A 115,343-nucleotide genomic window follows, 5' to 3' on the forward strand; every position below is an offset into this window, starting at 1 on the left:
CCGCACTTCTCCGCCCCCCCCCCTGCGGGGCCCCCCAGCCCAACGCTGGGCGGGGGCCCCTCTGCGGTGCTCAGACCTCGAACTGGCCCGCCTCGAGGCGCTTCTTGACGTCCTGCAGGAAGCGGCCGGCGTCGGCGCCGTCGACCAGGCGGTGGTCGTAGGTCAGCGCGAGGTAGACCATGTAGCGGACCGCGATCGTCTCGCCGAGGTCGGCGTCGTCGATGACGACCGGACGCTTGACCACCGCACCCGGGCCGAGGATGGCGACCTGGGGCTTGTTGATGATCGGGGTGTCCCACAGGGCCCCGACGCTGCCGAGGTTGGTGATCGTGAACGTGCCGCCGCCCAGCTCGTCCGGGCCGATCTTGTTGGTGCGGGTGCGCTCGGCCACGTCGGCGATCTTCTTGGCCAGCCCGGCGATCGAGAGGTCGCCGGCGTCCTTGACGACCGGGGTGATGAGCCCCTTCTCGGTGTCCACGGCGAACGCGAGGTTCTCGCGGTCGTAGTAGGTGATCGTCCCCGCGTCGGTGTCGATCGTCGCGTTGAGCTTGGGGTGCTGCTTGAGCGCGTCGATGGCGGCCTTGGCGAAGAACGGCAGGTAGGACAGCTTCACTCCCTCGCGGGCGAGGAAGTCGGCCTTGGACGCGTCGCGCAGGCGGGCGATCCGGGTGACGTCGACCTCGATGACCTGCGTGAGCTGGGCGCCGGAGTGCAGCGAGTCGAGCATCCGCTCGGCGATGATCTTGCGCAGCCGGCTGATCTTCTCGGTCGTGCCACGCAGGGGCGACGGCGTGGTGCTGGGCGCCGACGGCGCGGCCGGAGCCGACGGGGCGGCGGCGGCCGCAGGTGCGGCGGCCGGGGCCTCCTTGGCCTGGGCGGCCGCGTCGAGCACGTCCTGCTTGCGGATGCGCCCACCGACGCCGGTGCCGGTCACCGACGACAGGTCGACGTCGTGCTGGGTGGCGAGCTTGCGCACCAGGGGCGTGACGTAGCCGGAGCTGTCGGAGGACGGCTTCGCGTCACCCTCGCCGGTGGTCGGCGACTGGGCGCTGGGAGCGGGCGCGGTCTCCTGGGCGGGAGTCGTCTCCTCCTCCAGCTCGGGCTTGCCCTTCTCCTCGGGCTCCTGCTCGGCCTGCGGCTCCTGCGCGGGTTCGGGCTTCTTCTCGGGCTCGGGCTCCGGCTCGGACTTCTCCTCGGCGAGCTCGGCCTCCTGCTGCTCCTTCTTGGCGGCCTGCTCCTCGTCCTTGGGCCGCGCCTCCGGCTCGGCCTGGGCGGGAGCGTCGTCGGCGGAGCCGATCACGGCCAGCTCGGCGCCGACCTCGACCGTCTCGTCCTCCTCGGCCTTGATCTCCAGCAGCGTGCCGGCGACCGGGGAGGGGATCTCGGTGTCGACCTTGTCGGTCGAGACCTCCAGCAGCGGCTCGTCGACGGCGACCTCGTCGCCGACCTGCTTGAGCCAGCGCGTCACGGTGCCCTCGGTCACGGACTCGCCCAGCGCGGGCAGGGTGACCGACGTACCGCCGCCACCGCCGCCACCCGAGCCGCTGTCGGAGGACGCGGCCGGCTGCTCGGGCTCGGGCTCCTCCTCCTGGGCGGGCTCGGGCTCGGACTTCTCCTCGGCGAGCTCGGCCTCCTGCTGCTCCTTCTTCTCCGCCTGCTCCTCGTCCTTGGGCTGCGCCTCGGGCTCGGCGGACTCGGTGGCGTCGCCGGCGGACTCGCCCTCGTCACCGATCACGGCCAGGATCGCGCCGACCTCGACCGTGTCGTCCTCCTCGGCCTTGATCTCGAGCAGCGTGCCCGCGACCGGCGAGGGGATCTCGGTGTCGACCTTGTCGGTGGAGACCTCCAGCAGCGGCTCGTCGACGGCGACGGTGTCACCGACCTGCTTGAGCCAGCGGGTGACGGTGCCCTCGGTGACGGACTCGCCGAGTGCCGGGAGGTTGACTTCGGTAGCCATGGAGTTCCTTCGTGAGCTCGTGGTGGGGGATCAGGAGTGGGCGTGCAGGGGCTTGCCGGCGAGGGCGAGGTGCGCCTCTCCGAGAGCCTCGTTCTGGGTGGGGTGGGCGTGCACCAGCGGCGCGACGTCCTCGGCGTGGGCCTCCCAGCTGTAGATCAGCTGGGCCTCGCCGATGAGCTCGCCGACGCGGTCGCCGACGAGGTGGACGCCCACGACGGGGCCGTCCTTCTGGCGGATGAGCTTGACGAAGCCCTGCGTCTTGAGGATCTGGCTCTTGCCGTTGCCGCCCAGGTCGTAGGTCAGCGTCTCGATGCCGTCGGCGCCGTACTTGTCGGCGGCCGCGGCCTCGCCGAGCCCGACGGAGGCGATCTCGGGGTGGCTGTAGGTCACGCGCGGGATGCCGAGCTCGTCGATGGGCTGCGGGTCGAGGCCGGCGATGTCCTCGGCCACGAAGATCCCCTGCTGGAAGCCGCGGTGGGCCAGCTGGAGGCCGGGCACGATGTCGCCGACGGCGTAGACGCCCTCGACGTTGGTGCGGCAGCGCTCGTCGGCGAGGACGAAGCCGCGGTCCATCGCGACCCCGAGCTCCTCGTAGCCGAGGCCCGACGTGCTGGGGCCGCGGCCGACCGCGACGAGCAGCAGCTCGGCCTCGATGACGTCGCCGCCCTCGACGGTCACGGCGACGCCGTCGTCGGTGGTCTTGACGCTCTGGAACGGCGTGCCGGTGCGGAAGGCGATCTTGCGCTTGCGGAAGGCCCGCTCGAGGGCCTTGGAGGACGCCTCGTCCTCCGCCGCGACGAGCCGGGGGAGGGCCTCGATGATCGTGACCTCGGCGCCGAAGCTCTTCCAGACGCTCGCGAACTCGCAGCCGATGACGCCGCCGCCGAGCACGATCACGGAGGCCGGCACCTGCTCGAGGCGCAGGGCGTGCTCGGAGGAGATGACCCGCTCGCCGTCGATGTCCAGGCCGGGCAGGGACTTGGAGTAGGACCCGGACGCCAGCACCAGGTGCTTGCCCGTGACGACGCGGTCGCCGACCGTGACCTGCCTGTCGCCGCTGACGCGCCCCTCGCCCTCGATGACGGTGATGCCGCGCGAGGAGATCAGACCGGTCAGGCCCTTGAAGAGCCGGGAGACGACGCCGTCCTTGTAGGAGTTGACCCCGACCATGTCGATGCCCTCGAGCGTGGCCTTGACGCCGAACTGCTCGGACTCGCGAGCGGAGTCGGCCACCTCGGCGGCGTGGAGCAGGGCCTTGGTGGGGATGCAGCCGACGTGCAGGCAGGTGCCGCCGAGCTTGCCCTTCTCGACCAGGCCGACGCTGAGGCCGAGCTGGGAGGCGCGCAGCGCGCAGGCGTAGCCGCCCGATCCCGCCCCGAGGATGAGAACGTCGAAGTCCGCCTGAGTCACGCCAGTCCCTCCGCTGAAGATGTCGCCCCATCCTTGCACTTCTGGCCGGGGCCACAACACCGGCCTCGTGGCCCGGGCGGCGCGTCCGACAATCGCGTCCTGCGCACAGGATCACCGACGGGAGGGCAGACTGGCCCCATGGGTTTTCTGGACCGCTTCCGGCGGGGGACGGGCACGCGCATGCGCCGGCCCGGCAAGGACGCCGCCCGCACGGGCTCCACGACGGTGCGTGCCTCCGACAAGGTCGACGAGCAGCACCTGCACGAGTTCGTCGGCAACCGACGCGGTGTCGAGGGCTTCGTCGAGCCGCGCACGGCGGTCAGCGACGTCACGCTGCTGCTGGTCGCCCACGACGGTGAGTGGACCCGTCGCCGGGTCCCGTCGGTGCAGTGGGCCCACGACTTCGCCAACCGGCACCAGGTGCCGTCGTACGACGCCGCGGTGGTCGGCATCCCCCAGCGGATGCGCGACTACAACAGCCGCCAGAAGCAGCTGCGCAAGGAGCGCGGGCTGTAGGTCGACCTCGTCCTCACGGGTGGCGAGACAGGCGCTGGCGCGCTTTCCTCAGCCCTCGGGTCGGGTCAGCGCTCGGAGAGCGCCCGGGCGTAGTCGACGAGGGTGGTGACGCCCCACCCGGTGCCGCCGGAGGTGACGTGGCCGCGGGGACCGCCGGAGTTGAAGGCGGTGCCGGCGATGTCGAGGTGGGCCCAGGGCAGGTCGGCGGTGAACTCGCGCAGGAACGTGCCGGCGAAGAGCCCGCCGCCCCAGCGCACCCAGTCGTGCTGGGACAGGTCGGCGATCTTGCTGGCGCGGACCCGCTCGACCATCCCGTCGGGGAACGGCATGGGCCAGTGGTCCTCGCCGGCGACCTCGGAGGCCGCGATGACGTCGCGCACGATGTCGTCGCTGCCCATGACGCCGGCGACGCGGTCACCGAGGGCCAGGACCATGTGGCCGGTCAGGGTGGCGACGTCGAGCATGATGTCGGGCTTCACCTCGGTCGCGCGCACCAGCGCGTCGGCCAGGACCAGGCGCCCCTCGGCGTCGGTGTTGAGCACCTCGACGGTCGTGCCGCCGTACTGGGTGATGACGTCGCCCGGGCGCATGGAGGTGCCGGAGACCATGTTCTCGGCCATCGCGGCGAACGTGCTGACCTTGATCGGCAGGCCGAGCGCGGCGATCGCGTACGTCGCCTGGATGACCGCCGCGGCGCCGGACATGTCGCTCTTCATCTCGTGCATGCTCTGCGCCGGCTTGATGGTGAGGCCGCCGGAGTCGAAGGTGATGCCCTTGCCGACGAGGGCGAGGTGGCACACCGGCTTCTTGGGGGAGTAGGTGAGCTCGACCAGGCGCGGCGGGGCGTCCGAGCCCTGCCCGACGCCGAGGATGCCGCCGCAGCCCAGCTCGGCCAGCCGCTTCTCGTCGAGCACCGTGACGCTCACCTTGGGGGCGCCGCGGCCCTTGCCCCACTCCTTGCCGGACGCGACGGCGGCGTCGGCGAAGGCGGGCGGGGTGAGGTCGCCGGGAGGGGTGTTGACCCAGTCGCGCGTCTGCACGACCGCGCGGACGACGACCTGGGCCTCCTCGAAGGCCGTGACCGTCTCCTTGCGACGAGCGTTGGACGTGAGGAGCACGACGTCGCCGGGGGCGTCGTCCTCGGTCTGCTTCTTGTACGTCGTGAAGGTGTAGGCGCCCAGCTGGTAGCCCTCGGTGACGGCGCGGACGAGCACCGGGGAGTCGGCGGGCAGCGCGAGCGCCACCGTGGCGGCGTTGCTGACCGCGCGTGCGGCGCCGCCGGCGGCCCGGCGCACGGAGTCGGCGGTGGCGGCGTCGCCCAGGCCGGCGAGGAGCAGCACGGGGGCGGAGATCGCGCCGCCGGTGGGCAGCTTGACCAGCTCGCCGGCCTTGCCCTTCACGCCGAGGGTGGCCAGCAGCGGCGCGAGCTTGCGGCCGTAGGCCTTGGCGACGTCCTCGCCGCCGGGCGCCAGCTGGGGGCCCTTGGCGGAGGACAGGACGCCCACCACCACCACGTCGGCTCGGGACTTGGCGGGACTGGCGCTGCGCAGCGTGTAGGACGTGGTCACCGAGGCAGACTAACCGGCGCGCGGTGGCGCCCTGCCCCGCCGGGGCGGCCTCTGGCGCTGAGGTAGGTTCGCGCCATGGCCGAGGAACTGCTGCACTCCCCGCTCCACGACCGCCACGTCGCCCTCGGGGCGAAGTTCGCCGAGTTCGGCGGCTGGTCGATGCCGTTGGAGTACTCCTCCGGCGTCGTCAAGGAGCACACCGCGGTGCGCACCTCGGTGGGCATCTTCGACGTCAGCCACCTCGGCAAGGCGATGGTGAGCGGGCCCGGCGCCGCGGCCTACGTCAACCGCACCCTGTCCAACGACCTCGCCAAGATCGGGCCGGGCCAGGCGCAGTACACGCTGTGCTGCGACGACGCCACCGGTGGCGTGGTCGACGACCTGATCGCTTACTACCGCGACGACGAGCACGTGCTGCTGGTGCCCAACGCCGCCAACACCGCCGAGGTCGTACGTCGCCTGGCCGCCGAGGCCCCCGACGGCGTGGTCGTGGCCGACCACCACCGCGACTTCGTCGTGCTCGCGGTCCAGGGCACGAGGTCCGACGAGGTGCTCGCAGCCGTGGGCCTGCCGGTGGGCCACGACTACATGAGCTTCACCGAGGCGGAGTTCGAGGGCGTGGCGGTGGTCGTCTGCCGCACCGGCTACACCGGCGAGCGCGGCTACGAGCTGATCGCCGACAACTCCGTCGCCGAGCCCCTCTGGGACGCCCTGCTCGCGGCCGGCGCGGCGCACGGCATGCTCGCCTGCGGCCTGGGCGCGCGCGACACGCTGCGCACCGAGATGGGCTACCCGCTCCACGGCCAGGAGATCTCCCTCGACGTCACCCCCAACGAGGCGCGCCTCGGCTGGGCGGTCGGCTGGAAGAAGGAGGCCTTCTGGGGTCGCGACGTGCTGCTGGCCGAGAAGGCCGCCGGCCCCAAGCGCACCCTGCGCGGCCTGGTCTCCACCGGACGCGCGATCCCGCGCCCCCACATGCTGGTCAGCCTCACCGCCGACGTGATGCTCGGCGAGATCACCTCCGGCACGTTCTCGCCCACGCTGAAGAAGGGCATCGGGCTGGCCCTGCTGCCCTCGGAGATCCACCCGGAGGCCGAGGTCGGCGTCGACGTGCGCGGTCGCCGCGAGATCTTCCAGCTGACCAAGCCGCCCTTCGTCGACACCTCGGTGAGGGAGTCATGAGCCTGCCCGACCAGCCGTCCACCTTCCGGCAGCCGACGCCGGCGGAGCGTCCCTGGACCTGGCGGTTGGAGAACGCCGCCGGCGAGGTCGTGACGGTCTCCGGCGAGCACGCCGACCAGCGCTTCGCCAGCCAGGCCGACGCGGAGTCCTGGGTCGGCGAGATCTGGTCCGAGCTCGCCGCCGAGGGCGTCGACGCCGTGACCCTCTTCGAGCACGACCGCCAGGTCTACGGGCCGATGTCGCTGCACGCATAGCCATGCCCCACGGCGCCCGGCTCGTCGCCCCGGTGGCGATCCGTTGCGGCGGCGGCTCCGAACACCTCGGTGACAGGGTGGCCCGTGGACGGGACACCGCCAAGCTGACGGCCCACGTCGTCGCGCGAGGGACCGAGGGGCGGTAGCGGATGCGCGACGACGGCGACCTCGCGGCGTACGCCGCCGCCCGGTGGCCGTCGATGATGCGCACCCTGGTGCTGCTGGGGGTCGCGCCGCACCGTGCGCCGTACGTCGGGCAGGGGGCGGTGGCGCGCCTGCGCGACGACTGGCGGCACCGCGACGAGCTGGGCGACCTCGACACCCACGCCTTCCGGGTGCTGCTCGACGCATGGCGTCGTGACGCCGCCGAGACGCAGGCCGCTGCCGTCGAGGCGGCCCCGGACCTGGTGCCGGACGACCCCGATTGGCCGGCCCTGCGGCGCCTGCTGGACGACCTGCCTGCCCAGGAGCGAGCGGCCGCCGTGCTGGGGGCGGCGACCGACCTGTCCGAGGACCAGGTGGAGGCGGTGCTGGGCTCGGCCACCCGGGGCCCGCACGACCTCCACGAGCGGCTGGTGCGGGCGGCGTCCGCGGTGCCGCTGCCGGGCTTCTCCTACGACGACGTCGTCGCCCGGCACCTGGCCGAGCGACGTGAGGGACGGGCCCGCACGGCACGCCGGGCCGCGGTGGTCGCCCTGGTGGTCGCCGTCGTGGCCGGCGGCTGGACGTGGTGGGCCAACCGGCCCGGTCCGGCGCCGGCCCTGCCCGACGTGGCGGTGCAGCAGCGCGACAACCCGGCCCCCGTCGGCTGGTACTACGACGGCACGCTCCGCCTCGACGTGGTCGCCCTGGGCATCGACGACCTGCAGAGCGTCGTGCGGGTGCCGCGCGGGGCGGTCTACGCTGACGGCGCGGGGGAGGTCGTCATCGTCGACAGCGACGGCCACCGCACCCGGCTCGGCAAGCAGGCGTCCGACGGCGCCTTCGCGGCCTCCGCCCAGGACGGCCTGGTCGCGTGGGTCGACGTCACCGGGGACCCCGAGCTCCGGGTCTACGACCTCGCCGAAGGCAAGCGGGTCGCGAGCGCGTCGGTCGCGAAGGGGACGCGGGTGCTCGCGATCGACGACGGGCGCGTCTACGTCGCCGGGTCCGACGGCGCCTTCGTCCTCGAGTGGGAGGGCGGGAGCTGGAGCGTCCTCGCCCGGGTCAGTCCCGACGGGCTGCTCGACGTCGCTGGCTACGCCGCGGCCTACCAGTCCGACCCGCAGACCGTCGACGTGGTGCACCTGCAGTCCGCGCTCGGTGTCAGCGTGCCGGGGACCGGAGCCCAGCTGGCACCCGACGGTGCCCACGTGCTGACGCGCCGCGGCGGCCCGGACGGACCGGTGCGGATCTACAACGCGTTCACGGGGGAGCCCGTCGACACCGGCCTGGCCCCCAGCGCCGAGGTGTACGCCGCCAGGCTCGACGGCGGCGCCCTGGCGACGTACGTCGTGGAGCTCGCGCAGGCCGACCCCGTCGACGGCCCGCGGCTGTCCAACTCCGGCAGCCTGCAGCTCGTGACCTGCGCTCTCGGGCGGGCCGGGAGGGCGAGCACCTGCACCGTGCACCTGACCCTCCCGGCAAGCACCTCCTGGGTGCTGGAGCAGTAGCGTCGGCGCCATGCGCGCGTTCCGCCAGGTCGACGTCTTCTCCGCCGAGCCGCTGCTGGGCAACCCGGTCGCGGTCGTCCACGACGCCGACGGACTCGACGACGAGCAGATGGCGCGCTTCGCGCGCTGGACCAACCTGTCGGAGACGACGTTCCTGCTGCGCCCCACCGCCCCTTCCGCCGACTACCGGTTGCGGATCTTCACGCCGGGTCGCGAGCTGCCGTTCGCGGGGCACCCCACGCTCGGCAGCGCCCACGCCTGGATCGAGGCCGGCGGGACGCCCCACGAGGCGGACCGGGTGGTGCAGGAGTGCGGCGCCGGCCTGGTGCAGGTGCGGCGCGGCGAGCGGCTGGCGTTCGAGGCGCCGCCGCTGACCCGGTCGGGGCCGGTGGCCGCCGAGGACCTGGCGCGGGTCGCCGCCGCGCTCCGCATCCCCGAGGCCGACATCGTGGACGCGGCCTGGGTCGACAACGGACCGGGCTGGGTGGGCGTGCTGCTCGCCGACGCCGCCGCGGTGCTGGCGTGCCGGCCCGACCTCGCGGCGTTCGACGGACTGAAGATCGGGGTGGTCGGCAGCCACCCCGACGGCGACGTCGCCGTGGAGGTGCGTGCCTTCTGCCCGGGCCTGGGCGTGCCCGAGGACCCGGTGACGGGGAGCCTCAACGCCGGGCTCGCGCAGTGGCTGTCCGGCGACCGGCTGCCGGCGGCCTACGTCGCCTCCCAGGGGACCGTGGTCGGAAGGAGGGGGCGGGTCCACGTGACCACCGAGGGCGGTGCGGTCTGGGTGGGCGGCGACACCCTCACGACCGTCACCGGGACGGTCCGGATCTGAGGGGCGCCGGGCGGTAGGTTGGGGGCATGCAGCAGTACCTCGACCTCCTCCAGCGGGTCCTCGACGAGGGAGTCGAGAAGGACGACCGCACCGGCACCGGCACCCGGTCGGTCTTCGGCCACCAGATGCGCTTCGACCTGGCCGCGGGCTTCCCGCTCGTCACCACCAAGAAGGTGCACACGCGCTCGGTCTTCGCCGAGCTGCTGTGGTTCCTGCGCGGCGACACGAACGTGAAGTGGCTCCAGGACCGCGGCGTGACGATCTGGGACGAGTGGGCCGACGCCGACGGCGACCTGGGCCCCGTCTACGGCTACCAGTGGCGCTCGTGGCCGGCACCCGACGGCCACCACATCGACCAGATCGCCCAGATCGTCGAGCAGATCCGCCGCGACCCCGACTCACGCCGCCACATCGTCTCCGCGTGGAACGTCGCCGACATCCCGCAGATGGCGCTGGCGCCCTGCCACACGATGTTCCAGTTCTACGTCGCCGGCGGCAAGCTCTCCTGCCAGCTCTACCAGCGCTCCGCCGACGTCTTCCTGGGCGTGCCGTTCAACATCGCGTCGTACGCCCTGCTGACGCACATGGTCGCCCAGGTGACCGGCCTCGAGGTCGGTGACTTCGTGCACACCCTGGGCGACGCCCACCTCTACTCCAACCACCTCGACCAGGCGCGGCTGCAGCTCACCCGCGACCCGCGCCCGCTGCCGACGCTGCGGCTCGACCCGTCGGTCACGGCCCTGGACGCCTTCGAGCTCGAGCACCTCACCCTCGAGGGCTACGACCCGCACCCCGGCATCAAGGCGCCCATCGCCGTATGAGCACCCCACCATGACGCCGGCGGGCAAGCGCGTCGTGATGGTCGCCGCCGTCGCCGACAACGGCGTCATCGGCGCCGACGGCGACATCCCGTGGCGGATCCCCGAGGACTTCCAGCACTTCAAGCGGACCACGCTGGGCCACACCCTGGTGATGGGCCGGGCGACGTACGACTCGATCGGGCTGCCGCTCCCCGGCCGGGTCACGATCGTGCTCACCCGCGACCCGTCGTGGTCTGCCGACGGCGTGCTCGTGGCGCCCTCGCTGGCCGAGGGTCTCGCGCTGGCTGACGGTCTCGAGGGGGACGTCGCCATCGCCGGTGGCGCCCTCGTCTACGCCGAGGCGATGCCGGTGGCCGACGAGCAGGTCCTCACCCACGTCCACCTGACGCCCGACGGCGACACCTTCTACCCCGAGCTCGACCCGCACGCCTGGGTCGAGCAGCGCCGCGACACCTTCCCCGACCGCGACGTCGTCTGGCTCGTGCGGACGTAGGCGTCAGCCGGCCGGTGACGTTTCCCCAAGGTATGCACCTGAGCTGTCACTTCCCTCGGTGTACAACCCCCGGGAAGTGACGCTCCAGCTGCATACCTTGGTGAAACTGCCGGCTCCCGCTCACGGGATGACCCGCCGCGCGCGCAGGTCCTCGAAGATGTCGAGAAACATCTGCTCGGTCCGCACGTACCGGTGGAAGCCGAGGCGGCGGGCCTTCGAGCCGTCGGCGAAGACGTCGTAGTCCCAGGAGAGGACGAAGTCGGCGAAGGGCCACGCGGAGACGTCCGAGTACGGCGTCGGGGCCAGTCCGTGCTCGCGGACGAGCCGGTCCCAGGTCCCCTCCTTGTCCGCCATGGCCACCTCCAGGGAGAGGGGCAGCGGGGGAGCGGTCTCCAGGTCGAACCAGTCGGCGAGCCGGGGCCACAGGTCGTCCCACCGGAAGAGGTCGCCGTTGGTGATGTTGAACGCCTGGTTGGCGCAGGCAGGCGTCGTGGCCGCCCACACCGTGGCCTCGGCCAGGAGTCCGGCGTCGGTCATCTCCAGGATGCTGGTCCAGGCACCCGGCTTGCCGGGGAAGCGCAGCGGGACCCCGTGCGCCTTCGAGATCGTCGCCAGCACCGCGATCGAGACCGCCAGGTTCATCGGGTTGCCCAGGGCGCCCCCGCACACCACCGACGGTCGCAGCGCCGACCAGGTCCACCGGCTTCCGCGCTGCTTCTCCTCGAGGTAGGCCTGCTGGTCGACGTTGAACTCCGGCGGCAGGTGCGGCGGGTCGTCCTCCCGTGCCGGTGTCCTGAAGGGGCCGAGGTGGGCGCCGTAGACCTTGTAGCCCTGCATCAGGCTGACGTGGGCCAGGTCGGGTGCTGCCTGGGTGACGACGTCGACGACGTGCGTCAGCATCGCGAGGTTGGGCTCGACGAGCTCGGCCCACGTGGGTCGATCCTGGTACGCCGCGTAGAAGACGTGGGTGACCTCGCTCAGCCGCCCCACCGTGGCCGTCACGTCCTCACGGTCGAGCAGGTCCACCTGGACGTGGCGCACGCGGTCCTCGTCGACGCCGCCGCGACGCGAGAGCCCGATGACCTCCCAGTCGCCGAGCTCGACGAGGTGGCTCACCAGGCTGGTGCCGATGACGCCGCGGGCGCCGACGACGAGGGCGACCTTGCGGGGGAGTGGGGGCTGCTGGCTCATGGATGACTTCCTTCGCATTGGGGTATCGCGATATTGCGATGACAAGAGTCAAGCACAGAGATCGCAGATTCACGATCTGGCGCGTAGCATGGGGGCGTGCCCACTCCCCGCGCCGCCGACGTCGAGGCCCCGCTCGACCTGAGCGCGATCTTCAAGGCGCTCTCGAACCCGATGCGCGCCCAGATCCTCGACTGGCTCAAGGACCCCGCCAGCTTCCCCCCGCAGCTCGAGCCGGCCGAGGAGGTCGGGGTGTGCCTCAAGCACATCCAGGCACGGGCGGGCGTGTCCCAGTCCACCGCGTCTCAGTACCTCGCGGTCCTCCAGGACGCCGGGCTCGTCGTCAGCCGTCGGATCGGCCCGTGGACGCACTTCGCACGCAACGAGCCCGTGATCCGACGGTTCGCCGAGCAGGTGCGCACGTCGCTGTAGCGGTACGACCGGCGTCGGCTGAGGGGTTTCGAGACGGTTGCTGCGCAACCTCCTCAACCCCCGGAGCCACCCGGGGGTTGAGGAAGGCGCGCTAGCGCCTGTCTCGAAACCCCTGCCCTCGCGACGACCCTGCCGCCTGGCACAGTGGCCCCATGGAACTTCGGGTGTTCACCGAGCCCCAGCAGGGGGCCACGTACGACGACCTGCTCGCGGTGGCGCGGGAGGCCGAGTCGCTCGGCTTCGGCGCGTTCTTCCGCTCCGACCACTACCTCGCCATGGGCGGCGACGGGCTGCCCGGGCCGAGCGACGCGTGGGTCACGCTCGCCGGCCTGGCGCGCGACACCAGCACCATCCGGCTCGGCACGATGATGACCAGCGCGACCTTCCGGCACCCGGGGCCGCTGGCGATCAGCGTCGCGAACGTCGACCAGATGAGCGGGGGTCGGGTCGAGCTCGGTATCGGGGCGGGGTGGTTCGAGGCCGAGCACGACAAGTACGGCATCCCGTTCCCCGCCACGGGGGAGCGCTTCGACCGCTTCGAGGAGCAGCTCGCGATCATCACCGGGCTCTGGGCCACGCCGGCCGACGGCAGCGGGTCCTTCAGCCACGACGGGCGCTACTACCAGGTCACGGACTCCCCGGGCCTGCCCAAGCCCACCCAGGCCAAGCCCCCGGTGCTGATCGGCGGGGTCGGCAAGAAGCGGACCCCGGCCCTGGCGGCGGCGTACGCCGACGAGTTCAACCTGCCGTTCGTCGACGAGGAGACCACCAAGGCGCAGTTCGCACGGGTCCGGGCGGCCTGCGAGAGCGCCGGCCGCGCCCCCGAGGACCTCGTCTACTCCAACGCGCTCGTGCTGTGCGTCGGTGCCGACGAGGCCGAGCTGGAGCGCCGCGCCGCGGCGATCGGCCGCGAGCTGGGCGAGCTGCGCGAGAACGGCCTGGCCGGCACGCCCGAGGAGGTCGTCGACAAGATCGGCCGGTTCGCCGCGCTGGGCAGCGAGCGGCTCTACCTCCAGGTGCTCGACCTGGCCGACCTCGACCACCTCCGCCTCGTGGCGGCTGACGTCATGCCGCGCGTGTGACCGATATCCTCGGACCCATGACCACCACGCCTGCCGCCTCGCGGCCGCCGTTCGGCCGGGTCCTCACGGCGATGGCCACGGCCTTCCACGACGACGGCTCCGTCGACCTCGACGGCACCGCCCGGATCGCCACCCACCTGGTCGACCACGGGCACGACGGCGTCGTCGTCTCCGGCACGACCGGCGAGTCGCCCACGACCTCGGTCGCCGAGGACGGCGACGTCCTGGCCGCGGTCAAGGACGCCGTGGGCGACCGCGCGGTCGTCGTCGCCGGCGTCGGCACCAACGCCACCGCCCACTCCGTCGAGCTGGCCCAGCAGGCCGCCAAGATCGGCGCCGACGGACTGCTGCTGGTCACGCCCTACTACAACAAGCCGAGCCAGGCCGGTGTCCTGCACCACTTCCGCAGCGTCGTCGAGGCCAGCGACGTCCCGGTCATGCTCTACGACGTCCCCAGCCGCACGGGCACCACCATCGCCCTGGAGACCTACGCCGCCGCGATCGAGTGGGACAGCGTCGTGGCCGTCAAGGACGCCCACAACGACTTCGCCCGGGGGGTGCGCCTGACCCAGCTGGGCTACGCCGTCTACTCCGGCGACGACATCTCCACGCTCGGCTGGCTGGCCCACGGCGCGGTCGGCGTCGTCTCCGTGCTGGGCCACGTCGCTGGCGACCAGATCCGCCACCTGGTGGACTCCTACCTCGCCGGCGACCACGCCGCCGCGCTCGAGGCCTACACCCGCATGCTCCCGGCGGTCGACGCGGTGATGGGCGTCCCCAACTACGGCGCCACGACCGCCAAGGCGGCGCTGCAGCTGCTCGGCGTGCTCGACAACCGCAACGTCCGGGCGCCCCTGGTGCCCCTCGACGACGACGAGGTCGCCGCGCTGCGCGAGGGCCTCGCCGCCTCCGGACTCCTCTGACCCGACAGGACCCGCGTTGAGCCACCCGCACCCCGAGCTGTCCGCGCCGCCCGAGCTGGCGGAGGGCGCCTTGCGGGTGATCCCGCTCGGGGGCCTCGGCGAGGTCGGTCGCAACATGACCGTCTTCGAGTACGCCGGTCGCCTGCTGGTCGTCGACTGCGGGGTGCTGTTCCCCGAGGACCACCACCCGGGGGTCGACCTGATCCTCCCGGACTTCGCCCCGATCCGGGACCGGCTGGCCGACATCGAGGCGCTGGTGCTCACCCACGGCCACGAGGACCACATCGGCGCCACGCCGTACCTCCTGCGCGAGCGCCCCGACATCCCCCTCGTGGGCTCCGAGCTGACGCTCGCGCTGCTTGACAGCAAGCTGCGCGAGCACCGCCTGAAGGAGACCGTGCACCACCGGGTGCGCGAGGGCGACCGGATCAGCGTCGGGCCCTTCGAGCTGGAGTTCGTGGCCGTCAACCACTCGATCCCCGACGCGCTGGCCGTCGCCATCCGCACCGGCGCCGGGCTGGTGCTCCACACCGGCGACTTCAAGATGGACCAGCTGCCGCTGGACGGCCGGATCACCGACCTGCGGGCGTTCGCGCGGCTGGGGGAGGAGGGCGTCGACCTCTTCCTCACCGACTCCACCAACGCCGAGACGCCGGGCTTCACGCCGGCAGAGCGGTCGATCACGCCGGTCATCGACCAGGTGTTCCGCGACTCCGCCAGGCGCGTCGTGGTCGCGTGCTTCGCCTCCCACGTCCACCGGGTCCAGCAGGTGCTGGACGCCGCGGTCGCCCACGACCGCAAGGTCGCCTACGTCGGCCGCTCGATGGTGCGCAACATGATGATCGCCAAGGAGCTAGGCTTCCTCACCGTGCCGGCCGGCGTGCTCGTGGACGCCAAGGAGCTGGCCACGCTGCCGCCCGAGCGGGTCGTGCTGATCTCGACCGGCTCGCAGGGCGAGCCCATGAGCGCCCTGAGCCGGATCGCCCAGCGCACCCACAGCTTCGTGCACATCGAGGAGGGCGACACCGTCCTGCTCGCCTCGAGCCTCATCCCCGGCAACGAGAACGCCGTCTACCGCGTCATCAACGGCCTGGCCCGGTGGGGCGCCCGCGTGGTCCACAAGGGCAACGCGCTCGTGCACGTCTCGGGCCACGCCAGCGCCGGTGAGCTCCTCTACTGCTACAACGTCGTCCGGCCGCGCAACGTCCTGCCGGTGCACGGCGAGATCCGGCACCTGCTGGCCAACGCCGACCTGGCCCGCCTGACCGGGGTGCCCCACGTCGTCGTCGCCGAGGACGGCGTCGTGGTCGACCTGGTCGACGGGGTCGCCTCGGTCGTCGGCAAGGTCGAGTGCGGCTACGTCTTCGTCGACGGCAGCTCGGTCGGTGACATCACCGAGTCGGACCTCAAGGACCGGCGGATCCTCGGCGAGGAGGGCTTCCTCTCGGTGATCGTGGTCGTCGACTCGGTCACCGGCAAGGTCTCCGGCGGCCCCGAGATCCATGCCCGCGGCAACGCCCTGGAGGGCTCCTCCTTCGAGGAGGTCAAGCAGCCGATCATCGAGGCCCTGGACCGCGCCATCGCCGAGGGCACCACCGACGCCTACCAGCTCCAGCAGACCGTCCGGCGCGTCGTGGGCCGGTGGGTCAGCAGCACCCACCGCCGCCGCCCCATGATCATCCCGGTCGTCATCGAGGCCTGAGCACGCCCGTGGGTTGAGGAAGGCGCGCTGGCGCCTGTCTCGAAACCCGGTGAGTGGGGCAAGCGGGTCTGAGGCGGGACTTCAGGGCCACACGCGACGAGGCCCCGCCGGTGTCCCGGCGGGGCCTCGCTGCTGGTGCGGTGGTGCGGTGGTGCGTTAGCGGCGGCGGACCCGCACGGTGACGGTGTCCTTGGCCGGCATCAGCGTGTCGGTGCCGTTGAAGCGCACCGTGAGGCGGTGCCGTCCGGGCCGCAGGCCGCGGACGCTGATCACGCCGACGCCCTTGCGGACCACGCCCTTGCCCACGAACTTGCTGCCCTTGAACAGCCGCACGGTGACGGTGGGCTTGGCCGAGGAGCCGATCGCCTTGACGCGTACGACGACCTTGCCGGGGTTGCGCGCCTTGGCGTTGAGCGCCGTCTTGTTCTTGCAGCTGACGACCTTGACGTTGTCGACGTACCAGCCGTCGAGCCCGCCACAGCCGTCACGGCCCATGTCGAACCGGATCCGGACCGGCTGGCCCGGCTTGGCGCCGGTCTTCTTCAGGTCGACGATCGAGGTGCCCCACGAGCCGTGGTTCTCTCCACCGTCGGTGCCGGTGAACCCCGGCTGACCCTTGAGCGGGCTGGTGTTGTCGGCGGTCGCGTCCAGGGTGGCCCCCGGGGCGTTGAACGCGTAGGCGGAGGCCGGGATGACCTTGAACGCCCCGCCGGCCACGCTGATCTTCACGTTGCCGCCGTCGAAGCCGTACTCGGTGGCGACGTAGTGCTCGAAGGACATCCGAGCCGCGGCGCCCGTCGGCATCTTGAAGGCCGGGCTGGTGATCGCGTTGCTGCTCGAGACGTCACCCTCGCCGCCGGAGCAGTCACCGACGCCGTCCGGGTCGGGCCCGAACGCCACCTTGGAGCCGTGGCCGCCGGGAGCGGAGGCGACGGACTCCCACGGGATGCCGTTGCCGCCCTCGAACGCGACCTGCTCGGTCTGCGTCCAGCCGGCCAGGCCGTCCTCGAAGTTCTCCGTGAAGGCGGTCTTCGACACGAAGTTGCTGCCGCAGGTCGCGGGAGCGTTCTTGGCCAGCATCGGCTTGAACTGGCACTGCTGCGTCGGGTCGCGCGTGAGCTCGACCGCGTCGCTGACCAGACCGACCGACAGGCAGTCGGCGCTCGTGATCGGAACCGCCGGCACCGGGATGGCGTCGGGCTCCACCGTGAGCTGGTTGATCGGCTGACCGACCAGGTCGGTGCAGGACGAGGCCAGGCTCTCGGAGAGGTCCGTGAAGTCGGCCACCGGGAACAGGTACTGGCTCTGTGCCCGCCAGTAGATGGCCGCCGCCTTGTCCCGGCCGATGCCGGGCACGGTGACGCCGTTGTAGGTGCCGCCGTCGACCATCAGGGCGAAGGAGTGGTTGACCACGCCGGAGTTGCTGTGGACACCCCCGTGGTCCTCCTCCGAGCACTTGTACTCGGCGTCGGACACCTTGCCCGGGTCGCCGTAGCAGGTGGGGTTCCACATGTCGCGGATCGCGCCGCCGAAGGCCGGGTCGGCCTCGCCGGACAGCCAGCGGTAGGAGTCGTCCTTGTCGGTCTCGTCGATGTCCTTGATCGTGACGTTGACCGTGCCGGTGGCGCCCTTGATCTTGGCGCCGTCGGCCTGACCGATCATCACGCCGTAGATGTCGGCCTGACCGGAGGGGGAGAAGGGCGGCTCACCGGCGGCGTTGTTGCCGATGATGATGCCCGTGGCCCCGGCGGCCTCGGCCGCGGCGGCCTTGGCGCCGAAGGTGCAGGTGCCGCGGTCGACGTAGACGAACTTGCCGCTGATCGCACCGGCGTTGGTGAACGGTGCGCAGCCGTCGAGCGGGGCGCCGACGACGACGTCGGAGGTGACGCCCGCCTTGTCGAAGACCGGACCGAACGCCGCCGGGGCGGCGTCACAGGCACCCGCGATGGGCGCGGGGCTGTTGATGGTCAGGCCGACCGCACCGCGCGTGTACTTGGAGCACACGGTCGGGTCGTCGGAGCGAGGGCCGTCGGGCGTCTCGTTGTAGCGGTCGTTGAGCGAGTCGACGTTCTCGCCCCAGATGTCGGAGAACGCCTCGTTCATGGCGCCGGCCTGCCACTGGTAGACCAGCCCGGAGGTGTACTCGGTGTAGGCGTGGCCCCACTCGTGCGCGACGGTGTCGTCGGAGCTGACGCCGGAGCAGTAGTTGGTCGTGGAGCCGTTCCAGTTGGCGTTGGGGCAGTTGATCGACGGCTCGTTGTTGACCGTGACCATCCGCGCGCCCGCGCCGTCGTAGGAGTCGCGGCCGAAGGCGTTCTTGAAGAACCAGTAGGCCTCGCCGGTGCCCTCGACCTCGTTGAGCTGGTCGGTGTCCAGGGTGCCCGGGAGCGGGTCACCCTCCTTGAACTTGAGGGTGTAGACGGTCTCGTCGTCGGTCTCGTCGTCCGGCGTGCCGTTGTCGTCGACCGACGCCTCGTAGAGCCGGCGGTCGAGGGCGTGGGCCATCATCGAGTAGCGGTTGACGGTCTTGCCGGTGGCGGCGTCGAGGAAGACCATGTCGCGCACGGTCGTGCCGTTCGTGACCTCGACGACGTAGCTGAGGACGGCCTCGCCGGCGGTGCCGCGGGTCGAGCCCATGCGGTAGACCATGAGCTTGGTGCTCTTGGCCTTCAGCCCGCCCCGGGCGGCGCGGGAGTCACCGCGGTCGGCCGGCTTGGCGCGCACGATCGCGACCGCGCGGGACGCGGCCTCGGAGGAGGAGAGCTTGGGAGTGGTGCTCAGCGACAGAGCGGGAGCGGCGTAGCCGTTGACCGCGGTGAGGTCGCCCTGCTTGTCGACGTGGGCACGGACCTTCGCGCCGAACACCGGGACGCCTCGGTAGGTCTGGTCGTAGTCGACGGTCCAGCCGTAGGGGTCGGCGCTCACGCCGGACTGCGTGAGCTGGTCGGCGGTGGCGCCGAACGCCGCCGCGTAGTCGTCGAGGTAGGTGCGGGCCTTGGCGGCGGCACCCTTGGCGGATCCGGCGTCGACGCCGGGCAGCAGGTCCCCGGTGCCGGAGGCGCGGACGAAGCCCACCTTGCCGGTGGCGCGGTCCTTCGTGACGGACACCTTGCCCGTCGCCTCGTCGCGCATCTGCTGCACCAACGAGTCCCCCTTGGCCGGAGCCGAGGGCGCGGCCATCGCCTGCACACCGGGGACGGCGGCCAGGCCGCTCCCCAGGAGCACGAGGCTCAGCCCTGTCTTGAGAAACTTCACGTGATGTTCCCTCCCGAGTGGGTTGTCCGGTGCTACGGCGTTCCGAGGCACCGAGTAGGGACACTAGGCTCGGCGGGCCGCAAGGTCTAGGGGCTGACGAGCTCCGACCCGAAGATTTTTCGCCCTCGTAACACCGTCGGCGCGACGTGCTAGGGGCTCGTGGGCGACACGCAACGTGTGATGCGTGTGACTGGTGGGACTGTGGCCTAGTTTGGTCGCATGGCGACCCGTACGTCTTCCCCGCCGGGTTCGCGGAGCAAGAGCACGTCCTCGTCCGCCTCCACCAAGGCACGAGGAGGCTCGAGCACGCGAACGCGGAGTGCCCGGAAGTCACCCAGCAGGACCACCCAGGCCAAGGGCCGCGCGCGCACCAGCGCGAGCAGGCGCCCGGCGGCCAAGCGCCGTCCCGCAGCGCGCCCGGCGCCTCGCGCCGTACGCAGCGGGACCGGGCCGGTCGCCCGGCTGTTCCTCGCGGTCTTCCGTGGCCTCGCCACGGTCTGGCTCGCGGTCGCGCACGGTGTCGGTGCGCTCGCGCGCGGCGTGGGGCACAGCGCCCGCGACCTCGAGCCCGAGCAGCGCCGCGACGGTGCCGGCCTGTTCCTCTTCGGCCTCGCGGTCGTGGTCGCGGGGGCCGTGTGGTTCCAGCTGCCCGGCGGCGTCATGGAGGTCGTGCGCACGGCGGTGGCCGGCTCGGTCGGCAAGGTCGGCTGGTTCGTGCCGCTGCTGGTCGTCGTCGCCGGCATGCGCCTGATGCGCGACCCCGTCTCCACCGGGCCCGCCGGACGCCAGGTGGTCGGCTGGGCGGCGTTCGCCTTCGGTCTCCTCGGCATCGTCCACATCGCCAACGGCAACCCGCAGCCCTCCGCCGGCGACTCCAGCAACCTGCAGGACGCCGGCGGGGCCGTGGGCTTCGTCGTCTCCTCGCTGCTGATGGACCTGCTCCAGTCGGAGTACGTCGTCGTCCCGCTGCTGGTGCTGCTCGCCTTCTTCGGCACCTTGGTCATCACCTCGACGCCGCTCTACCGCGTGCCCGAGCGGCTCGCGGCCCTGACGGACCACGCGCTGGGCCGCCACCCCCACGACGAGGACGAGCACGGCGAGGACGGGACCACGCAGCCGATGCGGGCCCGTGGTCGCCGCGGAGACCTCGACATCGACCCCGACATGGGCGACGTGCCCTACGACAGCCCGGTCGTGGAGGAGAAGCCCAAGCGTCGTCGCAAGGCCGACGCCCTCGACGTCGCGCTGGAGGAGGACGCCGGTCTCGGCATCATGGGCGCCGACGCCCGGTCGGTCCCGGACCTCCCCGACCTCCCTGACGCGCCGGCCTTCCCGGTGGCCGAGGAGAAGGGCGACCTCGAGCCGCCCCCGCACACGCCGATCCCGCAGCGCGTGGAGCAGCTCTCGCTCTCCGGCGACATCACCTACTCGCTGCCCGGCAACGAGGTGCTCAAGCCCGGCTCCGTCCACAAGGCGCGCTCCAAGGCCAGCGACGACGTCGTGGGCCGGCTGACGCAGGTCATGGAGGAGTTCGGGATCGACGCGCAGGTCACCGGCTACACCCGGGGCCCCACCGTCACGCGCTACGAGGTCGAGGTCGGCCCGGCGGTCAAGATCGAGAAGGTCACCGCGCTCTCCAAGAACATCGCCTACGCGGTGGCGTCGGCCGACGTCCGGATCCTGAGCCCGATCCCCGGCAAGTCCGCGATCGGCATCGAGATCCCCAACGTCGACAAGGAGATCGTCTCTCTCGGCGACGTGCTGCGCTCCAACGCGGCGCGCTCCGACCACCACCCGATGGTGGCCGGGCTGGGCAAGGACGTCGAGGGCGGCTTCGTCGTCGCCAACCTCGCGAAGATGCCCCACCTGCTCGTGGCCGGCGCGACCGGCTCGGGCAAGTCGTCGTTCATCAACTCGATGATCACCTCGATCCTGATGCGCTCCACGCCCGACGAGGTGCGGATGATCATGGTCGACCCCAAGCGGGTGGAGCTCAACGCCTACGAGGGCGTCCCGCACCTGATCACCCCGATCATCACCAACCCCAAGAAGGCGGCCGAGGCGCTGCAGTGGGTCGTGCGCGAGATGGACCTGCGCTACGACGACCTGGCCAACTTCGGCTTCCGGCACATCGACGACTTCAACAAGGCAGTGCGCGCCGGCAAGGTCGAGGTGCCGCCCGGCAGCGAGCGCGTGCTCGCGCCGTACCCCTACCTGCTGGTGATCGTCGACGAGCTCGCGGACCTGATGATGGTCTCCCCGCGCGACGTCGAGGACTCCGTCGTCCGCATCACCCAGCTCGCCCGCGCCGCCGGTATCCACCTGGTGCTGGCGACGCAGCGGCCCTCGGTGGACGTCGTCACCGGCCTGATCAAGGCCAACGTGCCGTCCCGGCTCGCGTTCGCGACCAGCTCGCTGGCCGACAGCCGGGTCATCCTCGACCAGCCCGGCGCCGAGAAGCTCGTGGGCCAGGGCGACGGGCTGTTCCTGCCGATGGGCGCCTCCAAGGCCGTGCGTGTGCAGGGCTCCTGGGTCACCGAGGCCGAGATCGCCCAGGTCGTGGCGCACTGCAAGACCCAGCTGGAGCCGACCTACCGCGAGGACGTCACGGTCGCCCCGCAGAGCAAGCGCGAGCTGGACGACGACATCGGCGACGACATGGACCTGGTGGTCCAGGCCATCGAGCTCGTGGTCACGACCCAGTTCGGCTCCACGTCCATGCTGCAGCGCAAGCTGCGGGTCGGCTTCGCCAAGGCGGGGCGGCTCATGGACATCATGGAGAGCAGGGGAGTGGTCGGGCCGAGCGAAGGCTCCAAGGCCCGTGACGTGCTGGTGAAGCCCGACGAGCTGGACGCCGTGATCATGACGCTGCAGGGGGAGCTGTGACCGACACCGACGTGACCCAGGTCGACGGGGAGCCGACGGAGCTCGAGGAGGTGGAGGTCCCGGCCACCACGGAGGTACGTCGCCACGTGCCCCTGGCCGCGGCCCTGGGCGTGGCCGGCGCGGTGCTGGCCGTCGCCTACCTCGTGCGCGCCGTCGACTCCGGCTCGGTGCTCGACTGGTCGCTGTTCGCGTTCATGACCGTGCTCGGCGGGGTCTACCTCGCCGCCCTGGTCGACGCCCGCGCCCCGCTCCTGGTCGCCGACCACCACGGGCTGCGCATCCGCCGCGGCCGGTCCTGGCACGGCGTCCCGTGGGCGGAGGTCGAGCGCGTCGAGCACCTGGCCCCGCGCGGGCCGCTGCGCGACGGGCGCCTCGACGTCATCGGCACCGACGGCACCGAGTGGGCGGTCCGCCTGGGCCTGGCCACCCGGGTGACCGGCGCCGGCGACGACCTGGCCGGCACGCTGCTGGCCCACTCCGACTACACCGCCGACGTCGTCGAGATCGACCTGGTGCCGGCCGACCAGCTTCCCGTCGACGAGCCGGTCGACGAGCCGGTCGACGAGCTCGACGACGAGCCTGCCGACGAGACCCTCGACGAGCCGGTGGCCGCCGCGCCCGACCTCGAGGCGGAGCCCGAGGCCCAGCCCGAGCCCGAGGCCGAGGTCGAGCCCGAGGTCGCGTCCACGCCTGCGGCACCGGTGGCCTTCGCCAGCCCCACCCCGAACCCCCTGCGCGCACTGGTGCGTGCCGCCCGCTCGGAGTCACGACGCCGGCAGGAGCCGGAGCCCGTGCTCGTGGCCGCGCCGGTCGAGCACGTGCGGCCGCTCGCGAGCGACGACACCCAGTCCTGGTCGATGGAGGACCAGCCGGCCGACGAGGACGGCACGATCGTCATCGGCGACCTGGCCGACGTACCGCTCGCCGTCGACCCGGTGGTGGGCCCCGAGCTGGCCTCCGCCCGCACCCGTCTGGGCCTGAGCATCGACCAGCTCGCCGACCGCACCCGGATCCGCCCGCACGTCATCGAGGCGATCGAGGTCGACGACTTCGCCCCGTGCGGCGGCGACTTCTACGCCCGCGGCCACCTGCGCACCCTCGCGCGCGTCCTCGGTGTCGACGTGGCGCCGCTGCTGGCCGCCTACGACGAGCGCTACGCCGACGCCCCGGTGGACCCGCGCCGGGTCTTCGAGTCCGAGCTGGCGACCGGCTTCGGCGGCTCCATCCGCGGCACCCGCGGCGGCCCCAACTGGTCGGTCCTCGTCGCCGCCGTCATGGCGGTCGTGCTGGTGTGGGCCGTGGCCCGCCTGGTCACCGAGGGCACCGGCGCGGAGGAGGCGCGACCGCGCCTCAACGCGAGCGGCGGTCTCGCCAACGGCACGACGGCCAACGCCGCCAAGGTCCCGTTCGTGCTCACCGCCACGGGCGGCGGAGCCACCGTCGTCGTGCGCGACGCGGGCGGCAACGTCGTCTACGACGGCGCGGTGGCGTTCATGCAGAGCATCACACTCAAGGTCGCCCCGCCGGTGCGGGTGCAGTCCAGCGACGGCTCCGTGACCGTCTCGATCGACGGCGACGACCGCGGCGAGATGGGCAAGACCGGCCAGGAGTCCTCGGCCACCTACGTGGTGCGCTGACCCGGCGCGCGGCCCGGTCGCCGTTTCGACGGCGGCCGGGCCCGACGGGCATACTCGACGTCACGATGGCCATCCACACGACTGACTCCCGCCCCCTGCTCTCGGTGGCGATGGTGACCCTCGGATGCGCCCGCAACGAGGTCGACTCCGAGGAGCTCGCGGGCCGCCTGGAGGCCGACGGCTTCCTCCTGGTCGACGACCCCGCCCTCGCCGACACGGTCGTCGTCAACACGTGCGGCTTCGTCGAGGCGGCCAAGAAGGACTCCGTCGACACGCTCCTGCAGGCCGCGGACCTCAAGGCCTCGGCCGACCAGGGTGGGCGGGCCCAGGCCGTCGTGGCCGTCGGCTGCCTGGCCGAGCGCTACGGCAAGGACCTGGCGGAGTCGCTGCCCGAGGCCGACGCGGTGCTCGGCTTCGACGACTACCCCGACATCGCGGCGCGGCTGCGCTCGATCGTGGCGGGGGAGACCCACCACCCCCACACCCCGCAGGACCGCCGGCTCCTGCTGCCGATCTCCCCGGTGGAGCGCGCCGCCTCGACCGCGCCCGTCCCGGGCCACGGGGACACCGACGTCACCACCGTGGGCCTCGGCGGACCGGCCACCGGACCTCGCGCCGTACGCCGCCGGCTGGACGCGGGCCCGATGGCGGCGCTCAAGCTGGCCAGCGGCTGCGACCGGCGCTGCTCGTTCTGCGCGATCCCGGCCTTCCGCGGCTCCTTCATCAGCCGTCGCCCGAGCGACGTGGTCCAGGAGGCCCGCTGGCTCGCCGAGCAGGGCGCCCGCGAGCTGTTCCTGGTCAGCGAGAACTCCACGTCCTACGGCAAGGACCTCGGCGACCTGCGCCTGCTCGAGACCCTCCTGCCCGAGCTGACCGCCATCGACGGCGTCGACCGGGTCCGCGTGTCCTACCTCCAGCCCGCCGAGACCCGCCCGGGCCTCGTCGAGGCGATCGCGACGACGCCCGGCGTGGCGCCGTACTTCGACCTCTCCTTCCAGCACGCCAGCGCGACGGTCCTGCGTCGGATGCGCCGCTTCGGCGACCCCGAGAGCTTCCTGGGCCTGCTCGAGCAGGTGCGTGCCCACGCGCCCGAGGCCGGTGTCCGCTCCAACGTCATCGTCGGCTTCCCCGGAGAGAGCGAGGACGACCTCGAGACCCTGTGTGACTTCCTGGTCGCGGCCCGCATGGACGTGACCGGGGTGTTCGGCTACTCCGACGAGGACGGCACCGAGGCCGCCTCCTACGACGGCAAGCACGACGAGGACGAGGTGCGCGCGCGCCTCGAGCACGTCAGCGGCCTGGTGGAGGAGCTCAACGCGCAGCGCGCCGAGGAGCGCATGGGCGAGCGCGTGCTCGTGCTCGTGGAGTCGCTCGACGGCGGCACCGCCGAGGGCCGCGGCGCCCACCAGGGCCCCGAGGTCGACGGCACCACGACCGTGACGGACCTGCCTGCCGGCGTCCGCATCGGCGACCTCGTCCCCGCTGTCGTGGTCGACACCGAGGGCGTCGACCTCGTCGCCCGGGCGGAGACGGTGCGATGAGCGCCGTCGACCCGCAGATGTCCACCGGCTCCAACTGGAACCTCCCCAACGCCCTGACCACCCTGCGCATCCTGATGGTGCCGTTCTTCGGGTGGGCGCTCCTGGTCGACGGCGGCGACTCGGTGCTGTGGCGCTTGGTCGCCTACGCCCTGTTCATCGGCGCGATGATCACGGACAAGATCGACGGCGACATCGCCCGGTCGCGCAACCTGGTGACCGACTTCGGCAAGATCGCCGACCCGATCGCCGACAAGGCGATCACGGGCATGGCCTTCATCGGGCTGTCCATCGTCGGCGACATCTGGTGGTGGGTCACGATCGTGGTCCTGCTGCGCGAGTGGAGTGTCACGCTCCTGCGCCTCTCGGTGCTCAAGCACGTCGTCATCGCCGCCGCTGCGAGCGGCAAGCTCAAGACCGTGCTCCAGGCGGTCGCGCTGGGCGGCCTCACCCTCCCGCTGCGCCAGGTCGACGGGGCGCTCGACGTGCCCGGCGACGTCCTCTTCTACGTCTCCCAGGTGCTGCTGGCCGGCGCCGTCGCGATGACGCTCTGGTCGGGCTACGAGTTCTTCCGCGACGTCCGGACGGCTCGCCGCGACGCGCAGGTCTCACCCTCCGCTTGAGCCTTATCCCGTGCAGGGGCGGGGATCCGGGCAGAACACGCGCCCGTGTCACTCCCGTTATCGAATAGTTCATCTCCGAGGGGATTTCACCGGACGATCCAGGGTTAGGGTGACGCACGTCCCGGTCGGGACCCTCCCTTCACCCCCCCTGGAGAACGCTTCATGTCTTCATCTCGGAAGAGATTGGCCACGGCACTCGGACTCACCGTCGCCGCGACCGGACTCTCGGTCATCACCCTGCCCGCGGCTTACGCAGCGCCGGAGGACCTCGTCATCAGCGAGGTCTACGGCGGCGGCGGCAACAGCGGCGCCACGCTCACGAACGACTTCATCGAGCTCTACAACCCGACCTCCGCCGCCATCGACGTCTCCGGGTGGTCGGTCCAGTGGCGCAGCGCGGGCAACACCGGAGCCGCCAGCGGCGTGACGCCGCTCAGCGGCTCTGTCCCGGCCGGCAAGCACTACCTCGTCCAGGAGGGCGCGGGCACCGGTGGGACCACCCCGCTGCCCACCCCCAACGCGACCGGGACGATCGCCATGGGTGGCACCGGCGGCACGGCGATCCTGTCCAACGGCACGACGCCGGTCGACCCGGGCGTCAACAGCCTGGCCGCCAACGCGGCGATCATCGACCTGGTCGGCGTCAACAGCAACGTCTGGGAGGGTGCCGGCAAGGCGCCCGCCATGAGCAACACGACGTCGTCCTCGCGCAACGGGGCCGGCGCCGACACCGACAGCAACATCGCGGACTTCACGTCCGGCGCCCCGACCCCCGTCAACGTGGCCGAGGAGGTCCCGGACCCGCCCGCGGAGGTCACCGCGACCATCGCCGAGATCCAGGGCGCCGGTGCCACCAGCCCCTACGCCGGCGACAACGCCACCACCACGGGCGTCGTGACGGCCAGCTACCCCACGGGCGGCTTCGGCGGGTTCTTCCTGCAGACCGGCGGCACGGGCGGGGCGAGCGACGCCACCCCCGGCGCCTCCGACGGGATCTTCGTCTTCGCCCCCGCGCTGGGCTCGGCCATGCCGGCCGTCGGCGCCTCCGTGCAGGTGCGCGGCAAGGTTGTCGAGTTCGGCGGCATGACCGAGCTGACCCAGGTCTCCGCCAACGTGCCGGTCACGGTGACGACGATCCCCGCGCTGCCCGCGGTCACCCCGCTGGCCACCGCCTTCCCGACCACCGATGCCGCGCGCGAGGCCCACGAGGGCGAGCTGGTCCAGCCGACCGACTCGTTCACGGTCTCCAACGCCTACACGATCAACCAGTACGCCGAGATCGGCCTCGCCGTCGGCGATGCTCCGCTGCGCCAGCCGAGCGACGTGGGCCGTCCCGGCTCCGCGCCGTTCCAGCAGGCGGTGGCCGACAACGCGGCCCGCAAGGTCGCGCTCGACGACGGCGCGTCGATCGACTTCCTCGACACCGACAACGACAACGACGGGGTGGAGGAGCGGGCCAACATGCAGATCCCGCTGCCCTGGATCACTCCGACGAAGTCGATCCGGGTCGGTGCGCAGGCCACCATCGACGAGCCCGTCGTGCTCGACTACCGCAACAGCGCCTGGAAGTTCCAGCCGACGCAGCGGGTCGAGGGCGCCGGCACCGACGTGGCGACCTTCGAGGACACGCGCCCGGCCAACGCGACACCGCAGAGCGTCGGCGGCAACGTCAAGCTGGCGACGTTCAACGTCCTCAACTACTTCAACACCACCGGCGCGGCCTTCGAGGCCCGCGGCGGCACGTGCACCTACTACACCGACCGTGACAACGACCCGGTGGCCAACAACTCCTGCAACCCCAACGGCCCTCGGGGTGCGGCGGAGCCGGGAGACCTCACGCGTCAGCAGAACAAGATCGTCAAGGCGATCAACACGCTGAACGCCGACGTGGTCTCGCTCGAGGAGATCGAGAACTCGGTCAAGCTGCTCGGCGAGACCAACCGCGACGACGCCCTCTCGGCGCTGGTCAAGGCGCTCAACACGGCCGCCGGAACCTACCGCTGGGCCTACGTCGCGTCGCCGTCCGCCGACCAGCTGCCGGCGCTCGCGGAGCAGGACGTCATCCGCAACGCCTTCATCTACAACCCGAAGGTCGTCTCGCCGGTGGGCGCGTCGATGGTCCTGAACGACACCGTCGCGCCGATCGCTTTCGCCAACGCCCGCGAGCCGCTGGCCCAGGCGTTCAAGCGGGTCGGCTCGACCGACGCCGCCGCCTTCGGCGTGATCGTCAACCACTTCAAGTCCAAGGGGGCCACCGGAGCCACCGGTGACAACACCGACAAGAACGACGGGCAGGGAGCCTTCAACGGCGACCGCACGCGGCAGGCCGCGGCTCTCGTCGCGTTCGCCGACGAGTTCGCGGCGGCCCGCAAGATCGACGACGTCTTCCTCACGGGCGACTTCAACTCCTACACCTTCGAGGACCCGATGCAGGTCCTCTACGACGCCGGCTACGCCGTCGTCCCGTCGAGCACGCTCGGCGAGTACTCCTACAGCTTCGACGGTCTCTCGGGCTCGCTGGACCACGTCCTGGCCAAGACCGCCACGCAGCAGGAGCTGGTGACCGGCGCCGACCAGTGGGAGATCAACGCCAACGAGCCGATCGCCTACCAGTACAGCCGGTTCAACTACAACCCGACGCGGTTCTTCAACGGCAACGACCCGTTCGCGGCGTCCGACCACAACCCCAAGCTGGTGGGCCTGAACGTCGGCACGACCGGCACCGAGGTGCAGCTGCTGGCCACCAACGACTTCCACGGCCGTCTGCTCGCCAACGGCGCCGAGGGTGGTGCCGCGGTGCTCTCCGGTGCCGTGAAGCAGCTGGAGTCGGAGAACGCCAACACCGTCTTCAGCTCGGCCGGTGACCTGATCGGCGCCTCGACGTTCGAGTCGTTCATCCAGGACGACGAGCCGACGATCGACGCGCTCAACGAGGCCGGGCTCGACGTGTCGGCTGCGGGCAACCACGAGTTCGACAAGGGCTACGAGGACCTCGTGGGACGCGTGCAGGCGCGTGCCGACTGGGAGTACCTCGCCGCCAACGTCGAGGAGCCCGCGGGACGCGACGACCTGGCCGAGAGCTGGGTCCGCGAGTTCGGTGACATCAGGGTCGGCTTCGTCGGCGCCGTCACCGAGGACCTGCCCACGCTGGTCAACCCGGCGCTGATCAACGGGGTGACCGTGACCGACATCGTCGCGGCCACCAACGCCGAGACGGCCAAGCTGCGCTCGGGCGCCGACCCCGTCGACATGGTGGTCCTGCTCGTGCACGAGGGCGCCTCGTCGACCAACGTGGCCGACGCCACCAACGACTCGGCCTTCGGCCAGATCGTCAACGGTGTCAGCCCCGGCGTGGACGCCATCGTGTCCGGCCACACCCACCTGGCCTACAACCACTCGATCCCCGTGCCCGCCTGGGCCGCCGAGGGTCGCGCGGTCACGGAGCGCCCGGTGGTCTCGGCCGGCCAGTACGGCATGAACCTCAACCAGCTGAAGTTCCAGTTCGACGAGACCGGCAAGGTCGTCGCCAAGTCCCAGGCGATCCTGCCGCTGACCACCGACGTCGACGGCTCCGGCCCCGGCACGGTGTTCACCGCCAACTACCCGGTCGACGCGGCCACGAAGACCATCGTCGACGCGGCCGTCACCACGGCCGAGACCCTCGGCGCCGTGCCGCTCGGCGAGATCGGCAACCGGTTCGACCGGGCCAAGCTGGCCGACGGCACCACCGAGAACCGCGGTGGCGAGTCGACGCTGGGCAACCTGGTCGCCGAGGTCCAGCGGTGGGCCACGGAGAGCCCGGAGGCCGGGGAGGCGCAGATCGCCTTCATGAACCCCGGTGGTCTGCGTGCGGACATGGCCGGGCTCGGCACCGGGGCCTTCCCCCGGACGCTGACCTACAAGCAGGCGGCCGTCGTCCAGCCGTTCGCCAACACCCTGGTCAACATGGACCTCAAGGGCTCCGACATCAAGGCGGTCCTGGAGCAGCAGTGGCAGCCGGCGGGCTCGTCGCGGCCGTTCCTCAAGCTGGGGGCGTCCGAGGGCTTCGAGTACACCTACGACCCGGCCAAGGCGCAGGGCGACCGGATCACCTCGATGTCGCTCGACGGGGTGCCGATCGTGGCGACCCAGACCTACTCGGTCACGGTCAACTCGTTCCTCGCCTCCGGCGGTGACAGCTTCGGTGCCTTCAACAACGGCACCGGCAAGCGCGACACCGGCAAGGTCGACCTCGAGGCGATGGTCGACTACATGGAGGAGTTCGCCGACGAGGAGCCGCTCGCGGTCGACTACACCCAGCGTGCGGTCGGGGCGTCGTTCCCGTCCGGTGCCCCGGCGGCGTACCCCGCCGGTGGCACGGTGGCCTTCGACGTCTCGTCCTGGTCCTTCACCGGGCCGAGCGACGTCAAGGACGAGGCCGTGGTCGTGTCGCTGGGCGACGCCGAGCTCGGCACGTTCCCGCTGGACAACACGCCCGTGGCTGCCTTCGACGAGGCCGGGAAGGCCGCCGTCAGCGTCACGCTGCCTGCGGGTGTCGCGGCCGGGCGCCAGGTGCTGACCCTCACGGGCGCCACCACCGGCACCGAGATCGAGGTGCCGATCACGGTGGCCGCCAAGGCCCCGGTCAAGGTCCCGGCGCGGTTCAAGGTGGTCCACAGCCCGGCGAAGGTGGTTGCGGGCAGGACGCGCGCCAACCTGCGGGTGCAGGTCACCGCGACGGGCGCCACCCCCACCGGAGTCGTCACGATCCGGGGCACCGGCAAGGGAACGATCAAGGTGCGCCTGGTCAACGGCGTGGCCAAGGTCAAGCTGGCGGCCTGGAAGAACGCCGGCCGCAAGCGGCTGACGATCACCTACGCCGGCGACAGCCGGGTCAAGCCGGGCACCACCACCCACGTGGTGCGGGTGGTCCGGCGCTGACCTAGGACGGCGATCACGACAGCGGGAGTCGGCCCTCGGGCCGGCTCCCGCTGTCGTCGTCCGGGGGACCGGCACAATGAGGTCATGGCCCGGAAGACCCCCGACCTCGTGGCGCTGACCGCCTCCGTCAACGACGCCCTGGCCGCGGCCGGGGCCACGAGCGCCACGGCGGAGTCGCTCACCGGTGGCCAGCTCGCCGCTCTCCTCACCACCCCGCCCGGTGCCTCCCGCTCCTACCTGGGGGGCGTCGTCTCCTACGCCACCGAGGTCAAGACGGCGGTGCTCGGGGTGCCCGCCGAGCTGGTGGCGGAGCACGGCGTGGTGTCGGCGCCGTGCGCCCGCGCGATGGCCGAGGGAGCGCGGAGCCTGGTCGCGGCGACGTACGCGCTGAGCACGACGGGCGTGGCCGGACCGGATCCCCAGGAGGGCAAGCCTCCCGGGACGGTCTTCGTGGGGGTGGCCGGGCCCGACGGGACGAGCGTGCTCGCGCTGGAGCTGAGCGGCGACCGGGCCACCATCCAGCGGCGCACCTGCGAGGAGGCGCTCACGGCGCTCCTGGGCGTCCTGCGCCAGGAAGAAACCCCTCTCCGGTAGCGTTGGGTCCATATCCGGCCAACGAATCGGGAAGGGGACTCACGTGGTGCTGTTTCGTCGGCTCCTGGGCGACGTGCTCCGCGCCCGGCGCATGGAGCGCGGGATGACCCTGCGCGAGGTCTCCGCCGAGGCGCGCGTGAGCCTGGGCTACATCTCCGAGATCGAGCGTGGCCAGAAGGAAGCGTCCTCCGAGCTCCTCGCCTCGCTCTGCACCGCCCTCGACGCGCCGCTGTCGGAGGTCCTCAGCGAGGTCTCCCTGGCCGTCGCCATCGAGGAGGCGGCCCTGGCCGCGACTCCGATCTCCGTCAACGCGCGCCGCACGGCCGCCGACGTGGTGGCCTCCGCCGCCTGATCGTCGGCCGACCGTCGTCCACGCCTACCGGCGGGGGCGGGCCAGCAGCTCGCCGTGCAGGACCGCGAACCACGCGTCCCCGGACGCGGCCCAGGTCCGCCAGCCCTGCGCCAGGCGCTCGAGGTCGTCGGTGCTCGCCAGGCCCCGCTCGCTGGCCTGCTCGGCGAGCCCGGAGGCGACGACCCGCTCGGCCCACAGCCCGCCCCACCACGCGACGTCCTCGGGCGCGGAGAAGCACCACACCCCGGCCGTCGAGGAGACCACCTCGAGCCCCGCGTCGAGGGCCCAGCTCTTCAGGTGGCGTCCGGCGTCGGGCTCCGCGTCGTTGCCTCGTGCCACGGCGCGGTAGAGGTCGAGCCAGTCGGACAGCTCGGGGACGGCGGGGTACCAGGTGAAGGCCGAGTAGTCGCTGTCGCGCACCGCGACGAGGCCGTCGGGGCGGCAGACCCGGCCCATCTCGCGCAGCGCGGCGACCGGGTCGCTGAGGTGCTGGAGCACCTGGTGGGCGTGGACCACGTCGAAGCTCGCGTCGTCGTGGTCGAGCGCGTAGACGTCTCCGACGGCGAGCTCGACGTTGCCGAGGGCGGCTTGCTCGGCGGCCTCTCGTGCCTCGGCGACCACCGACTCGGACCGGTCCAGGCCCACCACCGACCCGGCGTGGGCCAGGCGGGCGAGGTCGAGGGTGATGGTGCCCGGCCCGCAGCCCACGTCGAGGATCCGCGCGCCGTCCTGGATCCGGGGGAGCAGGTAGCCGGCGGAGTTCTCGGCGGTGCGCCACCGGTGGGACCGGAGCACCGCGTCCACGTGGCCGTGGGTGTAGACGTCCTCGGGTGCGCTCATGACGCCGATCGTGCCAGGGCGGCCGGCCCGCGGGGGCGGGCGTCCAGCATCCGCGGTGGGTCAGTCGTCGACGGCCGGCTGGCACACCGGGCACCAGTACATCGCGCGCTCGCGGCCGGCCGGACCGGCCATCGCCACGCGGATCGGGGTGCCGCACCGGCGGCACGTCGACTGGTCGCGGCGGTAGACCCACAGCGGGTTGCGCAGGTCGCCGGTGGTGGCCTGCAGGGCGCGCTCCTTGTTGAGGTCGAGCATCTGCCGCGCGCGACGTACGACGCGGGGGAGCGAGGGGACACGGCCCACGGAGGTGCGGGGGTTCAGGCCGCTGACGAAGCAGAGCTCGGCCATGTACATGTTGCCGATGCCGGCCAGGCGGGTCTGGTCGAGCAGCGCCTCGCCCACCGGGCGGTCAGGGTCCTCGAGCAGCCGGCGCAGCGCCTCCTCCTCGTCCCAGTCGGGGCCGAGCAGGTCCGGGCCGAGGTGGCCCACGACGGAGTCCTCGTCGGCCGTGGGCAGCAGCTCGACGATGCCGAGGGAGAAGCCGACCGCGGTGGTGCGGTCGGTCTCGAGCACCACCCGTGCCTGGTGAGCCGGTCGCGACCAGCGCTGCCCCGGGCGGAAGACGCGCCAGGAGCCCTCCATCTTGAGATGGGTGTGCAGCGTCCAGCGCTCGTCGCCGCGCTCGATGCGGGTGAGCAGGTGCTTGCCGCGCGAGATCGTCGTGGTGACCGAGCCGCCCGCGAGGTCGGCGGTGGCGTGCTGGGGCACCCGCAGGTCGGTGCGGAGCAGCAGCTGGCCCGAGAGCGCGCGGTCGAGCTTGCGCGCGGCGCGGTAGACGGTGTCGCCCTCAGGCACTGCGCAGCCTCAGTCCTCGCGGGGTGGCCACGAAGCCGGCCGCGTCGAGGGCCTGCCGCAGCGGCGTGGAGCCGCCCCCGAGCAGTGCCGCGCCGTCGGCCTTCTCGACGGTCAGCCGGCCCAGCGAGCCGCGGCCGACGGCCTCCGCCAGGGACGCCGCGGCCGGGGTCAGCAGGTCGAGGTCCTCGGTCCAGGTGAGCAGCGTCTTGCCCCCGCGCTCGACGTAGAGCGTGAGCACGCCGTCGACGAGCACGACGATGGCGCCGGCCTTGCGGCCGGGGCGGTGCCCGGCGCCCTCGTTGCTGCTGCTGGCCGGCCAGCCCAGGGCCGCGCCGTAGGGGTTGGCCGGGTCGGTGGCGGCCAGCGCGACCGCCGTCGGCTTCTGGTCGGGCGGAAGCTCGGAGAACGTGCGCAGGCGGTCGATGGCGCCGGCCGTGCCGAACTGGGCGGCGCCCAGGCCGTTGACGAAGTAGCCCCGGCGGCACCGGCCGGAGTCCTCGAACGCGGACAGCACTTTGTAGACGGCGGCGAACCCGCCCGGCACCCGCTCGCTCATGACGGCGCCCCGGATGACGACGCCGTGGCGGTCGAGCAGCCGCTCGGCGGTGGCGTGGGCGCGACGGGTCGGGTCGGTGTCGATGGCGGGCAGCAGCGCCCAGCGACCGGCGGTCTCGGGCGGGCCGGTGCGTGCGGGCCGGCCGGCGCGCGGCGGTGGGCGGCGGCTGCGGTGGCTGGGGGTGCCGGACCGCGTCAGCGCGCGCAGGGGGACCAGGGTGTCGTTGCTGATGCGCCCGGCCCAGACGAGCTCCCACAGGGCCGCGGACAGGGCGGCGTCGCTGACCGAGCGGACGGCGTCGGAGAGCTGCCGGAAGAACCACGCACCGCCGGGCGCCAGCGCCTCGAGCACGGCGTCGTGGAGCTCGGCGTGCTCGAAGGGCGCGGGCTCGGGCAGCGTGAGCGGCGCGGAGTCGGCGAGGTGGAGCGAGACCCAGCCGTCGGCGCCGGGCAGCGTCGCGTGGCCGGCCCAGAGGACCTCGCCGGAGGCGGTGAGCTCGTCGAGGTAGGCCGGGGAGTAGTCGCGGACCCGGCCACCGAGCACCAGCGGCTCGAGCGCCGAGGCCGGCACCGGCGCGCCGGCCAGCTGGTCGACCGCGGCGAGCACGCCGTCGACGCCGCGCAGGCCGCGGCCGCTGCCGCCGGCGGTGACGATGTGCTGCCAGGCGCCGAGGAAGCGGGCGAGCGCCTCGGGCTCGACCGGCTCGACCTCCTTGCGCAGCCGGGCCAGCGAGCGACGGCGCAGCTTGCGCAGGACCTCGGCCTCGCACCACTCCGAGCCGGAGCCGGACGGGCGGAACTCGCCCTCGAGCACCCGACCCTGGGCAGCGAGGCGGCTCAGCGTGTGGCGTACGACGGCGGTGCCCAGGCCGAAGCGCTCGGCCACCTGGTCGGTGGTGAACGGCCCGTGGGTGCGCGCGAAGCGGGACACGAGGTCGCCGATCGGGTCCTCCACGGGCTCGGTGAACGCGTCGGGCGTCCCGGGCGGGACCGGGGTGCCGAGCCCGTCGCGCAGGCGGGCGACGTCCTCGACGACCGTCCACCGCTCCTCGCCGCCGATGCGGACCAGGACCACCCGTCGCGTGTCGGTGAGCGCGCTGAGCCAGCCCTCGACGTCGGCGCCGTCGACGGTGCGCTCGTCGACCTCGGCGACCGTGAGCGGGCCGAGCATGCGCAGCAGGTCGACCACGCCCTCGGCGTCACGGGCGCGCCGGTCGGTCGCCAGGCGCTGCAGCTCGGCCTCGACCTCCGTGAGGACGTCGGGGTCGAGCAGCTCGCGCAGCTCGGCGCGACCGAGGAGCTCGGCGAGCAGGCCCTGGTCGAGCGACAGCGCAGCGGCCCGGCGCTCGGCGATGGGGGAGTCGCCCTCGTAGACGAACTGGGCGACGTAGCCGAACAGCAGGGTGCGGGCGTAGGGCGAGGGGCTGGTCGTGGAGACGTCGACCACCTGCACCTGGCGGCGCTCGACCGAGCGCATCAGCGCCAGCAGCGCCGGGAGGTCGTAGACGTCCTGGAGGCACTCGCGCACGGCCTCCAGCACGATCGGGAAGGACGGGTAGCGCGAGGCGACCTCGAGCAGGGCGGCCGAGCGCTGGCGCTGCTGCCACAGCGGCGAGCGGCGCCCGGGGTCGCGGCGGGGCAGCAGCAGGGCCCGGGCCGCGCACTCGCGGAAGCGGGCGGCGAACAGCGCCGAGCCGCCGACCTCCTGGGTGACGAGGTCCTCGATCTCGTCGGCCTCGAACACGATGACCTCGCCCGTGGGCGGCTCGGCGTCGGTGTCGGGGATGCGGATCACGATGCCGTCGTCGGAGGCCATGGCCTGGCCGTCGACGCCGTGGCGCTCGCGCAGCCGGGCGTTGATCGCCAGGGCCCACGGGGCGTGGACGGGCTTGCCGAACGGCGAGTGGACGACCAGGCGCCAGTCGCCGAGCTCGTCGCGGAACCGCTCGACCACGACGGTGGTGTCGCTCGGCAGCACGTTGGTGGCCTCGAGCTGTTCGTGGAGGTAGCTGACGAGGTTGCCCGCGGCCCAGGCGTCGAGCCCGCCCTCCTGCGCCCGCGCCTCGGCCTTGGCGCGCGGCAGGGCGCCCAGCTCGCGGGTGAAGGCGCCGATGGCCGCGCCGAGCTCGGCGGGCCGGCCGAGGCCGTCGCCCTTCCAGAAGGGGAGTCGCCCCGGGATGCCGGGCGCGGGGGTGACGAGCACGCGGTCGTGGGTGATGTCCTCGATGCGCCAGCTGGTGGCGCCCAGCGCGAAGATGTCGCCCACGCGCGACTCGTAGACCATCTCCTCGTCGAGCTCGCCGACGCGCTTGCCCGGGCCCTCCCCGCCGACGAGGAACACCCCGAACAGGCCCCGGTCGGGGATGGTGCCGCCGCTGGTGACTGCCAGTCGCTGCGCGCCGGGGCGGCCGGTGAGGCTGCCGGTGACGCGGTCCCAGACGATGCGGGGGCGCAGCTCGGCGAACTCGTCGGAGGGGTAGCGCCCGCTCAGCAGGTCGAGGGTCGCGTCGTAGGCCGAGCGGGGCAGGCTGCTGAAGGACGCCGTCCGGCGTACGACGGCGAAGAGCTCGTCGACGTCCCAGGCGTCCAGGGCCGTCGCCGCGACCACCTGCTGGGCCAGCACGTCGAGGGGGTTGGTCGGCACGCGGAGGGACTCGATGCCGCCGATGCGCATGCGCTCGACGGCGACCGCGGTCTGCGCGAGGTCGCCGCGGTGCTTGGGGAAGAGCACCCCGCGGCTGGTCTCGCCGACCTGGTGGCCGGCGCGCCCCACCCGCTGCAGGGCGCTGGCGACCGACGGCGGGGACTCGATCTGGACGACCAGGTCGACCGCGCCCATGTCGATGCCCAGCTCGAGGCTGCTGGTCGCGACGACCGCGGGGATGCGACCGCGCTTGAGGTCGTCCTCGATCAGGGCGCGCTGGTCCTTGGAGACCGAGCCGTGGTGGGCCTTGGCGATGATCGTGCCGGCGCCGGTCGTCGCCCCCGACTGGGCCATGATCTCGGCGGGCGGTCGCGCGGGGTCCTGGCCGCCCTCGGCGACTCCCTCGGCACGGGTGGTGGCGATCTCGTTGAGGCGTGCCGTGAGCCGCTCCGCGAGGCGACGGGAGTTGGCGAAGACGATCGTGGAGCGGTGGGACTCGATGAGGTCGACCACGCTCTCCTCGACGTGGGGCCAGATGCTGGTGTTGCGCGGCTCGTCGGAGTCCTCGTCGTAGTCGTCGGGCGCGGTCATGTCCTCGACCGGGACCACGACCTTGAGGTCCCACTCCTTGCTCGCCGGGGGCGCCACGATCTCGACCGGCGCGGCGCCGCCGAGGAAGCGGGCGACCTCCTCGAGCGGGCGGACCGTGGCCGACAGGCCGATGCGCTGGGCGGGCTTGTCGAGCAGCTCGTCGAGGCGCTCCAGCGACAGCGCGAGGTGGGCGCCGCGCTTGGTGCCGGCGACGGCGTGGACCTCGTCGACGATCACCGTCTCGACCCCGCGCAGCGACTCGCGCGCCTGGCTGGTGAGCATCAGGAACAGCGACTCCGGCGTCGTGATCATGATGTCGGGCGGCTGCGTCGTGAGCTTGCGGCGGTCACCGGCGCTGGTGTCGCCGCTGCGGACGCCGACGCGCAGCTCGGGCACGGGGGTGCCGAGCCGGTCGGCGGTGTGGCCGATGCCGGTGAGCGGGGAGCGCAGGTTGCGCTCGACGTCGACCGCGAGGGCCTTGAGCGGGGAGACGTAGAGCACGCGGCAGCGCCGCGTCTTGTCCTTCGGCGGCGGCTCGGTCAGCAGCCGGTCGATGGACCACAGGAACGCGCTGAGCGTCTTGCCGGACCCGGTCGGGGCCACGACCAGCGCGTGCCGCCCGGCCCCGATCGCCGCCCACGCGCCGGCCTGCGCCGGGGTCGGCTCGGCGAACGCCGCACCGAACCAGGTGCGGGTCGGTTCGCTGAACCGCTCGAGGGCCTCATGCACTGCTTCATCCTGTCCTACGCCACCGACACCGCTGCCCGACCGTCGGGATAGTCCCTCACGAATGAGTGGCCGATCGGGCCGGTCGACCACGAATCTGTTAGGGACTATCCCGGCAGAGCACCCTCACAGGGTCGGGCGGAGCATGGGGGGCTGGATGGTGGTGGCGTCGCCGCGGCGGTAGAGCAGGGCCTTGCGGCCGCCGGCGTCGCTCGCGGGGCCGGTGTCGCCGGTGGGGACGACGAAGCCGGCGGTGCCGAGGACCTTGCGCCGGAAGTTGCCCAGGTCCGGCGGGGTGCCCCAGACGGCGGTGTAGACGGCGCGCAGGTCGGGCAGGGTGAACGGCTCGGCCACGAACTCCAGGGCCAGCGTCGTGTACTCCAGCTTGGCCCGCACGCGCTCGAGGGCGTCGGTGAGGATCTCGGCGTGGTCGAAGGCGAGGTCCGGGAGGCCGTCGGCCGGCCACCAGCGCGCCCCGGCCGCGTCCGACCCGGCGTCCGGCTCGGGCAGGTCCGGGGCGAAGGCGACGTGCGCCACCGAGACGACGCGCATCCGCGGGTCGCGGTCGGGTGCGGAGTAGGTGCGCAGCTGCTCGAGGTGGCCCGAGAAGCGGTCCACGCCGGTCTCCTCGCGCAGCTCGCGCCACGCGGCGGTCTCCGCGTCCTCGTCGGGCTCGACGAAGCCACCGGGCATCGCCCAGCTGCCTTCGTACGGCGCGTTGCCGCGCTCGACGAGCAGGACGCACAGGGCGTCGTCGCGGATCGTGAAGACCGCGATGTCGACGGTGACCGCGAACGGCGGGTGCTCGCTCACGGCGCCACCACCTCCACCCCGGACTCGCGCATCGAGGCGACCGCCGCCTCGCTGCTGGCCGGGGCCACCCCGGCGTGCAGGCCCTCGAGCAGGCGTACGCCGAGGTCGCGCCGGCGCGCGTCGAGCACGGTCTGGAGCACGCAGTAGTCGGTCGCGATGCCGACGACGTCCACGTCCGTCACGCCGTACGACGCCAGCAGCTCGGCCAGCGGCCGACCCTCGTCGTCGACGCCCTCGAACGCCGAGTAGGCCGGCGCCCCCTGGCCCTTGCGGACGTGGTGGCTGACGAGGTCCAGCACGAGCTCGGGCGCGTAGTCGCTGCCCGGCCCGTCGCTGACGCAGTGCCGGGGCCAGGTGGCGACGTAGTCGGGCTCCTCGCCCTCCGCGGCGAAGTGGCCGCCGTTGTCGCTGTGCGGCTCGTGCCAGTCGCGGGAGGCGACCACCGTGGCGTAGTCGGCCGCGTGCGCGGCGAGGTGCTCGCTGATGCGCGCGGCGACGTCGTGCCCGCCGGTGACGCCGAGCGACCCGCCCTCGACGAAGTCGTGCTGGACGTCGACCACGATCAGGGCACGGCGAGCGGTGCTGCCGGAGGTCTGGGCGGAGGTCATGCGGGCTCCTCGGTGTCGGTCTCGGGTGTGCTGGTGAGGTAGGGCGGTCCGTGGCTGACGCCGAGCGCCTCGCGCGGCAGGGAGGCCAACGCGGAGGACGCATGGGCCCGGACCTCGTCGAGCGAGGGGGTGTGGACGACCTCGCCCTTGCGGACCAGCGGCACCTGGACGCTGCCGGGACCGGGCTCGCCGAGGGAGAAGGTCTCCGCGACGAGCACCCCGTCCTCGTAGGTGCGACGCACCGCCTTGCGCCCACCGACGGAGGTCTTGGCGGCCGACTTCTTCGCCACCGGGCGCAGCTCGCCGTCGGGGGAGTCGGCGACAGCCACCAGCTTGTAGACCATGCTCGAGGTCGGGTGGCCCGAGCCGGTGACGACTCGGGTGCCCACGCCGTAGCCGTCGATCGGCGCGTCGGCGAGTGCCGCGATGACGTACTCGTCGAGGTCGCTGGTCACGGTGATCCGGGTCGAGGTCGCGCCCAGCGAGTCCAGCAGCTCGCGCGCCTTGCGCGACTCCACGGCGAGGTCGCCGGAGTCGATGCGGACCGCGCCCAGGCCGGGTCCGGCCACCTCGACGGCCGTGCGGATGCCGTCGCTGATGTCGAAGGTGTCGACGAGCAGCGTGGTGCCGACGCCCTGGGCGGCCACCTGGCTGCGGAACGCGTCGGCCTCGGTGGCGTGCGAGAGCGTGAAGGCGTGCGCCGCCGTGCCGACCGTGGGGACGCCGTGCCGGCGCCCGGCGGCCAGGTTGCTGGTGGACGCGAACCCGGCGACGTACGCCGCGCGGGCGGCGGCCACCGCCGCCTCCTCGTGGGTGCGGCGACTGCCCATCTCGACCAGCGGCCGGCCCTCGGCGGCCGTGACCATGCGAGCCGCGGCGCTCGCGATCGCGGTGTCGTGGTTGAGCACGCTGAGGACGAGCGTCTCCAGCAGCACGCACTCACCGAGCGTGCCGCTGACGGTGAGGATCGGGCTGTGGGGGAAGTAGAGGTCGCCCTCGCGGTAGCCGTCGACGTCGCCCGTGAAGCGGAAGTCGCGCAGGTACTCCGCTGTCGCGTCGTTGATGACGCCCCGCTCACGCAGCCACGCGACCTCGTCGGCGTCGAAGCGGAAGTCCTCGACGAGCGCGAGCAGCCGGCCGAGGCCGGCCAGCATCCCGTAGCGGCGGCCCTCGGGCAGGCGCCGCGCGAACGCCTCGAAGACCGCACGGTGGTCGACGCTGCCGTCGGTGACCCACGAGGAGAGCATCGTCAGCTCGTAGTGGTCGGTGAGCAGTCCGGCTGAGACCTTCATCCAGGCGTCCGTCCAGTTGGAGTCAATATGACTATAGCCGTCAGAGGGCGGCGATCAAGCCACCCAGGGGAAGGGGTACCCGATCCAGCTCGAGCGCCTGCACCAGCAGCCCGGCGTAGCGCAGCTTGTGGCCCGAGTGCGAGGAGAGGAAGCGGTGCAGCTGGGCGCCGACCGGTCGGTCGCGGTGCGCCGCCTGCTTCTGCAGCGTCGTGAACGACGCCAGCCCGCCCTCCGCCTCCACGACACGGAGCACCCCCTCGGTGCCCACGGCGCGGATCAGCTCGTCCTCCAGGTCCGCGTCGCAGCCGTGGAAGCCCGCCGGGTCGGTGCCGGTGCGGGCCAGCACCCTCGCGACGTACGTCGCCGCGCCGACGTCGTAGAGCCCGAGCGTGCGGCGGCGCGGGTCGGCGGCGGCGAGGAAGCGGCCCAGGTTGGTGACGCCGTGCATGGGGACGACGTCCACCCCGTCCAGGTCCCGGCCGAGGCGCCGCGCCAGCGTGAGCACGGCGCGCTCGTCGCTGGCGCCCTCCACCAGGACCAGGGTCATGCGCCGGCTCCCACGCCGGTCACCGGGCGTCGCTCCACGACCCCAACGTAAACCGGGTGGGGGAGGTCGGCGAGGGCTTATAGGGTCTCGCTCCGTGACCGAGTCGATGATCCGGGCCGTCGGGCTGCGCAAGAGCTTCGGCGACTTCGAGGCGGTCAAGGGCATCGACGTCGACGTGCGGCGAGGCGAGGCGTTCGGCTTCCTCGGCCCCAACGGCGCCGGCAAGTCCTCCACGATGCGGATGATCGCCGCGGTCTCGCCGGTCAGCGGCGGCGAGCTGCGCATCCTCGGCATGGACCCCGCGGTCGACGGCCCGGCGATCCGCGGCCGGCTCGGCGTGTGCCCGCAGGAGGACACCCTCGACAACGAGCTCAACGTCCACGACAACCTCTACATCTACGGCCGCTACTTCGGCATCCCCAAGGGCGAGGTCAAGGCGCGCGTCGAGGAGCTGCTGGAGTTCGTGCAGCTCACCGACAAGGCCAAGGCCAAGGTCGACGACCTCTCGGGCGGCATGAAGCGCCGCCTCACCATCGCCCGCAGCCTGGTCAACCGGCCCGACCTGCTGCTGCTCGACGAGCCCACGACGGGGCTCGACCCGCAGGCGCGCCACGTCCTGTGGGACCGGCTGTTCCGGCTCAAGCAGTCGGGCGTGACGCTGGTGATCACCACCCACTACATGGACGAGGCCGAGCAGCTCTGCGACCGGCTGGTCGTGATGGACAAGGGCCTCATCGTCGCGGAGGGCTCGCCGCTCACGCTGATCCGCGAGCACTCCACCCGCGAGGTGGCCGAGCTGCGCTTCGGCGTGGGGGAGCACGACCAGAGCCACCAGGCGCTCGCCGAGCGGCTCGCCGACCTCGGCGAGCGCATCGAGGTGCTGCCCGACCGGCTGCTGGTCTACAGCGACGACGGCGAGGAGGTCGTCGCCAAGACCCACGAGCGCGGCCTCCAGCCGGTGGCGGTGCTGGTGCGCCGCTCCACGCTCAAGGACGTCTTCCTGCGCCTCACCGGTCGGACGCTGGTCGACTGATGGCCAGCACCTCGGGCCTGTCGCTCCTCGAGGGGGTGGGCCGCCAGTACGACTACTGGCTGACCGTCTACAAGCGCACCTGGCGCGGCTCGATCGTCTCCTCGTTCGTCGCGCCGCTGTTCACCGTCGTGGCCATGGGGGTGGTCCTGGGCGGGTTCATCGAGGGCGACCCCGCCGAGCTCGAGGGCGCCACCTCCTACCTCGCCTTCATCGTGCCCGGGCTGGTCGCGGCGCACGCGATGCAGACGGCCGTGGGCGAGACGACGTACCCCGTCATGGGCGCCATCAAGTGGCACAAGACCTACTTCGCCCAGATCGCCACCCCGCTCGCGCCGGTCCACGTCGTCGGCGGCCACCTGGCCTTCGTGCTCGCCCGGCTGCTGACCTCCTGCGGGGTCTTCATGCTGGTGCTCGTGCCGTTCGGCGTCTTCGCGACGTGGTGGGGCCCCTTCCTCGCGCTGGCCGCGCAGCTGCTGGTCGGGATGGCGTTCGCCGCGCTGGTGTTCGGGTTCAGCGCCCGGCTGCACTCCGACGAGGGCTTCGGCGTGCTGTTCCGCCTGGGCATCTTCCCGCTGTTCCTCTTCAGCGGCGCCTTCTTCCCCGTCGACAACCTCGGGCCCGTCGGCTCGGTGCTGGCCCGCGCGACCCCGCTGTGGCACGGCGTCAGCCTGTCGAGGATGTTCTGCGTCGACGAGATCGACTGGTCCACGGCCGCGGTCAACGTCGCCGTGCTCACGGCGCTGCTGGTGGCCGGCTGGTTCTGGGCGGTCCGCGGACTCACCAGGAGGCTGGTCACGTGAGCGCCGTCCCCACCGGCGTCGCGCCGCTGGCGCCGCTCGCCGCCCTGCGCCTGCTGGTGCTGCGCAACTACATCGTCTACCGCCAGGCGTGGAAGCTCTTCCTCACCGGCTTCCTCGAGCCGGTCTTCTACCTGCTCTCCATCGGCATCGGCGTCGGCCAGCTCATCGACACCTTCGAGGTCAACGGGCAGGCGATCCCCTACGCCGAGTTCGTGGCCCCGGGCATGCTCGCCGCGTCCGCCTTCAACGGCGCGCTCCTCGACTCGACCTACAACGTCTTCTTCAAGCTCAAGTACGACAAGCTCTACGACCAGATGCTGGCCACGCCGCTCACGAGCGCCGACATCGCCCGCGGCGAGATCGCCTGGGGCCAGCTGCGCGGCGGCAGCTACTCCGCGGGCTTCCTCGTCGTGATGGCCGCCCTGGGTCTCGTCCAGTCCTGGTGGGTGCTGCTCGCCCTGCCCGCGGCGCTGCTGATCGGCTTCGCGTTCAGCGCGGTGTTCATGGCCCTGACGACCTACATGACCTCCTGGCAGGACTTCGAGAAGGTCACGCTGGTCCAGATGCCGCTGTTCCTGTTCTCGGCGACGTTCTTCCCGATCACGGCGCTCGACACCTGGGTGCGCTGGGTCGTGGAGGTCACGCCGCTCTACCGCGGCGTCGTGCTGTGTCGCGAGCTGACGACCGGCGCGCTCTCGTGGGCCTCGGCGGTCTCGGTGGTCTACCTCGTGGTCATGGGCCTGCTGGGCCTGCTCGTCGTACGCCGCCGGCTCGACCGGCTGCTGCTCACCTGAACCGGCGGCGGCTCACTCCAGGCGCAGCGCCCAGAGCGCGGTGTCGATCCAGCGGTCCAGCTTGAACCCCACCTCGGGCAGCAGCCCGACCCGCTCGAAGCCGCAGGCGCGGTGCAGGGCCTCGCTCGCCGCGTTGGGCTGGGCCACCACGGCCAGCACCGTGTGGACGCCGTCGGCGCGCAGCGCGGCCAGCAGGTCGTCGTACAGCCGGCGGCCGAGGCCGCGGCCGGCCGCCTCGGGCGCGAGGTAGATCGACGACTCGCGGGTCCGGGCGTAGGCCGGTCGGGGACGGTAGGAGGAGGAGTAGGCGTAGCCGAGCAGTCCCTCGTCCTCGACCGCGACGAGCAGGTGGTCGCCCGCCTCGGTGCTCTCCAGGCGCGCGGTCCAGTAGTCCAGCGGCGGGGGAGTCGTCTCGAAGGTCGACGTCGAGGTCAGGACCTGGTGGTCGTAGATCGCCTTGATCCCGGGCAGGTCGTCGGCGGTGGCCGGGCGAACGCGGGGCTCCTGTGACATGGCGGCATTCTGTCCGACGTTGGCAGGATCCCCGGCGACCGGTGTCGGTCCCGGTTGAGAGGATGACCGCATGTCGACCCCGCCCGCGCCCGAGCCGGACACCAAGGACTGGACCTGGGTGCTGGACCGTCCCTGCCCCGACTGCGGCTTCGTGGCCTCCGACGTCGACCGCGACGGCGTGGGTGGGGCGGTGCGCGCCAACGCCGCGGCGTTCGCGCTGGCGCTGCGCGCGCCCGGCGCGACCGCCCGACCGCTTCCCGGCGTGTGGTCGGTGACCGAGTACGCCTGCCACGTCCGCGACGTGCACCGGGTCTTCGAGGGCCGCGTGCGGTCCATGTGCGAGGAGGACGAGCCGGTCTTCCCCAACTGGGACCAGGACGAGACCGCCCTCGCCGAGCGCTACGACGAGCAGGACCCGTCGACCGTGGGCTCCGAGCTCGTGGCGGCCGCCGAGCAGGTCGCCACGACCTACGACGCCGTCCCCGACGACGCCTGGGAGCGACGCGGCCTGCGCAGCAACGGCAGCGCGTTCACCGTCGACACCCTCGCGCGCTACCACCTCCACGACGTCGTCCACCACCTGTGGGACGTGCGGGGCGCCGTGACCGTCGGCGCCTACGACGCCGCGGCGGCCGCCTACCGCGACGCGACCCAGGACATGCCCGACAGCGGGCGACGCGTGGTCCGCGCCTTCGCCGACTCGCTGGGCGCGGGTGCGCGCGTGCTCGAGATCGGCAGCGGTGGCGGGCGCGACGCCCTGGCCCTCGAGGGCGTCGGGCTCAGCGTCCGCCGCACCGACGTGACCCCGGCGTTCGTCTCGCTGCTGCGCGACAGCGGCGTGGAGGCCGACGTCCTGGACCCGCTGACCGACGACCTCGACGACCCCCTGCGACCGGGGCGTCCCTACGACGGCGTGTGGGCCGGCGCCTCCCTGCTCCACGTCGCCCGCCCCGACCTGCCGGTCGTCCTGACCCGCCTCGCCGCGGCCACCCGCCCCGGCGGCGCCCTGCGGATGTCGGTCAAGGAGGGCGACGGTGAGGGATGGTCGACCCACGGTGTCGTGGAGGCCCCGCGGATGTTCGTCCACTGGCGCGAGCATGCCCTGCGCTCCGTGCTGGACGCCGCCGGCTGGCTGGTCGAGGAGGTCCACCCCGCGGTGAGCGTCACCGGCGAGGACTGGCTCGGCGTGACGGCGAGGCGTCGATGAGGCACACCGAGCTCTGGGCCCGGCTCGAGTCCGCCCTCGGCACGGGCTACTACCGCGTCTGGGCCGACCAGTTCGTCATGGGCGACCTCGGCAGCCGCACCGTCACCGAGGCCCTGGACGCCGGCATCGAGCCCAAGCAGGTCTGGGCCGTCGTGTGGCGTGCCCTCGAGCTGCCCGAGCGGGAGCGTTGACGTCCCGGGCCCTGGGGGCCACCACCGACGTCGCCGCCGTCCAGGCGGCCACCGTCCGGGCGCTCGTGCTGTCGCAGGCCGTGGGCGCGCTCGGCATCACCATCGGGATCGCCACCGCCTCGCTGCTGGCCCGCGACCTGTCCGGCTCGGAGAGCCTGGCCGGCCTCGCGGGCACGTCCCAGGTGCTGGGCGCCGCGCTGTCGTCGTACGTCCTGGCGAGGGTGATGGCGGTCCGTGGGCGCCGCGTCGGGCTGACGACCGGGCTGCTGATGGGGGCCACCGGCGCCCTGCTCGCCGTCGTGGCGGGTGCGATCGGCTCGATGCTCCTGCTGCTGGTCGGGGCGCTCCTGATCGGTGCGACGACGGCCGCCAACAACGCCTCGCGCTACGCCGCGACCGACCTGGCCCCGGCCGAGCGCCGGGGTCGCGCGCTGTCGACCGTCGTGTGGGCCACGACCGTCGGCGCGGTGGTCGGGCCCAACCTCACCGGTCCGGCGGCGGCCTTCGCCGACCTGCTCGGCATCCCGGAGCTCACCGGCCCCTTCGCGCTGGGCGCCATCGGCATGCTCGTGGCGGCCGTCATCGTGACGGTCCGGCTGCGACCGGACCCGCTCCTGCTGGCCCGTGAGCTGGCCGAGGTGCCGGCCGCGCCGCCCAGCGGCACCTCCTGGGGCCGGGCGCGGGCCGCCGTGCGGGAGCGGCCCGGGCTCGGCCTCGCCGTGGCCGGCCTGGCCGGGGCGCACGCCGCGATGGTCGGGGTGATGACGATGACGCCCATCCACATGGAGCACGGCGGCGCCGAGCTGCGCGTCATCGGCGTCGTGATCAGCGTCCACGTGCTCGGCATGTTCGCGTTCTCGCCGCTGGTGGGCCTGCTGTCGGACCGCGTCGGGCGGCCGCCGGTCCTGGCCGCGGGCGGGCTGGTGCTGCTGGTCTCCCTGGTCCTCTGCTCGACCGCCCCCGAGGGGACCTCCTGGCAGATCTTCGGCGGCCTCTTCCTGCTCGGCCTGGGCTGGTCGCTGGCCACCGTGTCCGCGTCCACGATGGTGGCCGACCTCGCCCCGCTCGACGCGCGCACCGACGTCCAGGGCATGGCCGACGTGGTCATGGGGGTCTCCGCGGCCAGCGCGGGCGCCCTCGCCGGGCTCGTCGTCGGAGTCTTCGGCTACCCCGTCCTGGCGCTGGTCACGACCGCGCTCGCCGTCGGCGTCGTCGTCGCGGCCTATGCTGCGCCGACCCGCCAACCCCAGGAGTGATCGCATGAGCGCAGTGGTCGACACAGGCGCAGTGGCCGACGTCGCCGTCATCGGAGGCACGGGCTTCTACTCCTTCCTCGACGACCCCACCGACCACGTCGTCGACACGCCCTACGGCGCGCCGTCCGCGCCGGTGTCGGTCGGGCAGGTGGCGGGGCGCCGGGTGGCGTTCCTGCCGCGCCACGGTCGTCACCACGAGGCGCCCCCGCACGCGATCAACTACCGCGCCAACCTGTGGGCGCTGCGCTCCCTCGGCGTCCGCCAGGTGCTGGCGCCCTGCGCCGTCGGGGGTCTCGGCACCTCGGTGGCTCCCGGCGACGTGGTGGTCCCGGACCAGCTCGTCGACCGCACGCACCGCCGCATCGGCAGCTTCGTGGAGACCGGGGCGGTCCACCTGCCCTTCGCCGACCCCTACTGCGCCGGGGTCGCCGGCGCCGTCGCCACGGCGGACCCCGAGGTCACCCCCGGCGGCACCATGGTCGTCATCGAGGGCCCGCGCTTCTCGACGCGCGCCGAGTCGCGCGACTACGCCGCCCGCGGCTGGTCGCTGATCAACATGACCGGTGCCCCCGAGGCGGCCCTGGCCCGCGAGATGCGTCAGTGCTACGCCGCGATCGCGCTGGTCACGGACATGGACGCCGGCGCCGAGTCCGGCGAGGGCGTGGGCCAGGAGGAGGTCTTCGCGCTCTTCCGCGCCAACCTCGAGCGCCTCACCGGCCTCCTGACCGGTGCCATCGCCGCGCTGCCCGACCCCGACGGCTGCTCGTGCTCCACCTGGGCCGACGGCGTGGAGCTGACCTACCAGGTGCCCTAGGGCGGTCGGTCGCCACCGGTGACGTTTCCCCAAGGTATGCAGGGGAAGCGTCACTTCCCTCGGTGTGCAACGCACGGGAAGTGACGGCTCAGCGACATACCTTGGGGAAACTGCGCGCCCCGGCGCCCGCCGCACCCCCTTCCACGGGGCGCCGGCCGGTCCTACAGTCCGACGATGACACCTCGACTGACTCCCTCGTTCGTCGTCGCCGTGCTGGCCCTCGTGCTGGCCACCGGCGGCGTCGGCTACGCCGCAGGCAAGATCGGGTCCGCCCAGATCAAGAACAACAGCGTCAAGTCCCAGGACATCCGCGACAACTCCCTCACCGGCAAGGACGTCCGCAACGGCACCCTCACCGGCCAGGACGTGCGCAAGGGCTCGCTCGGACGCTCCACCGACTACACGCGGTGCCGCACGGGCGAGCTGTTCGTCTTCGGCGCCTGCGCGCGTACGACGCCGTACGGACCCACCAGCTACCAGGCGGCGCAGTCGAACTGCTCCGACCTGGGCGGGCGGCTGCCGACGACCGGCGAGCTGCGCTACATCGCCGCCCACCCGGAGTTCACCTGGGCGGACGGCAACCCGGCGCAGTACGAGTTCACCAGCACCTGGACCACCTCCGCGCCGATCACCCCGATGGCCTTCGACCGGGCGTTCAACCTCTTCAGCAACGCCCTCGCCCAGAGCTTCTGGTACCACTGCCTGACCCTGCGCTGACGGCTCATCCCTCGACGGCGGCGCCGGCCTTGCCGGCGTCGGCGTAGGACCGCACGACCGAGGTGGTGAGGGGGAAGTCGATCGCGAGGTCGCGAAAGAGCAGGCGCGAGGCGGTGGCGGCCGCGGCGTGGGCCTCGGCCGCCACGGCGTCGGCGAGGGCGGTGGGGGCGTGCACGACGACCTCGTCGTGGAGGAAGAACACCAGGTGCGGGCGGGCGGTGAGGGGACCCGTCCCGCCGAGGCGCCAAAGGCGGTTGCGCAGGTCGGCGAGCCAGCACAGCGCCCACTCGGCGCCGGTGCCCTGCACGATGAAGTTGCGGGTGAAGCGGCCGTAGGCACGACGGAAGCGCGCCTGGCTGTCGGGGTCGACCGGCGGGTCGTCGGGGTCGCGGTCCCAGGCGTCGCCGAGCCCGGGTGAGCCGCGCCCGAGCAGGGTACGCACGACCTGTCCGCGCTCGCCGGCGCGCGCGGCCTCCTCGACCAGCCCGAAGGCGTCGGGGTAGCGGCGGGTGAGCGCGGGCACCATGCGGCCGCTCTCGCCGCTGGTCGCGCCGTACATCGCGCCGAGCAGCCCCAGCTTGGCGTCGTTGCGCGTCGCGACCGCTCCCGCGTCGACCATGCCCTGGTAGAGGTCGGCCCCGCGGGCCGCCTGGGCCAGCGCCCGGTCACCGCTCATCCCGGCGAGCACGCGGGGCTCGAGCTGGGCCACGTCGGCGACCACGAGCACCCAGCCGTCGTCGGCCACCGCGGCCGGGCGCACCTGCAGCGGGAAGGACAGCGCCCCGCCGCCGTTGGACGACCAGCGGCCGGTGGCGGAGCCGGCCGGCTGGTACGACGGACGGAAGCGGCCACCGCTCACCCACTGGTCGATCCACGCCCAGCCGTTGGTCGAGAACAGGTGCGACAGCTGCTTGTAGCGCAGCAGGGGAGCGATGCCGGGATGGTCGTGCCGACGCAGCGTCGACGCGCGGGTGTCGTCGACCTCGACGCCGACCCGCCGCAGCGCGGTCAGGAGCTCGGGCCGGGAGTCCGGGTTGAGCCCGGGCGACGCGAACGCCGCGCGCACCTCGGCCGCCAACGTCTCCAGGCCCTGGGGCCGGGCGCCGCGCGGAGGACGAGGGCCGAGCAGGTCGACCAGCAGGCGCTCGTGGACGTCGACGCGCCAGGGCACGCCTGCGAAGGTCATCTCGGCGGCGGCGAGGGCGCCCGAGGACTCCGCCGCGAGCAGGAGCCCCAGCCGGGTGACCTCGGGCGACGCGGCGACGGCAGCCAGCTGGCGAGCGTCCTCGAGATCGGCGCGCAGGTGCTCGGCGGTGTCGTCGACGGCGAAGAGCGCCGGGTGCGAGGGCGAGGTCGGGCCGAGGCGGTCCCAGTGGTCCGACTGCTCGCCCTCCAGCAGCGCCCCGTCGACGGCGGGCGCCCGTCGCAGGAGGTGGTGGCCCAGGCGCAGGTCGTGGCAGCGCGCGACGCGCACCCCGGCGGCGAGCAGCGGCGGGTACCACCGGGCGGTGTCGTCCCACACCCAGCGCGGCGCGTCGTCGGCCTCGCGCGCTGCGACGTACGGCGCGAGCTCGGCGGCGGCCAGCTCGCGCGTCGCTCCACCGGCGGGGGCGCCGTCCGCCTCGCCGTCGACGACCAGCACGCGCTCGCCGGGGAGCCGTGAGAGCGCGACCCTGCTCACGGGAGCAGGACCAGCTCGAGGCCGAGCCAGGCGGCCAGGTCGCGCAGCTCCTCGTGCACCGCGCGCGACGTCGCCCGGTCGAACGGCACGTCCTCGTGGACGGCGTCGACGCGCAGCTCGCCCTCGCGACGGTCGGCGGTCGCGTCCACCTTGCCGACGAGCCGGTCGCCGTGGAGCACCGGCAGCGCCCAGTAGCCCCAGAGCCGCTGCTCCTTCGGCTTGTACATCTCCAGCTGGTAGTCGAACTCGAAGATCTCGTCCATGCGCCGGCGGTCGTGGATGAGCCGGTCGAGCGGCGAGAGCAGGGCGGTGCGACCGGCGAAGGGCTCGTCGAGCAGCGCGGGGTCGACGCGCCACGCTCCCTTGACGCCCTCCACGACGGCCGGCTGGCCGGCCTCGCCGACATGGCCCGGCTCGCCGGGCACGGTGGCGCTCGTGGCCCGGGCGATGCCGAGCGCGCGCAGCCGCCGCTCGTCTCGGACGCGCTCGGCCTCCTCGGCCGGCACGACCGGGTCGTCGGGGGAGACCCGCTCGGCGAGGTCCCAGAGCGTCTCGCGCCCCTCGCGGCCGGCCGCCGCCACCTCGCCACGGGCGACGAGGAGCTTGAGCAGCATCACGACGTTGCGGTTGTTGTTCCACCCGCTCGAGCGCCACGGGCGCTCGCAGGTGTCGGGCAGCCCGCTCGCGGGCAGGGGCCCCGACGTCCGCAGCCGGTCGAGGATGTCGAGGCGGCAGGCGGTGTTGGCCTCGACCCAGGCGAGCTGCTCCTCCTGCCAGGGGCGCAGCTCCCCGCGTCCGGGCCAGTCGGCCATGTCGGCGCGGAACAGCGCGACGTCCTCGCAGGGTCGCAGGTAACCCTGCAGCTCCACCACCCGCTGCTCGTCGACGGCGGTGCGCAGCTCGTCCGGGGAGTAGCTCGACCCGAGACGGCTCCAGAGCACCAGGTCGGCGCTCGGGGCGACGTGGCGCGTGGGGTCGTCCTGGAGCACCGTCAGCCGGCGCAGCACCGCGTGCAGGTCGGTGGGCCGTGACGCCGTCAGCAGCTGACCACGCAGCGCGAGACGGCGCGCGTCGGTGCGGGAGAGCTGGTGGACGGGCACGCGGTGAGGGTACGACGACGTACCGACTAGTGCCCGTGCTCCTCGCCGGCGCTCGTCGGAAGCGTGAGGTGGGCGGTGCGCACGACGCCGTCGTGCCGGAAGTCGAGGTACAGCTGGTAGGCACCCTCGCTGGGCACCTCCACCCCGAACTCCACCTCGGGTCCGGCCGCCGTCACGCCGTCGCCGGGCTCCCCGGACGGGTGGACGTGCAGGTAGGCCAGGTCGCCCTCGCGCAGGGCGACCAGGTGTCCGTAGGCGCCGAGGTAGGGCTGCAGGTCGGTGACCGGCACCCCGGCGCGCGTGACGGTCAGGGTCAGCTCGGCGAGCTCGCCCGCCGCGAGGTCGCCGGCGACCGTGACGGTGTAGCCGTCGACCGTGGTCGTGCGGGTCTCGCGCTGGGGCGGTGCCGCCGCGGAGGGACCGGACACGGCGAGGTCGGCGCCGAGGGTGAGCGGCTCGCCCCCGGTGGGGGAGAAGTCCGCGAAGACGCGCCAGCTCCCGCCGGTGAGGTCGAGCCGCGTGGTCCACGTGCCGTCGGCGCCCAGGGTCGGGTGGACGTGCTGGAAGCCCTCGAAGTCCCGCCGTACGGCGATCAGGTGCAGGCGCTGCTCGTGCTCGACGTCGTAGTCGGTGACCGCCCCGTCGGGACCCTCGATGGTGAAGGACAGCGGGCGCGCCGCTCCGGGGGAGAGCCTGGGGTCGGCCAGCACGAGCCGGTAGCCGTCCTGGGCGGACATGAGCCCGCCCGGGAGGCTCGCGGACGAGGCGTCGTGCGAGGCACCGTGCGCGGCGCCGTCGGCGCCGGGCTCGTGGGCCGGCTCGTGGGCGGAGGCCGGTTCGGTGTCCACAGGATCCAGGGCCGCTCCGGCGGCGACGGCGAGGCCGAAGACGGCCGCGAGGCCCACCGCGAACGCCAGGACCCGGACGAAGGTGGTGTCCCTGCTCATGTGAGGTACTATACCCCCCTAGGGTAACTACGCAAGGAGGACGACATGTCCCACGACCACGGCCCCCAGGCCGAGCACCATCAGCACCCCTCCGGGCTCAACGCCATGGCGGCGAGCGCGACGCTGCACTGCCTCACCGGCTGCGCGGTGGGTGAGGTCGTCGGCCTGATGGTCGGCACCGCGATGGGACTCTCCACCGGCGCGACGATCGTCCTCGCGGTGGCGCTGGCCTTCCTCTTCGGGTACTCGCTGTCGACCTTGCCGCTGCTGGCCTCCGGCCTCTCGGTGGGCGCCGCCCTGTCCGTGGTGCTCGCGGCCGACACCCTGTCGATCGCGACGATGGAGCTCGTCGACAACGCCGTGATGGCGGTCGTGCCCGGCGCCATGGAGGCGACGCTCTCCGATCCGGTCTTCTGGCTGAGCATGGCGCTCGCGCTCACCGTCGCCTACGGGGCGGCGTTCCCGGTCAACCGCGTGCTGCTGGCCCGGGGCAGGGGCCACGCGCTGACCCACCCCTTCCACGGGGCGCCGGTGGCGCGCCGCTGGGTGCCGATGGTGGGGGCCGGCACGCTGGCGGTCGCGATCGTCGCCTTCCTGCTGGGCGGCCTGGTCGCCTCGGTCGCGGCGCCTGAGGAGGCCCCGCAGCCGGCCGGTCACGCGCGAGGCGACACGCCGCACGCCAAAGCGTGATCGAACAGGTGTTCGGGCTAGGTTGGACCCCGTAAGCAGGCGCAGCCACACCCGCTGACACCGACGTCGTCCACAGCCCCGCTCCACGTGGGACCGGACTGTCGGCGGTCCGGTCTAGCGTCCAGCCAGACGACAACGACAACGACGAAGCTCGCTCACACAGACGAAGGACGGACACATCATGGCTGGTGGAGACCGCGACAAGGCCCTCGACGCGGCACTGCTCAACATCGAGAAGCAGTTCGGCAAGGGCTCGGTGATGCGCCTCGGCGACGAGACGCGCGCCCCCCTCGAAGTCATCCCCACGGGGTCGATCGCGCTGGACGTCGCGCTCGGCCTCGGCGGGCTCCCGCGCGGTCGCGTGGTGGAGATCTACGGGCCGGAGTCCTCCGGCAAGACGACCGTCGCCCTGCACGCTGTGGCCAACGCCCAGCGCGCCGGCGGCATCGTGGCGTTCATCGACGCCGAGCACGCGCTGGACCCCGACTACGCGAAGAACCTCGGCGTCGACACCGACGCGCTCCTGGTCTCGCAGCCCGACTCGGGCGAGCAGGCGCTCGAGATCGCCGACATGCTGATCCGCTCGGGTGCGCTCGACCTGATCGTCATCGACTCCGTGGCCGCGCTCGTGCCCCGCGCCGAGATCGAGGGCGAGATGGGAGACAGCCACGTCGGCCTGCAGGCCCGGCTGATGAGCCAGGCGCTGCGCAAGATGACCGGTGCCCTCAACAACTCCGGCACCACGATGATCTTCATCAACCAGCTGCGCGAGAAGATCGGCGTCATGTTCGGCTCGCCCGAGACCACCACCGGTGGCAAGGCGCTGAAGTTCTACTCCTCGGTCCGCCTCGACGTGCGCCGCATCGAGACCCTCAAGGACGGCACCGACATGGTCGGCAACCGCACCCGGGTCAAGGTCGTCAAGAACAAGGTGGCCCCGCCGTTCAAGCAGGCCGAGTTCGACATCATGTACGGCAAGGGGATCAGCCGCGAGGGTGGCCTGATCGACGTCGGCGTCGAGGCCGGCCTGGTCCGCAAGGCCGGTGCTTGGTACACCTACGAGGGCGACCAGCTCGGCCAGGGCAAGGAGAACGCCCGCACCTTCCTCAAGGACAACCCCGACCTGGCCAACGAGCTGGAGAAGAAGATCCTCGAGAAGCTCGGCGTCGGCCCTCAGGTCGACGCGCCCGCCGACGACCTGAGCGACGAGCCGATCGGTGTCGACTCCTTCTGAGCCCGACCCCTGGCTCGGCGACGTCCGTGACGGGGTGGCGGCGTGGACCCGGTCCGCGCCGCCCCTCTCGCCGGCGGACCTCCCTCCGGACCCCGTCGCCGACGGACCGGACGCCGACCTGGAGTCGGTCGCCCGCAAGATCCTCCTCGACCAGCTGACCGGCCAGGCCCGCTCCCGCAGCGAGCTGGCCACCAAGCTGGCCAAGAAGAACGTGCCCGAGGACCTCGCCACCCGGTTGCTGGACCGCTTCGAGGAGGTCGGCCTCGTCGACGATGACGCCTTCGCCCGCCTGTGGGTCGCCAGTCGCCAGCCCGGCAAGGGACTGGCCCGTCGCGCCCTCGCCCAGGAGCTGCGCCGCAAGGGCATCGACGACGAGGTCGCCCGTGAGGCGCTCGAGGAGATCGACCCCGCCGACGAGGAGCAGTCCGCGCGGCTGCTGGTCCGCAAGAAGCTGCGCACCCTCACCCGCGTCGACGACACCACCGCCACCCGACGCCTCGTCGGCATGCTCGCCCGCAAGGGCTACCCCTCCGGCCTCGCCTTCTCCGTCGTCAAGGACGAGCTCCGCCACGCCGACCGCGACGCCCCCGACCTCGACGTGTAGGCCAGCGGAGGTTGAGGAAGGTGCGCCAGCGCCTGTCTCGAAACCCCGCGAGCCGACCAGCAGCCGCAACCACCGTCCCTGACCCCTTCCGGCCCATCACCCGAGTGCGTGGGGTGGGCAGGGCGCGGAGGAGCCGGAGGCGACAGGGCCACGGCGCCGGTGTGGATGGGACTGGCCGCCCGGAGCGACGAAGGAGCGGAGGGCTGGTTTCCGGCGCCGTGGCCCTGTCGCCGTAGGCGACGAGCCGCGCCCTGCCCACCCCACCCCACGGTGAGCGGGCGGCGCCCCGCGCGAGCGGAGCCCCGCGCGAGCGGAGCCCCGCGCAGCGGAAGACGCGCCGCGCGAGCGAGTGCCACAATCACCCTCGTGACCACCGAGCGCGAGATCCTGACCTACGAGATGTTCGGCGGCGCGGTGCGCGACCTGGCGCAGATGGTGGCCGACGACGGCTACGAGCCCGACCTGGTGCTCTCGATCGCCCGCGGAGGGCTGGGCCTCGGGATGGGCCTGGGCTATGCGCTGGACGTCAAGAACCTCTCCGCGGTCAACGTGGAGTTCTACACCGGCGTCGACACCCGCCTCGACGTCCCGATGATGCTGCCGCCGACCCCGGCGGCCGTCGAGCTGGCCGGGCTCAAGGTGCTGATCGCCGACGACGTCGCCGATACCGGCAAGACCCTGGAGATCGTCCAGGACTTCTGCGCCGACCACGTCGCGGAGGCGCGGATCGCGGTGATCTACGAGAAGCCGTGGACCATCGTGCATCCCGACTACGTCTGGCGGCGCACCGAGCGCTGGATCGACTTCCCCTGGTCGAGCACCCCGCCGGTCGTACGTCGCGGCGGTGCTGCGGACGCATGAGCCACGCGACGACCCGGCTGGTCGTGCACGACCGCGGGCACGAGCTCCTGGGGGCGGTGCACGAGGGCGAGTCGTGGGCCGCAGCCGCTCGCCGTACCGTCGCCAGCCGGCACGCCGACCCGGTGCCGGTCGACCTCTCGGGTGAGGTGAAGCAGTTCGTCGTCGACCACGACAACCGGGTCACGGTGCGCGCGATGAGCCGCGGTGACCTGCCGGACGTGACGCGCTGGCGCGCCACGGAGCACGTGCAGCGCTGGTGGTCGGGCGACGGCGCGGCCACGCTGGAGGCTGTCACGGAGAAGTACGGGGCCTCGATCGACGGGATGACGCCGACCCGGATGTACGTCGCCGAGGTCAACGGCCGCTCGATCGGCTTCCTCCAGGACTACCGGATCCGCGACTACCCCGAGTTCGCGATGCTGACGCCCGACCCGCACGCGGTCGGCGTGGACTACGCCATCGGCGAGACCGGCTGGCTCGGGCGGGGCTTCGGGCCGCGCATCCTGTGGGAGTGGATGCCCCGCGCCCTGAGGCGCTTCCCCGACGCCCGCTCCCTCTTCGCCGCACCCGACCACCGCAACGCCGCGTCGCTGCGGATCCTCGACAAGGCGGGCTTCACCCAGGGCGTGTGGTTCGACGAGCCCCAGAGCAATGGCGGCGTCGCCACCATGGTCGGGTGCACGCTCGACGTCGCGACGGTCCTGGCCTGATCCCCGCTCGGTGCGTCGAGGTGGCACGCCGTACTGGAATAGTGCTCCCATGACCCTCGCCACCGTCGAGCCCCTCGTGCGGCTCCCTCCCGGTCCCGTCTCGCTCGCCGACATCCCCGCCGACGGCAAGCCCGGCTTCGACGGCACCAAGGAGGAGGGCGAGGCGGCCCTGGCAGCTCTCGGCCCCGAGCTGGCCGACGTGCAGGAGCGGCTCTTCGCCGAGCGGACCACCGGCTCCCCGCGGCGCATCCTGCTCGTCCTCCAGGGGATGGACACCTCCGGCAAGGGCGGCGTCCTGCGCCACACCGTCGGGCTGGTGGACCCGCAGGGAGTGCAGATCACGGCGTTCAAGGCGCCCACCAAGACCGAGCTGAGCCACGACTTCCTGTGGCGCATCCGCAAGCGGCTGCCCGAGCCCGGCCACATCGGGGTCTTCGACCGCTCCCACTACGAGGACGTCCTGATCGGGCGCGTGCACGAGCTGGCCGACGCCGACGAGATCGAGCGCCGCTACGGCGCCATCAACGAGTTCGAGCAGGAGCTGGTCGCCGGCGGCACGGTCGTCCTCAAGGTCATGCTGCACATCTCCGCCGCCGAGCAGAAGGCCCGGCTGCTGGCCCGGCTGGACAACCCGGCGAAGTACTGGAAGTTCAACCCCGGCGACGTCGACGAGCGCGCCCACTGGGCGGCCTACCAGGACGCCTACGAGGTGGCGCTGGAGCGCACCAACACCGAGCTCGCGCCGTGGCACGTCGTGCCGAGCGACCGCAAGTGGTTCCGCAACCTCACGATCGCGCGCCTGCTGCACGAGCGGCTGCTGCAGATGGCGCCGACCTGGCCGGCCGCCGACTTCGACGTGGAGGAGCAGCGCGCCCGCCTCGTCAACGAGGTGCTGGTGACGTGATCCCGACCGTCTCCGTGACGCGCTACATCACGCCGCTGCGCGAGGGCGGCAGCCTGCCCGGGATCGTGGAGGCCGACGACCTCGGCACCTACGTCTGCAAGTTCCGCGGCGCCGGGCAGGGGGTGCGGGTCCTGGTCGCCGAGGTGGTCGTCGGCGAGCTGGCGCGCCGCATCGGCCTGGACACCCCGCGGCTGGTCGCGCTCGACCTGGACCCCGCCATCGCCCGCTACGAGGCCGACGAGGAGGTCCAGGACCTGCTCAACGCCAGCCCCGGCCTCAACCTCGGGGTGGACTTCCTGCCCGGCTCGTTCGGCTACGACGGCGAGCTCCCGGCAGGCGCCGAGGACGCCGCGGCGGTCGTGTGGCTCGACGCCTTCTGCGCCAACGTCGACCGCTCGTGGCGCAACCCCAACCTGCTGGTCTGGCACGGCAACCTGTGGGTCATCGACCACGGCGCCTCGCTCTACTTCCACCACGCCTGGTCCGGCGGGGTCACCGACCCCGCGCGCTTCGCCGCCCAGCCGTGGGACCCCACCGACCACGTGCTGCTCGCGCAGGTGCGCGACCTCAGCGGCACCGACGAGCGGCTCAGCGCGCTGGTCACGCCCCAGGTGCTGACCGAGGTGGTCGCCCAGGTGCCCGACGCCTGGCTGGAGCCGGTGCCCGGCGCCGAGAGCCCCGAGGCCCTGCGGGCGGCCTACGTCGCCTTCCTCACCGCGCGCCTCGGCACCCGCCAGTGGCTCCCGACGGTGGCCGGCTGATGTCGCGCCTGGCCTACCAGTACGTCGTCCTGCGCTGCGTGCCCCGCGTGGAGCGCGAGGAGTTCCTCAACGTCGGGGTGGTCGTCTACTGCCAGTCGGCCGACTACCTGGCCGCGGCGTGGAACGCCGACCGCGAGCGGCTCCGGGCGCTCGACCCCCGGCTCGACGTCGACCAGGTCTGCGACGCCCTCGCCTACGTCGACGCCATCTGCGCCGGCGACCCGCGCGGGGGAGCGGCGGCCCTCCAGCCGCGCGGCCAGCGCTTCGGCTTCCTCAAGGCACCCAAGAGCACCGTCCTGCAGCCCGGCCCCGTCCACGGCGGCGTCACCACCGACCCGCCCCGCCAGCTCGAGCGCCTGCTCACCCAGCTCGTCGGCTGACGGACGAGGGGCGCGGGGTCCGGGGGTTGAGGAAGGCGCGCTAGTGCCTGTCTCGAAACCCCGTGCGGCTGCCTTTGTGCGCGGGTGCGCCGCCCGGAGGTTTCGAGACGGTTGCTGGCGCAACCTCCTCAACCACCGAGCCTCCGGGGGTTGAGGAAGGCGCGCTAGCGCCTGGCTCGAATTCGAGAAGCAGGTCCAGGGATGGAGCCGGCGCAAGCGTGAGGCGTTGATGGCGGGTGCTTTCGACACGCTGCCGTTCCTGGCAAGCAGGTCATACGCCACCCGAAGGTTTCGAGACGGTTGCTGGCGCAACCTCCTCAACCACCGGGCCCTCCGGGGGTTGAGGAAGGTGCGCTAGCGCCTGTCTCGAAACCCCGTGCGGCGGCCTTTGTGCGCGGGTGCGCCGCCCGGAGGTTTCGAGACGGTTGCTAGCGCAACCTCCTCAACCAACGGGGTCGGAACCGTCAGACAGGCACGAGCTCCACGGCGCCGACGGCGTAGCGGGCCAGGATCGTGCGGGCGACCTCGGGGTGGGCGCCGAGCGGCTCGGAGACGGCGACGGCGCCGGCCTCGAGGGCGAGCTCGGCGGCCCGGTCGACGAGGACGCCGGGCGCGAGGAAGAGCGACGCGACCGCGATGTGGCGCCGGCCCTCGGCGCGGAAGGCACGCACGGCCTCGCCGGTGGCCGGCGGGGCGCTGGCGGCGTACGCCGCGCTGACGGGCAGCTTGTGGTGCGTGCCCCACAGGCGGGCGAGCCGGGCGACGGCCTGGTTGGCGAGCGGGTCGGTGGAGCCGGCCGCGGCCAGGACGAGGGCGTCGAGCTCGCGCACCCGGGAGCTGCGCAGCGCCTCGCGCAGGCGCTCGTCGAGCACCTCGAGGAAGCAGGCCTCCAGGCCGAGGATCGAGGTCACGCGGACCTGCAGGCCGGGGTGCCGGCTGGTCGCCTCGGCGACGGCCTCGGGCACGTCGACGGCGCCGTGGAGGGCCTCGCTGAGCAGCAGGGGCACGACGACGATCTCGTCGTGACCGGCCTTCACCAAGCGGTCGACGACGGTCTGGAAGCCGGGCTTGGCGAGGTCCAGGAACGCCTTCTCGACGCGCAGGTCGGGGCGCATGGCCTTGACCTCGGCGACCAGGGCGGTGATGGTCTTGGTCGACCGCGGGTCACGACTTCCGTGAGCCAGGGCCACCAGTGCAGGAGCAGCCATCAGCGCGGCCTCCTCTCGTGAGCGGGTGGTGCGGAGAGCTCGACGGCACTGTCGAGGACGTGGGACCGGGAGTCGTTCATGAGTGGATCCCGCACTCGGTCTTGTTGGTGCCGGCCCAGCGCCCGCTGCGGGCGTCCTCGCCGGGGGCGACGCGCCGGGTGCAGGGCGCGCAGCCGATCGAGGGGTAGCCGTCGTAGACGAGCGGGTTGACCAGCACGCCGTTCTCGGCGATGTAGCGCTCGACCTGCTCGTCGCTCCACCGCGCGAGCGGGGAGACCTTGACCTTGCCCTTCTTGGCGTCCCAGCCGATGACCGGCGCGATCACGCGGTTGTGGGTCTCGGCGCGGCGCAGGCCCGTCGCCCACGCGTCGTACGACGCCAGCGACTCGGCCAGGGGCTTGACCTTGCGCAGGGCGCAGCACAGGTCGGGGTCGGTCTTGTAGAGGTCCTTGCCGTACTGGGCGTCCTGCTCGGCCACCGACTGCACGGGGGTGATCGTGAGCAGGTTGACGTCGAGCGTGGCCTGCACGGCGTCGCGGGTGCCGATGGTCTCGACGAAGTGGTAGCCGGTGTCGAGGAAGACCACGTCGACGCCCGGGACGGTCTTGGCGGCCAGGTCGGCGAGCACGGCGTCGCCCATCGAGGAGGTGATGCAGAACCGCTCGCCGAAGGTGGCGGCGGCCCACTCGATGATGTGCTCGGCAGGGGCCAGCTCGAGCTCGGCGCCCCAGTGGGACACCAGCTCGCGCAGCTCCTCGGGGGAGCGGCCGGCGGTGAACGAGCCGCGGTTGGCGCGCGCGGCGGCGGTGGTGGCGGTCGTCATGCGGGGTCCCCGGCGAAGCAGGAGCCCAGCGAGTGGTTCGTTGGGGTGCTCATGCCTTCACCTCCCGGCGCAGCATGCCGAGCATCTTGACCGTGAAGGCCCGCTGGCACGACCGGCACTCCCACGCGCCCTTGACCGAGGAGTCGTCCGACTCGTGCGGCCACAGGTTGTCGTCGGCGCAGTAGGGGCAGTGGAACGGCACGGCACGCTCGTTGCTCATCTCGGGGTCCCCACGACGTTGTCGGACGGGGGAGCGAAGCGGAGGAGGACGAGAACTTCGTGGGGTGAGTTCATAGGGGACTCAACGCCTTCTCGCCCCGGAGCAATTCCTCCTCGGCGCGCGCGACCCAGGTCGCGAAGCGCTCGCCGTCGGTGCGGTCGGCCAGGAAGTTGCCGACGACGACGGTGATGTAGTCGTCCAGCCCCGCGCTCGTCACCTTGTGGGCGCGCAGCTTGCGACCGAAGTTGGCCTCCAGCCCGGTGGCGCCGCCGAGGTGCACCTGGAAGCCCTCGACCTGCTCGCCGTCGGACATCACGAGCTGGCCCTTGAGCCCGATGTCGGCGACCTGGGTGCGGGCGCAGGCGTTGGGGCAGCCGTTGACGTTGACGGTGATCGGGGTGTCGAGGTCGGGGAAGCGCTTCTCGAGCTCGCCCACGAGCAGGCGGGCGCGCTCCTTGGTGTCGACGATCGCCAGCTTGCAGAACTCGATGCCGGTGCAGGCCATCGTGTTGCGGCGCCAGTTGGACGGCCGCGCGCTCAGCCCGATCTCGTCCAGCCGGCTCACCAGTGCCTCGACCTTGTCCTGGTCGACGCCGATCAGCACGATCTTCTGGTACGGCGTGAGGCGGGCGCCGGCCACGCCGAACTCCTCGATCAGCTCCGACAGCCGCACCAGCAGCGAGCCGGACACCCGACCGACCGTCGGCGCGATGCCGACGTAGAACTTGCCGTCCTTCTGGGGGTGCACACCGATGTGGTCGCGGTGGCCCACCGGGGTCGGCGGCGAGGGGGTGGAGACCAGCTCACGCCCGAGGTACTCCTTCTCCAGCACCTCGCGGAACTTCTCGACGCCCCAGTCGGCCACCAGGAACTTCAGCCGCGCCCGCGAGCGCAGCCGGCGGTAGCCGTAGTCGCGGAAGATGCCGGCCACGCCGGCCCAGGCGTCGGCCACCTCGTCGAGGGGGATCCACACGCCGAGCTTGGCGGCCAGCATCGGGTTGGTCGACAACCCGCCCCCCACCCACAGGTCGAAGCCGGGGCCGAGCTCGGGGTGGACGGTGCCGACGAAGGAGACGTCGTTGGTCTCGGGGCACACGTCGTGGCCGGGGTGGCCGGTCACGGCGGTCTTGAACTTGCGCGGGAAGTTGGAGAAGTCGGGGTTGCCGATGAACCGGCGGTGGATCTCCTCGAGCGCCGGGGTGCCGTCGATGATCTCGTCGGTGGAGACGCCGGCGACGGGGGAGCCGAGGAAGGGGCGGGGCGAGTCGCCGCACGCCTCGAGGCTGCTCAGGCCGGCAGCGTCGAGCCGGTCCCAGATCTCGGGGACGTCCTCGACGCGGATCCAGTGGTACTGGATGTTCTCGCGGTCGGTGACGTCGGCGGTGTCGCGCGCGAAGTCGACGCCGATCTGACCCAGGGTCCGCACGGCCTCGGCGTTCAGCAGCCGGCCGTCGGAGCGCACCCGCAGCATGAAGTACTCGTCGTCGAGCTCCTCCTCGCCGAGGGTCGCGGTCTTGCCGCCGTCGAAGCCGGGCGCCCGCTGCGTGTAGAGGCCCATCCACCGGAAGCGGCCGCGCAGGTCGGCGGGGTCGATGGAGGCGAAGCCGCGCTTGGAGTAGATGTTGATGATCCGGGCGCGGACGTGGAGCGGGTCGTCGTCCTTCTTGGACTGCTCGTTCTTGTTCAGCGGCTCGGTGTAGCCGAACGCCCACTGGCCCTCCGCCCGCTTGGGGCGGGGGACGTCGGTGTGGGCCGGGGGCTGGGCCTGGAAGCGCTGGTCGGGCATGAGGAGCTGGTCCTTCGCTGAGTGCCGCGCGGCACCTGCTCAGCAGGGGCGCGGGATGATCGGGGTGGCGTCGTTCAGCGGGGCCGACACATCGCGCTGCGCGTGCGCCCGAAGTCCACGTGGCGGCGTACCACGAGGTAGGCGTGCGTCTCGGCGCTGATCATGTCAAGCAGTCTCACGGTGCGGACGGCCTTCTCACAAGCTGAAATCCCATGATGTGGACAGCCTGTCCACCATTCGATACGCGTGGAGGCGCTCTCCGCCTGTACCCGCCGGTAGTGCGACCCACGTCACATCCAGGCCCTCGCATCGGCGTGGCCACGCTGGTTGGGCGCGGTCGGTGCACGTCACTAGGCTGCGGACATGGCCGACATCGACGCCCTCACCAGCAGCGCCTACTCCCAAGCCCTCGAGGTGATCGCCTCGGTCGAGCCCCGCATCGCGGAGGCCACCCGCCAGGAGCTCGCCGACCAGCGCGGCTCCCTCAAGCTGATCGCCAGCGAGAACTACGCCTCGCCGGCGGTGCTGCTCACCATGGGCACCTGGTTCAGCGACAAGTACGCCGAGGGCACCGTCGGCCACCGCTTCTACGCCGGCTGCCAGAACGTCGACACCGTCGAGACGCTCGCCGCCGAGCACGCCCGCGAGCTGTTCGGCGCCGAGTACGCCTACGCCCAGCCCCACTCCGGCATCGACGCCAACCTGGTCGCCTTCTGGTCGATCCTGGCCCACCGGGTCGAGGGCCCCTGGCTGGAGAAGGCCGGGTCCAAGAACGTCAACGAGCTCACCGACGCCGACTGGGAGTCGCTGCGCAAGGAGCTCGGCAACCAGCGCCTGCTCGGCATGAGCCTGGACGCCGGCGGTCACCTCACCCACGGCTTCCGCCCCAACATCAGCGGCAAGATGTTCCACCAGCAGCAGTACGGCACCGACCCCGAGACCGGGCTGCTCGACTACGACGCGCTGCGCGCCAAGGCCCGCGAGTTCAAGCCGCTGATCCTGGTCGCCGGCTACTCCGCCTACCCGCGCCGGGTCGACTTCGCCAAGATGCGCGAGATCGCCGACGAGGTCGGCGCCACGCTCATGGTCGACATGGCCCACTTCGCCGGGCTCGTGGCCGGCAAGGTGTTCACCGGCGACGAGGACCCCGTGCCCCACGCCCACGTCGTCACGACCACGACCCACAAGAGCCTGCGCGGCCCGCGCGGCGGCATGGTGCTGGCGACGGCGGAGTACGCACCCTCCGTCGACCGCGGCTGCCCGATGGTGCTCGGCGGCCCGCTGTCGCACGTGATGGCCGCCAAGGCGGTCGCCCTGGCCGAGGCCCGCCAGCCGTCGTTCCAGACCTATGCCCAGCAGGTCGCCGACAACTCCAAGTCGCTGGCCGAGGGCTTCCTCAAGCGCGACGGCGACCTGGTCACCGGCGGCACCGACAACCACCTGGTCCTGCTCGACGTCTCGCGCTTCGGCCTCACGGGCCGCCAGGCCGAGTCGGCGCTGCTCGACGCGGGCGTCGTCACCAACCGCAACTCCGTCCCGGCCGACCCCAACGGCGCCTGGTACACCTCCGGCATCCGCCTCGGCACCCCCGCCCTGACCACTCGCGGCTTCGGCCACGACGAGTTCGACCGGGTCGCGGAGCTGATCGTCCACGTCCTCCAGAACACCCAGCCCGGGACCACCAAGGCCGGTGGCCCGTCCAAGGCCTCCTACGTCCTGGCCGACGGCGTCGCGGACAAGGTCAAGGACGCGTCCGCCGAGATGCTCGACAAGCACCCGCTCTACCCCGGCCTCGAGCTGTCCTGACCCCCGGGGGTTGAGGAGGTTGCGCAGCAACCGTCTCGAAACCCCGTGACGGACGAGCGACCTCAGACGACCGGCAGCGTGCGGTCGACGATCGTGCGCAGGTCGCCGCCGTCGAGGGCGCCGTAGACCCCGTCGTACGACGAGCCGAGGCGTGAGGCGCAGAAGACGTCGGCCACCTCGGGCGAGCCGTGGCGCACCAGCAGCGAGCCCTGGAGGCACAGCGCCATGCGGGCGGCGAGGCGGCGCGCGGCCACCTCGAGCCCGGCGGTGTCCCCGAGCATCGCCAGCGTGTCGTCGACGGCCCGGTCGAGGCGGGCGTCGGCCCCGCGGGCCAGGCCGACCTCGGTGATCCAGGCGGCCAGCACCTCCGGCTCGCGGCCGAGGGCGCGCAGCACGTCGAGCGCGTTGACGTTGCCCGAGCCCTCCCACACCGAGTTGAGCGGCGCCTCGCGGTAGAGCAGCGGCATCACCGACTCCTCCACGTAGCCGTTGCCGCCCAGGCACTCCAGCGCCTCCGCCACGTGGGCGGGCGTGCGCTTGCAGACCCAGAACTTCGCCAGCGGCAGGGCGATGCGCCGCAGCGCCGCCTCGTGGGGATCGTGGCGCCGGTCGACGGCCGACGCCAGCCGCAGCGCCAGCGCCGTCGCTGCCTCCGACTCGACGGCCAGGTCGGCCAGGACGTTCTGCATCAGCGGCTTGTCGACCAGCAGCGACCCGAAGGCGGAGCGGTGCGCGGCGTGCCACGACGCCTCCGACACCGCGCGCCGCATCAGTGACGCCGACCCCAGCACGCAGTCGAGCCGGGTCGCGGCGACCATCTCGATGATCGTGCGCACCCCGCGTCCCTCGTCACCGAGCCGGTGCGCGAGGGTGCCGTCGAACTCCAGCTCCGAGGAGGCGTTGGAGCGGTTGCCGAGCTTGTCCTTGAGGCGGACCACGTCGAGCTGGTTGCGGGTGCCGTCGGGGAGCACGCGCGGCAGCACGAAGCAGGTCACCCCGCCCTCGGTCTGCGCGAGCACCAGGAACATGTCGTTCATCGGCGCCGAGGTGAACCACTTGTGGCCGTGCAGCGTGTACTCGCCGTCCACCGACGTCGGCCTCGCGACCGTGACGTTGGCGCGCACGTCGGAGCCGCCCTGCTTCTCGGTCATGCCCATGCCCACCAGCGCCCCGCGCTTCTGCGCGGCCGGCCGCAGGCCCGGGTCGTAGGTGGTCGACGCGAGCAGCGGGGTCCACTCCTTGGCGACCGCGTCGTCCGCGCGCAGGGCCGGCACGGCGGCGTACGTCATCGAGATGGGGCACCCGTGGCCGGGCTCGGTGTGCGACCACGCCATGAAGCCGGCGGCCCGGCGCACGTGGGCGTGCGGGCTCCCGGCCTCCTGCTGCTCCCAGGGGGTGGCGGCGAGGCCGTGCCCGACGGCGCGCTCCATCAGCCAGTGCCACGAGGGGTGGAAGGTGACCTCGTCGATGCGGTTGCCGTAGCGGTCGTACGGCGTGAGCACCGGGTGGTGCTCGTTGGCCAGCTGACCGTGCTCGCGGGCCTCGGCGGCGCCGGCCTCGGCTCCCAGCGCAGCCAGGTCGTCCAGGACCTCCTGGCCCGCGTGCCGCACCACCGCCTCGCTGAGCGCGGCGTCGGCCGTGACCACGTTGTGGCCGACCAGCGGGGGCGCCTGGTTGGTGGTGACGCGCACCTCACGCCGCGTCGGGGTTGGCGAGTCCGGGAGTGCCATGCGACTACCGTAAGCGGCATGGTGGCGGAGACCCGGGAGACCGCCTCGTCCGGGCGGACGTGGGCTCCCGCGCGCCGCTTCCTCGACACCTTCTGGCGCCTCGTGGTCACCACCGTCAGCGCCTGCCTGCGCTACCGGGTGACCGGTCTGGCGGCCGAGGCGGCGTTCTTCGCGGTCCTGTCGGTGCCGCCGCTGGTCTTCGCGCTCGCCGGCGCCATCGGCTACGTCTCGGAGCGGTTCACCGCCGCCCAGGTGGAGGACGTCCGGCAGGCGGTGATCGACCTGTCGTCGTCGTTCCTGACCGACAGCGCGGTCAACCGGATCGTCGTGCCCACGATCGACGAGGTGCTCGACGGCGGGCGGTTCGACGTGATCTCGCTGGGCTTCGTGCTGGCGCTGTGGTCGGGCTCGCGCGCGCTCAACGTCTTCGTCGACACCATCACGATCATGCACGGCCTCGGGGGCCACCGCGGCATCATCCGCACCCGCGCGCTGTCGTTCGTGCTCTACATCCTCGCCATGATCACCGGGGCGGTCTCGATCCCGCTCGTCGTCGCCGGCCCCAGGCTGGTGCGCGAGGCGCTGCCCGACAACGCCGACTTCGTCATGGGCTTCTACTGGCCGGTCGTCGTCGTGATCTGCATCTGCTTCCTCGCCACGCTCTACCACGTGTCCGTCCCGGTGCGGACCAACTGGAGCTTCAACCTCCCCGGTGCCACCTTCTCGCTGGTCGCGTGGATCGTCGGCTCCTACGTGCTGCGCTGGGTCCTGACGGTCACCGCCGCCGACTCCAAGTCCATCTACGGGCCGCTCGCCGCTCCCATCGCGGTGCTGCTGTGGCTCTACATCCTGGCGCTGGCGGTGCTCATCGGCGCGGCCGTGAACGCCGCGTTCGACACCGTCTTCCCCCAGAAGGGGACCGCCAGCGCCCGCCAGGAGCTGATGCACCGGATCAGGAACCGCATGTCGAAGGAGAGGCCCTGACCGGTTCGCCGGTGTGCGCCCGCTAGATTCGCCACGTGGTCGACGCGACGGGGGATCAGGCGGGCAGTGCGTTCCGCGGCAGCATCTCCCTCCCCGACGTCGTCCGGTCGCCGTGGTGGGAGCTGGGCCGCCGGCTGCTGCTGGCGTTCGGGATCCTGCTCGGCACCGTCCTGCTGGTCTACTTCGACCGTGACGGCTACGTCGACGGCAACGACCCGACCAACACGGTCAGCTTCACCGACTCGATCTACTACACCACCGTCACGCTGAGCACGACCGGCTACGGCGACATCGCGCCGTACAAGGACGGTGCGCGGCTCGTCAACGCGTTCGTCATCACCCCCGCCCGCATCGCCTTCCTGGTCCTGTTGATCGGCACCACCCTCGAGGTGCTGGCGTCGCAGGGCCGGGAGATGTTCCGCGTCTCTCGCTGGAGGAAAAAGATGGGCCACCACGTCGTGATCGTCGGCTACGGCACCAAGGGTCGCAGCGCCGTCGAGACACTGGTCAACAACGGCCTGGAGCGAGAGAGCGTCGTCATCGTCGACCCCAGCCCCACCGCGCTGGCCGACGCCCACGCCGACGGCCTCGCGGTCGTCTCGGGCGACGCCACCCGCCGTGAGGTGCTGCGCCGCGCCGGAGTGGCGGAGGCCGACCAGATCATCATCACCACCAACCGCGACGACTCCAACGTCCTGGCCGCGCTCACGGTGCGCCAGCTCAACCCCGACGCCTGGATCGTCGCGGCGGTCAAGGAGCAGGAGAACGCCCCGCTGATGCGCCAGTCCGGCGCCAACTCGGTGATCACCTCCTCCGACGCCGTGGGGCGCCTGCTCGGGCTCTCGTCGCTCTCGCCGACGCTGGGCTCGGTGATGGAGGACCTGCTGACCTACGGCGAGGGGCTGGAGGTCGCCGAGCGTGACCTGCTCGTCAGCGAGGTCGGCAAGCAGCCCCAGCAGCTGCCCGACCAGGTCATCTCGGTCGTCCGCGACGAGAAGGTCTACCGCTACTTCGACCCGGTCGTCACCCAGCTCGCCCGCGGCGACCGGCTGATCGTCGTACGTCCCGCCAAGGAGCTGCCGTGGGCGCCTCGGCCGGGCACGCACAACGAGGAGTCGGCCTCCTCGGAGAACTGATCGCCGTTCGAACACGTGTTCGATCGTGTGAGACGATCGACCCCATGGCGGGTGGCATGGGTGGCGGGTGGAGCAAGCAGGGCAGCGGCGTCCCGCTGTCCGAGCGCGTCCGCTCCGGCGCCCCCGCCCGACCCCCGGTCGCCTCGCTCGGCGACCCGTGCCCGGCGCGGCACTGCTGGGTCGCCGACGCGGTCGACCGCCACGGCGCCAAGCGCCCCGGGCTGCTCGTCGAGTGGCGCCAGGCCGCCGACGGGTGGGAGGGCCGGGTGGTCTACGTCGTGCAGCTGCGGCCCGACGCGTGGCAGCTCGTGGAGGAGTGGGTGCCTGCCGCGCTGCTGACCCCGTCCTAGGGGAGCGCGGAGCTCCGCGGGCATGGAGAAGCCGAACCGCTGGCGTCTCGGGTCACCAGCGGTTCGGCGATCACCACGGTAGCCGACGAGCGGCCTCGCCCCAACGGGTGGAGCCCAATCTGGCTCACATCGGCGCCGAGATGACCCGAAGTGACCAGGCGGCTCCACCCATACGGGCTATTCGCCGGCGGGAGATCCGGGACAGGTATGGCGTCGGCGGTCTCTTTCGAGGTGCAGTCCTCCCGATAGGGCTGCGTAAGCCCTGACGCTCGAGACCGCCGACAGCGTCAACCTAGTAGGACGCGGGTGAGCCGCGCCTCATCCTCGGGGGTGATTGTTCGGAGTGCGGAGTAATCCGTCCGGGGTGTAGGTTCACAGACGAAGACCACCGCTCCGCCTCTTAAGAGTAGGCGGGGCGGTGGTCTCTGTCGTCTGCGACGCAGAGTGCGAGTGAGGCATCACCCGACCCGTCCGATCCAACCCGACGAGGGTATGCGATCACCGCGGGTTACGCACCCCTCTCATCCGGAGTCGCGCCCCGGGTCACCGGCTCGGGACGCCGGCGCTACGACGACGTCTCGTCGCTCCCCGGCTGGCCGTGGACCTCGTCGAGCGCGAACCCGTGCTGCACCGCCCACGCGATCGCCTGGCTGCGGTTGGTCACCTCGATCTTGCGGTAGGCCGAGCGGATGTAGGTCTTCACCGAGTTGATGCTCAGGTAGAGCCGGCGGGCCACGTCGTCGTTGCCGAGGCCCATCGTGATCAGGCCGAGCACCTGCACCTCGCGCGGCGACAGGCCCCGGCCGGCACCGAGCTGGGTGGGGTTGGCGGTGTAGTCGAGCGCGTCGTCGTTCCGGTCGCCCGCCAGGTCGCCCAGGGCGGCGGACTCGATCACCTGCTGGATCTCGGCGGCGTCGGCCGACATCGAGATGGCGCCGTCGACGCCCTTCTCGAACGCCTGGTTGGCCAGGTCGGGCCTCAGGTTGCGGGCCACCGCCACGACGGCGGCGTGGGTCTCCTTGACGAGCCAGTCCAGCTGGTCGCTGCTTCCGGTGGTGAGCCCGGCGACGTCGTACAGCACGACGTCGACGCCCGGGTCCACGGCGAGGTCGACGCCCCGTCCGAGGAGCTCGAAGGGCGCACGCATCTCCTGGACGACGGAGGACAGGCCGCGGTAGACGACGTCCTCGTCGGTGACGATGGCGATACGCACGGGCCCTCCCGCCTTCCGCGAAGAAATGGTCACTGACGTTGCCTCGTTCGACGAGCTGGCGCCGTGTCGATCACGGCCCGATGCGTTTTCCCAGACTGATCTCCCTGATCTTCGAGATCCAAACACCCGTCTGGACCACCGGGCAAGTTCGCGGGCCGCCGGGAAGCGCCGGTGCCGCGCTCAGCGGCGCTGGCCCCAGCTCGACGGCGGGCCCATCAGGTCGACGGCGCGGCGGATCCCGATGGTCACCCCGATGCCCACCACGCCGATGCTCGCCAGCAACGACCCCAGCGTCAGCACCAGCCAGGCGAAGACGAAGCCGATCGTGGTGCCGCTGCCGGACTCGCCCTCGGCGCTGTTGCTGGCGAGCAGGAAGAAGAACGCGCCGACCACGAGTACGCACAGGCCCACGGTCAGGAAGCCGAAGCCGTCGACGTACTTGGTGCGCCGCGGTGGCGGGGTGTCGTCGAACGTGGTCAGCAGCTCCTCGGTGCGACTCGGCGGGGTGCGGACGGTCACGGCCAGCTCCTCCAGGGCCGCGCGCAGCTCGCGCTGAACGGCGCCGGCGTGGAACGCGAGGGCGACGACGCCGGCGTCGGTGAGGAGCTCGACGCTCATCGGCGTGGGGAACGAGGCCTCCCGCAGCTCGCTCAGCGGGTAGTGCACGAACCCCTCACCGTCGGTCTCGCGCAGCGTGAGCCCCTCCGCGTTCAGCGCGAGCTGGTGTGGCACGTCGTCCTTGGTCACCGCCCACGAGCGGGTCTCGACCGGCTGCTGCTCCATCAGGTCCTCGTCTCTCCGGGCCGTCCCCTGGAGCGGACGGTCATTCCGAGGCCTTCCCCGTCCGTCGCGACTTCACGCCTCCGAAGGTCCTGGTCGCCTCGTCGACCTCGGCTTCCTGCCGCCGTCTCGCGAGGCGAACGCCGTAGCGGCGCAGCGGGTCCTCGAACCGCACGTGCGCCACGTGTGCGGCAACGAACGCCAGCGCGATGCCGACGACGGTCGAGAGCAGCGAGCCCGCGAACCCCCAGTCGGAGGGCAGCACCGCCTCGGCGGCGTTGAGCCCGAAGTTGTGGAGCAGGTAGAGCGAGTACGACAGTGCGGCGACGTACGCCATGGGGCGCGAGCCGAGCCAGTCGGCGCGCGTGGAGCTGGTGGTGACGAGCCCCGCCAGGACCAGCGCCGCGAGCAGGCTGAAGACGGGGTAGAGCCGGCCCTGGGGAAGCACCTGCGCGGTGCTCAGCTGCAGAGCCACGAGGGCCGTCGTGAGGAGCAGCAGGACCGCCGGCCGGCCGGCGAGCGCGAGCCGCTCGTAGGAGGGGCGGTGGTGCAGCAGCGTCGCGACCAGGCAGCCGAGCGCGATCGGCGTGTAGCTCTCGAGGGAGACGCCCCACCCGCCGCCGAGGTGGCCCGCGACGCTGCAGCCCAGGGCGATCGCGGTCAGGGCCAGCGCCTGGGGGAGCGCGCGGGCCTTGAGCAGCACGAAGCCGAGGACCGGCCAGACGAAGTAGAACTTCTCCTCGATCCCGATCGACCACGCCATGTCGAACGGCACCAGCACGTCGCCGTTGAAGTACAGCGCGTGCTCCGGGAAGAACAGCAGGAAGTAGGGGATGTTCTCCACGAAGGCGTCGCGCCGCTCCGGCTCCATCCCCAGACCCAGGATGAGCACGCAGTAGAGCGCGAAGACCGCGAGGTACATCGGGTAGATCCGGAACGCCCGCCGTACGTAGAACGCGCGCAGGTCCACCCCACGAGCGCCACCCTCGTGCTCGCGCAGCAGCAGCGTGGTGATCAGGAAGCCGCTCAGCACGAAGAACAGCGTCACGCCCGAGGGCCCGTGCAGCCGCGGCCACACGTGGGGGTACGCCGGATGGGCGGTGAACACGAGCACCACCGAGATCGCGCGCAGCCCGTCGAGGGCGGGGAAGCGGTGCAGGGCACGGTAGTCGGCGTGCGTGACGTGCCCGTCCCCCATGTGCCCCCCTCGCACCCGCCGAGCCCGGCGTAGGAGGTCACCCTAAGCGTCAGGCGGTGCTCTCGTCCGAGCGCTCCTCCTGCTCGCGCTCCTCCTCCTGCTCCTTCTCCACGCGCTTCTTGATCCCGCGCAGGCCGGGGAGCTTGCCGAGCATCTCGTTGAGCTCCTTGGAGACGTCCAGGAGGTCGTGCAGGTCCGGCGCCACGGAGCTGAGCGTCTCCAGCATCGGGAGGATGTCGGACTCCATCTTGTCCGCGAGCGTGGGGAGGTGTCCGACGAGCCCCACGATCGCCTCGACCTCGTCGGGGTCGGTCGTCTTGACGATCCGGTCGAGCGCGGGGATCAGCTGCGTCATCGGGGGGACGAGGTCCGCGAGGAGCGGCTCGATCCGAGCGACCAGGGGCTCGGCGCGGCTCAGGAGGCGCTCTGCCTTGCCGAGCAGGGGATCGGCGTCGTCGAGCATCGCGCTGACCCGGTCGGACAGCGGCTCGAAGGAGACCAGTGCGTGGTCGGCGCGGGCGCGGGTCTCGTCGGCCGCGGCCACCACCTCGTCGGCCCGCTGCCGGGTCTGCTCGATCCTGGCCATCAGGGCGCCGACGTCGTCGAGGAGGCGCTCGGCGTTGTCGAGCAGGCGCAGCACGCGCGGCCCGGCCGCGACGAGCTGCTCCAGCAGCGCCCGCACGTCCGAGGGTCCGGGGATCGAGGGCAGTCTCATCCCAGCAACCTACGAGCCGGCCATGGGGCACCGGGCACGCGAACTGGTGCAGTTCCACCACGCGGGGCGGGGGCATGCAGTGCGCTTCTTCCGGGCACGGGTCCTCCTGTTGACGGGGTCGGCACGAGGACCTCCGACCGATTTCGGCTTACGTTGTAAGTTGGGGTCGAACCTACGCCACCACCCCCACCGACGGAGTCCCGATGTCCGACGAACCCACCGTCACGACCGACCCTGTCGGCCACCGCCGCTCGATCGGCGACACCCTCGGTCGCCTGCCCCGCAGCGCGGGTGCGTTCGTGGCTCGGGACCGGCTGACGTGGCGGCAGTCCGTCGAGGGGTCAGGGGTGCTGTGGCTCCTCGTCGCCGTGCCTGTGGTCGCTCTGCTGGTGCGCCGCCTCGTCCGGAGCCGCTAGGACCACGGCGTCGTCGTACGACGCAGCCGCTCCCTAGGACGGCGTCGCCGGCACGAACTCGCGCAGGCGCCCGCTCGCCACCTTCTCGGCCGACTCCCGGGCCAGGACCAGTCCGCCGCCCGCGGGCGCCGCCTGGGCCGGGGTCTGCTCGTGGTGGAACCGACCGGCCTCGTCGGTGGTGACCGACACCTGCGTCGTGGTGGCGCCGACGAGGAACTGCAGCGTCACCTGCGCGCCGGGTCCGAAGCCGGCGCCGTCGACGACCACCGACGCGGCCGACTCGGTCAGCGTCAGTGCGGGGACGCTGGAGGCAGGCGGCGCGGTCGGCGTGTAGAGCGACATCACGTAGACCGGACTGTCGGTGAACGTGTGCGGCGCCATGGCGACGCAGACCCCCGCCGATCCGTCCGCTGCCGGCAGGACGAGCTGCCGACAGACGTCGCACCGCTGCCAGCCCGGTTCGCCGTGGGATGGCGGAGGGTCGACGTACAGCCCGTAGGCGGCGCTCGCCGTGAAGTCGTGCGGTGCATCGTCGAAGCACACGCCGTCGAAGCTGGGACCGCCTCGAGCCAGGGCCTGGCAGCGAGAGCACCAGTGCCAGCCGGCGTCGCCTCCCTCCGGCGCCGATCCGGTGTCCGGGACGAGGTAGGCAAGGCTGCCCGTCAGGTCGTGAGCGGCTCCGTCCCGGCAGGTCCCGTCGGAGACGGACCCGAGGACCAGGCAGCGACACCGGCCGCAGAGGCGCCAGCCAGGCTGGCCGTCGCCCAAGGACTGGGGGAAGACGCTGTACCTCGCGCTCGCACTCTGGTCGTGCGTGCCGCCGGCAGCGCAGTCCCCGACCTCGAGGCCGGAGTAGCTCATGAGCTGGCACTTGCTGCACCACCGCCAGCCCGGCTGCGCGTCCACCGGCTCGACCTCCATCGGCACGGCGTAGTCGAGGCTCCCTGCGAACTCGTGCTCACCGCCCGCGACGCAGACGCCGGCGCCGCCGCCCGCCACGAAGCCGTGACACCTGCTGCAGAGCCGCCACCCCGGCTGCGCCCCGGTCGGCGCGGCGCCGAAGGCGATCCGGTACGTCTCGTTGGGCGTGTGTCCGCCGCCGGCGACGCAGACCCCGGTCTGGGCGAACGACACCAGGCCCTGGCACTGCTGGCACCACTGCCACCAGTCCTGCATCGCCGCCACGACGACCGGGACGTGGTAGTCCGCACTGCCGGTGGCGTCGTGGGCCCCGCCTGCGGAGCACTGCCCGTCACCCAGCCACAGCCGCATGCACTGGGGGCACCAGTGCCAGCCGGGCTGCGTCTCGGGCAGCGCGCCCATGGCGACGTTGTACTCCGCGTCGTACTCGGCATACTCGTGCGCCGCGCCGTCCGTGCACACCCCGGGAGCGCCCTTGTAGGCGAGGCTCGCGCACTTCTGGCAGGCGCCCCAGCCCGGCTGCGCGCCCGGCTCGACCGTGCCCCACGCCGCCTTGTACTCCCAGCTGGTGGAGAACTCGTGCATGGAGCCGGTCACGCACGACCCGGCCCGGTCGATGTCGACCAGGCCCGCGCACACCCGGCACCGTCGCCACCCGCGGTCCGCGTCCATCACTGCGCCTCCTCGTGTCCCTCTGCGCGACTCACGGCCACTCCACCTCGTCGAAGCGCAGCCCGCTGTCGCCCTCGCCGTGGCCGGTGAGCTTGTGGCGACCTCGCCACAGGTGCCGGCTGCCGCCCTGCCAGCGAGCGTGCTGCCAGGTCCGCACCACCTGGACACCGGAGCGCGGGACCTCCTCCTCGTGGAGCCAGGAGCCGACCGAGGGCAGCAAGCCGCCCCGCGGCTCGGGGCTCGCGGGCACGCCGTCGACGAGGCGCGTGATGGGCGCCAGGCGCAGTCGGACCGACTCCAGGTCGGCCAGCTGCTCGGGGAGCAGCGGGAACCAGTGGTCAGGGACCTCGGAGTCGACACGGTACGTCGGTCGCGTGATCTCGGGGATGGCTTGGGTCTCGCGTGCCGCCCACGCGGCGAACCGGTCCAGTGGCTTGCCGTGGTCGTCCTCGATCACCCCCTCCACCGCCCACGCGACGTTGGCCATCTCGTCGCGCAGCAGCATCACCACGTCGGTGGGCCGGCTCTCGAGCGAGTGGGGGACTGCGGGGGCGAGCAGGAACCACGGGCTGGTGGGGCGCTCCTGGTCCGGCTCCAGAGGAGCGTCCGCCTGCGTGAGGGAGAAGAGGTTCCACCCGTCCTGGTCGGCCGCGACGGCCGACAGCTCCGTCGTACCGCCGAAGACGTCACGGACGACGAACCGCGTGACCCGGGACAGCGTCCCCACGGGGAGTCGCAGGGGGACGACGAACCAGTCGTTGCCGTAGACCGTCGCGTACCCGCTGAGCATCAGCCGTCCCAGGTCGATGGGCGCCGCGTCGACCGCTCCCGGGTCGAAGCGCGCGTCCTCCATCTCCCACAGGCGTGGGGCCGGCATGCCTCCGAAGCGTGCCGGCGACGGCAGGGCGGACTCGCGGACCGTGATCGGCGCCTGGGTGGCGGCGCCGTCGGCGACACCGACCGCATCGAAGGAGGACCAGTCGAGGCGACCGCCGACGTACTCGTCGGCGTGGAGCTCCACCTCCGGAAGCGTGCTGGCGCGTACGGCGAAGCGGTGCTCGAAGCGGTGCTCGTCCCACGCGTCGTCCGGCGCCACGAGCGGACTGGCCCGTCGCGACCACCAGGTCAGCCAGTCGGTGGCGAGCTGCTCGAGCTCGGTGGGGGTGGCGGTGACCTCGCCGTGCTCGCGCAGCGCGGTCAGCTCCGCCTCGCGCTGGTCCTCGGTCGTCAAGGCCGCCAGGCTGTCCGCGAGTCGCGACCCGTCGGGGACCCGCGTCCGCAACGCTGCGTCGGCGGCGCTCGCGAGGGCGTGGTCGGGGAAGCCACAGCGTCCGACGTACGCCGCCAGGTCGTCGGCCCTGCCCGCGCTGGCCAGTGCTCGCCGCCAGCGGACGCCGCCGTCGAAGCGCAGCCGGGGCGGGACGCCTGCCTCGTGCTCCTCCACCATGCGCTCCAGCGGTGCCGCTCCCAGGTCGAGTCCCAGCCACTCCTCGCGTGCGGCGGGCCGCCACTCGTCCAGCGGGTGGGCGTCGACGTCGACCTCGACCCACGCCGGCGACGGCTGGTTCTCGTGCCGGAACTCCCCGAACTGCCACTGGCGCCCGAGCAACCACAGCGGGTCGTGCAGGCGCGAGGCCAACCCCTCCTCGATGCCCGGACCGCGGGACGACATCTCGTAGCGGCCCATCACACGCCCTCGTAGGGGATCGGCAGCACGGTCCCGAGCTCAGGCAGGTCCACCAGGTCCAGCGTGCGGACCCGGGCGAGCCGCAGCGTCTCCTCCACACACCCGTGGAGGTCCTCGACGCACCAGCCCCGCGCGGGGTCCGGAGGCACGGCGATCAGCAGCGACTGAGGAGCGCGCGCGCCCGGCCGGTCGTAGTCGAACGCCACCCCGACGGTCTCCTCCGGACCGTGCTCGCCGGGAGGCCGTGGTGCGACCTCGGTCCAGGAGTCGACCACCAGACCCCGGTCGGTCGTGCTCACCCCATCGGACTGGAGGACCAGCGCGAGCTTCGACGAGGGGTCCCCGGCCGGGGCGGAGTCGGCGAACCAGGGAGACCGCGTGCCGTCCTCCGCGGCCGGCTGGACCACGTGGAAGGTGGGAGAAGGGCTCGCAGCGAGGAGCTCGCCGGCCACGAGCGCGTCCTGCCAGGTCTCCACCGCCGGCCGGACCGAGGCCATGTCGCGCAGCCAGTCGAGCACCGCGTCGGGGGCGGGAGCGGGTTCGGGTCCGGCCGGTAGCTCGGCCGTGAGTCTCGGCGTCAGTCGGACGGCGGGGTGCAGCAACCGCGAGGCCCGGTCCTGGATCGCCGCGAGCCACGAGTCCGCGGCATCGGTGGTGGGATCGGGGACCGGTGGCGGCTCGTCGAGGGGCACCGCGGCCAGCACGGCCCGGGTCCGGTCCACCGCGTCGGTGGCGTCCCGGGGTCCGGTGGTCACCCCGAGGGTGGCGAGCCTCTCCACCGCGGCGGTCGTGGTGGTGGCGTCCTCGGACGACAGGTCGTGCGCTGCGGCGCGGAGCTCGGCGAGCCAGGGCCGCACCCTGCTGTCCAGCTCGGACAGGTCGTAGCCGCCCGCCGCGCTCGCCGCCCCCGGCCGGAGGTGCACCACGCTCAGGGGAGTGGCCGAGGCCAGGGTCGCGCGGAGGCGGTCGAGCAGGAGCGCGAGCTCGTCGAGCCTCGCAGGGTCGGCGGGACCCTGCGCGAGGAGCTCCGCCTTCAGGGTCGCGGGCGGCGCCACCAGCAGGTCGAGGGCGCAGGGGCTCGTCTGCTCGCCCGTCGGGACACCCCACTGCTCAGCAGGCCCGAGCCGCGCACGCAGCCAGGCCTCGACGCCGGGCTCCAGTTTGACGAGCGGGCGGTCGTCGGACCATCCGGGAGCGAGGGCGTCGGGGAGCAGGACACCGACGTGGTGGGTGAGGGCGACCCCGCTGCGGGGCGTGCTCAGCACGTCGTACTCCGCCGGCAGCTCGTGCCCGCGGCCCGCGGCGTCGGCCGCCAGCCCTGCTCGCAGGGGGCTGCCGCCGACGAGCTGGTGGACGCTCTCGGCGAGCAGGAGGTCGCCGACCGCGTCGAACGTCTCGTCCAGCTCGGCGATCGCGCGCAGGAGGACGGCGGCGTTGCCCGCCACGTCCGCGGCGGCCGCGGCCGCCAGCGCGGCGGGATCCTGCGCCAGCCGGGGGCGGTCCCGGCGCAGGGCCTGGCCGTCGACGACGTTGCGCGCCCCGATCGCGATCCTCGCCTCCGACCCGTCCGGTGCGTCGGGCGCCACGAGCGGGGCGAGGGGGTAGGCGCGCCGGAAGCCTGCGACGTACTGGTCGAGTCGGGCGTCGTGCAGGGCGCGCTCGAGCTGGTAGCCGAGCAGGGCGCCCACCGTCTGGCCGGCGCGGATGCCCTCGACCATCGCCGTCGCGCGCCGGGCACGGGTCGACTGGATGTCCACGGCGAACGCGCCCCGGTCGGAGTGCGCCTGCCAGCCGGAGCGCAGGACGGCGGCGGTGGTGGCGTGGTGGAGCGACGGCGTGACGACGTAGCCCTCGCGGCTGGGACGGGGATCGAACGGCTCCACGTCGGTGAGCCAGCCGTAGGCACCGGTGCGGACCCCCCGCGGGGCCGTCTCGCGGAGCCCGGTCAGACGACGGGACGCGAGCGAGGTGACCCACGCGTCGACGCGGTGCGAGAGCGGCTCGAGGGTCTCGCGGAACAGCCGTTCGAGCCGGACGAGGTCGGCCACGGCCTCGTCCTCGAGGTCCACGTAGCCGACGAAGAGCCTGCGGAGGGGCTCCGCGGCGGCGACCGCCCGGTCGACGGCGTCCGGGAGCGCGGGCCCGGAGGCCAGCCGGTGGTACAGCGCGTTGTGGACGCCGGCCGCGTGCGTGTAGAACACGCTCTGGGTCGGCGGCTGCCGCAGCTGCCACATCGTCGCGGCGATGGGCTCGTACAGGGCCGTGAGCTCGTCGGGCACCGGCGGCTGGTGCGTGGCTCGCATGCGGCTGAGCGCCTCGTCGAAGAGGACGAGCAGCTGGGCCAGCGGGCGGGCGTCGAGGAAGGCCCGCAGCTCGGCCGGCATCGTGTCCGGGAAGGCCTCGATCCACTCCGGCTCGCGAGGAGGGCCGCCGGGGTCCGCGCGCTCGACGGGCTCCTGCCACGGAAGGGCCACGGACACCGGGACCGAGCCCACCGCCGCCGTGCGGGGGTCGGTCTTGGAGACGAAGTGGGGCCAGCCCGCGATCCGCCGAGGGCTCCCCTCGCGGCTGAGGAGGTCGAGCAGCACGGCATCCTGGTCCGCGCCCTCCCCGACCTGGAGAGCGCGGTCGACCTGCGCGACGAAGGCCGACTCGAACGACGAGACGTGGGGCGGGATCGCGTCCGTGGGCGAGTCCGCGACCCACAGGTCCGAGCTGCTGACCGGCAGGACGCCGTACGGCTGGCGCCCGATCCGCACCAACGGCAGGGGACCGCGACCACGGACGTGGTCGGCGAAGTGGGTCGAGGCCGCCTCGTACCACGGCGCCGCGGTCGGTCCGGTCGTGCGGTCGATCTCGTCGGCCGGCGCCCAGACACGTGACCAGGCGAAGGTGTCGGCCTGGAGCCGGTGCAGCGCGCGGAGCAGCTCCGCGTCGGACTCGGCGGGGTCCGCGGCGCCGGCGAGGGTGCCGCTCCCGTCGATGCCGAGGGCGCGCGCGAGCCGCGCGGAGTCCTGCTCGCCGGTCGGGTCGAAGGCGGCTCGGCGCCGGTCGGCGGTGTCGGGGTCGAGCGGCGCTCCCCGCGAGCGCCAGGCGCTCCGGGTGGACGGGGTGTTGTTCGTGGGGGTCCGCACCGGGAGCAGGGCGACTCCGCTGGTGTGGGCGTGGGCGGCCAGGGCGGCCTCGACCCGGGCGGCGCCGGTGGCCGCGTCCTGGTCGCTGACGCCGACGACCGTGAGCAGGTCGAAGTGGTCGTCGGCCGCTGCCAACGGCACCGACACCGCCATTCCGACCTCGACGGCCTCGGCGAAGTCGACCAGCCACCGGCTCGCGGGGTCGAGCAGGCCGTCGTCGCCGGCAGCACCGGGCGACGGCGCGATGCCGAGGGCCAGGCGGTCGGGGATCTCGCCGCCGGAGTGCCGCCACGTCAGGGCGCCGTCGCGGTAGGCGGAGAACTCGAACCGGTCGGGCAGCAGCACCGTGGTGGCGGCCCGGGTCCAGGCGTCGCTGCGGTCCGCGACCTCGGGGAACGACGGGTCGGTGGGGTCGGCGCCGGTCGGGGTCGACACCGTCCTCACCCACGACGCGCGCTCGCCGCCGGTCGCGCCGACCAAGGCCTGCCACGCGGCACCGCGGCGTGTCGGGTCGTCGGCCGCGGCTCCTACCGCGCGCCAGTAGGCGACCCCCGCGGCCCGCTCGCGCTCGGTGAGCCCCTCTTCGTGGCTGTCCACGTGGACGTCATCGGGGTAGACCCGGATGCGCAGCACGGGGCTGCCGTCGTCCTCGGCGCCGAAGACGGCCTCGACCCGGACGGGGAGCAGCAGGACCGGGTCGCCGTTCGCGCTGGGGAACAGGGGCGCCTGGGCGGCCAGCCCGACGTACGTCGCGCCCGCCGCGTCGTACGCCGCCTGGGCGTCCGAGACCGCCTCGGTCCCTGCCGCCAAGGCGGCCTTGGCGGCCTCGAGTCGGTCGAAGGCCTCCCGGTTGCCCGGCACGTCCGGGTCGATGACGCGCAGGCTGCCGTCGGGCTCGCGCCACACGGCCGTCGCCATCTCGGCGGTGCGCAGCGCCCGCAACGCGGACTCGAGGGCGGCGCGGGCGACCGACACGGCCAGGCGGGCGTCGGCGAGCTCGCTCATCAGGCGGTCCCCGGGGCGCCGAGCAGGACGTCTGCCTGCATCGCCACCCGGAACGGGCGCTGGAGCGAGATCCGGGCGATGTCGGCGGCGTCACGGTCCCAGGACGCCCCGTCCGCAGACGGGGGTGCCGGGGGGCCGAAGGGCACTCCGCCGACCGCGTGCCCCCGCACCACCGGCACGAACGGTCCCGTCCCACCGCCGTCGCCCGGTGGCCACACGGCCTGGTTCCAGCTGTCCAGGACGGCGGGTGGGTCCGTGGCCACGTCGAAGCCGAAGCGCACGCGGAAGCTGTTCTCGGCGAACACGAAGAACCAGCCCGGTGCCTGCGTCGACGCGGGCGCCAGGAGCTCGGCCTCCGGCACGTCGAACGCGTAGGCGTTGGTCTGCGCGTCGACGCTGATGACGAAGAGCGGCAGGCGGACCGGTTGCGTCGCACTGGGCCGGAACCGTCCCCGGTCGTCCGGCGGATCGGACGGGACGGCGGTGACGATCATGCTGGGGTAGCGACGCACGACGTCTCCGCGGACGAGCAGCACCGCCAGCGACTCGTCGAGCAGCAGCCGGTCACCCAGGGCCCGGTCGTCGGTCCACGTCGCGATCGGTTCGATGTCCGGGGACCCGTCGGGCCGGGGCCAGAAGCGCGTGAACGGAGTGCCGCGCTGGTCGGTGGGGTACTCCCGCCACAGCAGCTCCCGCATCAGCTCGTGGTTGAGGCCCACGAGGTAGGACTCGATGAAGGCGGAGTTCTGGCGCAGCAGCGCCACCTTGTTGCCCGGCAGGGCGCCCAACCCGGGGAGGAACCACTCGGGGTCGGACTCGAGCAGCGCGAGCCCGGCCGGGACCGGGAAGGAGGGGCACGTCATGACCGGCTCGTCCTGCGCGGCGGACATCGCGTCCGGGAGGGTGGTGCGCGCCCCGAGCCGGCGCCAGTGGCTGTCGCCAGGGCGGAGCGCCTCGGTGACGCGGTCCGCGACCTGGTCCCCGGGGATCGCCACCCCCTGGGAGCTGATCGTCCCGAACCCGCCCGTCTCCACCATGGTGGACAGCACCGCGCCCGTCATCTCGGTGACGGTGGTGAGCTCCGGAGCGATCATCTCGCTCAACGCGACCGCGCGGCCGGCCGCGGCCAGCGTCGTCACCTCGGCCGACAGGCCGCCGAGCTCGTGGATCCGGGCGTCGAGGTCGGCCGCGCCCGGGGGATCGGCGAGCGAGGCCACGGTCGCCATCGCCGTGATCATCATGAGCTGGTCGGCCGCGGCGCCGGCGACGACGCTGGCGACGGCGGCCGGGTCGAGCATGGGGGTCGTGGGCACGAGGTGCGCACCCATCGGCGGAGCCACCTCGCCGACCAGGCCGCGGGGGATGACCCCGGACACGGAGACGCCGCTGCGGCGGGCGAGCTTGCCGGCCGGTCGCACCCGCCGGCGGAACGCCGCGCTCACGACGCCGTCGGACAGCCGGCTGACGCGCATCTCCAGCGACAGCGTGGTGGTGTCGCTCGTGCGGGTCCGGGCCTGCGCAGGCGCCGTGAAGGCGAGGGTCTCTCCCGGGGTCAGCGGGGAGACGTGGCGCTCGTGGATCCGCTGCGCGACCTCGGTGGTCAGCTCGACCACGCTGCGCAGGCGGTTGGCCTCGCGGATCGCCCCGACCTGCTGCCAGGCCCTCTGCATCAGGTCCTCCTGGTGGTCCCGGACGTAGGACGCACCCAGCCCGGCCGCGATCCGCCGGGCCACGCCCAGGTTGAGCTGGGCCACCCACGGCGGCCCGTCGCCCACCCGCTGCTGCAGCACGTGGCGAGCGCCGTACAACGGCGGCGAGAGCGTGGCGGGCTCGCCCTCGGTGACGCCCTCGACCCGCTGGGCGGGCGCATCCAGGTGCCGGGCCAGCCGCGCGTCTAGGTCGGCGAGCACCCCCGCCGTCGCCGCCGACTCGGGCGCGGGCGGGTCGCTGAAGGGTCGCAGCGCGCCTTCGACGCCGACCATCTGGGCGTCGTCGGCCACGGGCCCGTCTCCCGGCCAGGGCTGGCGCACGTCCACGGGCCGCGTCGAGGAGACCCGCAGCATCGCCGGGTCGGCCGGGCCGAGCCGGCCGACGAGGTCCTCGAAGTCGCCCAGCGGGCCGGTGGTGAAGGTCCAGTGGTGGTAGACGGGCAGTCGCACGGAGCCGGCGGCGGTGACCTGCCAGGCCGGCTCGTGCACTCCTCCCTCGGGGTGTGTCATGCCGAGCCCGACGTCCCGCCCGGACGCGAACGCAGGGACCAGGCACGCGCGGTAGGAGACGCCGGCGTCCAGGTGGCGCGGGCACAGCAGCCGAGCCACGGCCGCGGCCGGTGCGGACGCGCCGGCCGGCAGCTGCCGGTCCCCGAGGGTGCGTTGGACGTGGGCCCAGGCCCACGAGTCCCGCAGGTCGGGGAGCTGGTCGATGGGGGCCTCGACGGCCGGGAGAGGGGCGCCCTCGACGAGCGGGGCCGACCCGGCCTCGAGCACGACGAGCACCAGCCACGGGCGGAGCCGACCGGCTGTCGGCCGCGCCGGGGTCAGGAGCCACGGCAGCTCGGCCGGCGTCACCTCGACCGAGGCGAGGTAGTTGGGCTCGACGTCGCAGGCCCCCGGGGGCGGCTCGGAGCGCGTGACCGCGCCCGCGGGCAGCCCGGCGACGTCGCCGGGGCCGAGGAGCCGCTGGTCGGGGCCGCGGACGATGTCGGTCTCCTGGCCGGGTCCGAGCAGGGTGACGCCCGGGGAGAACGTCGGCGGTGGCAGGTCGCCGAAGGTCTCCGCGGCGCTGATGGCCTCGCCGAGCGGGCCCTGCAGGTACGACGCGAAGCTCAGGTCTCCCACGCCGTCAGAGCTCCCAGGTCTCGACGGCCATCTGGACGTCGTCCCCGGCGAGGACCGTCTGAGCGACCTCGAAGAGGCTGCCCGCCGTCGCGTCACCGGGCGTCATCGACCAGCTGGAGGCGACCCCCGCAAGAGGCAGCGGATCGACGACGACCTCCTGACCGGACGGCCACCAGTCGGGGTCGGTGAACGAGGTGGCGGTGAGGACCCTCTCGGCCATGGCCACCTCGGTCAGCAACCCGAGGCTCCAGGTCAGGGGACTCGGTAGGTCGTGGCTGATCACCCGTTCCTCCCACTGGAGGTCGGCGGGACGCTGCTCGGCCCCGGCCGCCGGCGCCGGGGACAGCTCCATCCCCGACCGGAGCGAGAGGAACGGCTCCCCGCCCAGGGCGGCGTCGTCGGTGGCCGTGGGCACGAACAGGGCGGGCGCGAACTCGGTGCGGATCTCCTGCACCTGGTGGGCCGGCTCGCCGGGCCCGAGCTCGCCCGCGACGAGGTCCCAGCGTTGAGGGGGGCACGGCGCCCCGGCGTACCGGACGATCTCGATGCCGAGGGGAAGCACCTCCTGACGGACCGAGACGGCGCCGTAGGGGTCGAGGACCGTGGCCTTCTCGAGCGCGTGGAGGGCCGCGGCCGTCAGGGTCAGCCCCGGCGGGGAGGTCCCTCGAGAGCGCCACGCCTCGGGCCGTCCGAGGGCGGCGCGGAGGTCGCGACCCACGTCCGGCTCGGTCAGCGCGGGCGCGGGGGACCCCCAGCCGATCTCGAAGTCGAAGGAGACCTCGAAGAAGAACAGGTCGATGGATCCGCGACCGCGCGCGAGGTACGGCGCGGGTCCCTCCAGGTGCAGGGCGAGGGAGATCCCCATCAGGGTCTCGCCGAAGACGCGCAGGGAGATGGCACCCGACATGTCCGCGAGGAACCGGAACGGCTCGAACTGCGCCAGGGCGTCGAAGGCGAGGAACCCCCGGAGACCGCACTCAGCCACCTCGGCCGCGATCTCGAGCCGAGCTCCGAGCTGGAGCGTGTTGGACGTCAGCGCGAAGTAGTTCTCGCACCGCATCCCCAGCCACGGCACCGGGCACAGGTCCATGCCCATCCGCTGCAGCGGCGGGACCCCGCGCGGGACCGGGAAGGCGGGGTGGAAGCCGCCGGCGCTGAGGATGAAGACGGGTTCCGAGCCCCCGCGCACGAGCAGCAGCAGGTCGCCGGTCAGCGGGCAGCCGACGAGGTGCGAGCCGGTCAGGCTGGCGACGAACGTCACGCTGGGCTCGGCGGGCTCGATGAGTCCCGCGAAGGTCGCCTGGAGGAGCACGAGGGGTGCCGCCGGGTCCGGGAGGGCGACGACGAGCTTGCCGAGGATCGTGAGGCGGACCTGGCGCGAGGACTCGAGGAGCACCGCGACGGACAGCGACACGAGCCGTCCACCCCATCCGATCTGGAACATCGGTCCGACCACGACCGAGCCCCGTGCGGCGGGGAAGATCGCCGGAAGCGACCCGAGCGTCGACGCTCCGGCGCCGGTGGGGTCGGCGGGGAAGAGCAGCTGCGCAGCGCTGCCGTCGGTGACGGCGCTGACCAAGGCGTCGCGGTCGACCCGACGGTTGACGCCGATGACGCCGCCCACACCGGTGATGGCGAAGCCGAACCCCACCTGGACGCCGGGAGGGGGGAACGTCGCCCCGAGGATGACGAGGAACGAGAGGGGTGCGCCGGCGCGGGCGGGTGCGAGGACGCCGAAGGCGCTGGCAGACATGGGTGGTATCCGCACGGCCAGTGCGCCGACGAGGTCGTCGCCCACCTTGGCGAGGGTGCCCGAACCGGAGACCGCCGGCAGATCGAGGGTGACCGAGACGCCGTCGGGCACCTCCGGAAGGACGTCCCGAGGGTCGGGAAGCACGGGCGTGCCGAGCCTCAGCTGGAGCGGCAGCCGCACCCCGAGCCCGTCGAGGTCGACCTCGATCGGCACCCCGGGCAACGACGCGCGCAGCGACGTGGCGAAGGACAGGTCGAGCCGGGGCGTCTCCGTGCCGGCCACGCCGGCCGCCAGCTGCAGGGCTCGACCGTCGCTGCCGCTCAGCCGCGTGCTGAGGGAGGGACTCCCGTGCAGCGCGATCCCGTCCGCTGCGGTCAGCTCGAGGTCGAGGTCGACGGGGAAGGTCAGGTCGACCGGCACCAGGCCCTTCAGGAAGCCCGGCACCAGCACGACCTCTCCGCCCGAGAGCGTCGCCCGCAGCTCGCGGGTGATGGTCGCGCCGTCGGTGGAGGCGAGCGCCGCGGTGAGCGCCAGGGATCCGAGCTGGACGAAGGGTCCGCCCTCCGGCCCGAGCGCGGCACCGGCCGGACGGGTGAGCGCGACCTCGAGCCGGGTGCCTGCCGCGAGGCGCTGCGCCGCCGGTGGTCCGTCGAGCGGCAGCGCGAGCTGGACCTCGTCGGGGGTGACGCCACCCACGCGCAGCGTGACGCCGGAGCCCGAGGTCAGGGGCGGGAGCTGGCCGCCACCCAGTCCGGATCCCAGCACCGACAGCTGGCGCCCCTCGGCCGGGACGAACGCGACCACGGCGACGGCGCCCGTGCCGGAGGTGACGACGAGGGCGATGCCGCGCGGTGCGTCGTCGGTGGTGGTCGACCTCCAGCCGTGCAGGCCGACCCGTGCGGGCGGCTCCGCGGCGGAGATCCCGGACAGCGCGGACAGCACCGGGTGGTCGAGGGCGGGTGCCGTGAGGACACGACCGGCGAAGGGAGAGACGTCGAAGTCCGGGTCGACGGTGAGCCGCGTCAGGTCCGCGGCGGCCGACGAGACGGCCTCGTCCAGGGCGTCGATGACCGTGGTCCGAAGGAGGTCGAACAGCTGGCGTCCGAGACTGTCGCCCATGCCGCCCGCCCTCAGCCGAGGTCCGCGTGGAGCACTGCGGGTCTGCGCGTCCGGCCGGACCTCACCCCTCGGCCCCGACCACGTCGAACCCCATGCCGGCGAGGGCCCCTCCGAGCGCCGCGCGGGTCTGCGGTCCGACGATGCCGTCGGCAGCCAGCCCGTTTGCCGACTGGAACGCGGCCACGGCCGCGCGGGTCCTGGGCCCGTCGGCGCCGTCGATGGCTCCGGGATCGAAGCCCAGGGCGGCCAGGGCCTGCTGGACGCCGCGCGTGCTGCGCAGGTCGATCGACGACGACGAGGGTGGTGTCGGCGGAGCGGGCGGCGTACCCCCTCCTCCGGACGCTTGCGGTGGCCGTCCGGGCTCCTGGAAGAACGTGACGACGGAGCTCTGCTGGGACTGTCCCATCGAGAGGAAGAGCTGGTACAGGTCGACGCCCACCCGCTCCCCGTTGGCGGCATCGCCGAGGATCTCGGTGACGGCCATGTGTACGTGGCCGGGGATGCCGCCGAACTCGAAGACGCGCCCGATGACGTCGCCCCGGCTGAACGAGCTGCCGACCGCCAGCACCGCCGGCACGTCGGTCAGGTGGGTGTAGAAGCACCCCATCCGGTCACTCGGGTCCCGCGCGAAGATCTGGGCGCCGAAGACCTTGCCGCTGTCGGTGCCGGGGTCGTGCGGGTGATAGACCGACACGTGCCCGTCGAAGGACGCCCGCACCTCGGAGCCGCCTGGTGCGGCGAGGTCCATGCCGAACTGGATGAACCAGTCCGGTGAGTTGTGCCCGCCCTGGCCGGGCCCGCCGAGACCCCCCGTGAACTCGGGCCCGAGAGGGCTCTGGAGCTCGATGTCGAACGCTGTCATCTCCGCGTCTCCTTCTGGTTGCGTCAGATCCCGAGCACCGTGAAGCCGGCCTCGTCGAGCCTCGCGCCCAAGGTGGCGAGCATGGTGAGGTCGGTGCTGGACCCGGTGGGGGACAGGCCGTTGGCCTCCTCGAAGCTCCGCACGCCGCCCTGGGTGGAGGGTCCGTCGGCTCCGTCCTGGGCGCCCGGACGGAAGCCCAGCGCGATCAGGGCGCCCTGGATGCCGAAGACCGTCGAGACGTCCAAGGCGATCGACTCGATCGGCAGTCCCTCGCTCGCCACGCGGTCGGCCAGAAGGAAGTGGTCGCGGTCGAGGGCGTTGCGGATGACGATGGTGCCGACCCGTGGCCCGAAGGAGCACTCCTCGGCCGCCCCGACCCAGCTCTCCACCGCGACATGCTGCTGGAAGTTCGGGAACCGGAACGCCGGGCCGAGGGCCCAGCACATGCTGAGCGTCGCGAGCTGCGCGTTGGCGGGCCAGGCGGCGAAGTTCGTGAACTCCGGCCGACCGACCAGGAACTGCTCCATCTGGTCGAGCTTGCCGAGCACCAGTCGCTCGATCTCCGTCGAGGCGAGCCGGAGGTTCGTCAGGCTCTCGAACGCGCGATGCCCCGAGGCCGCGAGGTCGAGCCGGGCCTTGACGGCGTCCCAGGCGGCCGCCACCTCGTCCTCGCCGGCGTCGTGGTCGCCGGCGGTCCAGGTGACCTCGTTGGCGAGGCGCAGCGAGGTCGAGCGCTCGGCGTCCGAGGGCGGCGACATCTCCTGCGCCGTCTCGTCGATCTTGTTGCCGATCCCGGTGCTGACCCAGCCGCGGGCGTCGAGGTACATGAAGTCGACGACGCCCTCGAGGGGCGCGGAGAAGGTGATCCAGTAGTCACGGATCTGAGGGTGCATCGGTGTTCCTATCCCGAAATGAGCCCCTCAGGCAGGGTCTGCCGCTGCGTGGTCCCCGTCAAGCAAAATCTCCGGGCCGGCGATCTTCGGCGCCACTGCTCTAGACCACACGTCCGAGCCGGGTCCCGCGTCCTAGTGTCGAGGGCTATGCCGAACCTGAAGGCGTTCCGCTTCCGCTACGACCCGGTGCTGCAGGCCTGTCTCGACGGCACCCAGCAGCTCAAGGTGGTCAGCCAGACAGGCCCCTTCGAGACCGGACGTCATGTCCTGAAGATCCAGCGGGCGCTGCTCGACCAGGGCTTCGCGCTGCCCCAGCACGGAGCCGACAGCCAGTACGGCCCGGAGACCGCGACCGCAGTCAGCGAGTTCAAGACGCAACAGCAGCTCCTGCCCAACGACGGCGTCGTCGGGGTCAAGACCATGACCACCCTCGACGCGATCTTCGTCGACGAGGTGCCCTTCCCCACGCCCGTCCTGGGACCGGGGGAGATGACGCTCGACGACTTCGTGGAGGCGTTCCAGGCAGCAGAGGGCGCCAACCCGGGGGACAGTCCCGAGGAGTTCCTCACGCGGGTGCGGCAGCTCTACTACCCGGGCACCGACCCGGACGGGCTGACGTTTCGCGAGATCGCCTTCGACCGGCTCCTGCCCGACGCCCCTCGGCTGCTGCCCGACGGCTCACGCCGACTGCTCACACCCGCGGGCATGGACCCGGTCTTCTTCGGACGGCTGAGCATGCGGGCCCCGGAGAACCCCGTGCCGGGGCGACCGTTGGACAACCCGAGCCCCTACTTCTACGACGCCACTGCGACCCGGGTCGACCTCGGTCACCTGCTGCTGACGGTCGACGCGCTCCTCCACCCGCGTGCGGACACGCCGTACTCCGATTTCCCGGTGCCGGCGATCGATCCGGCGTCGTGGGTCGCGGACATCGGCATCGGTGCGGTGTGGGCGGAGCAGGACGGCGTTCCCGATGCTCCCCGGGTGCTCCCGCGGCTGCCCGACGGCCAGCCCGACCTGGACGGGTACTACCTGATGTCCGCGCCGGAGGCCGACCTCGTCGGCGACGTCGACGGCTTCAACCTCGTCACCTCCATGCTGGCCGGGAGCTCGATGTCCACCACCCTCGTGCGCTACTACGTCGACGGGGAGCAGCCGGCGCTCTTCCGGCAGAGGTGGCGGGCGTTCGCGAACACCGTGTTCGGCACGAGCGACCCGCTCGCGGACGACCTCATCGCCGCGGTCAGCACCTGGACCACGCGGGTGGACCGGTTCAACGACCTGTTCGCCGCGGGCTCGTTCGGCTCGCTCCTCAGCGTCCCGGACCCGCGGCAGTGGCGGCACAGCTCGGACTTCGTCGCCCGCTTCTTCCAGACCATCCTGGACCAGCTCGCGGTCGAGACCGACCGCTTCGACTGAGCCCGCCGTGACGGAGAGCCGCCCGAGGATGACAGAACCCGCAGCGGGGCGATGAGCCTCCGGCTGCGGGTTGTCGACGTGGGCGATACTGGGTTTGAACCAGTGACCTCTTCCGTGTCAGGGAAGCGCGCTACCACTGCGCCAATCGCCCTCTGTGAAGTTGTGGAGGTGGGTACGGGATTTGAACCCGTGTACACGGATTTGCAGTCCGTTGCCTCGCCTCTCGGCCAACCCACCGTGACGGCCAGGCCTCCAACGACCTACTCCGAGCGGACAACGAGACTCGAACTCGCGACCTCAACCTTGGCAAGGTTGCGCTCTACCAACTGAGCTATGTCCGCACGCTCATCTGCTCCCACCCGAGGGCCGGACCTGATGTGCGTGAGAACCGTACCCGATGGGTCGCGGCGGTCCCAAACCGGCCACGCCGAGTGTCGCCGGGTCGGTCCCAGCGCCCCGTGGTTGCGCCTCCTAGGGTGGCGTGATGCGCGCATGGATCGACGGAGACCTGCTGGACGACCCGACCGGACCGGCCGTCTCGGTGGTCGACCACGGGGTGACGGTGGGGGACGGGGTCTTCGAGGCGATCAAGGTCGTGGACGGGCTGCCGTTCGCCCTGGAGCGCCACCTGGAGCGCCTGCAGCGCTCCGCGAGCGGGCTGGGGCTGCCGGAGGTGGACCTGGACGCCGTACGGCGGGGGGTGCGGGCCACGGTCGAGGGCCAGGACCTGCCGCTGGGACGGATCCGGATCACGGTGACCGGGGGCCCGGCGCCGCTCGGCTCGGGGCGCGGCGACCACGCGCCGACCGTGATCGTGGTCGCCGCGCCCCTGGACGCGGCCGCGACGACGACGACGGTGGCGACGGTGCCCTGGCCGCGGAACGAGCGCGGGGCGACGGCGGGCCTCAAGACCACGTCGTACGCCGAGAACGTCATCGCGCTCGCGGAGGCGAAGCGCCGAGGCGCGACCGAGGCCGTCCTGGCCAACCTCCAGGGCCACCTGTGCGAGGGCACGGGCTCCAACGTCTTCTACGTCGTCGACGGCGAGCTGCGGACGCCGACGCTGGCCAGCGGCTGCCTGGCGGGAGTGACGCGGGGGCTGCTGCTCGAGTGGTACGGCGGTCGGGAGGTCGACGAGCCGCTGGAGGTCGTGACCTCGGCGAGCGAGGTGTTCCTGGCGTCGACCACGCGCGACGTGCAAGGGGTCGAGCGCTGGGACGGCATGGACCTCGTGGCGCCCGGGCCGGTCACCCAGGACGCGCTGGCGACCTGGCGCGCGCGTGAGCCGGAGCTACTCGGCTTCTGAGCCGGTCAGGAGGTCGGCGACGAGGCCGTCGAGGTCCATCAGCCCGGCCTCCTCGCCGAACGGGACGGCGGCACGCGTCTGCGCGAGGAACGTGTGCAGCTCGGACGTGCGGGCCTGCGTGAGCAGCCGGCCGCTGGGGGAGTGGAAGTCGAAGACCACGACCGCACGGCCCTCGTCGTCGATGGCGGGCCGCAGGCGGATGTCCCCGTCGCCGGACGGCTCCGTGAGCCCCTGGACGACCAGCGAGCGGGCCACCGCCCAGCTGACGTCGCCGCCGGGGATGTGGAAGGTCAGCCACACGGCGTACGGGTCCTCGGAGCGGTAGCCGAAGGACGCGACGAACACGACGTCGACGCCGCGGTCGTCGAGGCACCGCAGGGTGATGTCCTGGCTCACGGCGGGGGTGACGGGCTGCGACATGACGATCCTTGTCCGAGGTCCTGGTGTCTGAGGACGAGATGGTGGTCTCGAGAAGGTCTGACGCGATGGAGAGCGGTTCGGTTGCGTCCTCGGCGGAGATATTTCTGCGGAGGCTCTCGCGCAGGCTCGTTCGTCCCTGCGGTGCCGGCCGGCTCGCTGGGTCTCGACGGGCGCTCGTCGCTGGCGGTCCTCGCTGCTCGACCACCGGTGGAGGGGGTGGACGGGGCCGCGAGTGTGAGAGGTCCGGAGGGATGGGCTAGAGTCTGCGACCGCAGTAGAGGGGCGATTGGCGCAGTGGTAGCGCGCTTCGTTCACACCGAAGAGGTCACTGGTTCGAACCCAGTATCGCCCACCCTCACACCGCATCGTCGGCTCCTCGCGACCGGTTCGACGGTCGCCACGAGCACCGGGATGGCACAGTGCGACCATGACCGGATCGAGCCGTGGCGTCGCCGTCGCGGTGACCGTGCCCTGGTGGCGTCGGTGAGTGCCTGCGACAGCAGTGATCGCAACGACTCCGCCGGGGCTGCGTTGACCGACCGGGCGACGGCAGCGGTGGCGCTCGACCACGTGCCCGGCGTCACCGACATGGTGCGGGGAGAGTCCGTGCCGGGGGAGCCCGGCCACGGGGCCTACCTCGAGTACCGACGTGAGGGGCAGGAGTACGACGAGGTGCTGGAGGTGCGCGTCTTCGAGGCCGACCCCGAGCTCGACATCGACTGCGCGGACGACGCGTCGTTCGAGGGGTGCTTCTCGCGCTCCGTGCCCGAAGGCACCCTGACCGTCGCCTGGGACGAGACCGTGACCGACGAGGACCCCGGCCGGGTCATGGTCGAGCTGGCCGCGGACGACCGGCTGGTCTACGCGATCTACTCCGGACCCACGGTCACCGGCGACCCTCGCGCGCAGGCTCGTCCGGTCTCGGTGTCGACGCTCGAAGCCATCGCCCGCGACCACCGGCTCGCCTTCCGCACCACTCGTCAGGTGGTCGAGGCCGGCGAGGCGATCGAGGACTGGGGAGTCCAGCAGCACCCCGACACCGTCGAGGTGCCGCGCGTCGGGTGAGGCTGCGCGCCTCCCTCCACCCACGGGGCACGTTCATGGGGTGGTTTCGAGGCTCGCTGCGCTCGCACCTCAACCACCGTGGGCCGACGTTGGGCGTTCCGGTCCCATTTCGGCTCGCCCCGTCCTAGCCTGAGGCATGCGTCGTCCGATCTCGCTCCTTGTCGTCGCCTCGCTCGCGCTCCTGGGCGCGGTCGTGGCGGGTCCTCCGGCAGCGGTGGCCGCAGACCCCCTGACCGGCCGTCTGGTCGACTCGACCGGTTCACACCCACCGGTGGTGGGGGCGACGGTCCGGCTGCGCAAGGTCAAGGGCGGAGACCCCGGGGCCGTGGTGGACACCGACACGACCGACGGCAAGGGCAAGTTCGAGCTGGATGCCGGGCCGGGTGCCGACGACGAGTACTTCGTGCAGGTCGTGCCCGGGACCTACCAGGGCGGCTTCGTGGGCGACGGCTACGTGCAGGCCACGGCGGCGGACGCCATGACCTACGGGCCGCACGCCGCCGTCGGCAAGGTCCTGGCCAACCCGGCGTTCATCCAGGGCCGGATCGTCGACAGCCGCAGCCGGCGTCCGGTCCGCGGCGTCCGCGTGACCGCCCGCAGCGCCAACGACCTGGGCCAGGTCGAGGGCGCCGACACCACCGACAAGCAGGGCCGCTTCCGCATCAACCGCCTCGAGTGCGAGGACGACTGCTACCTCCGGGTCAACGGCGAGCCGAAGGGCTACGAGGTCGGCTACCGCGCCTGCAACGCCGGCGTCGTGCCCGAGTGGGGCGATGCCTGCGCGTCCCCGATCGGTCGTATCGGGAAGGTCCGGCTCGACAGGTCCTGAGCGGCTCAGCCGAGCGGGGCGATACTCGGGCGCGCCGCACGGCGGGTCCTCGATAGCATCGAGTGTCGGCCCGGACCCGGGTCGCCACCGCATGCCAGTCAGGAGCCCCACGTGTCCGAGATCAAGGTCGTCCGCATCCACGCCGGTGAGCGTGAGGAGCGGACCACCACGACGGGCACCAAGGCGTGGGAGCTCTTCGCGGAGGACACCGAGGTCATCGCCGCCCGGATCGGCGACCACGAGCACGGCCAGCTCAAGGACCTGTCCTACGAGCTTCAGGACGGCGACGAGGTCGCCGGCGTCGCGATCGACAGCCAGGACGGGCTCGACATCCTGCGCCACTCGACCGCGCACGTCATGGCCCAGGCCGTGCAGGAGCTCTTCCCGGACGCCAGGCTCGGCATCGGCCCGCCGATCGAGAACGGCTTCTACTACGACTTCGACGTCGAGAAGCCGTTCGTGCCCGAGGACCTCGACAAGATCGAGACCCGGATGCGCAAGATCATCAAGGAGGGGCAGCGCTTCTCCCGTCGCGTCACCTCCGACGCGGATGCGATCGACGAGCTGAAGGACGAGCCCTACAAGATCGAGCTCATCGGCCTGAAGGGCTCGGGCAGGTCCGACGACGCGGCCGAGGGCGCGAGCGTCGAGGTCGGCGCCGGCGAGCTCACGATCTACGACAACATCAAGCGCAACGGCGACGTCGCCTGGAGCGACCTGTGCCGCGGCCCGCACCTGCCGACCACCAAGCGGATCCCGGCGTTCAAGCTGATGCGGTCGGCGGCGGCGTACTGGCGCGGCGACGAGAAGAACAAGATGCTCCAGCGCGTCTACGGCACCGCCTGGCCCAGCAAGGAGGAGCTCGAGGCGCACCTGCACCGCATCGAGGAGGCCGAGCGCCGCGACCACCGCAAGCTCGGGCGCGACCTGGACCTCTTCAGCTTCCCCGACGAGATCGGCTCCGGCCTCGCGGTCTTCCACCCCAAGGGCGGCGTGATCAAGCGGGTCATGGAGGACTACGTCCGCCAGCGCCACATCGAGGAGGGCTTCGACTACGTCGGCACCCCTCACATCTCCAAGGAGGGGCTCTTCCACCTCTCGGGGCACCTGCCGTACTACAAGGACACGATGTTCCCGCCCATCGAGTTCGAGGGCGCGGACTACTACCTCAAGGCCATGAACTGCCCGATGCACAACCTGATCTTCAGGTCGCGCGGGCGGTCCTACCGCGAGCTGCCGCTGCGGCTCTTCGAGTTCGGCTCGGTCTACCGCTACGAGAAGTCCGGTGTCATCCACGGCCTGACCCGCGTGCGCGGACTGACCCAGGACGACTCGCACTCCTACGTCACCCCCGAGCAGGCGCCGGCGGAGATCAAGCACCTGCTGGACTTCGTGCTGGGGCTGCTCAAGGACTTCGGACTCGACGACTTCTACCTCGAGATGTCGACGCGCGACGACTCCAAGCCCGACAAGTTCGTGGGCTCGGACGAGGACTGGGAGACCGCCACCTCGGTGCTCGAGCAGGCGGCGCGCGACAGCGGTCTGGAGCTCGTGCCGGACCCGGGCGGCGCGGCGTTCTACGGCCCCAAGATCTCCGTGCAGTGCCGCGACGCGATCGGGCGCACCTGGCAGATGTCGACGATCCAGTACGACTTCAACCAGCCCAAGGGCTTCGACCTGCACTTCACCGCCTCCGACGGCTCGCGCCAGCAGCCGGTGATGATCCACTCGGCCAAGTTCGGCTCGCTGGAGCGCTTCTTCGGGGTGCTCGTCGAGCACTACGCCGGCGCCTTCCCGCCGTGGCTCGCCCCGGTGCAGGTGCAGGGCATCCCGATCGCGGAGCGCCACGCCGACTACCTCTACGACGTCGCGCGGCGCATGAAGTCGGCCGGGCTGCGGGTGGAGGTCGACGACTCCGACGACCGGATGCAGAAGAAGATCCGCAACGCCCAGCTGCAGAAGGTGCCGTTCATGGTCATCGCCGGCGACGACGACATCGCCGCCGGTGCCGTCTCGTTCCGCTACCGCGACGGCCGCCAGGACAACGGCGTCCCGATCGAGGAGGCCATCGAGCGGGTCAGCGCCGCGGTGGCGACCCGCGAGCAGGTCTGAGTCGGCTCCAGTGCCCCTCTGTCCGCTCTTCGGCTCCTCTGCAGGGGGGCCGCAGAGCGGTTGACTCCGCGTTGCAGCGGGGCTCGGGACGACGCCACGCACGGCGGTGTGGTGGGGTGGTGCCTATGGCTCGGACTGTCGCTACCACCACCACCGTCGACCTCGAGGGGTTGCTGTCGTTCGTGAGGCCGCGGCACCAGATGGTGCTGATCACCTCGCGGCGCGACGGGCACCCCCAGTCGTCGCCCGTCACCGGCGGGGTGGACGACGAGGGGCGGATCGTCATCTCGACCTACCCCGAGCGGGCCAAGACGGCCAACGCGCGGCGGCAGGGCGAGGCGACCGTGCTGGTGCTGTCGGACCGCTTCAACGACGCGTGGGTGCAGCTCGAGGGCACCTGCGAGGTCATCGACCCGCCGGACTCGGTGGAGCCGCTGGTCGACTACTACCGCAGCATCGCGGGCGAGCATCCCGACTGGGACGAGTACCGGCAGGCGATGCGCGACCAGGGCAAGTCCCTGCTCCGCATCACGCCGACCCGCTGGTCCCCGATCGCCACCGGCGGCTTCCCGCCGCGCCTGGCCGACTGACCGGCTGACCCACCGACCGTGCGCCGACTGCTGCCCCTGCTCGTCCTGGCGCTGGTGGCCGGGTGCGGCGGCACGCCCGACGCGAGCGGGCCCCCGCCGAGTGACCCTCGGCCGAGCGCCTCGCCGTCGCCGAGCGCCGCGGCGCCCGAGACCGCCAGCGCTCCGCCCGCGGTCGAAAGCGAGCGCGACGAGCTGGCCGAGCTCGCCGAGCAGGCCGCGACCGAGGCGCCGGCCGGCACCATCGCGCCGTACGGCGGTCCGGTGCTGGGCGGCGACGTGAGCTGGCCGCAGTGCCCGACCGGGCTCGGGATCCCGGAGAAGCGCACGCTGGGCAAGCCGATGCCGCTGCCGCAGGCGCGCTTCGTGGTCATCGGGCTCACCAACGGCCCCGGCTTCCACCCCAACCCGTGCCTGCGCGACCAGGTCGCCTGGGCGCGGCAGCGGCGCCTGATGGTGTCGGCCTACGCCGTGGCGAGCTTCCCGGAGCCGGACGCGATGGCGCGCCACTCCGACGACGGCCCCTACGACGGCGGGACGCGGCTGGGCGCGCTGCGCAACGTCGGATACCAGCAGGCCGCGTTCAACGTCGCGTCGGTGAGGCGGGCCGGGCTGGAGACGCCGTTCGTGTGGGTCGACGTGGAGCCGGTGCCCGACTTCGAGTGGAGCGGCGACCTCGTCGCCAACGCGGCGGTCGTCGAGGGCGTGGTGCGCGGCTACGTCGACGCCGGCTACGGCATCGGCATCTACTCCACGCCGTCGCTGTGGGACCGGGTGGTCGGCGGGCTCGAGCTGGGCGTGCCGGAGTGGCGCGCGGCGGGGCAGACCTCGCGAGCCGAGGCGGAGTCGCGCTGCGGCGACGACTGGGTGATCCAGGGCGGCGAGAGCGTGATGGGGCAGTGGGTGGAGGCCGACCGCGACCAGAACGTCACCTGCGGCGACGCCCACCTCGACCTGGGCGCGTGGTTCCACCAGTTCTGAGCCCCCCGCTCGACGGCTCGCGGCGCGGCTACCCTTCACCCGTGGACGAGGAGATCGTGCAGGACGGCATCGGCGACGCCGACGACCTCGACCGGCTCTGGACGCCGCACCGGATGGCCTACATCCGCGGCGAGAACAAGCCGGCAGACGCGAGCTCCGGGGAGTGCCCGTTCTGCCGGATCCCGCACCTGAGCGACGTCGACGGGCTCGTCGTACGTCGCGGGGCGCTCGCCTACGCCGTGCTCAACCTCTACCCCTACGCGCCGGGCCACCTCATGGTGGTGCCCTACCGGCACGTCGCGGACTACACCGACGTCACCGACGAGGAGGCGGCCGAGATCGCCGACCTGACGCGGCAGGCCATGCGGGTGCTCCGCTCGGTCTCGGGCGCGGGCGGCTTCAACGTCGGCATGAACCAAGGCGCCGTCGCGGGCGCCGGGATCGCCGCCCACCTGCACCAGCACGTCGTCCCGCGGTGGGTCGGCGACCAGAACTTCATGCCGATCATCGGCCGCACGAAGACCCTGCCCGAGCTGCTCACCGACACCCGAGCGCTGCTCGCGCAGGCGTGGGACCGCGCGTGACCGAGGTCCTGCGGACCCCGGACGAGCACTTCGCCGACCTCGCGGGCTACCCGTTCGCGCCGCACTACGTCGACGTGACGGCCGATGGCCTCGACGCGGTGCGGATGCACTACCTCGACGAGGGACCGGCGGACGGCCCGGTCGCGCTGCTGCTGCACGGCCAGCCGACGTGGTCCTACCTCTACCGCACGGTGCTGCCGGTCCTCGTCGAGCGCGGGATCCGGGTGATCGCGCCCGACAACATCGGCTTCGGGCGCTCCGACAAGCCGGCGGTGGCGACCGACTACACGTTCGCGCGCCACATCGCCTGGATGCGGGGCTTGGTCACCGGCCTCGACCTGCGTGACGTCACGCTGGTGGCGCAGGACTGGGGCGGGCCGATCGGCCTCAGCGTGCTGGCAGCGGAGCCGGATCGCTTCGCCCGCGTCGTCGCCGCCAACACGATCCTGCACACGGCCGACCCGGCCCTCGCCGACCGGCTCACCTGGGCGGTCCACGGCACGGGGGAGTCGCGGGTGGTGCTCGAGGAGGGGCTGGTCGACTACCTCCTCCACACCCAGCGGGCGCCGGTGCTGCGCCCGAGCGACTTCCTCGGCGCGGCCACGACGACCGCGTTGTCGCCCGCGACGCTGGCGGCGTACGACGCGCCGTTCCCGGAGCCGCGCTACACCGCCGGGCTGCGCCAGATGATCGCGCTGCTGCCGCTGACCCGCAACGACGTCGGAGCCCGGATCGGGCGGCGCACGATGCGGGCGCTGGAGGACTTCGAGCGGCCGTTCGTCACCTGCTACTCCGACGGCGACCCCGCGACCCGCGGCTGGGACGCGGTCTTCCAGGAGCGGGTGCCGGGTGCCCGTGGGCGTGACCACGTCACCATCGAGGGCGCCGGCCACTTCCTGCAGGAGGACGCCGGCGAGCGCCTGGGTCAGGTCGTCGCCGACGTGATCGCGACGACCTGACCTGCGCGGTCGCTCCGCGGTTGGGAGCCGAGGCCAGCCAACCGCTAGCCTCCGCACATGCTCGAGAGGTTCAAGTCGTTCTGGCAGAACGTCATGCTGGCGCCGTTCGTCAACCTCTTCATCAAGCTCGGGATCAGTCCCGACACCGTCACGCTGGTGGGCACGCTGGGGGTGGCCGCGGGCGCGCTGATCTTCTTCCCGCAGGGCGAGCTGCTCATCGGCGTCCTGTTCATCACGGCGTTCGTCTTCAGCGACCTGGTCGACGGCCAGATGGCGCGCAAGACGGGCAAGACCTCGAAGTTCGGCGCGTTCTGGGACTCCACGCTCGACCGCATCGGCGACGGCGCGATCTTCGGCGGCCTCGCGCTCTATTTCGCCGGTCCGGGCGACTACTACCTCTACCTCTGCGTCACGCTCTACTGCCTCGTGATGGGCTCGGTGACCTCCTACGCCCGGGCCCGTGCCGAGTCGTTGGACTGGGACGCGCGCGGCGGCCTGGCCGAGCGCGCCGACCGGCTGGTGTCGATCCTCGTCATGACCGGCCTCGGCGCGATCTTCGACCTGCCGGTCCTGATGTACGTCACGCTCTGGGCGCTGGCGGCCGCCAGCACCTACACCGTCGTCTACCGCGTGCTGAAGGTACGTCGCCAGGCCCTGGCCGAGGACGCTGCCCGAGCCTGACGGCACTACGCTGCAGCCATGGCTGACAGCACCCCCACCACCGACTCCCAGGACACCACCAGCGGCACCGGCACGACGCGTGTGAAGCGCGGCATGGCCGAGATGCTCAAGGGCGGCGTGATCATGGACGTCGTCACGGCCGAGCAGGCCAAGATCGCGGAGGACGCCGGCGCGGTGGCCGTGATGGCCCTCGAGCGGGTGCCCGCCGACATCCGCGCCCAGGGCGGCGTCAGCCGGATGAGCGACCCCGACATGATCGACTCGATCATCGCGACGGTGTCGATCCCGGTCATGGCCAAGGCCCGCATCGGCCACTTCGCCGAGGCCCAGGTCCTGCAGAGCCTCGGCGTCGACTACATCGACGAGTCCGAGGTGCTGACCCCCGCCGACTACGCCAACCACATCGACAAGTGGAAGTTCACCGCGCCGTTCGTCTGCGGCGCCACCAACCTCGGCGAGGCCCTGCGCCGCATCACCGAGGGCGCGGCGATGATCCGCTCCAAGGGCGAGGCCGGCACGGGGGACGTCTCCAACGCCGTCACCCACATGCGCACGATCCGCCAGGAGATCCGCCGCCTGGGCTCGATGGCCGAGGACGAGCTCTACGTCGCCGCCAAGGAGCTCCAGGCGCCGTACGCGCTGGTCGAGGAGGTCGCGGTCCGCGGCAAGCTGCCCGTGGTGCTCTTCACCGCCGGCGGCATCGCCACGCCCGCCGACGCCGCGATGATGATGCAGCTGGGCGCCGAGGGCGTCTTCGTCGGCTCGGGCATCTTCAAGTCCGGCAACCCTGAGCAGCGCGCCGAGGCCATCGTCAAGGCCACGACGTTCTTCGACGACCCCGACGTCGTCGCCAAGGTCAGCCGCGGGCTGGGCGAGGCCATGGTCGGCATCAACGTCGAGGAGATCCCGCAGCCGCACCGGCTCGCCGAGCGCGGCTGGTAGCGAGTGCCCACCCCGACGATCGGCGTCTTCGCCCTCCAGGGCGACGTCCGCGAGCACCTGCACGCGCTCGAGGCGCTCGGCGTGACGGCGCTCGCCGTACGACGTCCCAGCGAGCTCGAGGCGTGCGACGCGCTGGTGCTGCCCGGCGGGGAGTCGACCACGATGGCCAAGCTCGCGCGCACCTTCGAGCTCTTCGAGCCGCTGCGCGACCGCATCAAGCGCGGCATGCCGGTCTTCGGCACGTGCGCGGGGATGATCCTGCTGGCCGACCGGGTCGAGGACGGCACCGCCGACCAGGAGACCCTCGGGGGGCTCGACATCACCGTGCGCCGCAACGCGTTCGGCCGCCAGGTCGACTCCTTCGAGGGTGAGGTCGCGGTCGCCGGGGTCGACGGTCCGGTGCACGGCGTCTTCATCCGCGCGCCGTGGGTCGAGGCCGTCGGTCCCGGGGTCGAGGTGCTCGCCCAGGTCGAGGTCGACGGTGGCGCGGGTAGGATCGTCGCGGTCCGCCAGGGCCCGCTGCTCGCGACGTCGTTCCACCCGGAGGTGGGCGGCGACACGCGGATCCACCAGCTCTTCGTCGATCTTGTGCGCGTCACGACGACCGACGAGCCATAGAACAGTCACAGAAGAGGGACGCATGTCTGGCCACTCCAAATGGGCGACCACCAAGCACAAGAAGGCGGTCGTCGACGCCAAGCGCGGCAAGATGTTCGCCAAGCTGATCAAGAACATCGAGGTCGCGGCCCGCATGGGTGGCGGTGACGTCACCGGCAACCCCACGCTCTACGACGCCATCCAGAAGGCCAAGAAGTCCTCGGTCCCCAACGACAACATCGACCGCGCGGTCAAGCGCGGCTCCGGTGCGGAGACCGGCGGGGCGGACTACCAGACGATCATGTACGAGGGCTACGGCCCCTCCGGTGTCGCGATGCTCATCGAGTGCCTCACCGACAACAAGAACCGCGCCGCCATGGAGGTCCGCACCGCGATGAGCCGCAACGGTGGCTCGCTCGCGGACCCGGGCTCGGTGTCGTTCCTGTTCCACCGCAAGGGCGTCGTCGTGGTGCCGCGCGACCAGGAGGGGCGTGAGGTCTCCGAGGACGACGTCCTGGAGGCGACCCTCGAGGCCGGCGCCGACGACGTCCACGACCTCGGCGAGGCGATCGAGGTCATCTCCGAGGCCACCGACCTGGTCGGCGTGCGCACGGCCCTGCAGACCGCCGGCATCGACTACGACTCCGCCGAGGCGTCGTTCGTGCCCGACCTCCAGGTCGAGCTGGACAAGGACGCCGCGGGCAAGATGTTCCGCCTGGTCGACGTCCTCGAGGACCTCGACGACGTGCAGAACATCTTCGCCAACTTCGACGTCCCCGACGACGTCATGGCGCAGCTAGACGACGACTGACCGTCGTCGTGGGTTGAGGAGGTTGCGCAGCAACCGTCTCGAAACCCAGTGAGCGAGGCTCTCGCCGCCCCGCTGGGTTTCGAGACGGGCGCCAGGGCGCCCTCCTCAACCCTCGGCGAGGGCGTGTCGCGGCGAGCTGGCGGGGGAGTCGGCGGATAGCGTGGTCTCCCGAACGTGTGTTCGGACGAGAGGCGGCGCGATGAGCAGGCCCATGCGGGTGCTCGGGATCGACCCCGGGCTGACGCGGTGCGGCATCGGCGTCGTCGAGGGCAGTGTCGGGCGACCCCTGTCGCTGGTCGACGTCAACGTCGTCCGCACGTCCGCCGACCTGCCCGTGGCCGAGCGCCTGGTCACGATCGAGCGCGGCATCGACGCCTGGCTCGACGAGTACCGCCCCGACGCGGTCGCCGTGGAGCGGGTCTTCGCCCGCTCCGACTCCAGCACGATCATGGGCACGGCCCAGGCCAGCGGCATCGCCCTGGTCTGCGCGGCCCGACGCGGCCTGCCGGTCGCCCTGCACACCCCGAGCGAGGTCAAGGCCGCCGTGTCCGGCAACGGTCGCGCCGACAAGGCGCAGGTCGGCGCGATGATCACGCGCATCCTCCGCCTCGAGACCCTGCCCAAGCCGGCCGACGCCGCCGACGCGCTGGCGCTGGCCATCACCCACATCTGGCGCGGCGGCGCCCAGGCCCGGATCGACGCCGCCGTCGCGGCCAACCGCGCCCGCGTCGCCACCCCGTCCTTCAGGAGCAAAGCGTGAACAGGAGCACCGCGTGATCGCCTTCGTCCGTGGCCAGGTGGCCGCGCTGTCCGTCTCGAGCGCCGTGGTCGAGGTCGGCGGGGTCGGGCTCGAGCTGATGTGCACGCCCGGCACCCTCGCCACGCTGCGCCCGGGCCAGCAGGCGACGCTCTCGACGAGCATGGTGGTGCGCGAGGACTCCCTGACACTGTTCGGGTTCGTCGACGACGACGAGAAGGCGACGTTCGAGCTCGTCCAGACCGCCTCCGGCGTCGGTCCCAAGGTCGCGCAGGCCATGGTGGCCGTGCTCAGCCCCGACGACGTGCGTCGCGCCATCGCGGCCGACGACGTCAAGACCCTCACCCGGGTGCCGGGCATCGGCCAGAAGGGCGCCCAGCGCATCATCCTCGAGCTCAAGGACCGGATCGGCCCCCCGACCGCCGGCCGCGCGCCGGCCCCGGGTGCGGCCGCTGCGCCGTGGCGCGACCAGGTCGCCCAGGGGCTCGTCGGTCTCGGGTGGTCCACCAAGGACGCCGACGCCGCGGTCGAGAGCGTCGCCCCCGAGGCCGGCGACCAGCCCGACGTCGGCGCGCTGCTGCGCGCCGCGCTGCGCTCGCTGAGCAAGGCCTAGGCCATGCACGAGGACGAGCTCGAGGTCGCGGAGGAGCAGTACCTCCGCTCGCTCACCGCCGCCGAGGCCGAGGGTGACGAGCGGGTGATCGAGGCCGCACTGCGTCCCCGCTCGCTCGACGAGGTCGTCGGCCAGCACCGCGTGCGCGAGCAGCTGGGGCTGGTCCTGGAGGCCGCGCGCCAGCGGGAGCGCGCTCCCGACCACGTGCTGCTCTCAGGCCCTCCCGGGCTCGGCAAGACCACGCTGGCGATGATCATCGCCCACGAGATGTCGACGCCGCTGCGCCTCACCAGCGGACCTGCCATCACCCACGCCGGTGACCTGGCCGCCATCCTGTCGGGCCTCAACGACGGCGACGTGCTGTTCGTCGACGAGATCCACCGGATGTCGCGGCCGGCCGAGGAGATGCTCTACATGGCGATGGAGGACTTCCGGGTCGACGTCGTCATCGGCAAGGGGCCCGGCGCCACCGCGATCCCGCTCGAGATCCCGCCGTTCACCCTCGTCGGCGCCACGACCCGCGCGGGCCTGCTTCCCGGGCCGCTGCGCGACCGCTTCGGCTTCACCGCCCACCTGGAGTTCTACGCCCCCGCCGAGCTGGACCTGATCGTCCACCGCTCCGCCGGGCTGCTCGGCGTCGACGTCACCGACGACGGCTCGGCCGAGATCGCGTCGCGCTCGCGGGGCACCCCTCGCATCGCCAACCGGCTGCTGCGCCGCGTGCGCGACTACGCCCAGGTGCGTGCCGACGGGGTCGTGGGTCTCGACGTCGCGCGGGCCGCCCTCGAGCTCTACGAGGTCGACGAGCTCGGCCTCGACCGGCTCGACCGCGCCGTCCTGGACGCCCTGTGCTCGCGCTTCGGCGGGGGTCCTGTCGGCATATCCACGCTGGCGGTGGCCGTGGGGGAGGAGCGCGAGACCGTGGAGGAGGTCGCCGAGCCCTTCCTGGTCCGCAACGGCTTCCTCGCGCGCACCCCGCGCGGGCGCGTCGCGACCCCGGCCGCCTGGCGCCACCTGGGGCTCAACCCGCCGCGCTCGTCGTTCCCAGGCGCCGAGGACACCCTGTTCGAGGACTGATTCGCGGTCCCAGGGTCCGCCACGGTTAGACTCTCCCGTCGGTCGGTCCGCCCTGTCTGGGCAGAGGCCGATCTCCCTCATCGCCGGTTGGAAGGTCTTGTCGTGCCAGAGCTCGTCCAGCTCTTGCCCCTCGTGGGCATCGCTCTCCTCTTCTGGCTCCTGGTCATCCGACCCGCCTCTCGGCGCCAGCGGGAACTCGGACGCATGCAGTCGTCGTTGTCCGTAGGGGACGAGGTCATGCTCACCTCCGGCGTCTACGGCACGTTGCGGGAGCTCGAGGACGACCGCGTCCACGTCGAGATCGCGACGGGTGTCGTCATCAGCGTCGCCCGCGGCGCGATCGGCACCATCGTTTCCCCCCCTGAGCCGGAGCTCGGCCCCGCCGAGCCCGAGGAGAACTGACATGGCACGCAAGACCCCCCGCCCAGGACGCACCCTCGTGGTGTTCTTCCTCGGCACCGCGCTCCTCTACGGGCTCGTGGCGCTCGCGGGGTCCTGGAAGCCCGAGCTCGGCCTCGACCTCCAGGGCGGCACCCGGATCACGCTCGTCGCCAAGGGCGACCCGAGCAGCGAGAACCTCGACGAGGCCCGCCAGATCATCGACCAGCGCGTCAACGGCACCGGCGTCTCCGAGGCCGAGGTGGTCACGCAGGGCGGCGACATCATCGTCGTCGAGATCCCCGGCGACCCGCGTCGTGACCTCGTCAGCATCGTCGAGCGCCAGGCGCAGCTGCGCTTCCGGCTGGTCGCCTGCGACGAGTCGAGCGGATGTGCGGCGCCCGGAGCGGCAACCGGGACCCCGGCCCCCGAGGCGCCCGCACCCCAGGAGCCGGGCCAGCAGCCCAGCGCCCCGTCCGTGCAGCCCTCCGCCCCGGCCGCCTCGCCGTCCGGCAACAACCGCGTGGCCCCCGGATTCGCCACCGACGAGACCCCCTCGCCCAGCGATGCTCCCAGCGAGACTCCCAGCGAGTCCCCGGTCGGCACGCCCACCGACGCACCCGACGACGGCACCGGCGAGGCCCCGGCCGACAATCCGACGGCCAATCCGACCGCGCTGCCCGAGAGCTTCGACGAGAGCGCCGTCGCGCCGCTCGACGAGGCCGTGACCTTCATGCGCGGCGGCTACACGCAGGCCGACTACGAGGCGTTCAACGCCTACCAGTGCGACGAGAAGGGCCTGATCTCCAAGGCCGAGGGTGCCCCCGAGGCGCTGCCGGACGTCCCGTCGGACGACCCGCTGCAGCCGCTCGTCGCGTGCTCGCCGCCCGAGGACGCCGTGGGCGACCAGCCGGCGCGTCCCTCGATCAAGTACCTGCTGTCCAAGGCCGTCATCGCCGGCACGGACCTCGAGGACGCCGGCTTCGCGATCCCGCAGAACTCCGTCAACTACGCCGTGACGCTCGACATCGGCGGCAAGGGCGAGGACGTCTTCTCCGAGGCCTCCAGCACCCTGACCAAGGACGTCGAGCAGTTCGCGATCGTGCTCGACGGGGCGGTCATCTCCGCGCCGACGTTCACGAGCAACATCCCCGACGGCTCCGCGCAGATCACCGGCAACTTCACCGAGACGCAGGCCTCCGGCCTGGCGACGAGCCTCAAGTACGGGTCGCTACCGATCTCCTTCGACGAGCCGTCTACCCAGACGATCGGGCCCTCGCTCGCCGGCGACCAGCTCAGCGCCGGTCTCACCGCAGGAGCGTTCGGCCTCGGGCTCGTCCTGATCTACTGCCTGCTCTACTACCGCGGCCTCGGGCTCGTGGTCGTGGCGTCGCTGCTGGCAGCTGCCGCGGTCACCTACGCCCTGGTCCTGCTGCTCAGCGAGACCGCCGGCTTCACGCTGACCCTGCCCGGCATCGCCGGCCTGATCATCGCGGTCGGTGTCACCGCCGACTCCTTCATCATCTTCTTCGAGCGCATCCGCGACGAGATGCGCGAGGGCAAGACGATGCGGGTCGCGGTGGAGAGCGGCTGGAAGCGCGCCAAGGTCACCCGGCTCGCGGCCCAGGTCGTGTCGCTGCTGTCCGCGGCGGTGCTCTACATCTTCGCGACCGGCGCGGTGAAGGGCTTCGGCTTCGCGCTCGGGCTCTCCACGATCGTCGACCTCGCGATCCTGTTCTGGTTCACCAAGCCGATGGTGTCGTGGCTGGCACGCTTCCGGTTCTTCAACAGCGGCCACCGCTTGTCCGGCCTGAGCGCCGGCACCCTGGGCCTCGACGCCCCACCCACGCCTGCTCGAGCGGGCGTCCCGACCGGAGGTAAGGCCTGATGGGCAAGGCATCGCGGCTCGGCAACGACCTGTACACCGGGCGCCGCTCGATCGACTTCGTCCACCGCCGGCCGCTCTGGTACGCCATCACCGGCGTCATCGTGCTCCTGGCGATCGGTGCGATCGCGATCCGTGGGCTCAACTTCGGCATCGAGTTCACCGGCGGCACGGAGTACCGCGTGCCGATCGCCGGCGGCGCCACCCAGCAGGACGCCGAGGACCTGCGCGAAGCCGTCGCCGGCTCCGGGGTCGAGGGCACGGAGGCGGCCTCGGCCACCACGGCCGGCGACAACGTCCTGATCCAGGTGGAGGAGCTCACCCAGGAGGAGAGCGACACCGTCGCCGAGGCGATCCGCACCGTGGTCGACGTACCTGAGAACGACCTGGCCCAGGACGAGATCGGCGCCAGCTGGGGCCAGGAGGTCGCCAAGCGCGCCGGCCTCGGCGTCGCGGTGTTCCTCGTCCTGGTGCTGCTCTTCATCGGCGCCTACTTCCGCGAGTGGAAGATGTCGGTGGCCGCGTTCGTCGCCCTGGTGCACGACATCGTCATCACGGTCGGCGTCTACGCGCTGTCGGGCTTCCAGGTCACGCCGTCGGCCGTCACCGGCCTGCTCGCCATCTTGGGATTCTCGCTCTACGACACCGTCGTGGTGTTCGACAAGGTCCGGGAGAACACCCACGAGCGGCTCAAGAGCGGCCAGGGCTACGCCGACGCGGCCAACCTCGCCGTCAACCAGACCCTCGTGCGCTCGGTCAACACCGGCATCGTGGCGCTGATCCCGATCGGCGCGATCCTCTACGTCAGCGCGATCCAGCTGGGCGCCAGCTCCCTGCAGGACCTCGCGCTCGCGCAGTTCGTCGGCATGGCGGTCGGCGTCTACTCCTCGGTCTTCCTCGCCCCGCGGGTGCTCGTGCACCTCAAGTCGGGTGAGAGCGCCGTCAAGGAGCAGGAGCGCCGGGCCAAGGCGCGCGCTCGCGCCGCGGCCGACCGCTACGCCTCGGTCCCGACGTTCGTCGAGGACATGCCGGTGGTCGACGAGCCCGACGAGGACGAGCTCGACGACGAGGGCCAGCCGCAGACGCGGCCCACGGCGCCGCCGCGGGCCGTCGAGGCCAGCGACCGCGGGCGGGTCGCCCCGGCGCCCCGCAAGCCGGTGCGCCAGAGCAACGCCGCCGGCCGCGTGCAGCCCGTGCGCCAGCCGAAGTCCAAGCGCGACAAGAAGTGAGCCGACGCCGGTGAGCGAGCAGGCGCGGTCCGCACTGGAGCGGCTCGTCGTGGACGTCCCCGACTTCCCGGAGCCCGGGATCGTCTTCAAGGACATCACGCCGCTGCTCGCCGACCCGGAGGGGTTCGCTGCCGTCATCGACGCGTTGGCCGCTGCCGGTCGCGACGCCGACGGCACCGTCATCGTCGACAAGGTCGTCGGCATGGAGGCGCGCGGGTTCATCCTCGCCGCGCCCGTCGCGCTCGCCCTCGGGGTGGGCTTCGTGCCTGTGCGCAAGGCCGGCCGGCTGCCGCGCCCGACCCACGCGGCGGCGTACGCGCTGGAGTACGCCGAGGCGACGCTCGAGCTGCACCAGGACGCCATCTCGCCGGGTCAGCGGGTGCTGCTCGTCGACGACGTGCTGGCCACCGGCGGCACCGTCTGCGCGACCGTCGACCTGGTCGAGCGCTGCGGCGGCACGGCCACCGCGGCGGCGATGCTGATGGAGCTCTCGTTCCTCCCCGGCCGCGAGGCCATCGGTGACCTCCCGCTTACGTCCTTGATGGTCGTCTAGGCGAACTAGACTCGAGGAGTGACCGAGGAACGCACCGCCCCGCCCACGCGGGAGCGCGCGCCGGAAACCGCCTCCTCGGACGCCTCGCCGCCCTCGACGCGCAGCATGCGCGCCCGGCTGGCGCGCATGGGCACGCGCAGCCCGAGCGCCAACCCCGTGCTCGAGCCGCTGTTCCGCGCCGTGCGGGCCAACCACCCGAAGGCCGACCTGACGCTGCTCGAGCGGGCCTACACCACCGCCGAGAAGATGCACGGCACGCAGATGCGCAAGAGCGGTGACCCCTACATCACCCACCCGCTCGCCGTCACCACGATCCTCGCCGACATCGGCATGACCGAGTCGACCCTGGTCGCCGCGCTGCTCCACGACACCGTCGAGGACACGCCCTACACGCTGGACGAGTGCCGCCAGGACTTCGGCGACGAGGTGGCCCGCCTGGTCGACGGCGTGACCAAGCTCGACAAGGTCCAGTACGGCGACTCGGCGCAGGCCGAGACCATCCGCAAGATGATCGTCGCGATGTCGCGCGACATCCGGGTGCTGGTCATCAAGCTCGCCGACCGCCTCCACAACATGCGCACCCTGCGCTACGTGCCGGCCAAGAGCCAGGAGCGCACGGCCCGCGAGACCCTCGACATCTACGCGCCGCTGGCCCACCGCCTCGGCATGAACACCATCAAGTGGGAGCTCGAGGACCTCGCGTTCGCGACCCTGCACCCCAAGATCTACGACGAGATCGTGCGGATGGTCGCCGAGCGCGCGCCGTCCCGCGACCAGTTCCTGGCCGAGGTCATCACCCAGGTCGAGCAGGACCTGCGTGACGCCAAGGTCAAGGCCACCGTCACCGGGCGGCCCAAGCACTACTACTCGATCTACCAGAAGATGATCGTCGGTGGCCGCGACTTCTCCGACATCTACGACCTGGTCGGCATCCGGATCCTGGTCGACGAGGACCGCGACTGCTACTCGGTGCTCGGCGTGCTCCACTCCCGGTGGAACCCGGTGCTGGGGCGCTTCAAGGACTACGTCGCGATGCCGAAGTTCAACATGTACCAGTCGCTGCACACGACGGTCATCGGACCGCAGGGCAAGCCCGTGGAGATGCAGATCCGCACCTTCGCCCAGCACCGTCGCGCGGAGTACGGCGTCGCCGCTCACTGGAAGTACAAGGAGGCCGGCCGCTCCGGCGCCGACACCGACCAGCGCGGCGACATGGACGACATGTCGTGGGTGCGCCAGCTCCTCGACTGGCAGAGCGAGGTCGAGGACCCGGGGGAGTTCCTGGAGTCGCTGCGCTTCGAGATCAACCGCGCCGAGACCTACGTCTTCACGCCCCGTGGCGACGTCATCGCGCTGCCGGCCGGCGCGACCCCGGTCGACTTCGCCTACGCCGTCCACACCGAGGTCGGCCACCACACCATCGGCGCGCGGGTCAACGGCCGGCTGGTGCCCCTGGAGTCCACGCTCGACAACGGCGACGTGGTCGAGGTCTTCACCTCCAAGGCACCCAACGCCGCGCCGTCGCAGGACTGGCTGACCTTCGTCCGCTCGCCCCGCGCCCGCTCGAAGATCCGCCAGTGGTTCACCAAGGAGCGGCGCGAGGAGGCGATCGAGCACGGCAAGGACGAGATCGCCAAGCTGATGCGCAAGGAGGGCCTGCCGCTCAAGCGCCTGCTCTCCCACGAGTCGCTGATGCTCGCGGCCGCCCACTTCAAGATCGCGGACGTCTCGGCGCTCTACGCCGCGGTCGGCGAGGGCAACCTCAGTGCCCAGGCCGTCGTACGCCGGGTGATCGAGCTCCACGGCGGCAAGGAGGGCGCGCAGGAGGACCTGGCCGAGGCCGTCACGATCACCGGCCGCCGGGGCCGCTCCAAGATCCCCACCGGCGGCGACGCCGGCGTCATCGTCAAGGGCTCACCCGACGTGTGGGTCAAGCTCGCCAAGTGCTGCACGCCGGTGCCGCCCGACGACATCCTGGGCTTCGTCACCAAGGGCGGGGGAGTCTCGATCCACCGCCGCGACTGCACCAACGCCAACGCCCTGCTCTCCCAGCCGGAGAAGGTGCTCGAGGTCGAGTGGGCGCCGACCGCCAGCTCGACGTTCCTGGTCAACATCCAGGTCGAGGCGATCGACCGTGCCCGGCTGCTCTCCGACATCACCATGGTGCTCTCCGACGCCCACGTGAACATCCTCAGCGCCAACCTCTCGACCACCCGCGACCGCGTGGCCAAGAGCCGCTTCACCTTCGAGATGGCCGAGGCCAAGCACCTCGACACCGTCCTCAAGGCCGTCCGCGGCGTCCCCGGCGTCTTCGACGCCTACCGCGTCACGCAGTGAGAGCCTGCCCGAGCTAGCGAGGGCAGGGCTCTCACTGCGTGACATCGGTGGTCGAGCAGCGCGCGCGACCGAGGGACGAGGTCGCGACCGCGCGTGTCGAGACCCGGTGAGGGACGCAGGGCGGTGACCACGTGTGGTGGCCGTGGGGCCTCGGCGTTCGGCTCACAGGGTCTCGACGGCCGCTCGTCGCCAGCGCTCCTCGCTGCTCGACCGCCGTGTGAGGTGTCGAGACGGTTGCCAGCGCAACCTCCTCAACCTCCGGAGAGGCTCACCCGGAGAACTCCTGGGCGGCGCGCTTGGCCATCTCGAGGAAGGCCTGGCGGGACTCGAGGTTGTCCTGGAGGTCCTTGACCTTCCGCTCGTTGCCGGCGGCGCGGGCCTTCTCGAGGTCCGCCTCGACACCGGCGATGGCGGCCTCGAGCTTGCTGACCATGTCGTCGGCCCGGGCGGACTTCTCCGGGTCGGACTTGCGCCACTGCTCCTCCTCGAGGCCGCGGATCTCCTGCTCGACCTTGCGCATGCGCGCCTCGAGGTCCTTGATCCGGTCGCGGGGGACCTTGCCGGCGGCGTCCCAACGGTCGGCGAGGTCGCGGAAGGCCCGCTTGGCCGCCTCGATGTCGGTGACCGGCAGCAGCGCCTCCGCCTCGACGATGAGCTTGTCCTTGACCTCCGCATTGGCGGCGAACTCGGCGTCCAGGGCCGCGTTGGCGGCGTCGCGGGCGCCGAAGAAGGCGTCCTGGGCGCCGCGGAAGCGGGCCCACAGGGCGTCGTCGACGTCCTTGGGTGCCGGGCCGGCGGCCTTCCAGTCGCGCATGAGGTCGCGGTAGCGACCGGCGGTGGGGCCCCACTCGGTGGAGGAGGAGAGCTCCTCGGCCTCCTTGGCCAGCCGCTCCTTGACCACCCGGGCGGACTCGCGCTTGACGTCCTGCTCCGCGAAGTGGGTCTTGCGGCGACGCGTGTAGGCCGTGCGGGCGCCGGAGAAGCGCTTCCACAGGGCGTCGTCGGAGGCCCGGTCGATGCGGGGGAGCGCCTTCCACTCGTCGAGCAGCTCGCGCAGGCGGTTGGCGCCGTGACGCCAGTCGTTGCCCTCCGCGATCTTCTCCGCGGCAGCGACGAGCTTCTCCTTCTGCTCCTTCGCCTCGGCGGACTTCTGCGCCTTCTCCGCGCGGCGCACCGAGCGCTGCTGGGCGATCACCGGGCCGAGGGAGTCGAGCTTGGCGGCCAGGGCGGCGAGGTCACCGACGGCGTTGGCGTCCACGATCTGCGCGCGCACCAGCTTGACCGACTCGGCGGCCTCCTCGGGTCCGAGGACCCCCGAGCGCACCCGCTGGTCGAGCAGCGAGACCTCGGTCTCCAGCGCGAGGTAGCGGTCGGTGTAGAACTTGAGTGCCTCCTCGGGAGTGCCCACGGGGTACTGCCCCACGGCCCGCTCGCCGTCGGTGGTCCTCACGTAGACGGTGCCGTCGTCTCCGACGCGGCCCCATTCGGTGCTCGTCACTGCAGTCCCTCGATCGCTTGCCCGGCAGAAGCAGTGGCCCACACTAGTGGGCAGATACCGGCGCGACGACCGATGGTTTGTCTCGATAGTGTTGCGGAGTGCTGATCGCCGGATTCCCCGCAGGGCCGTGGGGCACCAACTGCTACGTCGCCGCCACGGGGCCGGGCAGCGAGTGCGTGGTCATCGACCCCGGCAAGGACGCCGCCGCCGGGGTCGACGAGGTCGTGCGCCAGCACCGGCTCAAGCCCGTCGCGGTCCTGGTCACCCACGGCCACGTGGACCACATGTGGTGCGTGGCCCCGGTCGCCGGCACGTACGACGCCACCGCCTGGATCCACCCCGCCGACCGCCACCTCCTGGCCGACCCCATGGCCGGGATGTCGCCCGAGACCACCGCGATGCTGCTGGGCGGCGACTACACCTGGGCCGAGCCCGACGACGTGCGGGAGCTCTCGGACCTGCAGGAGCTCGAGCTGGCGGGGCTGAGGTTCACCGTCGACCACACGCCCGGGCACACCGAGGGCTCGGTGACGTTCCGCTCGCCCTACGACGACGCCGACATCTCCGAGGTGATGTTCTCCGGCGACCTGCTCTTCGCGGGCTCCATCGGTCGCACCGACCTGCCCGGTGGCGACCACCCGACCATCCTGCGCAGCCTGGCCACCAAGGTGCTGCCCCTGCGCGACGACGTCGTGGTCCTCCCGGGCCACGGCGAGCAGACCTCCATCGGCCGCGAGCGCGCGACCAACCCCTTCCTGCAGGACCTCGTCGACGACGGGGCCGCGGGGCGAGCGACGCAAGGACTCTGAGCCCCATGACCGCCAAGCCCACACCCCTCAGCGGGTTCCCCGAGCTGCTGCCCGCCCAGCGCGCCGTCGAGCGCGAGGTCGTCGCGTCCCTCTCGCGCAGCTTCGAGCTGCACGGGTTCGCCAACATCGAGACGCGCGTCGTGGAGCCGCTGGACCGTCTGGCCAAGGGCGGCGAGGTGGACAAGGAGATCTACGTCCTGCGCCGCCTCCAGGCCGAGGACACCGCCGACGACACCGGTCTGGGGCTGCACTTCGACCTCACGGTGCCGTTCGCGCGCTACGTCCTCGAGCACGCGGGCCACCTGGAGTTCCCCTTCCGCCGCTTCCAGGTGCAGCCGGCCTGGCGCGGCGAGCGCCCCCAGGAGGGCCGCTACCGACAGTTCACGCAGGCCGACGTCGACATCGTCGGCAAGGACGTGCTGCCCTTCCACCACGACGTCGAGGTGATGCGCGTGATGGTGGAGGCGCTCGACGCGCTGCCGTTGCCGCCGCTGAGCTTCCAGTTCAACAACCGCAAGCTGATCCAGGGCTTCTACCGAGGGCTGGGGCTGCCGGACGTCACCGCCGCCATCCGCACCATCGACAAGCTCGACAAGCTGCCGGCCGAGCAGGTCGCCGCGCTGCTGGTCAGTGACGCCGGCGCGACTCCCGAGCAGGCGCAGCGCTGCCTGGAGCTGGCCACGATCCGCGTGGCCGACACCTCGTTCGTGGAGCGCGTCCGCGCGCTCGGCGTCGAGGACCCGCTGCTCGACGAGGGCCTCGCCGAGCTCGCGGCCGTGGTCGACGGCTGCAGCGCGGGGGAGCGGCGCCACGTCACCGTCGAGGCCAACCTGCGCATCGCCCGCGGCCTCGACTACTACACCGGCACCGTGGTCGAGATCTTCATGGCGGGCTACGAGCGCCTCAAGTCCGTCGGCGGCGGCGGGCGCTACGACGCTCTGGCGACCGACGGCCGTACGACGTACCCCGGCGTGGGGGTGTCCTTCGGCGTCTCTCGCACCCTGGTCCCGCTGCTCGCGGACGGCGTCCTCGCGGGCAGCCGCCCGGTGCCGAGCGCGGTGCTCGTGGCGGTCACCGACGAGGACTCCCGCCCCGAGAGCGAGGCCGTCGCGGCGGGCCTGCGTGCTCGTGGCATCAACACCGAGGTCTCGGCCTCGGCCCAGAAGTTCGGCAAGCAGATCCGCTACGCCGACCGCCGGGGCATCCCGTTCGTCTGGTTCCGCCAGGACGACGGCACCCACCAGGTCAAGGACATCCGCAGCGGGGACCAGGAGGTCGCCGATCCGGCCGCCTGGACCCCACCCACCGAGGACCTGCGACCGCAGGTCGTCGTGACCGGCTCGACCCCCGAATCCCAGGAGCAGCAGTGATCCGCACCCATGACGCCGGCGCCCTCCGCGCCGAGCACGTCGGCCAGACCGTCACCCTCGCCGGGTGGGTGGCCAACCGGCGCGACCACGGTGGCGTGGCGTTCATCGACCTGCGCGAGGCGAGCGGCATCGTCCAGGTCGTCATCCGCGACGAGGAGGTGGCCCACCACCTGCGTGCCGAGTACTGCATCAAGGTCACCGGTGAGGTGACCGCGCGCAAGGAGGGCAACGAGAACCCTGGCCTCGACACCGGGGCCATCGAGGTCGTCGCCTCCGACGTCGAGGTGCTGAGCGCCGCGGCCACCCTGCCGTTCCCCATCAGCGACCACGTGGACGTCGGCGAGGAGGCGCGCCTCAAGCACCGCTACCTCGACCTGCGCCGCTCCGGCCCGAGCGCCGCGCTGCGCCTGCGCTCCCAGGTCAACAAGGCCGCCCGCGACGTGCTGGACCGGCACCGGTTCGTGGAGATCGAGACGCCCACGCTCACCCGGTCCACGCCCGAGGGTGCGCGCGACTTCCTGGTGCCGGCCCGGCTCCGGCCGGGCAGCTGGTACGCCCTGCCGCAGAGCCCGCAGCTGTTCAAGCAGCTGCTGATGGTCGCCGGCATGGAGCGCTACTACCAGATCGCTCGCTGCTACCGCGACGAGGACTTCCGAGCCGACCGCCAGCCGGAGTTCACCCAGCTCGACATCGAGATGAGCTTCGTCGAGCAGGAGGACGTCATCGAGCTGATGGAGGACGTCCTCGAGGCGATGTGGGCGCTCATCGGCGTCGAGATCCCGCGTCCGATCCCGCGCATGTCCTACGCCGAGGCCATGGCGCGGTTCGGCTCCGACAAGCCCGAGCTGCGCATGGGCCTCGAGCTGGTGGAGTGCACCGACTACTTCAAGGACACCCCGTTCCGCGTCTTCCAGGCGCCGTACGTCGGCGCCGTGGTCATGCCCGGCGGGGCGAGCCAGCCGCGCAAGAAGCTGGACGCCTGGCAGGAGTGGGCCAAGCAGCGCGGGGCCAAGGGCCTGGCCTACGTCCTGGTCGGCGAGGACGGCGAGCTGGGCGGCCCGGTCGCCAAGAACCTCTCCGAGGAGGAGCGCGCCGGACTGGCCGCCCACGTCGGCGCCCAGCCCGGGGACTGCGTGTTCTTCGGTGCGGGACAGCCCAAGGCCAGCCGGGCCCTGCTCGGGGCCGCGCGCGTCGAGATCGGCCACCGCGGCGGCCTGATCGACGAGAGCGCCTTCGCGTTCACGTGGGTCGTCGACGCCCCGATGTTCGAGCCCAGCTCCGAGGCGGTCGCCAGCGGTGACGTCGCCGTCGGCGCCGGCGCCTGGACCGCGGTCCACCACGCGTTCACCGGGCCCAAGCCGGAGTTCGCCGACACCTTCGACACCGACCCCGGCAGCGCCCTGGCCTACGCCTACGACATCGTGTGCAACGGCAACGAGCTCGGCGGCGGCTCCATCCGGATCCACCGGGAGGACGTGCAGAAGCGGGTCTTCGCGGTGATGGGTCTCAGCGAGGAGGAGGCGCAGGAGAAGTTCGGCTTCCTGCTCGACGCGTTCAAGTTCGGCGCACCCCCGCACGGCGGCATCGCCGTGGGCATGGACCGCATCTGCGCGATGCTCGCGGGCACCGACTCGATCCGCGACGTGATCGCGTTCCCGAAGTCGGGAGGGGGCTTCGACCCCCTCACCGCGGCCCCCGCACCCATCACCGCGGCCCAGCGCAAGGAAGCCGGTGTGGACGCCCGCCCCACGGAGGATTCAGCCCCGTCGTCCTGAGGGGCGAGAAAAACATTCGACAAACGGGCTGAGACC

The 115,343-nt window shown here is 72.4% G+C and carries 97 protein-coding genes and 4 tRNA genes; 64 read left to right on the forward strand and 37 right to left on the reverse strand.

The window, feature by feature from the left end; translation table 11 throughout:
* Positions 1–70: 70 nt before the first annotated feature.
* Together sucB and lpdA are read right to left on the reverse strand one after the other, a co-directional pair.
* Positions 71–1,957: a 2-oxoglutarate dehydrogenase, E2 component, dihydrolipoamide succinyltransferase gene (gene sucB, locus E4622_RS17515; RefSeq protein ID WP_134741550.1), complete on the reverse strand. Its 1,887-nt coding sequence runs from the start codon at positions 1,955–1,957 to the stop codon at positions 71–73.
* Between the two features lie 30 nt (positions 1,958–1,987).
* A complete protein-coding gene (gene lpdA, locus E4622_RS17520; protein WP_134741551.1) occupies positions 1,988–3,367 on the reverse strand; it encodes a dihydrolipoyl dehydrogenase in 1,380 nt (459 codons plus the stop codon).
* A 138-nt stretch (positions 3,368–3,505) separates the two neighbouring features.
* On the opposite strand from lpdA, the gene E4622_RS17525 reads away from it, so the two are divergent.
* The gene (locus E4622_RS17525) at positions 3,506–3,883 is read left to right on the forward strand and encodes a hypothetical protein (protein ID WP_245156095.1); all 378 of its coding nucleotides are present in this window, start codon (positions 3,506–3,508) and stop codon (positions 3,881–3,883) included.
* Positions 3,884–3,948: 65 nt separating this feature from the next.
* Here the strand turns inward: E4622_RS17525 and E4622_RS17530 are convergent, their stop codons facing one another.
* Positions 3,949–5,451: a leucyl aminopeptidase gene (locus tag E4622_RS17530; protein ID WP_245156096.1), complete on the reverse strand. Its 1,503-nt coding sequence runs from the start codon at positions 5,449–5,451 to the stop codon at positions 3,949–3,951.
* 75 nt (positions 5,452–5,526) lie between these two features.
* Between E4622_RS17530 and gcvT the strand changes: the two genes are divergently transcribed.
* From gcvT to E4622_RS17560, 6 genes are all read left to right on the forward strand, one after another.
* Entirely contained in the window at positions 5,527–6,633 is a 1,107-nt protein-coding gene (gene gcvT / locus E4622_RS17535; protein ID WP_134741552.1) for a glycine cleavage system aminomethyltransferase GcvT, read from the forward strand.
* Entirely contained in the window at positions 6,630–6,887 is a 258-nt protein-coding gene (locus E4622_RS17540; protein ID WP_134741553.1) for a hypothetical protein, read from the forward strand. Before gcvT ends, E4622_RS17540 begins: the two co-directional genes overlap by 4 nt.
* A gap of 149 nt (positions 6,888–7,036) precedes the next feature.
* On the forward strand, positions 7,037–8,539 hold the full coding sequence (locus E4622_RS17545; RefSeq protein WP_134741554.1) for a hypothetical protein: 1,503 nt from the start codon (positions 7,037–7,039) through the stop codon (positions 8,537–8,539).
* A 10-nt stretch (positions 8,540–8,549) separates the two neighbouring features.
* The gene (locus E4622_RS17550; protein ID WP_134741555.1) at positions 8,550–9,371 is read left to right on the forward strand and encodes a PhzF family phenazine biosynthesis protein; all 822 of its coding nucleotides are present in this window, start codon (positions 8,550–8,552) and stop codon (positions 9,369–9,371) included.
* Positions 9,372–9,397: 26 nt separating this feature from the next.
* Positions 9,398–10,192, forward strand: coding sequence for a thymidylate synthase (locus E4622_RS17555; protein ID WP_134741556.1), 795 nt, complete (start codon positions 9,398–9,400; stop codon positions 10,190–10,192).
* Positions 10,193–10,202: 10 nt separating this feature from the next.
* Positions 10,203–10,685 carry a dihydrofolate reductase gene (locus E4622_RS17560; protein ID WP_134741557.1) on the forward strand — a complete coding sequence of 161 codons (483 nt, stop codon included), beginning with the start codon at positions 10,203–10,205 and terminating at the stop codon, positions 10,683–10,685.
* 120 nt (positions 10,686–10,805) lie between these two features.
* Here E4622_RS17560 and E4622_RS17565 read toward each other — a convergent pair whose 3' ends face one another.
* Entirely contained in the window at positions 10,806–11,876 is a 1,071-nt protein-coding gene (locus E4622_RS17565; RefSeq protein WP_134741558.1) for an SDR family oxidoreductase, read from the reverse strand.
* Between the two features lie 96 nt (positions 11,877–11,972).
* On the opposite strand from E4622_RS17565, the gene E4622_RS17570 reads away from it, so the two are divergent.
* The 4 genes from E4622_RS17570 to E4622_RS17585 all read left to right on the forward strand — a co-directional run bounded on the left by E4622_RS17570 (position 11,973) and on the right by E4622_RS17585 (position 16,012).
* Positions 11,973–12,305, forward strand: coding sequence for a helix-turn-helix transcriptional regulator (locus E4622_RS17570; RefSeq protein ID WP_245156097.1), 333 nt, complete (start codon positions 11,973–11,975; stop codon positions 12,303–12,305).
* Between the two features lie 152 nt (positions 12,306–12,457).
* On the forward strand, positions 12,458–13,387 hold the full coding sequence (locus E4622_RS17575) for an LLM class F420-dependent oxidoreductase (RefSeq protein ID WP_134741559.1): 930 nt from the start codon (positions 12,458–12,460) through the stop codon (positions 13,385–13,387).
* Positions 13,388–13,404: 17 nt separating this feature from the next.
* Positions 13,405–14,310 (forward strand): 4-hydroxy-tetrahydrodipicolinate synthase, encoded by a 906-nt coding sequence (gene dapA, locus E4622_RS17580; RefSeq protein ID WP_134741560.1) that lies wholly within the window; start codon positions 13,405–13,407, stop codon positions 14,308–14,310.
* Between the two features lie 16 nt (positions 14,311–14,326).
* Entirely contained in the window at positions 14,327–16,012 is a 1,686-nt protein-coding gene (locus E4622_RS17585; protein ID WP_134741561.1) for a ribonuclease J, read from the forward strand.
* A 156-nt stretch (positions 16,013–16,168) separates the two neighbouring features.
* Here E4622_RS17585 and E4622_RS17590 read toward each other — a convergent pair whose 3' ends face one another.
* Entirely contained in the window at positions 16,169–19,267 is a 3,099-nt protein-coding gene (locus E4622_RS17590; protein ID WP_134741562.1) for a M4 family metallopeptidase, read from the reverse strand.
* Between the two features lie 219 nt (positions 19,268–19,486).
* Between E4622_RS17590 and E4622_RS17595 the strand changes: the two genes are divergently transcribed.
* From E4622_RS17595 to E4622_RS17625, 7 genes are all read left to right on the forward strand, one after another.
* Entirely contained in the window at positions 19,487–22,153 is a 2,667-nt protein-coding gene (locus E4622_RS17595) for a DNA translocase FtsK (RefSeq protein ID WP_134741563.1), read from the forward strand.
* Positions 22,150–23,790: a helix-turn-helix transcriptional regulator gene (locus E4622_RS17600; RefSeq protein WP_134741564.1), complete on the forward strand. Its 1,641-nt coding sequence runs from the start codon at positions 22,150–22,152 to the stop codon at positions 23,788–23,790. The genes E4622_RS17595 and E4622_RS17600 overlap by 4 nt, the downstream gene beginning before the upstream one ends.
* Before the next feature lie 65 nt (positions 23,791–23,855).
* On the forward strand, positions 23,856–25,331 hold the full coding sequence (locus E4622_RS17605) for a radical SAM protein (RefSeq protein WP_134741565.1): 1,476 nt from the start codon (positions 23,856–23,858) through the stop codon (positions 25,329–25,331).
* Positions 25,328–25,951 carry a CDP-diacylglycerol--glycerol-3-phosphate 3-phosphatidyltransferase gene (gene pgsA, locus E4622_RS17610; protein ID WP_245156098.1) on the forward strand — a complete coding sequence of 208 codons (624 nt, stop codon included), beginning with the start codon at positions 25,328–25,330 and terminating at the stop codon, positions 25,949–25,951. Before E4622_RS17605 ends, pgsA (E4622_RS17610) begins: the two co-directional genes overlap by 4 nt.
* A 162-nt stretch (positions 25,952–26,113) precedes the next feature.
* A complete protein-coding gene (locus E4622_RS17615) occupies positions 26,114–30,871 on the forward strand; it encodes an ExeM/NucH family extracellular endonuclease (RefSeq protein ID WP_134741566.1) in 4,758 nt (1,585 codons plus the stop codon).
* 84 nt (positions 30,872–30,955) lie between these two features.
* Positions 30,956–31,465, forward strand: a complete 510-nt coding sequence (locus tag E4622_RS17620; protein WP_134741567.1) for a CinA family protein — start codon at positions 30,956–30,958, stop codon at positions 31,463–31,465.
* A gap of 43 nt (positions 31,466–31,508) precedes the next feature.
* The gene (locus E4622_RS17625) at positions 31,509–31,817 is read left to right on the forward strand and encodes a helix-turn-helix transcriptional regulator (RefSeq protein WP_134741568.1); all 309 of its coding nucleotides are present in this window, start codon (positions 31,509–31,511) and stop codon (positions 31,815–31,817) included.
* 24 nt (positions 31,818–31,841) lie between these two features.
* Here the strand turns inward: E4622_RS17625 and E4622_RS17630 are convergent, their stop codons facing one another.
* From E4622_RS17630 to E4622_RS17660, 7 genes are all read right to left on the reverse strand, one after another.
* Positions 31,842–32,657 (reverse strand): methyltransferase domain-containing protein, encoded by an 816-nt coding sequence (locus E4622_RS17630; protein ID WP_134741569.1) that lies wholly within the window; start codon positions 32,655–32,657, stop codon positions 31,842–31,844.
* Positions 32,658–32,717: 60 nt separating this feature from the next.
* Positions 32,718–33,512 (reverse strand): DNA-formamidopyrimidine glycosylase family protein, encoded by a 795-nt coding sequence (locus tag E4622_RS17635; RefSeq protein WP_134741570.1) that lies wholly within the window; start codon positions 33,510–33,512, stop codon positions 32,718–32,720.
* Entirely contained in the window at positions 33,505–38,031 is a 4,527-nt protein-coding gene (locus E4622_RS17640; RefSeq protein ID WP_209022007.1) for an ATP-dependent helicase, read from the reverse strand. Before E4622_RS17640 ends, E4622_RS17635 begins: the two co-directional genes overlap by 8 nt.
* Before the next feature lie 123 nt (positions 38,032–38,154).
* Positions 38,155–38,841 (reverse strand): NUDIX hydrolase, encoded by a 687-nt coding sequence (locus tag E4622_RS17645; RefSeq protein ID WP_134741572.1) that lies wholly within the window; start codon positions 38,839–38,841, stop codon positions 38,155–38,157.
* The gene (locus E4622_RS17650) at positions 38,838–39,449 is read right to left on the reverse strand and encodes an isochorismatase family protein (RefSeq protein ID WP_134741573.1); all 612 of its coding nucleotides are present in this window, start codon (positions 39,447–39,449) and stop codon (positions 38,838–38,840) included. The genes E4622_RS17645 and E4622_RS17650 overlap by 4 nt, the downstream gene beginning before the upstream one ends.
* Positions 39,446–40,741: a nicotinate phosphoribosyltransferase gene (locus E4622_RS17655; protein WP_134741574.1), complete on the reverse strand. Its 1,296-nt coding sequence runs from the start codon at positions 40,739–40,741 to the stop codon at positions 39,446–39,448. Before E4622_RS17655 ends, E4622_RS17650 begins: the two co-directional genes overlap by 4 nt.
* 40 nt (positions 40,742–40,781) lie before the next feature.
* A complete protein-coding gene (locus E4622_RS17660; RefSeq protein ID WP_134741575.1) occupies positions 40,782–41,288 on the reverse strand; it encodes a TOPRIM nucleotidyl transferase/hydrolase domain-containing protein in 507 nt (168 codons plus the stop codon).
* A gap of 106 nt (positions 41,289–41,394) precedes the next feature.
* On the opposite strand from E4622_RS17660, the gene E4622_RS17665 reads away from it, so the two are divergent.
* Genes E4622_RS17665 through E4622_RS17675 form a run of 3 tightly spaced genes read left to right on the forward strand, consistent with a single transcriptional unit; the run spans position 41,395 to position 43,915 of the window.
* Positions 41,395–42,321, forward strand: coding sequence for an ABC transporter ATP-binding protein (locus E4622_RS17665; RefSeq protein WP_245156110.1), 927 nt, complete (start codon positions 41,395–41,397; stop codon positions 42,319–42,321).
* Complete coding sequence (locus E4622_RS17670) at positions 42,321–43,121, forward strand: ABC transporter permease (protein WP_134741577.1); 801 nt, start codon at positions 42,321–42,323, stop codon at positions 43,119–43,121. Before E4622_RS17665 ends, E4622_RS17670 begins: the two co-directional genes overlap by 1 nt.
* A complete protein-coding gene (locus E4622_RS17675) occupies positions 43,118–43,915 on the forward strand; it encodes an ABC transporter permease (protein WP_134741578.1) in 798 nt (265 codons plus the stop codon). Before E4622_RS17670 ends, E4622_RS17675 begins: the two co-directional genes overlap by 4 nt.
* A gap of 12 nt (positions 43,916–43,927) precedes the next feature.
* On the opposite strand, the gene E4622_RS17680 is transcribed toward E4622_RS17675, so the two are convergent.
* Positions 43,928–44,428 carry a GNAT family N-acetyltransferase gene (locus E4622_RS17680; RefSeq protein ID WP_134741579.1) on the reverse strand — a complete coding sequence of 167 codons (501 nt, stop codon included), beginning with the start codon at positions 44,426–44,428 and terminating at the stop codon, positions 43,928–43,930.
* A gap of 70 nt (positions 44,429–44,498) precedes the next feature.
* On the opposite strand from E4622_RS17680, the gene E4622_RS17685 reads away from it, so the two are divergent.
* From E4622_RS17685 to E4622_RS17705, 5 genes are all read left to right on the forward strand, one after another.
* A complete protein-coding gene (locus E4622_RS17685) occupies positions 44,499–45,635 on the forward strand; it encodes a DinB family protein (RefSeq protein ID WP_134741580.1) in 1,137 nt (378 codons plus the stop codon).
* Positions 45,632–45,826 (forward strand): DUF3046 domain-containing protein, encoded by a 195-nt coding sequence (locus E4622_RS17690; RefSeq protein WP_134741581.1) that lies wholly within the window; start codon positions 45,632–45,634, stop codon positions 45,824–45,826. Before E4622_RS17685 ends, E4622_RS17690 begins: the two co-directional genes overlap by 4 nt.
* On the forward strand, positions 45,823–47,082 hold the full coding sequence (locus E4622_RS17695) for an MFS transporter (protein ID WP_134741582.1): 1,260 nt from the start codon (positions 45,823–45,825) through the stop codon (positions 47,080–47,082). Before E4622_RS17690 ends, E4622_RS17695 begins: the two co-directional genes overlap by 4 nt.
* A gap of 4 nt (positions 47,083–47,086) precedes the next feature.
* A complete protein-coding gene (locus E4622_RS17700; RefSeq protein ID WP_134741583.1) occupies positions 47,087–47,896 on the forward strand; it encodes an S-methyl-5'-thioadenosine phosphorylase in 810 nt (269 codons plus the stop codon).
* A gap of 174 nt (positions 47,897–48,070) precedes the next feature.
* Positions 48,071–48,613, forward strand: coding sequence for a hypothetical protein (locus tag E4622_RS17705; protein WP_134741584.1), 543 nt, complete (start codon positions 48,071–48,073; stop codon positions 48,611–48,613).
* A gap of 4 nt (positions 48,614–48,617) precedes the next feature.
* Here the strand turns inward: E4622_RS17705 and E4622_RS17710 are convergent, their stop codons facing one another.
* From E4622_RS17710 to E4622_RS17720, 3 genes are read right to left on the reverse strand one after another with little or no spacing between them, the layout of a single operon-like run.
* On the reverse strand, positions 48,618–50,294 hold the full coding sequence (locus tag E4622_RS17710) for a bifunctional 3'-5' exonuclease/DNA polymerase (protein WP_134741585.1): 1,677 nt from the start codon (positions 50,292–50,294) through the stop codon (positions 48,618–48,620).
* The gene (locus E4622_RS17715) at positions 50,291–51,394 is read right to left on the reverse strand and encodes a crosslink repair DNA glycosylase YcaQ family protein (protein ID WP_134741586.1); all 1,104 of its coding nucleotides are present in this window, start codon (positions 51,392–51,394) and stop codon (positions 50,291–50,293) included. Before E4622_RS17715 ends, E4622_RS17710 begins: the two co-directional genes overlap by 4 nt.
* A gap of 26 nt (positions 51,395–51,420) precedes the next feature.
* Positions 51,421–52,341 carry a hypothetical protein gene (locus tag E4622_RS17720; protein WP_134741587.1) on the reverse strand — a complete coding sequence of 307 codons (921 nt, stop codon included), beginning with the start codon at positions 52,339–52,341 and terminating at the stop codon, positions 51,421–51,423.
* A 45-nt stretch (positions 52,342–52,386) separates the two neighbouring features.
* Between E4622_RS17720 and E4622_RS17725 the strand changes: the two genes are divergently transcribed.
* The 8 genes from E4622_RS17725 (at position 52,387) to E4622_RS17760 (ending at position 58,485) form a co-directional block, all read left to right on the forward strand.
* Positions 52,387–53,031, forward strand: a complete 645-nt coding sequence (locus tag E4622_RS17725; protein ID WP_245156099.1) for a DUF4396 domain-containing protein — start codon at positions 52,387–52,389, stop codon at positions 53,029–53,031.
* Between the two features lie 181 nt (positions 53,032–53,212).
* Positions 53,213–54,265, forward strand: coding sequence for a recombinase RecA (recA, locus tag E4622_RS17730; protein WP_134741588.1), 1,053 nt, complete (start codon positions 53,213–53,215; stop codon positions 54,263–54,265).
* Positions 54,249–54,869: a regulatory protein RecX gene (locus E4622_RS17735; RefSeq protein ID WP_134741589.1), complete on the forward strand. Its 621-nt coding sequence runs from the start codon at positions 54,249–54,251 to the stop codon at positions 54,867–54,869. The genes recA and E4622_RS17735 overlap by 17 nt, the downstream gene beginning before the upstream one ends.
* A 366-nt stretch (positions 54,870–55,235) precedes the next feature.
* Complete coding sequence (locus E4622_RS17740; protein WP_209022008.1) at positions 55,236–55,730, forward strand: phosphoribosyltransferase family protein; 495 nt, start codon at positions 55,236–55,238, stop codon at positions 55,728–55,730.
* Entirely contained in the window at positions 55,727–56,440 is a 714-nt protein-coding gene (locus E4622_RS17745; RefSeq protein WP_134741590.1) for a GNAT family N-acetyltransferase, read from the forward strand. Before E4622_RS17740 ends, E4622_RS17745 begins: the two co-directional genes overlap by 4 nt.
* Before the next feature lie 49 nt (positions 56,441–56,489).
* Entirely contained in the window at positions 56,490–57,344 is an 855-nt protein-coding gene (locus E4622_RS17750; RefSeq protein ID WP_134741591.1) for a PPK2 family polyphosphate kinase, read from the forward strand.
* Positions 57,341–58,105, forward strand: coding sequence for a HipA family kinase (locus E4622_RS17755; protein ID WP_134741592.1), 765 nt, complete (start codon positions 57,341–57,343; stop codon positions 58,103–58,105). The genes E4622_RS17750 and E4622_RS17755 overlap by 4 nt, the downstream gene beginning before the upstream one ends.
* Positions 58,105–58,485, forward strand: coding sequence for a DUF3037 domain-containing protein (locus tag E4622_RS17760; RefSeq protein ID WP_134741593.1), 381 nt, complete (start codon positions 58,105–58,107; stop codon positions 58,483–58,485). Before E4622_RS17755 ends, E4622_RS17760 begins: the two co-directional genes overlap by 1 nt.
* A 464-nt stretch (positions 58,486–58,949) precedes the next feature.
* Here the strand turns inward: E4622_RS17760 and E4622_RS17770 are convergent, their stop codons facing one another.
* The 4 genes from E4622_RS17770 to E4622_RS17780 all read right to left on the reverse strand — a co-directional run bounded on the left by E4622_RS17770 (position 58,950) and on the right by E4622_RS17780 (position 62,522).
* Complete coding sequence (locus E4622_RS17770) at positions 58,950–59,693, reverse strand: sirohydrochlorin chelatase (RefSeq protein WP_134741594.1); 744 nt, start codon at positions 59,691–59,693, stop codon at positions 58,950–58,952.
* Positions 59,694–59,769: 76 nt separating this feature from the next.
* On the reverse strand, positions 59,770–60,516 hold the full coding sequence (locus tag E4622_RS17775; protein WP_134741595.1) for a phosphoadenylyl-sulfate reductase: 747 nt from the start codon (positions 60,514–60,516) through the stop codon (positions 59,770–59,772).
* Positions 60,517–60,565: 49 nt separating this feature from the next.
* Positions 60,566–60,736 carry a hypothetical protein gene (locus tag E4622_RS22890; RefSeq protein WP_167736149.1) on the reverse strand — a complete coding sequence of 57 codons (171 nt, stop codon included), beginning with the start codon at positions 60,734–60,736 and terminating at the stop codon, positions 60,566–60,568.
* Between the two features lie 70 nt (positions 60,737–60,806).
* Positions 60,807–62,522, reverse strand: coding sequence for a nitrite/sulfite reductase (locus tag E4622_RS17780; protein ID WP_134741596.1), 1,716 nt, complete (start codon positions 62,520–62,522; stop codon positions 60,807–60,809).
* Positions 62,523–62,885: 363 nt separating this feature from the next.
* On the opposite strand from E4622_RS17780, the gene E4622_RS17785 reads away from it, so the two are divergent.
* Positions 62,886–64,328 carry a glycine hydroxymethyltransferase gene (locus tag E4622_RS17785; protein ID WP_134741597.1) on the forward strand — a complete coding sequence of 481 codons (1,443 nt, stop codon included), beginning with the start codon at positions 62,886–62,888 and terminating at the stop codon, positions 64,326–64,328.
* A 62-nt stretch (positions 64,329–64,390) separates the two neighbouring features.
* Here E4622_RS17785 and E4622_RS17790 read toward each other — a convergent pair whose 3' ends face one another.
* The gene (locus tag E4622_RS17790) at positions 64,391–66,058 is read right to left on the reverse strand and encodes an acyl-CoA dehydrogenase family protein (RefSeq protein ID WP_134741598.1); all 1,668 of its coding nucleotides are present in this window, start codon (positions 66,056–66,058) and stop codon (positions 64,391–64,393) included.
* An 18-nt stretch (positions 66,059–66,076) separates the two neighbouring features.
* On the opposite strand from E4622_RS17790, the gene E4622_RS17795 reads away from it, so the two are divergent.
* From E4622_RS17795 to E4622_RS17805, 3 genes are read left to right on the forward strand one after another with little or no spacing between them, the layout of a single operon-like run.
* Positions 66,077–67,042: a YihY/virulence factor BrkB family protein gene (locus E4622_RS17795; RefSeq protein WP_134741599.1), complete on the forward strand. Its 966-nt coding sequence runs from the start codon at positions 66,077–66,079 to the stop codon at positions 67,040–67,042.
* Positions 67,043–67,077: 35 nt separating this feature from the next.
* Positions 67,078–68,178: a potassium channel family protein gene (locus E4622_RS17800; RefSeq protein ID WP_134741600.1), complete on the forward strand. Its 1,101-nt coding sequence runs from the start codon at positions 67,078–67,080 to the stop codon at positions 68,176–68,178.
* A 44-nt stretch (positions 68,179–68,222) separates the two neighbouring features.
* A complete protein-coding gene (locus tag E4622_RS17805; protein WP_134741601.1) occupies positions 68,223–68,528 on the forward strand; it encodes a hypothetical protein in 306 nt (101 codons plus the stop codon).
* A 565-nt stretch (positions 68,529–69,093) separates the two neighbouring features.
* Here E4622_RS17805 and E4622_RS17810 read toward each other — a convergent pair.
* The 4 genes from E4622_RS17810 to E4622_RS17825 form a co-directional block, all read right to left on the reverse strand.
* Positions 69,094–69,741 (reverse strand): response regulator transcription factor, encoded by a 648-nt coding sequence (locus tag E4622_RS17810; RefSeq protein ID WP_209022009.1) that lies wholly within the window; start codon positions 69,739–69,741, stop codon positions 69,094–69,096.
* Positions 69,742–69,921: 180 nt separating this feature from the next.
* Positions 69,922–70,524, reverse strand: coding sequence for a hypothetical protein (locus E4622_RS17815; RefSeq protein WP_134741602.1), 603 nt, complete (start codon positions 70,522–70,524; stop codon positions 69,922–69,924).
* A 40-nt stretch (positions 70,525–70,564) separates the two neighbouring features.
* Entirely contained in the window at positions 70,565–71,719 is a 1,155-nt protein-coding gene (locus E4622_RS17820; RefSeq protein WP_134741603.1) for an acyltransferase, read from the reverse strand.
* A gap of 49 nt (positions 71,720–71,768) precedes the next feature.
* Entirely contained in the window at positions 71,769–72,434 is a 666-nt protein-coding gene (locus E4622_RS17825) for a hypothetical protein (protein WP_134741604.1), read from the reverse strand.
* Between the two features lie 203 nt (positions 72,435–72,637).
* Between E4622_RS17825 and E4622_RS17830 the strand changes: the two genes are divergently transcribed.
* Entirely contained in the window at positions 72,638–72,850 is a 213-nt protein-coding gene (locus tag E4622_RS17830; RefSeq protein ID WP_134741605.1) for a hypothetical protein, read from the forward strand.
* A gap of 33 nt (positions 72,851–72,883) precedes the next feature.
* Here E4622_RS17830 and E4622_RS17835 read toward each other — a convergent pair whose 3' ends face one another.
* From E4622_RS17835 to E4622_RS17865, 7 genes are all read right to left on the reverse strand, one after another.
* Positions 72,884–74,443: a hypothetical protein gene (locus E4622_RS17835; protein WP_134741606.1), complete on the reverse strand. Its 1,560-nt coding sequence runs from the start codon at positions 74,441–74,443 to the stop codon at positions 72,884–72,886.
* A gap of 31 nt (positions 74,444–74,474) precedes the next feature.
* Positions 74,475–76,130, reverse strand: a complete 1,656-nt coding sequence (locus tag E4622_RS17840; RefSeq protein WP_134741607.1) for a hypothetical protein — start codon at positions 76,128–76,130, stop codon at positions 74,475–74,477.
* Positions 76,130–80,269, reverse strand: coding sequence for a hypothetical protein (locus tag E4622_RS17845; RefSeq protein ID WP_134741608.1), 4,140 nt, complete (start codon positions 80,267–80,269; stop codon positions 76,130–76,132). Before E4622_RS17845 ends, E4622_RS17840 begins: the two co-directional genes overlap by 1 nt.
* The gene (locus tag E4622_RS17850) at positions 80,269–83,106 is read right to left on the reverse strand and encodes a hypothetical protein (protein ID WP_134741609.1); all 2,838 of its coding nucleotides are present in this window, start codon (positions 83,104–83,106) and stop codon (positions 80,269–80,271) included. Before E4622_RS17850 ends, E4622_RS17845 begins: the two co-directional genes overlap by 1 nt.
* Before the next feature lie 4 nt (positions 83,107–83,110).
* Complete coding sequence (locus E4622_RS17855; RefSeq protein WP_134741610.1) at positions 83,111–85,978, reverse strand: DUF6603 domain-containing protein; 2,868 nt, start codon at positions 85,976–85,978, stop codon at positions 83,111–83,113.
* A gap of 61 nt (positions 85,979–86,039) precedes the next feature.
* Positions 86,040–86,840, reverse strand: a complete 801-nt coding sequence (locus E4622_RS23370; protein WP_280633776.1) for a peptidoglycan-binding protein — start codon at positions 86,838–86,840, stop codon at positions 86,040–86,042.
* 23 nt (positions 86,841–86,863) lie between these two features.
* Positions 86,864–87,733, reverse strand: coding sequence for a peptidoglycan-binding domain-containing protein (locus E4622_RS17865; protein ID WP_134741735.1), 870 nt, complete (start codon positions 87,731–87,733; stop codon positions 86,864–86,866).
* 147 nt (positions 87,734–87,880) lie between these two features.
* On the opposite strand from E4622_RS17865, the gene E4622_RS22900 reads away from it, so the two are divergent.
* A complete protein-coding gene (locus tag E4622_RS22900; protein WP_167736150.1) occupies positions 87,881–89,152 on the forward strand; it encodes a peptidoglycan-binding protein in 1,272 nt (423 codons plus the stop codon).
* Between the two features lie 79 nt (positions 89,153–89,231).
* Here E4622_RS22900 and E4622_RS17875 read toward each other — a convergent pair.
* The 3 genes from E4622_RS17875 to E4622_RS17885 form a co-directional block, all read right to left on the reverse strand.
* A tRNA-Val gene (locus tag E4622_RS17875) sits at positions 89,232–89,303 on the reverse strand.
* A 12-nt stretch (positions 89,304–89,315) separates the two neighbouring features.
* Positions 89,316–89,389 (reverse strand) — tRNA-Cys (locus tag E4622_RS17880).
* A 31-nt stretch (positions 89,390–89,420) separates the two neighbouring features.
* Positions 89,421–89,493: transfer RNA gene (locus E4622_RS17885), tRNA-Gly, on the reverse strand.
* 143 nt (positions 89,494–89,636) lie between these two features.
* On the opposite strand from E4622_RS17885, the gene E4622_RS17890 reads away from it, so the two are divergent.
* Positions 89,637–90,458: an aminotransferase class IV gene (locus E4622_RS17890; RefSeq protein WP_134741612.1), complete on the forward strand. Its 822-nt coding sequence runs from the start codon at positions 89,637–89,639 to the stop codon at positions 90,456–90,458.
* Here E4622_RS17890 and E4622_RS17895 read toward each other — a convergent pair.
* Positions 90,444–90,878 (reverse strand): SsgA family sporulation/cell division regulator, encoded by a 435-nt coding sequence (locus E4622_RS17895; protein WP_134741613.1) that lies wholly within the window; start codon positions 90,876–90,878, stop codon positions 90,444–90,446. The two genes, E4622_RS17890 and E4622_RS17895, sit on opposite strands and share 15 nt — an antisense overlap.
* Positions 90,879–91,158: 280 nt before the next feature.
* Between E4622_RS17895 and E4622_RS17900 the strand changes: the two genes are divergently transcribed.
* The 20 genes from E4622_RS17900 (at position 91,159) to E4622_RS17995 (ending at position 109,855) form a co-directional block, all read left to right on the forward strand.
* Positions 91,159–91,230 (forward strand) — tRNA-Val (locus E4622_RS17900).
* A gap of 122 nt (positions 91,231–91,352) precedes the next feature.
* Complete coding sequence (locus tag E4622_RS17905; protein WP_134741614.1) at positions 91,353–91,943, forward strand: hypothetical protein; 591 nt, start codon at positions 91,353–91,355, stop codon at positions 91,941–91,943.
* A gap of 136 nt (positions 91,944–92,079) precedes the next feature.
* Positions 92,080–92,772: a carboxypeptidase-like regulatory domain-containing protein gene (locus tag E4622_RS17910; RefSeq protein ID WP_134741615.1), complete on the forward strand. Its 693-nt coding sequence runs from the start codon at positions 92,080–92,082 to the stop codon at positions 92,770–92,772.
* 135 nt (positions 92,773–92,907) lie between these two features.
* Entirely contained in the window at positions 92,908–94,884 is a 1,977-nt protein-coding gene (gene thrS, locus E4622_RS17915) for a threonine--tRNA ligase (protein WP_245156111.1), read from the forward strand.
* A 125-nt stretch (positions 94,885–95,009) separates the two neighbouring features.
* Positions 95,010–95,474: a PPOX class F420-dependent oxidoreductase gene (locus E4622_RS17920; RefSeq protein WP_134741617.1), complete on the forward strand. Its 465-nt coding sequence runs from the start codon at positions 95,010–95,012 to the stop codon at positions 95,472–95,474.
* Positions 95,475–95,492: 18 nt separating this feature from the next.
* A complete protein-coding gene (locus E4622_RS17925; RefSeq protein WP_134741618.1) occupies positions 95,493–96,452 on the forward strand; it encodes a hypothetical protein in 960 nt (319 codons plus the stop codon).
* A gap of 41 nt (positions 96,453–96,493) precedes the next feature.
* Complete coding sequence (locus E4622_RS17930) at positions 96,494–97,036, forward strand: HIT domain-containing protein (RefSeq protein ID WP_245156100.1); 543 nt, start codon at positions 96,494–96,496, stop codon at positions 97,034–97,036.
* Positions 97,033–97,995 (forward strand): haloalkane dehalogenase, encoded by a 963-nt coding sequence (locus E4622_RS17935; protein WP_134741619.1) that lies wholly within the window; start codon positions 97,033–97,035, stop codon positions 97,993–97,995. The genes E4622_RS17930 and E4622_RS17935 overlap by 4 nt, the downstream gene beginning before the upstream one ends.
* Before the next feature lie 57 nt (positions 97,996–98,052).
* Complete coding sequence (gene pgsA / locus E4622_RS17940; protein ID WP_134741620.1) at positions 98,053–98,676, forward strand: phosphatidylinositol phosphate synthase; 624 nt, start codon at positions 98,053–98,055, stop codon at positions 98,674–98,676.
* An 18-nt stretch (positions 98,677–98,694) separates the two neighbouring features.
* Positions 98,695–99,618 (forward strand): pyridoxal 5'-phosphate synthase lyase subunit PdxS, encoded by a 924-nt coding sequence (gene pdxS / locus E4622_RS17945; RefSeq protein WP_134741621.1) that lies wholly within the window; start codon positions 98,695–98,697, stop codon positions 99,616–99,618.
* Positions 99,619–99,621: 3 nt separating this feature from the next.
* The gene (gene pdxT, locus E4622_RS17950; RefSeq protein ID WP_134741622.1) at positions 99,622–100,236 is read left to right on the forward strand and encodes a pyridoxal 5'-phosphate synthase glutaminase subunit PdxT; all 615 of its coding nucleotides are present in this window, start codon (positions 99,622–99,624) and stop codon (positions 100,234–100,236) included.
* Between the two features lie 22 nt (positions 100,237–100,258).
* Positions 100,259–101,026 (forward strand): YebC/PmpR family DNA-binding transcriptional regulator, encoded by a 768-nt coding sequence (locus tag E4622_RS17955; protein WP_134741623.1) that lies wholly within the window; start codon positions 100,259–100,261, stop codon positions 101,024–101,026.
* Between the two features lie 211 nt (positions 101,027–101,237).
* Complete coding sequence (gene ruvC / locus E4622_RS17960) at positions 101,238–101,786, forward strand: crossover junction endodeoxyribonuclease RuvC (protein ID WP_134741737.1); 549 nt, start codon at positions 101,238–101,240, stop codon at positions 101,784–101,786.
* A gap of 13 nt (positions 101,787–101,799) precedes the next feature.
* Positions 101,800–102,396 (forward strand): Holliday junction branch migration protein RuvA, encoded by a 597-nt coding sequence (gene ruvA, locus E4622_RS17965; RefSeq protein WP_134741624.1) that lies wholly within the window; start codon positions 101,800–101,802, stop codon positions 102,394–102,396.
* A gap of 3 nt (positions 102,397–102,399) precedes the next feature.
* Positions 102,400–103,473, forward strand: a complete 1,074-nt coding sequence (gene ruvB / locus E4622_RS17970; RefSeq protein ID WP_134741625.1) for a Holliday junction branch migration DNA helicase RuvB — start codon at positions 102,400–102,402, stop codon at positions 103,471–103,473.
* 102 nt (positions 103,474–103,575) lie between these two features.
* Positions 103,576–103,875 (forward strand): preprotein translocase subunit YajC, encoded by a 300-nt coding sequence (gene yajC / locus E4622_RS17975; protein ID WP_134741626.1) that lies wholly within the window; start codon positions 103,576–103,578, stop codon positions 103,873–103,875.
* Between the two features lies 1 nt (position 103,876).
* The gene (secD, locus tag E4622_RS17980; protein WP_134741627.1) at positions 103,877–105,739 is read left to right on the forward strand and encodes a protein translocase subunit SecD; all 1,863 of its coding nucleotides are present in this window, start codon (positions 103,877–103,879) and stop codon (positions 105,737–105,739) included.
* On the forward strand, positions 105,739–106,965 hold the full coding sequence (gene secF / locus E4622_RS17985; protein ID WP_134741628.1) for a protein translocase subunit SecF: 1,227 nt from the start codon (positions 105,739–105,741) through the stop codon (positions 106,963–106,965). The genes secD and secF overlap by 1 nt, the downstream gene beginning before the upstream one ends.
* Before the next feature lie 10 nt (positions 106,966–106,975).
* Positions 106,976–107,518, forward strand: coding sequence for an adenine phosphoribosyltransferase (locus E4622_RS17990; RefSeq protein ID WP_134741629.1), 543 nt, complete (start codon positions 106,976–106,978; stop codon positions 107,516–107,518).
* A 105-nt stretch (positions 107,519–107,623) separates the two neighbouring features.
* Positions 107,624–109,855, forward strand: coding sequence for a bifunctional (p)ppGpp synthetase/guanosine-3',5'-bis(diphosphate) 3'-pyrophosphohydrolase (locus E4622_RS17995; protein ID WP_134741738.1), 2,232 nt, complete (start codon positions 107,624–107,626; stop codon positions 109,853–109,855).
* A 268-nt stretch (positions 109,856–110,123) separates the two neighbouring features.
* Here E4622_RS17995 and E4622_RS18000 read toward each other — a convergent pair whose 3' ends face one another.
* The gene (locus tag E4622_RS18000) at positions 110,124–111,353 is read right to left on the reverse strand and encodes a DUF349 domain-containing protein (RefSeq protein WP_134741630.1); all 1,230 of its coding nucleotides are present in this window, start codon (positions 111,351–111,353) and stop codon (positions 110,124–110,126) included.
* Between the two features lie 98 nt (positions 111,354–111,451).
* Between E4622_RS18000 and E4622_RS18005 the strand changes: the two genes are divergently transcribed.
* The 3 genes from E4622_RS18005 to aspS are packed head-to-tail and all read left to right on the forward strand — an operon-like array spanning position 111,452 to position 115,307.
* Entirely contained in the window at positions 111,452–112,162 is a 711-nt protein-coding gene (locus tag E4622_RS18005; protein WP_134741631.1) for an MBL fold metallo-hydrolase, read from the forward strand.
* Between the two features lie 5 nt (positions 112,163–112,167).
* A complete protein-coding gene (hisS, locus tag E4622_RS18010) occupies positions 112,168–113,532 on the forward strand; it encodes a histidine--tRNA ligase (RefSeq protein WP_134741632.1) in 1,365 nt (454 codons plus the stop codon).
* Positions 113,529–115,307: an aspartate--tRNA ligase gene (gene aspS, locus E4622_RS18015; RefSeq protein WP_134741633.1), complete on the forward strand. Its 1,779-nt coding sequence runs from the start codon at positions 113,529–113,531 to the stop codon at positions 115,305–115,307. The genes hisS and aspS overlap by 4 nt, the downstream gene beginning before the upstream one ends.
* Positions 115,308–115,343: the final 36 nt, after the last annotated feature.

The sequence above is a fragment of the Nocardioides sp. 503 genome (assembly GCF_004522095.1).
Classification (GTDB): domain Bacteria; phylum Actinomycetota; class Actinomycetes; order Propionibacteriales; family Nocardioidaceae; genus Nocardioides.

What these genes read in the sequence shown, in the direction of transcription:
- sucB (WP_134741550.1), bottom strand. Translation starts at nt 1,957, where the DNA reads ATGGCTACCGAAGTCAACCTCCCGGCACTCGGCGAGTCCGTCACCGAG.
- E4622_RS17525 (WP_245156095.1), top strand. Translation starts at nt 3,506, where the DNA reads ATGGGTTTTCTGGACCGCTTCCGGCGGGGGACGGGCACGCGCATGCGC.
- gcvT (WP_134741552.1), top strand. Translation starts at nt 5,527, where the DNA reads ATGGCCGAGGAACTGCTGCACTCCCCGCTCCACGACCGCCACGTCGCC.
- E4622_RS17540 (WP_134741553.1), top strand. Translation starts at nt 6,630, where the DNA reads ATGAGCCTGCCCGACCAGCCGTCCACCTTCCGGCAGCCGACGCCGGCG.
- E4622_RS17545 (WP_134741554.1), top strand. Translation starts at nt 7,037, where the DNA reads ATGCGCGACGACGGCGACCTCGCGGCGTACGCCGCCGCCCGGTGGCCG.
- E4622_RS17550 (WP_134741555.1), top strand. Translation starts at nt 8,550, where the DNA reads ATGCGCGCGTTCCGCCAGGTCGACGTCTTCTCCGCCGAGCCGCTGCTG.
- E4622_RS17555 (WP_134741556.1), top strand. Translation starts at nt 9,398, where the DNA reads ATGCAGCAGTACCTCGACCTCCTCCAGCGGGTCCTCGACGAGGGAGTC.
- E4622_RS17560 (WP_134741557.1), top strand. Translation starts at nt 10,203, where the DNA reads ATGACGCCGGCGGGCAAGCGCGTCGTGATGGTCGCCGCCGTCGCCGAC.
- E4622_RS17565 (WP_134741558.1), bottom strand. Translation starts at nt 11,876, where the DNA reads ATGAGCCAGCAGCCCCCACTCCCCCGCAAGGTCGCCCTCGTCGTCGGC.
- E4622_RS17575 (WP_134741559.1), top strand. Translation starts at nt 12,458, where the DNA reads ATGGAACTTCGGGTGTTCACCGAGCCCCAGCAGGGGGCCACGTACGAC.
- dapA (WP_134741560.1), top strand. Translation starts at nt 13,405, where the DNA reads ATGACCACCACGCCTGCCGCCTCGCGGCCGCCGTTCGGCCGGGTCCTC.
- E4622_RS17595 (WP_134741563.1), top strand. Translation starts at nt 19,487, where the DNA reads ATGGCGACCCGTACGTCTTCCCCGCCGGGTTCGCGGAGCAAGAGCACG.
- E4622_RS17605 (WP_134741565.1), top strand. Translation starts at nt 23,856, where the DNA reads ATGGCCATCCACACGACTGACTCCCGCCCCCTGCTCTCGGTGGCGATG.
- pgsA (WP_245156098.1), top strand. Translation starts at nt 25,328, where the DNA reads ATGAGCGCCGTCGACCCGCAGATGTCCACCGGCTCCAACTGGAACCTC.
- E4622_RS17615 (WP_134741566.1), top strand. Translation starts at nt 26,114, where the DNA reads ATGTCTTCATCTCGGAAGAGATTGGCCACGGCACTCGGACTCACCGTC.
- E4622_RS17620 (WP_134741567.1), top strand. Translation starts at nt 30,956, where the DNA reads ATGGCCCGGAAGACCCCCGACCTCGTGGCGCTGACCGCCTCCGTCAAC.
- E4622_RS17630 (WP_134741569.1), bottom strand. Translation starts at nt 32,657, where the DNA reads ATGAGCGCACCCGAGGACGTCTACACCCACGGCCACGTGGACGCGGTG.
- E4622_RS17650 (WP_134741573.1), bottom strand. Translation starts at nt 39,449, where the DNA reads ATGACCTCCGCCCAGACCTCCGGCAGCACCGCTCGCCGTGCCCTGATC.
- E4622_RS17655 (WP_134741574.1), bottom strand. Translation starts at nt 40,741, where the DNA reads ATGAAGGTCTCAGCCGGACTGCTCACCGACCACTACGAGCTGACGATG.
- E4622_RS17660 (WP_134741575.1), bottom strand. Translation starts at nt 41,288, where the DNA reads ATGACCCTGGTCCTGGTGGAGGGCGCCAGCGACGAGCGCGCCGTGCTC.
- E4622_RS17665 (WP_245156110.1), top strand. Translation starts at nt 41,395, where the DNA reads ATGATCCGGGCCGTCGGGCTGCGCAAGAGCTTCGGCGACTTCGAGGCG.
- E4622_RS17670 (WP_134741577.1), top strand. Translation starts at nt 42,321, where the DNA reads ATGGCCAGCACCTCGGGCCTGTCGCTCCTCGAGGGGGTGGGCCGCCAG.
- E4622_RS17680 (WP_134741579.1), bottom strand. Translation starts at nt 44,428, where the DNA reads ATGTCACAGGAGCCCCGCGTTCGCCCGGCCACCGCCGACGACCTGCCC.
- E4622_RS17685 (WP_134741580.1), top strand. Translation starts at nt 44,499, where the DNA reads ATGTCGACCCCGCCCGCGCCCGAGCCGGACACCAAGGACTGGACCTGG.
- E4622_RS17690 (WP_134741581.1), top strand. Translation starts at nt 45,632, where the DNA reads ATGAGGCACACCGAGCTCTGGGCCCGGCTCGAGTCCGCCCTCGGCACG.
- E4622_RS17700 (WP_134741583.1), top strand. Translation starts at nt 47,087, where the DNA reads ATGAGCGCAGTGGTCGACACAGGCGCAGTGGCCGACGTCGCCGTCATC.
- E4622_RS17705 (WP_134741584.1), top strand. Translation starts at nt 48,071, where the DNA reads ATGACACCTCGACTGACTCCCTCGTTCGTCGTCGCCGTGCTGGCCCTC.
- E4622_RS17720 (WP_134741587.1), bottom strand. Translation starts at nt 52,341, where the DNA reads ATGAGCAGGGACACCACCTTCGTCCGGGTCCTGGCGTTCGCGGTGGGC.
- E4622_RS17725 (WP_245156099.1), top strand. Translation starts at nt 52,387, where the DNA reads ATGTCCCACGACCACGGCCCCCAGGCCGAGCACCATCAGCACCCCTCC.
- recA (WP_134741588.1), top strand. Translation starts at nt 53,213, where the DNA reads ATGGCTGGTGGAGACCGCGACAAGGCCCTCGACGCGGCACTGCTCAAC.
- E4622_RS17745 (WP_134741590.1), top strand. Translation starts at nt 55,727, where the DNA reads ATGAGCCACGCGACGACCCGGCTGGTCGTGCACGACCGCGGGCACGAG.
- E4622_RS17750 (WP_134741591.1), top strand. Translation starts at nt 56,490, where the DNA reads ATGACCCTCGCCACCGTCGAGCCCCTCGTGCGGCTCCCTCCCGGTCCC.
- E4622_RS17760 (WP_134741593.1), top strand. Translation starts at nt 58,105, where the DNA reads ATGTCGCGCCTGGCCTACCAGTACGTCGTCCTGCGCTGCGTGCCCCGC.
- E4622_RS17770 (WP_134741594.1), bottom strand. Translation starts at nt 59,693, where the DNA reads ATGGCTGCTCCTGCACTGGTGGCCCTGGCTCACGGAAGTCGTGACCCG.
- E4622_RS17775 (WP_134741595.1), bottom strand. Translation starts at nt 60,516, where the DNA reads ATGACGACCGCCACCACCGCCGCCGCGCGCGCCAACCGCGGCTCGTTC.
- E4622_RS22890 (WP_167736149.1), bottom strand. Translation starts at nt 60,736, where the DNA reads ATGAGCAACGAGCGTGCCGTGCCGTTCCACTGCCCCTACTGCGCCGAC.
- E4622_RS17780 (WP_134741596.1), bottom strand. Translation starts at nt 62,522, where the DNA reads ATGCCCGACCAGCGCTTCCAGGCCCAGCCCCCGGCCCACACCGACGTC.
- E4622_RS17785 (WP_134741597.1), top strand. Translation starts at nt 62,886, where the DNA reads ATGGCCGACATCGACGCCCTCACCAGCAGCGCCTACTCCCAAGCCCTC.
- E4622_RS17790 (WP_134741598.1), bottom strand. Translation starts at nt 66,058, where the DNA reads ATGGCACTCCCGGACTCGCCAACCCCGACGCGGCGTGAGGTGCGCGTC.
- E4622_RS17795 (WP_134741599.1), top strand. Translation starts at nt 66,077, where the DNA reads ATGGTGGCGGAGACCCGGGAGACCGCCTCGTCCGGGCGGACGTGGGCT.
- E4622_RS17805 (WP_134741601.1), top strand. Translation starts at nt 68,223, where the DNA reads ATGGCGGGTGGCATGGGTGGCGGGTGGAGCAAGCAGGGCAGCGGCGTC.
- E4622_RS17815 (WP_134741602.1), bottom strand. Translation starts at nt 70,524, where the DNA reads ATGGAGCAGCAGCCGGTCGAGACCCGCTCGTGGGCGGTGACCAAGGAC.
- E4622_RS17820 (WP_134741603.1), bottom strand. Translation starts at nt 71,719, where the DNA reads ATGGGGGACGGGCACGTCACGCACGCCGACTACCGTGCCCTGCACCGC.
- E4622_RS17825 (WP_134741604.1), bottom strand. Translation starts at nt 72,434, where the DNA reads ATGAGACTGCCCTCGATCCCCGGACCCTCGGACGTGCGGGCGCTGCTG.
- E4622_RS17830 (WP_134741605.1), top strand. Translation starts at nt 72,638, where the DNA reads ATGTCCGACGAACCCACCGTCACGACCGACCCTGTCGGCCACCGCCGC.
- E4622_RS17835 (WP_134741606.1), bottom strand. Translation starts at nt 74,443, where the DNA reads ATGGACGCGGACCGCGGGTGGCGACGGTGCCGGGTGTGCGCGGGCCTG.
- E4622_RS17840 (WP_134741607.1), bottom strand. Translation starts at nt 76,130, where the DNA reads ATGGGCCGCTACGAGATGTCGTCCCGCGGTCCGGGCATCGAGGAGGGG.
- E4622_RS17845 (WP_134741608.1), bottom strand. Translation starts at nt 80,269, where the DNA reads ATGAGCGAGCTCGCCGACGCCCGCCTGGCCGTGTCGGTCGCCCGCGCC.
- E4622_RS17855 (WP_134741610.1), bottom strand. Translation starts at nt 85,978, where the DNA reads ATGGGCGACAGTCTCGGACGCCAGCTGTTCGACCTCCTTCGGACCACG.
- E4622_RS23370 (WP_280633776.1), bottom strand. Translation starts at nt 86,840, where the DNA reads ATGACAGCGTTCGACATCGAGCTCCAGAGCCCTCTCGGGCCCGAGTTC.
- E4622_RS17865 (WP_134741735.1), bottom strand. Translation starts at nt 87,733, where the DNA reads ATGCACCCTCAGATCCGTGACTACTGGATCACCTTCTCCGCGCCCCTC.
- E4622_RS22900 (WP_167736150.1), top strand. Translation starts at nt 87,881, where the DNA reads ATGCCGAACCTGAAGGCGTTCCGCTTCCGCTACGACCCGGTGCTGCAG.
- E4622_RS17890 (WP_134741612.1), top strand. Translation starts at nt 89,637, where the DNA reads ATGCGCGCATGGATCGACGGAGACCTGCTGGACGACCCGACCGGACCG.
- E4622_RS17895 (WP_134741613.1), bottom strand. Translation starts at nt 90,878, where the DNA reads ATGTCGCAGCCCGTCACCCCCGCCGTGAGCCAGGACATCACCCTGCGG.
- E4622_RS17910 (WP_134741615.1), top strand. Translation starts at nt 92,080, where the DNA reads ATGCGTCGTCCGATCTCGCTCCTTGTCGTCGCCTCGCTCGCGCTCCTG.
- E4622_RS17920 (WP_134741617.1), top strand. Translation starts at nt 95,010, where the DNA reads ATGGCTCGGACTGTCGCTACCACCACCACCGTCGACCTCGAGGGGTTG.
- pgsA (WP_134741620.1), top strand. Translation starts at nt 98,053, where the DNA reads ATGCTCGAGAGGTTCAAGTCGTTCTGGCAGAACGTCATGCTGGCGCCG.
- pdxS (WP_134741621.1), top strand. Translation starts at nt 98,695, where the DNA reads ATGGCTGACAGCACCCCCACCACCGACTCCCAGGACACCACCAGCGGC.
- E4622_RS17955 (WP_134741623.1), top strand. Translation starts at nt 100,259, where the DNA reads ATGTCTGGCCACTCCAAATGGGCGACCACCAAGCACAAGAAGGCGGTC.
- ruvC (WP_134741737.1), top strand. Translation starts at nt 101,238, where the DNA reads ATGCGGGTGCTCGGGATCGACCCCGGGCTGACGCGGTGCGGCATCGGC.
- ruvB (WP_134741625.1), top strand. Translation starts at nt 102,400, where the DNA reads ATGCACGAGGACGAGCTCGAGGTCGCGGAGGAGCAGTACCTCCGCTCG.
- secD (WP_134741627.1), top strand. Translation starts at nt 103,877, where the DNA reads ATGGCACGCAAGACCCCCCGCCCAGGACGCACCCTCGTGGTGTTCTTC.
- secF (WP_134741628.1), top strand. Translation starts at nt 105,739, where the DNA reads ATGGGCAAGGCATCGCGGCTCGGCAACGACCTGTACACCGGGCGCCGC.
- E4622_RS17995 (WP_134741738.1), top strand. Translation starts at nt 107,624, where the DNA reads ATGCGCGCCCGGCTGGCGCGCATGGGCACGCGCAGCCCGAGCGCCAAC.
- hisS (WP_134741632.1), top strand. Translation starts at nt 112,168, where the DNA reads ATGACCGCCAAGCCCACACCCCTCAGCGGGTTCCCCGAGCTGCTGCCC.